Origin of the sequence: Pedobacter kyonggii, from assembly GCF_004310665.1 — a bacterium.
GTDB lineage: Bacteria > Bacteroidota > Bacteroidia > Sphingobacteriales > Sphingobacteriaceae > Pedobacter > Pedobacter kyonggii.
The window spans coordinates 230,686-346,028 of sequence record NZ_SIXF01000002.1 but is presented as its reverse complement, the minus strand read 5'-3'; the positions used below and the strand labels follow the sequence as shown (position 1 = coordinate 346,028).

The 115,343-nt window shown below is 41.4% G+C and carries 98 protein-coding genes, 1 tRNA gene and 1 pseudogene (2 of these 100 only partly in view); 47 read left to right on the top strand and 53 right to left on the bottom strand.

All coding sequences use genetic code 11. The features are described from left to right. On the bottom strand, window positions 1-1,170 hold the 5' portion of the coding sequence (locus EYS08_RS04020) for a RagB/SusD family nutrient uptake outer membrane protein (RefSeq protein ID WP_131028554.1). It extends 735 nt beyond the left edge of the window; only the first 1,170 of its 1,905 coding nucleotides appear in the window; it begins with the start codon at window positions 1,168-1,170; its stop codon lies beyond the left edge, outside the window. A 19-nt stretch (window positions 1,171-1,189) separates the two neighbouring features. Further along, window positions 1,190-4,393, bottom strand: coding sequence for a SusC/RagA family TonB-linked outer membrane protein (locus EYS08_RS04015; protein WP_244215848.1), 3,204 nt, complete (start codon window positions 4,391-4,393; stop codon window positions 1,190-1,192). Between the two features lie 799 nt (window positions 4,394-5,192). Between EYS08_RS04015 and EYS08_RS04010 the strand changes: the two genes are divergently transcribed. From EYS08_RS04010 to EYS08_RS03995, 4 genes are all read left to right on the top strand, one after another. Next, the gene (locus tag EYS08_RS04010; protein WP_131028553.1) at window positions 5,193-8,363 is read left to right on the top strand and encodes a ligand-binding sensor domain-containing protein; all 3,171 of its coding nucleotides are present in this window, start codon (window positions 5,193-5,195) and stop codon (window positions 8,361-8,363) included. After that, a complete protein-coding gene (locus tag EYS08_RS04005; protein WP_131028552.1) occupies window positions 8,348-9,172 on the top strand; it encodes a response regulator transcription factor in 825 nt (274 codons plus the stop codon). Before EYS08_RS04010 ends, EYS08_RS04005 begins: the two co-directional genes overlap by 16 nt. A gap of 69 nt (window positions 9,173-9,241) precedes the next feature. Beyond that, window positions 9,242-9,688 carry a DoxX family protein gene (locus EYS08_RS04000; RefSeq protein WP_131028551.1) on the top strand — a complete coding sequence of 149 codons (447 nt, stop codon included), beginning with the start codon at window positions 9,242-9,244 and terminating at the stop codon, window positions 9,686-9,688. Window positions 9,689-9,860: 172 nt separating this feature from the next. Beyond that, window positions 9,861-9,945: transfer RNA gene (locus EYS08_RS03995), tRNA-Ser, on the top strand. Window positions 9,946-10,718: 773 nt separating this feature from the next. On the opposite strand, the pseudogene EYS08_RS26595 reads toward EYS08_RS03995, so the two are convergent. The 4 genes and pseudogenes from EYS08_RS26595 to EYS08_RS25640 form a co-directional block, all read right to left on the bottom strand. After that, window positions 10,719-10,856: pseudogene (locus tag EYS08_RS26595) on the bottom strand (hypothetical protein); the annotation flags it as partial. A 20-nt stretch (window positions 10,857-10,876) separates the two neighbouring features. Continuing rightward, a complete protein-coding gene (locus EYS08_RS25645; protein ID WP_165456366.1) occupies window positions 10,877-11,050 on the bottom strand; it encodes a hypothetical protein in 174 nt (57 codons plus the stop codon). A 98-nt stretch (window positions 11,051-11,148) separates the two neighbouring features. Beyond that, entirely contained in the window at window positions 11,149-11,451 is a 303-nt protein-coding gene (locus EYS08_RS03985; protein ID WP_131028550.1) for a recombinase family protein, read from the bottom strand. Beyond that, on the bottom strand, window positions 11,448-11,606 hold the full coding sequence (locus tag EYS08_RS25640; protein WP_165456365.1) for a hypothetical protein: 159 nt from the start codon (window positions 11,604-11,606) through the stop codon (window positions 11,448-11,450). The genes EYS08_RS03985 and EYS08_RS25640 overlap by 4 nt, the downstream gene beginning before the upstream one ends. 137 nt (window positions 11,607-11,743) lie before the next feature. On the opposite strand from EYS08_RS25640, the gene EYS08_RS03980 reads away from it, so the two are divergent. From EYS08_RS03980 to EYS08_RS03965, 4 genes are all read left to right on the top strand, one after another. Next, window positions 11,744-12,019 (top strand): hypothetical protein, encoded by a 276-nt coding sequence (locus tag EYS08_RS03980; protein WP_131028549.1) that lies wholly within the window; start codon window positions 11,744-11,746, stop codon window positions 12,017-12,019. 17 nt (window positions 12,020-12,036) lie between these two features. Continuing rightward, window positions 12,037-13,023 (top strand): hypothetical protein, encoded by a 987-nt coding sequence (locus EYS08_RS03975; RefSeq protein ID WP_131028548.1) that lies wholly within the window; start codon window positions 12,037-12,039, stop codon window positions 13,021-13,023. An 86-nt stretch (window positions 13,024-13,109) separates the two neighbouring features. After that, the gene (locus tag EYS08_RS03970; RefSeq protein WP_131028547.1) at window positions 13,110-13,403 is read left to right on the top strand and encodes a hypothetical protein; all 294 of its coding nucleotides are present in this window, start codon (window positions 13,110-13,112) and stop codon (window positions 13,401-13,403) included. 38 nt (window positions 13,404-13,441) lie between these two features. After that, window positions 13,442-14,041: a hypothetical protein gene (locus EYS08_RS03965; RefSeq protein WP_131028546.1), complete on the top strand. Its 600-nt coding sequence runs from the start codon at window positions 13,442-13,444 to the stop codon at window positions 14,039-14,041. Window positions 14,042-14,055: 14 nt separating this feature from the next. On the opposite strand, the gene EYS08_RS03960 is transcribed toward EYS08_RS03965, so the two are convergent. From EYS08_RS03960 to EYS08_RS03945, 4 genes are all read right to left on the bottom strand, one after another. Continuing rightward, entirely contained in the window at window positions 14,056-15,096 is a 1,041-nt protein-coding gene (locus tag EYS08_RS03960; RefSeq protein ID WP_131028545.1) for a hypothetical protein, read from the bottom strand. Between the two features lie 64 nt (window positions 15,097-15,160). Beyond that, window positions 15,161-15,433: a hypothetical protein gene (locus EYS08_RS03955; protein ID WP_131028544.1), complete on the bottom strand. Its 273-nt coding sequence runs from the start codon at window positions 15,431-15,433 to the stop codon at window positions 15,161-15,163. 52 nt (window positions 15,434-15,485) lie between these two features. Continuing rightward, window positions 15,486-16,040 (bottom strand): hypothetical protein, encoded by a 555-nt coding sequence (locus EYS08_RS03950; RefSeq protein WP_131028543.1) that lies wholly within the window; start codon window positions 16,038-16,040, stop codon window positions 15,486-15,488. Window positions 16,041-16,042: 2 nt separating this feature from the next. After that, window positions 16,043-16,627, bottom strand: coding sequence for a hypothetical protein (locus tag EYS08_RS03945; protein WP_131028542.1), 585 nt, complete (start codon window positions 16,625-16,627; stop codon window positions 16,043-16,045). A 281-nt stretch (window positions 16,628-16,908) separates the two neighbouring features. Here EYS08_RS03945 and EYS08_RS03940 point away from each other — a divergent pair, with 281 nt between their 5' ends. Continuing rightward, window positions 16,909-17,850, top strand: a complete 942-nt coding sequence (locus EYS08_RS03940; protein WP_131028541.1) for a TRADD-N-associated membrane domain-containing protein — start codon at window positions 16,909-16,911, stop codon at window positions 17,848-17,850. A 6-nt stretch (window positions 17,851-17,856) separates the two neighbouring features. Here the strand turns inward: EYS08_RS03940 and EYS08_RS03935 are convergent, their stop codons facing one another. Both EYS08_RS03935 and EYS08_RS03930 read right to left on the bottom strand, forming a co-directional pair. Next, on the bottom strand, window positions 17,857-18,789 hold the full coding sequence (locus EYS08_RS03935) for a putative phage abortive infection protein (protein WP_131028540.1): 933 nt from the start codon (window positions 18,787-18,789) through the stop codon (window positions 17,857-17,859). A 236-nt stretch (window positions 18,790-19,025) separates the two neighbouring features. Further along, window positions 19,026-19,514, bottom strand: a complete 489-nt coding sequence (locus EYS08_RS03930) for a hypothetical protein (RefSeq protein ID WP_131028539.1) — start codon at window positions 19,512-19,514, stop codon at window positions 19,026-19,028. 164 nt (window positions 19,515-19,678) lie between these two features. Here EYS08_RS03930 and EYS08_RS03925 point away from each other — a divergent pair, with 164 nt between their 5' ends. Further along, window positions 19,679-21,472, top strand: coding sequence for a DUF4365 domain-containing protein (locus EYS08_RS03925; protein WP_131028538.1), 1,794 nt, complete (start codon window positions 19,679-19,681; stop codon window positions 21,470-21,472). 55 nt (window positions 21,473-21,527) lie between these two features. On the opposite strand, the gene EYS08_RS03920 is transcribed toward EYS08_RS03925, so the two are convergent. The 5 genes from EYS08_RS03920 to EYS08_RS03900 all read right to left on the bottom strand — a co-directional run bounded on the left by EYS08_RS03920 (window position 21,528) and on the right by EYS08_RS03900 (window position 26,094). After that, window positions 21,528-22,364 carry a hypothetical protein gene (locus tag EYS08_RS03920; protein WP_131028537.1) on the bottom strand — a complete coding sequence of 279 codons (837 nt, stop codon included), beginning with the start codon at window positions 22,362-22,364 and terminating at the stop codon, window positions 21,528-21,530. Between the two features lie 162 nt (window positions 22,365-22,526). Then, entirely contained in the window at window positions 22,527-23,369 is an 843-nt protein-coding gene (locus EYS08_RS03915; RefSeq protein ID WP_208745782.1) for a class I SAM-dependent methyltransferase, read from the bottom strand. 120 nt (window positions 23,370-23,489) lie between these two features. Then, window positions 23,490-24,305 carry a helix-turn-helix domain-containing protein gene (locus EYS08_RS03910; RefSeq protein WP_131028536.1) on the bottom strand — a complete coding sequence of 272 codons (816 nt, stop codon included), beginning with the start codon at window positions 24,303-24,305 and terminating at the stop codon, window positions 23,490-23,492. Between the two features lie 32 nt (window positions 24,306-24,337). Next, window positions 24,338-25,066, bottom strand: a complete 729-nt coding sequence (locus EYS08_RS03905) for an SDR family NAD(P)-dependent oxidoreductase (protein WP_131028535.1) — start codon at window positions 25,064-25,066, stop codon at window positions 24,338-24,340. Window positions 25,067-25,080: 14 nt separating this feature from the next. Next, a complete protein-coding gene (locus EYS08_RS03900) occupies window positions 25,081-26,094 on the bottom strand; it encodes an SDR family NAD(P)-dependent oxidoreductase (RefSeq protein ID WP_131028534.1) in 1,014 nt (337 codons plus the stop codon). 853 nt (window positions 26,095-26,947) lie between these two features. Here EYS08_RS03900 and EYS08_RS25635 point away from each other — a divergent pair. Then, window positions 26,948-27,142 carry a phage integrase SAM-like domain-containing protein gene (locus EYS08_RS25635; RefSeq protein ID WP_244215847.1) on the top strand — a complete coding sequence of 65 codons (195 nt, stop codon included), beginning with the start codon at window positions 26,948-26,950 and terminating at the stop codon, window positions 27,140-27,142. Window positions 27,143-27,227: 85 nt separating this feature from the next. On the opposite strand, the gene EYS08_RS03895 is transcribed toward EYS08_RS25635, so the two are convergent. After that, window positions 27,228-27,605, bottom strand: coding sequence for a hypothetical protein (locus EYS08_RS03895; RefSeq protein WP_131028533.1), 378 nt, complete (start codon window positions 27,603-27,605; stop codon window positions 27,228-27,230). A 109-nt stretch (window positions 27,606-27,714) separates the two neighbouring features. Between EYS08_RS03895 and EYS08_RS03890 the strand changes: the two genes are divergently transcribed. The 5 genes from EYS08_RS03890 to EYS08_RS03870 all read left to right on the top strand — a co-directional run bounded on the left by EYS08_RS03890 (window position 27,715) and on the right by EYS08_RS03870 (window position 33,317). Further along, window positions 27,715-28,662: a S41 family peptidase gene (locus EYS08_RS03890; RefSeq protein ID WP_131028532.1), complete on the top strand. Its 948-nt coding sequence runs from the start codon at window positions 27,715-27,717 to the stop codon at window positions 28,660-28,662. 406 nt (window positions 28,663-29,068) lie between these two features. Then, window positions 29,069-30,457, top strand: coding sequence for a serine hydrolase (locus EYS08_RS03885; protein WP_131028531.1), 1,389 nt, complete (start codon window positions 29,069-29,071; stop codon window positions 30,455-30,457). Between the two features lie 605 nt (window positions 30,458-31,062). After that, a complete protein-coding gene (locus EYS08_RS03880; protein ID WP_131028530.1) occupies window positions 31,063-31,338 on the top strand; it encodes a hypothetical protein in 276 nt (91 codons plus the stop codon). 35 nt (window positions 31,339-31,373) lie between these two features. Further along, the gene (locus tag EYS08_RS03875) at window positions 31,374-32,864 is read left to right on the top strand and encodes a hypothetical protein (RefSeq protein ID WP_131028529.1); all 1,491 of its coding nucleotides are present in this window, start codon (window positions 31,374-31,376) and stop codon (window positions 32,862-32,864) included. Window positions 32,865-32,867: 3 nt separating this feature from the next. Continuing rightward, window positions 32,868-33,317 carry a hypothetical protein gene (locus EYS08_RS03870; protein WP_131028528.1) on the top strand — a complete coding sequence of 150 codons (450 nt, stop codon included), beginning with the start codon at window positions 32,868-32,870 and terminating at the stop codon, window positions 33,315-33,317. Between the two features lie 761 nt (window positions 33,318-34,078). On the opposite strand, the gene EYS08_RS03865 is transcribed toward EYS08_RS03870, so the two are convergent. The 10 genes from EYS08_RS03865 to EYS08_RS03820 all read right to left on the bottom strand — a co-directional run bounded on the left by EYS08_RS03865 (window position 34,079) and on the right by EYS08_RS03820 (window position 43,208). Next, window positions 34,079-34,837 (bottom strand): SDR family NAD(P)-dependent oxidoreductase, encoded by a 759-nt coding sequence (locus EYS08_RS03865; protein WP_131028527.1) that lies wholly within the window; start codon window positions 34,835-34,837, stop codon window positions 34,079-34,081. A 179-nt stretch (window positions 34,838-35,016) separates the two neighbouring features. Beyond that, on the bottom strand, window positions 35,017-35,673 hold the full coding sequence (locus EYS08_RS03860) for a hydrolase (protein WP_131028526.1): 657 nt from the start codon (window positions 35,671-35,673) through the stop codon (window positions 35,017-35,019). 150 nt (window positions 35,674-35,823) lie between these two features. Then, window positions 35,824-36,705: a pirin family protein gene (locus tag EYS08_RS03855; protein ID WP_131028525.1), complete on the bottom strand. Its 882-nt coding sequence runs from the start codon at window positions 36,703-36,705 to the stop codon at window positions 35,824-35,826. Between the two features lie 27 nt (window positions 36,706-36,732). Then, window positions 36,733-37,131: an ester cyclase gene (locus tag EYS08_RS03850; protein WP_131028524.1), complete on the bottom strand. Its 399-nt coding sequence runs from the start codon at window positions 37,129-37,131 to the stop codon at window positions 36,733-36,735. Between the two features lie 26 nt (window positions 37,132-37,157). Then, on the bottom strand, window positions 37,158-38,021 hold the full coding sequence (locus EYS08_RS03845; protein ID WP_131028523.1) for an SDR family NAD(P)-dependent oxidoreductase: 864 nt from the start codon (window positions 38,019-38,021) through the stop codon (window positions 37,158-37,160). 199 nt (window positions 38,022-38,220) lie between these two features. Beyond that, complete coding sequence (locus EYS08_RS03840; RefSeq protein ID WP_131028522.1) at window positions 38,221-38,802, bottom strand: Crp/Fnr family transcriptional regulator; 582 nt, start codon at window positions 38,800-38,802, stop codon at window positions 38,221-38,223. 135 nt (window positions 38,803-38,937) lie between these two features. Further along, window positions 38,938-39,681 carry a hydrolase gene (locus EYS08_RS03835; RefSeq protein ID WP_131028521.1) on the bottom strand — a complete coding sequence of 248 codons (744 nt, stop codon included), beginning with the start codon at window positions 39,679-39,681 and terminating at the stop codon, window positions 38,938-38,940. Window positions 39,682-39,918: 237 nt separating this feature from the next. Beyond that, on the bottom strand, window positions 39,919-41,472 hold the full coding sequence (locus tag EYS08_RS03830) for an alginate export family protein (RefSeq protein ID WP_131028520.1): 1,554 nt from the start codon (window positions 41,470-41,472) through the stop codon (window positions 39,919-39,921). 29 nt (window positions 41,473-41,501) lie between these two features. After that, window positions 41,502-42,209 (bottom strand): Crp/Fnr family transcriptional regulator, encoded by a 708-nt coding sequence (locus EYS08_RS03825; RefSeq protein WP_165456364.1) that lies wholly within the window; start codon window positions 42,207-42,209, stop codon window positions 41,502-41,504. Window positions 42,210-42,305: 96 nt separating this feature from the next. Beyond that, window positions 42,306-43,208: an alpha/beta fold hydrolase gene (locus EYS08_RS03820; RefSeq protein ID WP_131028518.1), complete on the bottom strand. Its 903-nt coding sequence runs from the start codon at window positions 43,206-43,208 to the stop codon at window positions 42,306-42,308. A gap of 643 nt (window positions 43,209-43,851) precedes the next feature. Here EYS08_RS03820 and EYS08_RS26265 point away from each other — a divergent pair. Next, complete coding sequence (locus EYS08_RS26265) at window positions 43,852-47,565, top strand: sigma 54-interacting transcriptional regulator (protein WP_244215846.1); 3,714 nt, start codon at window positions 43,852-43,854, stop codon at window positions 47,563-47,565. A 42-nt stretch (window positions 47,566-47,607) separates the two neighbouring features. Beyond that, window positions 47,608-48,552: an SMP-30/gluconolactonase/LRE family protein gene (locus EYS08_RS03810; RefSeq protein ID WP_131028517.1), complete on the top strand. Its 945-nt coding sequence runs from the start codon at window positions 47,608-47,610 to the stop codon at window positions 48,550-48,552. A gap of 315 nt (window positions 48,553-48,867) precedes the next feature. Here EYS08_RS03810 and EYS08_RS03805 read toward each other — a convergent pair whose 3' ends face one another. The 6 genes from EYS08_RS03805 to EYS08_RS03780 all read right to left on the bottom strand — a co-directional run bounded on the left by EYS08_RS03805 (window position 48,868) and on the right by EYS08_RS03780 (window position 59,632). After that, window positions 48,868-51,552, bottom strand: coding sequence for a GH116 family glycosyl-hydrolase (locus EYS08_RS03805; protein WP_131028516.1), 2,685 nt, complete (start codon window positions 51,550-51,552; stop codon window positions 48,868-48,870). Between the two features lie 20 nt (window positions 51,553-51,572). Further along, the gene (locus EYS08_RS03800; RefSeq protein WP_131028515.1) at window positions 51,573-53,396 is read right to left on the bottom strand and encodes a RagB/SusD family nutrient uptake outer membrane protein; all 1,824 of its coding nucleotides are present in this window, start codon (window positions 53,394-53,396) and stop codon (window positions 51,573-51,575) included. Between the two features lie 17 nt (window positions 53,397-53,413). After that, window positions 53,414-56,836: a TonB-dependent receptor gene (locus tag EYS08_RS03795; protein WP_208745781.1), complete on the bottom strand. Its 3,423-nt coding sequence runs from the start codon at window positions 56,834-56,836 to the stop codon at window positions 53,414-53,416. A gap of 121 nt (window positions 56,837-56,957) precedes the next feature. After that, window positions 56,958-58,151, bottom strand: coding sequence for a FecR family protein (locus EYS08_RS03790; protein ID WP_131028514.1), 1,194 nt, complete (start codon window positions 58,149-58,151; stop codon window positions 56,958-56,960). Window positions 58,152-58,203: 52 nt separating this feature from the next. Beyond that, window positions 58,204-58,788, bottom strand: a complete 585-nt coding sequence (locus tag EYS08_RS03785) for an RNA polymerase sigma factor (RefSeq protein ID WP_131028513.1) — start codon at window positions 58,786-58,788, stop codon at window positions 58,204-58,206. A 388-nt stretch (window positions 58,789-59,176) separates the two neighbouring features. Continuing rightward, complete coding sequence (locus tag EYS08_RS03780; protein WP_208745780.1) at window positions 59,177-59,632, bottom strand: nuclear transport factor 2 family protein; 456 nt, start codon at window positions 59,630-59,632, stop codon at window positions 59,177-59,179. A gap of 216 nt (window positions 59,633-59,848) precedes the next feature. On the opposite strand from EYS08_RS03780, the gene EYS08_RS03775 reads away from it, so the two are divergent. Then, window positions 59,849-60,676, top strand: coding sequence for a hypothetical protein (locus EYS08_RS03775; RefSeq protein ID WP_131028512.1), 828 nt, complete (start codon window positions 59,849-59,851; stop codon window positions 60,674-60,676). Window positions 60,677-60,845: 169 nt separating this feature from the next. Here the strand turns inward: EYS08_RS03775 and EYS08_RS03770 are convergent, their stop codons facing one another. The 3 genes from EYS08_RS03770 to EYS08_RS03760 all read right to left on the bottom strand — a co-directional run bounded on the left by EYS08_RS03770 (window position 60,846) and on the right by EYS08_RS03760 (window position 63,100). Continuing rightward, the gene (locus EYS08_RS03770) at window positions 60,846-61,580 is read right to left on the bottom strand and encodes an SDR family oxidoreductase (protein WP_131028511.1); all 735 of its coding nucleotides are present in this window, start codon (window positions 61,578-61,580) and stop codon (window positions 60,846-60,848) included. A gap of 112 nt (window positions 61,581-61,692) precedes the next feature. After that, window positions 61,693-62,262, bottom strand: coding sequence for a Crp/Fnr family transcriptional regulator (locus tag EYS08_RS03765; RefSeq protein WP_131028510.1), 570 nt, complete (start codon window positions 62,260-62,262; stop codon window positions 61,693-61,695). 436 nt (window positions 62,263-62,698) lie between these two features. After that, window positions 62,699-63,100: a redoxin domain-containing protein gene (locus EYS08_RS03760; protein ID WP_131028509.1), complete on the bottom strand. Its 402-nt coding sequence runs from the start codon at window positions 63,098-63,100 to the stop codon at window positions 62,699-62,701. A gap of 816 nt (window positions 63,101-63,916) precedes the next feature. Here EYS08_RS03760 and EYS08_RS03750 point away from each other — a divergent pair. Genes EYS08_RS03750 through EYS08_RS03740 form a run of 3 tightly spaced genes read left to right on the top strand, consistent with a single transcriptional unit; the run spans window position 63,917 to window position 67,567 of the window. After that, on the top strand, window positions 63,917-65,125 hold the full coding sequence (locus EYS08_RS03750; protein WP_131028508.1) for a GAF domain-containing sensor histidine kinase: 1,209 nt from the start codon (window positions 63,917-63,919) through the stop codon (window positions 65,123-65,125). A gap of 34 nt (window positions 65,126-65,159) precedes the next feature. Continuing rightward, the gene (locus EYS08_RS03745) at window positions 65,160-66,401 is read left to right on the top strand and encodes a YaiO family outer membrane beta-barrel protein (protein ID WP_131028507.1); all 1,242 of its coding nucleotides are present in this window, start codon (window positions 65,160-65,162) and stop codon (window positions 66,399-66,401) included. Next, window positions 66,401-67,567: a hypothetical protein gene (locus EYS08_RS03740; protein ID WP_131028506.1), complete on the top strand. Its 1,167-nt coding sequence runs from the start codon at window positions 66,401-66,403 to the stop codon at window positions 67,565-67,567. Before EYS08_RS03745 ends, EYS08_RS03740 begins: the two co-directional genes overlap by 1 nt. On the opposite strand, the gene EYS08_RS03735 is transcribed toward EYS08_RS03740, so the two are convergent. The 5 genes from EYS08_RS03735 to EYS08_RS03715 form a co-directional block, all read right to left on the bottom strand. Continuing rightward, entirely contained in the window at window positions 67,568-69,583 is a 2,016-nt protein-coding gene (locus EYS08_RS03735; protein WP_131028505.1) for an LTA synthase family protein, read from the bottom strand. A 1-nt stretch (window position 69,584) separates the two neighbouring features. After that, window positions 69,585-70,910: a glycosyltransferase family 2 protein gene (locus tag EYS08_RS03730; protein ID WP_244215845.1), complete on the bottom strand. Its 1,326-nt coding sequence runs from the start codon at window positions 70,908-70,910 to the stop codon at window positions 69,585-69,587. Between the two features lie 95 nt (window positions 70,911-71,005). Next, the gene (locus tag EYS08_RS03725) at window positions 71,006-72,070 is read right to left on the bottom strand and encodes a HEAT repeat domain-containing protein (RefSeq protein WP_131028503.1); all 1,065 of its coding nucleotides are present in this window, start codon (window positions 72,068-72,070) and stop codon (window positions 71,006-71,008) included. Continuing rightward, window positions 72,067-72,429: a response regulator transcription factor gene (locus tag EYS08_RS03720; RefSeq protein ID WP_131028502.1), complete on the bottom strand. Its 363-nt coding sequence runs from the start codon at window positions 72,427-72,429 to the stop codon at window positions 72,067-72,069. The genes EYS08_RS03725 and EYS08_RS03720 overlap by 4 nt, the downstream gene beginning before the upstream one ends. A gap of 611 nt (window positions 72,430-73,040) precedes the next feature. Then, a complete protein-coding gene (locus EYS08_RS03715; protein WP_131028501.1) occupies window positions 73,041-77,363 on the bottom strand; it encodes a PAS domain S-box protein in 4,323 nt (1,440 codons plus the stop codon). Window positions 77,364-78,846: 1,483 nt separating this feature from the next. On the opposite strand from EYS08_RS03715, the gene EYS08_RS26585 reads away from it, so the two are divergent. The 8 genes from EYS08_RS26585 to EYS08_RS25630 all read left to right on the top strand — a co-directional run bounded on the left by EYS08_RS26585 (window position 78,847) and on the right by EYS08_RS25630 (window position 84,553). After that, the gene (locus tag EYS08_RS26585) at window positions 78,847-79,020 is read left to right on the top strand and encodes a transposase (protein WP_131028500.1); all 174 of its coding nucleotides are present in this window, start codon (window positions 78,847-78,849) and stop codon (window positions 79,018-79,020) included. Window positions 79,021-79,311: 291 nt separating this feature from the next. Beyond that, window positions 79,312-80,337 carry a sensor histidine kinase gene (locus EYS08_RS03705; RefSeq protein WP_165456363.1) on the top strand — a complete coding sequence of 342 codons (1,026 nt, stop codon included), beginning with the start codon at window positions 79,312-79,314 and terminating at the stop codon, window positions 80,335-80,337. Beyond that, window positions 80,334-81,089: a LytR/AlgR family response regulator transcription factor gene (locus tag EYS08_RS03700; RefSeq protein ID WP_131028499.1), complete on the top strand. Its 756-nt coding sequence runs from the start codon at window positions 80,334-80,336 to the stop codon at window positions 81,087-81,089. Before EYS08_RS03705 ends, EYS08_RS03700 begins: the two co-directional genes overlap by 4 nt. A 138-nt stretch (window positions 81,090-81,227) precedes the next feature. Beyond that, complete coding sequence (locus tag EYS08_RS03695; protein WP_131028498.1) at window positions 81,228-81,842, top strand: porin family protein; 615 nt, start codon at window positions 81,228-81,230, stop codon at window positions 81,840-81,842. Between the two features lie 120 nt (window positions 81,843-81,962). Further along, window positions 81,963-82,253 (top strand): hypothetical protein, encoded by a 291-nt coding sequence (locus tag EYS08_RS03690; protein ID WP_131028497.1) that lies wholly within the window; start codon window positions 81,963-81,965, stop codon window positions 82,251-82,253. A gap of 187 nt (window positions 82,254-82,440) precedes the next feature. Then, window positions 82,441-83,358, top strand: coding sequence for a DUF6268 family outer membrane beta-barrel protein (locus EYS08_RS03685; RefSeq protein ID WP_131028496.1), 918 nt, complete (start codon window positions 82,441-82,443; stop codon window positions 83,356-83,358). A 3-nt stretch (window positions 83,359-83,361) separates the two neighbouring features. After that, window positions 83,362-84,237, top strand: a complete 876-nt coding sequence (locus tag EYS08_RS03680) for a lysophospholipid acyltransferase family protein (protein WP_131028495.1) — start codon at window positions 83,362-83,364, stop codon at window positions 84,235-84,237. Window positions 84,238-84,376: 139 nt separating this feature from the next. After that, window positions 84,377-84,553 (top strand): hypothetical protein, encoded by a 177-nt coding sequence (locus EYS08_RS25630; RefSeq protein ID WP_165456362.1) that lies wholly within the window; start codon window positions 84,377-84,379, stop codon window positions 84,551-84,553. A 620-nt stretch (window positions 84,554-85,173) separates the two neighbouring features. Here EYS08_RS25630 and EYS08_RS03675 read toward each other — a convergent pair. Both EYS08_RS03675 and EYS08_RS03670 read right to left on the bottom strand, forming a co-directional pair. Next, complete coding sequence (locus EYS08_RS03675; protein WP_131028494.1) at window positions 85,174-85,428, bottom strand: nuclear transport factor 2-like protein; 255 nt, start codon at window positions 85,426-85,428, stop codon at window positions 85,174-85,176. A 31-nt stretch (window positions 85,429-85,459) separates the two neighbouring features. Next, window positions 85,460-86,056, bottom strand: coding sequence for a short chain dehydrogenase (locus EYS08_RS03670; protein WP_131028493.1), 597 nt, complete (start codon window positions 86,054-86,056; stop codon window positions 85,460-85,462). 99 nt (window positions 86,057-86,155) lie between these two features. Between EYS08_RS03670 and EYS08_RS03665 the strand changes: the two genes are divergently transcribed. Continuing rightward, complete coding sequence (locus tag EYS08_RS03665) at window positions 86,156-86,500, top strand: winged helix-turn-helix transcriptional regulator (protein ID WP_131028492.1); 345 nt, start codon at window positions 86,156-86,158, stop codon at window positions 86,498-86,500. 103 nt (window positions 86,501-86,603) lie between these two features. On the opposite strand, the gene EYS08_RS03660 is transcribed toward EYS08_RS03665, so the two are convergent. Beyond that, complete coding sequence (locus EYS08_RS03660; protein ID WP_131028491.1) at window positions 86,604-87,491, bottom strand: NmrA family NAD(P)-binding protein; 888 nt, start codon at window positions 87,489-87,491, stop codon at window positions 86,604-86,606. Between the two features lie 70 nt (window positions 87,492-87,561). Here EYS08_RS03660 and EYS08_RS03655 point away from each other — a divergent pair, with 70 nt between their 5' ends. Further along, window positions 87,562-87,951 carry a winged helix-turn-helix transcriptional regulator gene (locus EYS08_RS03655; RefSeq protein ID WP_244215844.1) on the top strand — a complete coding sequence of 130 codons (390 nt, stop codon included), beginning with the start codon at window positions 87,562-87,564 and terminating at the stop codon, window positions 87,949-87,951. Window positions 87,952-88,056: 105 nt separating this feature from the next. Here EYS08_RS03655 and EYS08_RS03650 read toward each other — a convergent pair whose 3' ends face one another. Beyond that, entirely contained in the window at window positions 88,057-89,571 is a 1,515-nt protein-coding gene (locus EYS08_RS03650) for an aminotransferase-like domain-containing protein (protein ID WP_131028490.1), read from the bottom strand. A 46-nt stretch (window positions 89,572-89,617) separates the two neighbouring features. Here EYS08_RS03650 and EYS08_RS03645 point away from each other — a divergent pair, with 46 nt between their 5' ends. Next, entirely contained in the window at window positions 89,618-90,523 is a 906-nt protein-coding gene (locus EYS08_RS03645) for an EamA family transporter (RefSeq protein WP_131028489.1), read from the top strand. Between the two features lie 174 nt (window positions 90,524-90,697). Here the strand turns inward: EYS08_RS03645 and EYS08_RS03640 are convergent, their stop codons facing one another. The 3 genes from EYS08_RS03640 to EYS08_RS03630 are packed head-to-tail and all read right to left on the bottom strand — an operon-like array spanning window position 90,698 to window position 93,551. Further along, window positions 90,698-91,117, bottom strand: coding sequence for a RidA family protein (locus EYS08_RS03640; protein ID WP_165456361.1), 420 nt, complete (start codon window positions 91,115-91,117; stop codon window positions 90,698-90,700). Window positions 91,118-91,127: 10 nt separating this feature from the next. Continuing rightward, window positions 91,128-92,546 carry a M28 family peptidase gene (locus EYS08_RS03635; protein WP_131028487.1) on the bottom strand — a complete coding sequence of 473 codons (1,419 nt, stop codon included), beginning with the start codon at window positions 92,544-92,546 and terminating at the stop codon, window positions 91,128-91,130. Between the two features lie 27 nt (window positions 92,547-92,573). After that, a complete protein-coding gene (locus EYS08_RS03630; RefSeq protein WP_131028486.1) occupies window positions 92,574-93,551 on the bottom strand; it encodes an MBL fold metallo-hydrolase in 978 nt (325 codons plus the stop codon). A 145-nt stretch (window positions 93,552-93,696) separates the two neighbouring features. Here EYS08_RS03630 and EYS08_RS03625 point away from each other — a divergent pair, with 145 nt between their 5' ends. Next, a complete protein-coding gene (locus EYS08_RS03625; protein WP_131028485.1) occupies window positions 93,697-94,056 on the top strand; it encodes a winged helix-turn-helix transcriptional regulator in 360 nt (119 codons plus the stop codon). A 77-nt stretch (window positions 94,057-94,133) separates the two neighbouring features. On the opposite strand, the gene EYS08_RS03620 is transcribed toward EYS08_RS03625, so the two are convergent. Further along, complete coding sequence (locus EYS08_RS03620) at window positions 94,134-94,784, bottom strand: TetR/AcrR family transcriptional regulator (protein ID WP_208745779.1); 651 nt, start codon at window positions 94,782-94,784, stop codon at window positions 94,134-94,136. 38 nt (window positions 94,785-94,822) lie between these two features. On the opposite strand from EYS08_RS03620, the gene EYS08_RS03615 reads away from it, so the two are divergent. From EYS08_RS03615 to EYS08_RS26580, 3 genes are all read left to right on the top strand, one after another. Further along, on the top strand, window positions 94,823-95,302 hold the full coding sequence (locus EYS08_RS03615; RefSeq protein WP_131028484.1) for a pyridoxamine 5'-phosphate oxidase family protein: 480 nt from the start codon (window positions 94,823-94,825) through the stop codon (window positions 95,300-95,302). A gap of 204 nt (window positions 95,303-95,506) precedes the next feature. After that, window positions 95,507-95,953, top strand: coding sequence for a carboxypeptidase-like regulatory domain-containing protein (locus EYS08_RS03610; protein WP_131028483.1), 447 nt, complete (start codon window positions 95,507-95,509; stop codon window positions 95,951-95,953). 160 nt (window positions 95,954-96,113) lie between these two features. Beyond that, window positions 96,114-96,293, top strand: a complete 180-nt coding sequence (locus EYS08_RS26580) for an Arm DNA-binding domain-containing protein (RefSeq protein WP_131028482.1) — start codon at window positions 96,114-96,116, stop codon at window positions 96,291-96,293. 250 nt (window positions 96,294-96,543) lie between these two features. Here EYS08_RS26580 and EYS08_RS03600 read toward each other — a convergent pair whose 3' ends face one another. The 3 genes from EYS08_RS03600 to EYS08_RS26260 all read right to left on the bottom strand — a co-directional run bounded on the left by EYS08_RS03600 (window position 96,544) and on the right by EYS08_RS26260 (window position 101,860). Beyond that, the gene (locus tag EYS08_RS03600; protein WP_131028481.1) at window positions 96,544-99,669 is read right to left on the bottom strand and encodes a PVC-type heme-binding CxxCH protein; all 3,126 of its coding nucleotides are present in this window, start codon (window positions 99,667-99,669) and stop codon (window positions 96,544-96,546) included. A gap of 262 nt (window positions 99,670-99,931) precedes the next feature. Continuing rightward, window positions 99,932-100,858, bottom strand: coding sequence for a hydroxypyruvate isomerase family protein (locus EYS08_RS03595; protein ID WP_131028480.1), 927 nt, complete (start codon window positions 100,856-100,858; stop codon window positions 99,932-99,934). A gap of 738 nt (window positions 100,859-101,596) precedes the next feature. Beyond that, entirely contained in the window at window positions 101,597-101,860 is a 264-nt protein-coding gene (locus tag EYS08_RS26260) for a LytR/AlgR family response regulator transcription factor (protein WP_262711708.1), read from the bottom strand. A gap of 256 nt (window positions 101,861-102,116) precedes the next feature. Here EYS08_RS26260 and EYS08_RS03585 point away from each other — a divergent pair, with 256 nt between their 5' ends. The 10 genes from EYS08_RS03585 to EYS08_RS26575 all read left to right on the top strand — a co-directional run. Next, window positions 102,117-103,526, top strand: coding sequence for a S41 family peptidase (locus EYS08_RS03585; RefSeq protein WP_131028479.1), 1,410 nt, complete (start codon window positions 102,117-102,119; stop codon window positions 103,524-103,526). A 78-nt stretch (window positions 103,527-103,604) separates the two neighbouring features. After that, window positions 103,605-104,216, top strand: a complete 612-nt coding sequence (locus EYS08_RS03580; RefSeq protein WP_131028478.1) for an RNA polymerase sigma-70 factor — start codon at window positions 103,605-103,607, stop codon at window positions 104,214-104,216. A 631-nt stretch (window positions 104,217-104,847) separates the two neighbouring features. After that, the gene (locus EYS08_RS03575; RefSeq protein ID WP_131028477.1) at window positions 104,848-105,876 is read left to right on the top strand and encodes a FecR family protein; all 1,029 of its coding nucleotides are present in this window, start codon (window positions 104,848-104,850) and stop codon (window positions 105,874-105,876) included. A 329-nt stretch (window positions 105,877-106,205) separates the two neighbouring features. Then, complete coding sequence (locus tag EYS08_RS03570; RefSeq protein WP_165456358.1) at window positions 106,206-109,241, top strand: TonB-dependent receptor; 3,036 nt, start codon at window positions 106,206-106,208, stop codon at window positions 109,239-109,241. 426 nt (window positions 109,242-109,667) lie between these two features. Beyond that, window positions 109,668-110,960 carry an autotransporter outer membrane beta-barrel domain-containing protein gene (locus tag EYS08_RS03565; protein WP_131028475.1) on the top strand — a complete coding sequence of 431 codons (1,293 nt, stop codon included), beginning with the start codon at window positions 109,668-109,670 and terminating at the stop codon, window positions 110,958-110,960. 91 nt (window positions 110,961-111,051) lie between these two features. Beyond that, the gene (locus tag EYS08_RS03560; protein WP_131028474.1) at window positions 111,052-112,161 is read left to right on the top strand and encodes a hypothetical protein; all 1,110 of its coding nucleotides are present in this window, start codon (window positions 111,052-111,054) and stop codon (window positions 112,159-112,161) included. A 433-nt stretch (window positions 112,162-112,594) separates the two neighbouring features. Beyond that, on the top strand, window positions 112,595-112,918 hold the full coding sequence (locus EYS08_RS03555) for a hypothetical protein (RefSeq protein WP_131028473.1): 324 nt from the start codon (window positions 112,595-112,597) through the stop codon (window positions 112,916-112,918). Between the two features lie 33 nt (window positions 112,919-112,951). Continuing rightward, window positions 112,952-113,698, top strand: a complete 747-nt coding sequence (locus EYS08_RS03550; RefSeq protein WP_131028472.1) for a hypothetical protein — start codon at window positions 112,952-112,954, stop codon at window positions 113,696-113,698. A gap of 493 nt (window positions 113,699-114,191) precedes the next feature. Then, window positions 114,192-114,530, top strand: coding sequence for a hypothetical protein (locus tag EYS08_RS03545; protein WP_131028471.1), 339 nt, complete (start codon window positions 114,192-114,194; stop codon window positions 114,528-114,530). 695 nt (window positions 114,531-115,225) lie between these two features. After that, on the top strand, window positions 115,226-115,343 hold the 5' portion of the coding sequence (locus EYS08_RS26575) for a transposase family protein (RefSeq protein ID WP_131028618.1). The gene runs 29 nt beyond the window's last position; only the first 118 of its 147 coding nucleotides appear in the window; the start codon lies at window positions 115,226-115,228; its stop codon lies off the right edge, out of view.

The window sequence follows — 115,343 nt, the reverse complement described above, 5'->3', positions numbered from 1 at the left end:
AACCGTTTTACCTTTAAACTGTGTTCCGGGAAGAATTACCGTACCTGCTAAACGTGCATCGCGGTCAGCAAAAATATCGGTGATATTGGTGTAATAAACCGGGTTTCCGCTGCCATCAACAGCAGCTAAAGAGGCATAGGTATTATCTAATTTTTCGAAAGACTGCACCAGATTTAATGAAGGATTTAACCTTCCTCCCTGTGCTTCTTCGGCTGAAGAGCGCGGTTGGTTATCGATTGTAAAACCATGTACTTTATTGGTTTTCAATTTAAAATCTTTAGCAAATATTACTTCCGGATTGCTGCCTTTATCGGTAAAAAGGGCTGCAAAATTATCAGATAGATTTGGGTTCTTTTTATAAAGCGAATATTTACCACCATCGATAATTTCTTTTGCGGCATTTAAGGCTTTGGTAAAATAACCACTGGCCATTGCTGCAGGAATGCCAACCTCTCCACCTGGAAGGGTTAATTGGGCATTGCTATATTTTGCAATAGAACCTGCATAAAGTGCAGCTCTCGATTCCATGGCCAGGGCCGCAGCTTTTGTAGCCCTGCTCTGCACGGTTGCATTATCTGGAAGTATGGTTTTAACGGCTTCCAGTTCTGCAATCACAAAATCGTAAATTTCAGATTCCTTTGCCCTTGGGTATTGCAGGGAACTTGGATCTCCGCTATAATCGTATGCCAGGGGAACAGTAATCAGCGGAACACCGCCCATTCTTTTTACCATCTCGAAATAAACACCGGCCCTGATAAAACGCGCCTCAGCTAAAAAACGGTCACGGTCTTCGGCCTTTAGAGCGGTCGCTTCCTGCCCACGTTTAATAAACAGATTCAGGTCGTTTACCAGCCTGTAAACGCCTATATCCCAGTATCTCCATGCATCGTATCCATATTCTAAATTCTGGTGGCGACCGTAATCACCGCCTGCAGAGGCAAAACCCTCATCGAAATCGGCAAATAACCACCACGATTCGATACGTTGAAAATCAGGGAAACGATCGTACAGATCGCCAACCACAGTAAGCACCAGGTTAGGATCTTTCCACACTGCATCAATCGGCAGGGTACTGGTAGGTTGCTTATCCAAAAATTCGGAATCTTTTTTACACGACTGCGCAAAACTTAAACATGCAATGGCAGCAAATGCGTATATATATTTTTTCATTTGATTAGTCTTTTTCATGTTATAGCGATAATTTAAGACCTATGTTAAAGAACTTGTTCTGTGGATATTGCAATCCATTGTCGTCTGCAATTTCAGGATCTACACCATATTCTTTCAGGTTATCGATAGAAAACAGGTTATACCCGTTTACATATACCCTTGCATTCTGGATCTTGATTTTTTCCGCCCATCTTTTTGGCAAGGTATAACCAATTTCAAGTGTACGTGCCCTTAGATACCTCACATTGTGCAACCAGAAAGTCGAGTTTCTGGTGTTGTTACTGTGGTCGCGGTCGTTAAAACGGATTGCAGGATATTTACCGGCCACCCATGGACTGTTCAGGTCGTAAAGATTAGTGCGGTGCCAACTGTCATCAGCAAAATTCTGCAGCAAAGCACCTCCGTTCTGGAATGCCCAACGCTGCTCCCAGTTCTGGTTCCAGGAGTACATGGCACCACCAGAAAAATCGGCAGTAAAATCGAAGTTTTTATAGGAACCCCCAATGGTGAAACCAAAGCCAACATTTGGCTGCCCCGCTGTGGTATAACCAATCGGCCTTTCATCTAAACCATTAATAACCCCATCGCCATTCTGATCTTTATAAATTAAATCACCGGGCAATAAAGAACGGTTGCCTTTTCCATCGATGTTAACTTTGTAATTATTGATCTCATCGATACTCTGAAATTGACCGGTTACCTCGTAACCCCAGAAAATATCGGCATATCTATCGGTACCATTACTTCTGTAATTCTCCCACGAGTTGCCAAAACGTGGCTTATATCTTTCTAAAAGCTTCTTTCTGCTAATGGAAATGTTTCCGCCAACATTGTAGTTAAACTCACCGATTTTATCTCTGTAGTTTAAAGAGAATTCACCTCCAAACTGTGCATCGCTCTCCAGGTTTTCAACATTTAAAGGATATCCCAGTTCAATAGGAACAATTACGTCATTTTTAATGGCGGGTAAACCCGAACGTTTTCTATAAAAATAATCTGCTGTTCCAGAGAGTTTACTGCCGAACATCGTAAAATCCAGACCGATATCGGTAATTTTGCTTTTAAACCAGCTCAGGTTATTGATAATAGGACCTTTATCCCTCGAAGTGGTGATGTTTTTTCCATCCAATATCACGCTGCCCTGGTTGTAGTTATAACCCGGGATATATGCAAAAGGATCGATACCCACATCATCATCACCCAATACCCCATAAGAAGCACGAAGTTTCAAATCATTTAAGATGTTGCTTTCGCCCAGAAGTGATTTCATAAATTTCTCTTGCGTAATTCTCCATCCAATTGATGCCGAAGGGAAATAACCAACACGCCTGTCTGGTGCAAATTTCCAAGAGGCATCTCTACGACCGGAAAGCTCCAGGTAATATTTGTTATCGTAGTTGTAATTTAACCTACCCACGTAGCCGATACGTGCCTGTTCTTCCTGTATATCAGCAAAATCCTGCCCATCCATATCGGCAAACTGCAGCACAGGTAAAATATTAGTTTGTGGTACAGCGTGTTGAAAGGTATAAGTTCTAAAACGGTCTAAACGCTCAGCTACCAATACCCCACCAACGGTATGTTTGCCAAAAGTGCGGTTATAATTGGCCTGAAGCTGATAGGTATTGGTGTATACTTTTTCATTTCTACGCTCTCTGTATGGGTTTGAACTGCCTACTTTTTGTTCGTAAATGCCCGTTTCCGGATGGTAGGTATACACATTATAGGTATACTCATGTCCATTAATTACGTTATCGGCAATGTAATAAGAATATAAACCTTTTATTTCCAAACCCTTTATAGGCGTTTCATAAGAGGCTGATAAATTGGTCTGCAAAACCCTCCAGTCTGATTTCCAGTAACCACTTAGCGCTTTACTCTGCACGGCAAACTGCTCGGTATTGTGCCCAATATCATTGGGATAATTCGGATTGCCATTGGCATAAGCCTGTTCAGTTGGTCTGTTTCTCAATAAAGCAAAACGTGCAGCCCAGTAATCATCGCCTCCTGGTACGCCTGGCTGATCGCGGCTTTCGATACGGCCATTGATGAGCATACCTACTTTAAAACGGTCGGTTATTTTAGCTTCGATATTACTCTGGATATTGGTCCGGTTAAAATCGAATTCCCTTGCTTTTCCATACACCCCTTTCTGATCTAAACGGGTAGCAGAAAAGTAATAGTTTACCCTGTCACTTCCACCAGAAGCACTTAGGTTTACTGAAGTTTGGGGTGCGTTAGGTGCAATGATAATGTCTTTCCAGTTCTGGCTTTGATAGCCATATTCAGTACCTGCTTTCCATTTATCCAGTTCGGCCTGGGTAATACTGGTTGCCCCGTTCTGGTTCATTTCTGCAGTAGCCTGTCCCACTTTCCATTGGTAAGCATTGGTCGTTTCCGGGAAACGCACCCAGTTTTGCCAACCCGTGTAAGCATCAACGCTAAAAGTATTGCGGGTACTGTTTTTTCCTCTTTTAGTGGTAACCAAAATTACACCGTTTGATGCCCTGCTACCATAAATAGCAGCCGACGCATCTTTAAGCACACTAATACTTTCGATATCGTTAGGAGAAATATTATTGAACTGGCCGGCATCCTGTTGAATACCATCAATAACATAAAGCGGATTACCCATATTACGGATCTGAATATTGGCGCTCGCCCCTGGTCTTCCATCAGGCATCCTGAAAGATACGCCTGGTAGCTTCCCTGCTAAACCTGTACTCACCGTTGAACCGCCATGCACTTTTTCAAGATCTTTGCTGCTGATTGATGAAATGGCGCCTGTAATGGCCTCCTTTTTCTGCGTATTGTAGCCTACCACAACAACCTCTGACAGATCGTTATTTGATGGCTTAAGACTAACATTTATTTGTGTACGACCAGCTAATGCCACTTCCTGATTGGCATATCCCACATAAATAAAGATCAGGGTAGCATTTTTATCGCTTACCTGAATCTTGAATTTTCCATTGCCATCGGTGGTTACCCCTGTGTTGGTACCCTTAACTTTAATACTGGCGCCAACAACCGTTTCACCCTTCTCGTCGGTTACTGTTCCAGTAACAGCTGTTTGCTCCTGGGCACTGAGCTGAAAGGAAAGTAAGATTAAGGTGATGGAAGTAAAAATAGCGGAGAGGACTTTGCGTTTCAAAAACATTTTTTGAAGCGGATACCAATCCAGGAGGACAAAGCCACCATAAGAGAATAAACTTCTTTTCATATTAGGTTAGGGATTTGGTTAGTTAAAGAGCTAAATGGATTTAGTTCTATTTAATTCTTATCCAAAGATTCGGTTTTTAGCTTTTCAGAGGGATACGCATTTGTATCAATCTTTCTTCATTTTGTCTCGATTTGTATTTAAGGAGTCTGTTTAGCCACGGAAACTCAGAAACACGGAAAATGCCGTTCAATGCGTCATCCTGAGTTTAGCTCAGGATCTAATAATAACAGAATAGTATGATAGATACTGAAACGAGTTCAGTATGACGACCTCTCTATGGGAATCAACCTTTCAGGAAGCAATCTTGTAATGACGACACCTCCCTGCGGCCACCATCTGGGCTAACGCTCGTTTCTAACGAGCGTTGAATAGTTTGTCGTTTACAAACGATAAAATCGTTTATCTATTTAAGCACTCGTTAGGAAACGAGCGCAGGCAATTACGTGCAAAGTCTTAATGCAGTAGCTTCGCGTTAGGGATTGTAAGGGGTCAGTACCGATCCTTCATCGGTACCGGAGCGAAGCGCAGCCCTGAGCCCGAACTTTGCGCAGCTTAGGTAACGCACAGATTAGTCTGCAATTAGCAGTCTTCAGGTCTATAACAAAGCCTAATACTCAGATTAAATTGCAATTGGCAGTTTACAAGTTTCAGGTCTATAAAATTGAGCTTCTTAAACCATTAAGACTTTACCAAATAAAAATGGAATCTGTCTCAATCTTTCTACTTATCCGCTCAAATTCAATTTAGCCTGAAAGCAAAGCATTTCTTTAATATATTTGATGCAGCTGACCAAGATATCTTGAAAAAACTCTTCATCCTTTTATGCCTGTTTTTTTCGGTCCACCTGCTGTGGGCGCAGCCTTATTATTTCAGGCATTATCAGGTAGAAAACGGGCTTTCTAACAATACGGCCTTTTGTAGTGTGCAGGATGGAAACGGTTTTATGTGGTTTGGCACAAAAGATGGCTTAAACCGGTTTGATGGTTATTCTTTTAAAACCTATCGCCACGACCCAGACCAGGCTGGCAGTTTAGGCAACGATTTAATCTATGCACTTCACCACGACCGGGAGCAAACACTTTGGGTAGGCACCAACAGCGGCGTTTACCAATACAATCCGGCAAAAGAAAGCTTCAGCATCATCAAAGAAACCAAAGGGATGCGGATTATAGATCTGGCCAGCGATCAGCGTGGAAATTTATGGATCTTGTCTTCATTCAAAATATACCTATATCAAAAGCACAGTAAGAAAGTACAGGCTTTTACCCATAATGCACCTTTTGATGCCTCACTGGTAACGGTTTTAAAAGATGGCAGCGTATGGATCAGTACCGGAAAGGGGACGCTGGAAAAATACAATCCAAAAGCGAATAATTTTCAGCGTTTTAACATCAACGGTAAAAATGCAAAAATAGAATACGGCTGGGTATCCAGAATTGCGGAAACCGAAAATGGCAATTTATTGGTCGGCACCACCAATCAGGGGGTCAAGCTCTTTAATCCGGTAACCTTGGCATCAAAAAATATACTGCGGTTAAACGACGACCAAACACCAATTTTTGTACGGGATATCAAAAAAACAGGGCCTCATGAGTTTTGGATTGCCACCGAATCGGGCATTTACATTTACAATGACGAAAACGGCGCGATTATACATATTAAAAAACAGTACAATAACGATTATTCTTTAAGCGATAATGCCGTTTACACCATTTGCCTTGACCGCGAAGGAGGCGTTTGGACAGGCACCTATTTTGGCGGTGTAAACTACTATTCGAGCCATACTTCCCTGTTTACCAAATACTTTCCTCAAAAAGGCACAAACTCGATCAGTGGAAGCGACGTAAGGGAAATTACCAGGGATGGCAACGGAAATTTCTGGATCGGTACGGAAGATGCGGGGCTGAACAAACTTGACGTAAAAACAGGAATATTTAAACACTTTTTGCCTGATGGAAAACCCGGAAGCATTGCCTATTCCAACATCCATGGTTTATTGGTTGACGGTGACAAACTCTGGGTTGGCACTTTCGAACACGGACTGGATGTTTTAGACCTGAAAACAGAAAAGGTAATCAAACATTACCAGGCAGGTGTTGGAAATGCCTTACGCACCAATTTTATTGTTACTTTCTGTAAAACACGGTCTGGTGAAATTTTAGTTGGGACCATTAATGGGATTTACCGCTACAACCGCAAACGCGATGATTTTGAGCCTATTGCCGGCCTTCCCTTTATTTTTTACTATTCAATTATTGAAGATAGCAAGGGCAATATCTGGGCAGGCAGTTTTAATGATGGTTTATTTCAGTTTAACTTATCCAAACCCGGATATGTGAACTACCGAAATAGCCCGACAGATGCGAAAAGTTTAAGTCATAACACCGTAAATAGTGTTTTTGAAGATAGTAAACAACAGATTTGGGTAACCACAGACGGTGGTGGACTTTGCAGGTTTGATCAGAAGACACATCAGTTTAAGCGTTACGGCATAAAAAATGGTTTTCCCAGTAATTACCTTTTCCGCATTGAAGAAGATGCTGCAAATAAGTTCTGGATTAGCAGTACCAGGGGACTTATCCATTTTGACCCCTCCACGGGTTTAAACAAAACCTATACTAAAGCCAACGGATTGCTTACCGATCAGTTCAACTACAGTTCTGCCTATCAGGATGAGGATGGCCGAACCTATTTTGGGAGCGTAAAAGGGCTGGTCAGCTTCAATCCGGCCAATTTAAAAGCAACATCATACGAAACCCCTGTATTTTTAACCGGCTTCCAGATCAACAGTTTAGAAATAGGTTTAAATGGGGCAGATTCTGTTTCTGATCAGTCGATCGTTTATGCCGATACCATCGAACTGAACTACAACCAATCTTCTTTTAGTGTCGATTTTGCGGCATTAAGCTATCTATCGCCCGAAATGACAGAGTATGCCTATAAAATGACCGGGCTTTATAAAAACTGGGAATATTTAAAAACCAACAGGAAGGTTTATTTTACCAAACTTGCCCCCGGGAATTATATTTTTGAAGTGAAAGCATTGGTTGAAGGAAGTAGTACCTGGAGCACCAAAAATGCGAAATTACTGATCAAAATCCGACCTCCTTTTTACCTCAGCCCTATCGCCTATCTACTTTATCTGATCGCGGCAGGTGGAATTATCTTCTTTCTGGTACGGAGTTACCACCGAAAAATTGCGTTAAAAAACAGCAGGCGGATGGAAGTTTTTGAGCATGAAAAACAAAAAGAAGTGTATCAGGCAAAAATCGAATTCTTTACCAATGTTGCCCACGAAATCAGAACACCGCTTACACTGATTATCGGCCCGATGGAGAAACTGATTAAACAGGCTGATGCCGTGCCGGCAATAGAAAAGAATTTACGGATTATGGGTCGGAACACTGATAGGCTGCTCAAATTGACTAACCAGTTACTGGATTTCAGAAAAACTGAAACCAGTGAATTTTCATTAAACTTCGTAAAGGCCGATATTTCAGAAATCCTGAAAGATGTATTTCTTCAGTTTCAACCTGCTGCAGAACAGCAAGACATTAAGTATAACCTGCATTTACCTGAGAAAAAACTCTATGCTTATATAGACGTTGAGGCTTTTTACAAAATGATCAGCAATTTGGTAGACAATGCCATTAAATACGGAAAAACAACGGTAGGGATCAATTTATCACTGCAGGAACGCGACAAATTTGCAGTGATGGTAAAAAACGACGGCCATAGAATCCCTATAGAAATTAAGGACAAAATATTCGAACCTTTTTTTAGAGGTAAAGAAACAGAAATAAAAGCCGGAACGGGAATAGGTTTATCGATTTCAAAATCACTTGCTCAACTGCATAGCGGCGAGCTTTATTTAGATTTTAATGATCATGATTTTAATATATTTGTATTAGAATTGCCTATCCATCAACTTATAGAATTTAACCTGAACGGAAAATGGAAGAAATTGTAGGCAAGCTGACCATAAAAGATACTGAAGATATGGAAAGATCTGTAGTGTTACTGGTTGATGATAATGAAGATATCCTTGATTTCATTTCAGATGATCTGGAAGAAAAATATCATGTACTACAGGCCAGAAACGGTATCGAGGCATTAGAAATATTACAGCGTGAAATTGTTCAGCTCATCATTAGTGATGTAATGATGCCGGAAATGGACGGTTTCGAATTTTGCGCAAAAGTCAAATCTACCTTAGAATTCAGCCATATTCCCGTTATCCTGCTTACCGCAAAAAATTCATTGCAATCTAAAATTGAAGGTTTGGAACTGGGTGCCGATGCCTATGTAGAAAAGCCCTTTTCTCCCGAGTTCTTACAGGTACAGATTTCGAGCCTGATTAAAAACAGGAACAAGATCAAAGAGTATTTCGCGAGCTCCCCCCTGCTTCACCTTAAAAGTATTGCTTATTCAAAGGCAGACGAACTGTTTTTAGAAAAATTACAGGATACCATTAACAAGAATATCAGCAATCAGGATCTGGACGTCGAACATCTGGCAGAAAAGATGAATATGAGCCGGCCAACCTTATACCGGAAAATTAAATCCATTTCTAACCTTAGCCCCAATGAACTGATTAATTTGGCAAGGCTAAAAAAAGCCGCCGAGCTTTTAAATGAAGGGGTACTAAAAATTTACGAAATCTCAGAAATGGTCGGTTATAGCTCTCAATCTCATTTTGGAAGGAACTTTGCCAAACAGTTTGGCATGTCGCCAACTGATTATGTAAACAGTAAAACTATTGATAAAAAAAAGCCTTAAAATCAAATAGTTAAACATTGTTATTTTCTTAATTTTTCCGTAAATTGTCATAACCAAAATATAGAAGTTATGAACATGCTTAAGAAAATCCAGACCTGGGGCGATCACCATCACCCAAAATGGTTAGACTATTTTAGAATCTTATTAGGCCTTATTTTAATTTGGAAGGGTATTGATTTTTACATTAATATGCAAGCCTTTAGTAATTTAATGAGGGGCGCTTTCTTAGGCACAGCTGTGAGCATTAGCTTACTAGCACACCTGATTATTATGTTGCACCTAATTGGAGGTTTAGCCATTACCCTGGGCACACATACCCGTGTATTCTGCCTGGTTAATTTACCAATATTGATCGGGGCCGTATTCTTTATAAATATTTCTGGTGGTATTTTTAAACCCTATTCAGAATTTTGGTTTTCGGTCTCGGTATTAACCGGACTCGTTTGTTTTGCAATTGAGGGAAATGGTATTTTATCGGTAGAGCGGGAAAAAATTTATCCTAAAGAGGCGCTATAGTTTAAACATAAAGTCCAAAATTGCACCTAAAATAGCCATTATTGGCCCTTAATTTGTTTTTTTGAAAGTTTTTATGCGACCTAACTAAATGATTAGCAACGCTTAAAATATTTATGCAAATATTTGAATGGAAATCATTTGCAGATTTGCGCCAAGTTCGTACTTTTGCAGCGGAGAGCTGGCAGAGTGGTCGAATGCGGCAGTCTTGAAAACTGTTGACTGTAACAGGTCCGGGGGTTCGAATCCCTCGCTCTCCGCAGTAGGAGAATGACTTCTCAAAGTGATAGGGTTGCTCGATTTCGAGCAACCCTATTTGCTTTAATAACAGTAAGTTACATTTTAAATCTGGATTGACCGAAGGTGTTCTAAACATCCCATTTTTATATGTGAGATTATCTTTGAACACCTCTCTAATCATCGCATGCTTCTGTCCGAGCGGCGCATCAATATAGACCTGATGCAGGTTCAACATATACGGTAATACCAATAAATCCTGCTGAATGTTGTCAGCTAAGCTATTCAGACTTTCGATTTCATCATTCAATTTACCCTGCTCCCCTCTAAACTTCTGCATGTTCCTTTTGTAGGTATCATCATTAATCACATCAGAAAAAAGTTTTTCCTCTACACTGGCAATCATTACTTCTACCCCCTGTAATTGCTGCCTAAGTACTTTTAACCTATTTTCGTTTGATTTCAGGATCTCTTTTACTTTTCCTGAAACCAACTCCACAACTTCATCTACAAAAGCCTGAGTAAAGCTTAAATGCCGCAACAACTCCTCAAATTTTTCGTGCAACTCAATTCCGGATATGTTTACGTTGGAATGATCCAAACAGCGGTAATACATATATTTCTTTAACCTTCCTGTACTCCATCCAGCGGTTAAGTTCCTGCCACAGCAAGGGCTTTTAATAATTCCCTTCAGTGGAAATTCATCTTTTGGCTTGGACTCCTTTCCCCTTTTATTTCCGTTTAGCTTAGCCTGCACCCTATAATAGAGTGATTCCGGTATAATTGCTTCATGAACCCCTTTCACCAGCTTTTCAGGCAGCTTGCCATAAGCGCAGACCCTTACCAGTCCGCAATACAATGGGTTATTAAGTGCGCGAAAAATGGCACTGGCAGAGTGATGTGGAAACCCAAGCTTTTTAACCTCTTTGTGAATTATATAATGAGGAATGCCATTCAGATAATCCCTGTAGTTTTTTCTATAATGAATACCTTAGATTCGTCAATCTGCAAGATCATTTTACCATCAGTGTGTTTACCATTGATATAGCCATAAGGTGCTTTATTAAGGTACCTACCTGATTCCTGTGCATGTCGTGCGCTTACTTTCGCCCTTTTTCTGATGGTCATTAATTCCTGATTGGCGATCAGGTATTTGAAGGCCCGGAGCAAAAACACTGAGGGATCACTGGTGTCAATGTCCAATGGCTCACTTACCGCTATTACTTTCAGATCATGCTTTTCTCTAAAAATTCGATCTTTTGCAGTGCTTCGGGCAGGTTACGGCTGAATCGGTCATGGTCAAATATGACAAGGTATTTAACTGATTTTTTATTCTTTTTAATGAAATCTTCAAGTGCTTTATAATCCGGCCTGTCAAAGGTATAGCTGCTTTCCCCGTCATCTATAAAGAGCGAGCCAAGCTCAAGAGCATTGCGATCACAGTAATCACGGATGCTTTTCTCTTGATAGTCCAGTGAATGGGTGGACTGGTCTTTTTTACTGATTCTTATATAGCCTATGGCATTCATTTTCTATACTTGTTTAATAGGTTTTCAAATACGATATCTGCTATTAAATTTACGAAAATTTTATCGCTACCTATAGGATTTTCTTCGTTTTTAGGCTCACGGATAGGCTTTTTGTGCTTGGGCTTGGGTTGCCTTCTGATTGTTATTTGTTTCATAATGTAAGATATTAACTTAAGTAGGGACCATTACAAAGTGTATCTATCAATTTATGAAAATCTGACTTTTGCTATAGTAGAGTTTTCAAGGTTAGTATTGTTTCGCGGATTTGTTACCTTTAAACAAACAAACAAGTATGACTTACTATCAAACAGTTAAGGAAACTGCAAAAGACCTTAAAAAAGATTTCAAAGACCTATCTACCGCAGATGCGCTTCTGATTGCCGCCAAGATCGAGCAAGCGGAATTGATTGCTGGAGCGATAAAGGACGGCTTACTGGTTAATACTTCGCACAAACCTGTAGCATTGGAGGCAATTGCAATGCAATTGGGGTTTAAAGGTAATATGTCCGGGACCGACTTGACTGAGGCTGTGATGTCAATTCATGAAGCTATTTCAGACAAAGATTAACATTTTCAATCACCTGGATGACATTTGACCAAGACTCTCAATGGCGCTTCAATATTGCTGACAACTTACTTAATAATGCGAGTGACATGATTCATCACGTTGCAGAACACCTTTCATATGGGCGTAAACCAAGGTACTATGATATTCACCAGTTGAAAATGAATTTAAGTTCTATTCAAAATGCATTGGAATGCCTGCTCAAATTTCGACTTGCCTGGTATGATTGGCGCTTAGTGGTCAGCGACCCCGTGAAAATAGATAATGCCGCAATCAAGTCGGGCGATTTCAAAACTATCACTTTCGACGATAGCCGAAAATTGTTAAAAAAGGCACCCTTTAGCATTGATCTGAGTCAGCTGAAAGCAAAGCCATTATATGAGCTAAGGAATAACCGACATAAACATACTCACTACCACCTTGAGTTAGACGAACAAAAATGTCTGGAACTGATAGCGTTTGGCATCGACTTTTGCCTTGAATTTTATGCCGATCAGGTCTATAAACAGTTCTATGAGGAATTTGATCGGTTTAAAAAAATTGACTTAATGTTGAGAGACATCGACTGTTATACTGCAATCAGAATTAAAACAGCTAAAAAAAAGCAACCATATTTTCAGGCTCCATTGACTTCTTATTTTGATTGTTGTCCTAACTGTGAACAATCTGCTCCCGTCATCAATTCTCCTGACACAGTAATGTGTTTATATTGTAAATCAGAGGATCAAATTTATTATGTAGCCGAAAACGTAGGATCAGGGCTTAACGAGTCTGCAGATCAAACACAGCAATGTCCTGAATGCCTTTATCAGAGTATGGGCGTAATTAATTTAGAGCATACACCTGAGTCGTGGCAATGTGTAATGTGCGGGTACTACACTAATGTTCCACAGAATTTCAATTATATACTCGGCGGCTTACAAAAGAGGAATATTAGCAAACCTGAGAGAAGAAAAAAAATAAGATGGCCGTATTGCACTGAATTGGTTAATCCTCAAACTGGATAAAGAGAGTTATATAACCTCTATCCCATACATTTCCATATAACAAACATAACGCCGTTATCACTTACTTTTTATTTAAATATTACCCAATGGCTCGAAGAACACTCTCCATCCCATACGAAGTTAAAAATGCAATTAAAAATCATTTAAAAGAACACTGTGAAATTGCGTTGGAAGGTTACGAATCTGCCAATGAAGAAGAAGATACCTTAACCGGAGATTTAGGTGCTACTTTAAGGATTAGAAATCAAAAAGTAGAAGTCAAAGAAGCGCAGGCAGGAAATCAAGGAACATGGAATTGGAGTATCAACTATCATAAATTCCGAGGGCGGGGCCAAATGCCACGGAAAATATACTGGGTGCAGATGGTATCTTTGAGCTAACACTTAATGTTGGGAATATAGTTGAAAAAAAATCAATCATGTTTCAGTCGAAAAAAGATTGGGCCTTCGACCAAAATATTTTAGCCCAATCAATAAAGCTGACCAACTGGAGAGAAGCCGCTTTTGTATTGAATTTTACGGATCGTGAATACCAGGCGTTTGATTTGGATACTGTAATCGCTGCAAAGGGAAATAAACCAGCCGCCGAAAAATCTAGCAGTCTTGAATCTTTCTTGGGACAGGATTTTTTAGATTGCATTGTTGGTGATGTAAATCTTAGTTATGATTCAAAGCTAAGGTGGTTAACAATGAATGGCGAGTTCGTAGTTACTAAATTTTCTATACCGCATAAAATTGGCTTAAAAATTACCGCTCCCAACACCGACGGAAACGATAGGAATATCTTAAACAGTGAAGTTTTCCACTACAGGATGGATTCATCTCCCGAGGAACTGCTATCACTTGGATACGGATATACAGAGGCTGAACTTAGGAAAGCTAGGGCGAAAGTGGCTAAAAGCTTTCACCTTGATACTACAGATGTTAAAGATGATTTTTTAATACAGCTTCAAAACATGAGGATGCAGGAGTTTAACAACGCTTTTGACGAATTAAAAGTTAAGTTTAAAAAGCCCTAAAATTATTTCATGTTCTATGGCAATGGTCTTTCCCAATGGGCTAGATTATGTAAACTTGTATCTTCGGGAATAACAAGGAAACTGGAAATTAGTGGAGGTTTGCCTTCAGGTGGTATTGAGGAAATGGTGTTCACTGTTTCATCAAAGACCCAAGCTTCGTCTGGTGTTGCATAAGATTGAAAAAAGTGACAATAGGCCCATTTTAAATCTGGGGCTTTAAATTCAACATTTTCAATCGTATCTGTGATCTTTAACATTCGCTTCATTTCAACTTCTGGGCCGTCAAAAGTTTCCATACCAATATGGATAACAACATTCTGGTTGGGCTGGAATTGTTTGAGTGCAGAAAATAGTTGTTTTTTTATGTCCCTAGCTTTTGCCGATATGGCGTCGGGAGCATCACAATGCCAAAATACTCCGTAAGCGTTGCTAATCTCGCTAACGTATTGATTATTGACTTCACCATCACCTACTTTAATAAAGTTAGCATACATACCTGAAGTGAAGCCCAAGTTATCAGGTGCCTTTTTTCCAATAAGCAAATTGAGCTGTGGCGAATGATGTTTTACAAAAAACTTTACAAGATGTTCATTAATACCCTTAATATCCACAAATGAAATATCAATATCGACTTTCCCCTCATCCGAAATTCGGCCTGGGTTCGATATTGTAGGAATCTTTTCAATTAACAAATCTCTTAAATAAGTGTCAGACAATGATTCCAATTCAACATGAAAAACGATATCAAGCAATAAATTGTGGATGAGTAGTTCTTTGCTGATATAAGAGATCATAACCTGGCGCTTCTTTGTCTCTCTATACGCATATTCTGAAGTCTTTTTTTGCCTTTTACATTCTATATGATATTCCTTGTCACCCTTTTTAGCGAGGAGATCAGGCATCTTTCCTGTTTTGCTTTCTTCTAAAAAATTAACTTCCCAACCGTTTCTTGCCCACATCAATGCTGTGAGCATCTCAAACAATAAAGCATCGGCTTCCGATTTACGGACTTTAATCAGGTTCTTGGCTTTCTTTCGGACACCTTCAATACTCATCAGCAAATCAAAATCCTGCCCAAATCTTTTAAAGATCGGAACGACACGCGCTCCCTGGAAAAATTCATACTTGTAGGGCCGCTTTTAAGAACATTTCTACTAAATATAGGAACCACCCTATCTGGTCATCATTTATCACCAATAATGTCCCTTTGTCCAAAGATTCACTAAAAGGAGCGCCCCCTTTTATTTCGACTGTAATTCGCTGTTCAATGGCTTCTTTTCTTTTCTGCCAGTCCTCATCAGAGAACAGGGACATAAACCAATTCCAGCTCTTTAAAACATCTTTATCCTGGTCTAATGGTATATTGAATTCTTCAATGGGTATTGTTATCATTTTTAAATGTAGACATCTAAAACTGGCCCACAAAATACCGAGTAAAAGAAAATTAGCTAACGCCTATCTTGTCAGCTTCGAGATAACCTATATAACATTCGAGATTACTGGAAACTTTGTCCAATACCTTGAGTAAATAAGGACTAACGGCCTCCATGTTCAAATCATTTGCCAGGGGAAAGCTGTGGTAATCATGCAAATGCTGTTTGATACTGTTGATTTCATCAGGTGATAATTGCCGAAATGGGTTTTCATTCCTATAGTCAGCCATGGGAGACAGGTGTATAAATGCGCATCCGAGCTTGTATACGGAATTTGTCCAACCATACATTGAATTGGCTAAATCAACCATATTACGGTCAGTGATTTGCGAGCGCGTGTTGGGCCATGTCCATTTTTCGTTCTGCAAAGTCTGCCCGATAAAATGCTGTCTTGGGGCTAAATCCTGATTTAAAAGAAAAATAGCCCTAACCATTGAATCCAGTTCTTGCCGCAAAGTAGATATAACCTGGCCATACAGCTGGTTGGTAAACAATAGTCTTCCCGCAGACAAATGGTCTGTGGATCTTTCTCTTAATATTCTGCAAAACTGCTCTGTTGGTGTCATTCTTAACTAGTATGGCTATTGTGTGATTTAATAAATTTGTATACAGCTGTTGTTAGTTTCTGAGCTGATGGGGAAAGATCCTCCCAGCTTGTGATATGGGCAACGGCTGATCTTGCAAAATCAGCTTTATTAGATAGTTTAGGCACTGCGTTTGCTTTTACCTCTGGAAAAATTTTACGTAATTTATCTAAGGTAGTCAACTTCTTTACAACATCAATAAACGGAATATCGACATATTCTTCTTGGGTAACCTCATTAAATTCTAATTCCACAACCGCTTTTAATTTGAAATCTTTTAAGGTTAATTGCAACACGGCAGGCGATAAAAGATTTTCTATTTCGAGCGTATCCAAACAATGGTAATTCTTCCCCAGTTGTTTAGTTAACCCAATATGTCGCTCTTCTTTACCCGAATCCTTGTCATGGATCAGAAATATTCTATTGGTGACACTAGTTGCTAGAATTTTTTCCGAGTTAGTTTCCTCCTCATCAAAATTGTAATGAACGATGTTATTCCCGCCAAATTCCATAAATGAAAAGTGAAGATCTTCCTGAAACACTCTCTCGCCATTTGCCTCGTGTTTCAATTCGGCAAAAATGACTGCGCGTTCGCACTTTAAGCTGATAAAGAAAAAGCGACAGACTTTCTATTCGTTTCATTAACCTTCGCCGAACTTAATAACAATACCTCCAGGTGTGAATACATTTTCTATAATTTTTCTGGAACCTAGTATTTTGTCAAGTGCTTTGTATTAGTCCCGATATTTTCCAGAACATGGATTAACCATTAGTTACAACGAAGAATATTACATATTTTAGTGACCAGATAGTTCCAGCCAATACAAAATCAAATTAATTATCTCAAAAAATGGACGAAGACAAATTACCAGAAGATGAAACGGAACATTTGCGACGTATCCAATCTCGTCTCGAAGGCTTAATCGATGGAAAATCGCATAGAAGCTTAATTATATTATTTGTATTAGTGGGCCTTTTTTCTGGGGCCTACTTGAGTTATACATCTGTCAACTTCGATTATAACAATGAGCAAAGGCTTACGGACTCTCTGGTGATGAATGAGATTCCGGTTGGTAAAAATGGCAGGTTTTTCATTAGTGAATCTCGATTTACTAACGAAAAAGACTATTTAAAAGAGTTAGCGAAGTACCAAAGGATAGAAAGTAGGATAAATGCGAACATTAGGCGAGATCAAATTAGCGACTACAAAATAAAAATGCCCTTGTTTGCCGGATTAGGTGCAATTTTATCAACATTATTATTTGTTTTTTTTACACTATATACTCGTGCTCTCTGGCAAGGTCATTTGAATAGAATTAAGTTAAAACTGAATGAACAAGGTGCCCAGCAACTCAAAGAAAACTTAGAACAGGATTTTTTCAATAAACTGGTAGAGATCAATTTCAAGTACCTGGATCAATATTATCTTCAAACACAGGAACAGGCTGATAAAAGCTTTTGGATTTCTGCCTCTGCTGGGATAGTAGGTTTCATTGTAATGATTACCGGAATTATTATGATGTACACAAACGCATCTAACGTTCAACCTGCATACGTAACTACTGCATCGGGTGTAATCACAGAATTTATTGCAGCAGTTTTCTTTTATTTGTATAACCGGACAATCTTAAAAATGTCCGAATATCACCAAAAACTAGTGATTACCCAAAATATCAGTTTGGCATTGAAAACGGCTGACAGTCTGGATGGAGAAAAATCGAAATCTTTGTCTTTAATTATTGATAGGCTAACTCAGGATGTCAATAGACACTTATCTGGTGAATACGAATAGACCTGCTTAAAAGTTAACCGTTGTCGGCTTTGTCTCTTTAAATGGATAAATTACTGAAGCTAATTCTTCATCAATGAGATTTATGAACACATCGGGTTGTACTTCTGCACGTACAAAATTTTGAAGAATATCATATTCTTTAATTAGATACAAGAAGTTGGGATTACCATATCCCTCAATTAGGCCATTGAATGCTATTAAATATAACTCATCTTGCGAAAGAGATGCCCGTGCGAGGGTAGCATAAAAATTTTTTTCTCCCACCTCGAGTTTCGAGAAGTAGATAAACTTAAAAATGTGGTACAGATGGCGAAAGTAGTGGTTGAAATGACTGGAATACTGATCATAGAATTCTTGATGATAAAAATCTTTTAATACACCTCCTGCATGAAATGTTGTAATGGAATGTCCTTCCCAAGTTTCATTTCTATAAAAACCCCATTCCAGCGATCCTGCAATTTCCTTTAAATTACTTAAGCTTAAAAAGCTAGTTAAACTATTCTTGGCATCTTGAATTACTTTTCTGCCTTTCCCTGTAGGTGTCTGTAAGTTTTTTATTATTTCGTTCTGAAGATTTAGCATATTAAAAAAAGTGTGCTCAAAGCGCTGGGCTCTTAGAGTTTTATTTTGTTCAACTGCTTCTTTTCTAGACTCTCTAGATTCTTCCCGCTGAAGTTTAAGTTCGTTGCGTTGCAGTAAAATAGTCCATATAATTCCACCAAAAGCAAGACCAGAAAATAATGCGTTTACAGCTCCGAACATATCACCGAACGTTCCACGATCATTAATGCCGTCTTGGGGAATCTTATCTCCTAAAAGAACCCAGTTTAACATCCAAAGAGATAAGATTACTACAGTTGTGATAGCTATACTTGTAACCTGCAAAGGTGTTAAAGCACGAACCTTATCATTTGTCTTAATTATTTTCTTTTTCTTCATAAGTGAAATCGCTAATTTAAAGACACAATTTAGTATTATTAATTAAGCACATTTTAGATGAATAGCGTTGTGAAGTTAAAAATTTTGGTAACGCTTTATTCGTGAGGATATAAACAGAGAAGCTGGAGATGCGTTTCATAACAGTAGGAATTTCAAACAAATTGGTCGACAGTAAATAATCATCAATATCAAATACCGCCCTAATAACGAAATCCAGTATTTTCCCGAGTTAAATACTAAATCTTAATTGGGTTTAACGAAGCCTTATTTTCATGGAAACGTAGTTCCACCGGAATGTTGATGCCCCAACGTCCATTAAATCTCTCCTGAATCTTAGCGATCATTTTATTATGCTTTTCAACAAACCCTATTAATGATTTCTGATCTTCGAGTATTTCAGTATCCTTAACTTCGGTCTCAAAAATAATTTTTCCCGCAAGTTTAGATACTTTTAGATCTAAAGAATTTTGCTTAGGCTGCAATGCAGTTACAATCCTGTCTATCATCGTATCGCGGTGATAATCATCAATATTGCTGCTTTGTGGGGCGCTAGGTACCGAAAAATTAGCTGCGTCATAGCTACTAAGTTCGCTTTCTAACGCTTTACTATCTTCAAAGTCTAGAATATAATATTTCTCCTCATCAAAAACATTTTTCACCCAGGTATAAACTTGACTACCATTAATTGTGTTGTAGACTACGAAATCTGATTGGCTATATTTCATTGCTAATTTCTCTTTTACTGAAATAGTAAATATCCGAATATCATTTCGCGTAGACAAGATAATATTTCCCCTGGCAGCAAAATACTGATTCTTCTAGGAGATATTTCTGCTTCAAAAATCATCTTTTAATTCGATAACTTCGCTAATCACTTCCTTTACACCAAATGACAAGAGACGAGTTCAATAATCAATCACTGCCCAAATCAGATGAAAATGCAAATTTAGAGACGCTTTCCAGAAGTAAGTTTCGGGATATGTTTAGTGCTCTGGATTTTGAGATACGCGATGAACTTCAACATGATAAAGGTGTCGATCTGTTTCTTGAAATTAAGTCGAAAGGGAATAATACCAATCTTAGGTTTCCGGTTCAGCTAAAGGCAACACAGTCGATTGAAAAGAATAAAGATGGCAGTATTTCTTTTGCAATTAAGGTTTCAAACATCAATTACTTACTCAATGACAGCCTACCGGCTTTTTACGTGCTTTATCATCAATCTGAAAACGTCTTTTATTATGAACGGGCCCAGGTAGAGACTGAATGTAAACTAAAATTAGACCGAATGATTAGAATTTATATGGACTGGAACGTTATGAGCCAGATGAAGGCAAGAATGCACGAAGAATTTTCGGAGATTATTGGGGATAATGATAAATTTTTTAAGTTATATTCTACATCCCATATTGGGGATATTGCTGCTAGTAGCCAAGACGCAGCAAACAAAGATAACATTATGGCTGACCTAGAGTTTATTAGTAAATTGACAGACGATTTTTGTGTTTTCAATACTGGCAAAGAAGTGGCCATAGAGCAACGTAGTCCCCAGGATTTGTATAACGAACGAAACGATCTTGGAGGAATATTGGATATACTCAATTCTGATATTGCTAATGAAGATTTAAGCGATGACGATATAGAGATCAGAACGATGCTCAAACCATATTTGGACATATTAAAAAATCAGCAGGTCGATGCGGTTTTTCGCCAAGCTTTTGAGAATCCAGAAACTGCCGCGCAGATGAAACAGTTTTTACCTGATTTAGAGAATAATTACACAGGTGAAGGAGTATTCAATGCATTACTAAATATGTTCAAGCGGCTAAACGAGCAGGACGACTATAAACAGCTGCGAACTTCAATGCAACAAGGGATCAAGATAAACCGTGACCGGATATACGATACATCAAATCCCTATATGATGATTAAAAAGGCCTACGAGAAATTGGGAATAGTATTACCAGGTACCACTGTGCCAAATGATTATTCTCCTGACTGGTATAACGAATTGAGCAATGAATACATAAGGTTAGATATGCACGGTTACCAAGAGGATAAGGTAGTCGTTAATAAAGGGAGACGGCAAACTTTTCGCAATACCAGTGAAGATGCATTTCATACTGCATTTGCCTCTACATGCGATTTTTACATTACCAATGATCAAAAAAATCTAAAAAAAGCAGAAGCGATCTATAGAAAATTTAAGGTCAACACATGCGTGATGGCTTCCGATGAATTTGTGAATCATTATCATGAATGCCTACATTTTAAAGGGGATAAGTTTTTAAGCATGGTTCCAGCTATCATCCAACATGTAGAGCCGGTGTTGAGCGAGGATGGATTAAGACGAATATATTCTACTCCATTGTTTCTTTTTGACTATTTCAATAAACTGCTGGTCATTAACGATGATCTTGTGAGTGATAAGCCGTTTTTCCTGCTAGTCAGGCAAAAACCGACCAATAATTGGTTTTTATATCAAAATGAATTAAATGTTTTGATCAATAAATTGTTAGCTGTATTGGGCAGTGATCTTGAAAACCATGGTAGTTTTCAAACTATTGAGAGGACTCAAATAAAAGAGGATCAATGGCCTGGAAGAAGATGGCTATTTAATGGAATGCAGTACCAGTTGCGCTTCGAAGAAGAAAATTTGCGGCTTTACATTTTATTTATAAACTAAGATGAAGCCAAAGTTTATCATTAAACTGATAGATTCCTGGTGCTAACGAATTAGCTTAACTTGGTGATCCAGTTGGTGCTATTCCAGCATCATTTGTTGGTTTGATCTGTTTGATAAGGTAATCTGCTAGATTAAAACGAAAATGTTCATAATTGAGATTCGTCGGGTCACCAAATTGGTTCATTCCCGTATAACCTAACAGAACTAGCTCTTTATCCTCGCTATCTCTATATTTTTTATAGGTACTCATTCTTTGTGCACATATTAATAATTTGATTACATCTATGTTATTGATAGCCACGTTGTGAATTCTAGTGACGCATTCAATCAGTACTTTAAAAAAAGGAAAAATATCGAATGTATCTCCAATTGTCTGAAAGTCAGTTTTGACACGTTTATGCCAATCCATCCCCGAAAGCAACTCAGCTTTGTTAACCATCAATTCATAGACCGGTATATCATTGCTATCCAATTTCGCATTTACAATTATGTTGGGCATTCCGCAATGATGAATATAGTTCCTTAAACCATATAAGAATCGATATTCAAAATAGGTGTCGAATTGCTCGCCAGTAGCTTCCTTAAACTTTATATAATTTTTGGAACTTTCGCCGAACTCCCGTTTTAAAGAGGTATTCCAATGATTCAAAAATGCATTAAAAGTAGACATCAGTTCCATAATCTGTCTAAATAGCTGATGACCAGGTGTGCCATTTTTCAAAGTATTTAAAATGTCCTCGTGAATATCCCGAACTATCTCAAATTTTATGTTTTGCGTTTCGAAGCCATTTATCACCCTAAACATCACTTCGATGGAAGCTTGCTCCTCAAAGGAGAGGGTTTTAACTACAACAAATTCTTTGTCTTTAAATGTGGCGAGGCGCTTACTCATTCTGTAGTTGTTATATTGACTACAAAGATAATGCTATATAATCCTTAAAACTAACTAGTAGAGATAACCATAAATTCTCTACTAGATAAATTTAAGGCAGCATGTCGAAAATTAAGCTTTCTTGGGCCGAAAGGCATTATGTCAAACTGCCATCTGATAAACTTAAATGTTACCATCTTCCATTCGCTTCTTATTCTTATAGATTTCCCTGATTATTCTGAAAAGTTCCTGTAGATGTTGTAGTGGGTATTCCGATTCCCCGCATGAAGGGATTCCTTCAAAAACACCAGAGGGTTGCTCCAAAAAGAGCAGCCATTTTTCTTTGATTATCAGCAACTTATGAACATAATCTGGATTGATGGAGCGTGTTCTAAAACTACCTTCCTTAAAGGTGAGTCCTTGTTTGAACACCTGGTTAAAAATGGCGTGTTTCTGTCCCAAACTGGAATCTTGAAAAATTTTAGGCATATTAAGTATATAAGGTAGCAGTTGTAACTCTTCATATAGATTACCTTCCAGCCTCTCTGAAAAACCAAAGTCTTCCCCAAGCTTCGCCTTTTCGCCTTCGTACTTGATCTTCCATCTTTTATATGTATGATCAATGATGGTACCGTCAAACAATTTAGTTTCCAAGACCTCTATTTTGGCATCAATGGTCTTAAGTTGTATAAGTATGCTATTGAGCAGGTTTTCGTTTTGTACGGGCATCTGCTCCGCGAACTGTCCTCCTGTATTTAGCTGACGGATAAGCGCAGGGAAAAGCGCCTCGTGATCATCAGACCATTGCAAAGCGCCATTGCTAAATATCAAGTCCCATTTCTCTCTGCTGCTTATGACCGCTTCCGTGGATGACTGTCGAAAATGCAGGCGATCATTTTCAAGTTTTTTAGATTGTCCCAGCATTTCAGCGGAAGTATCAACGCCCAGGAATACCGCATTCCTGAACTTATCTGTGAGGATCGCCGTTTGCTCCCCTGTACCGCAGCCAAGGTCAATTGCTTTCATTTTTCCAGCGGGCTGGATAAGACCTGCGAGATCAAAAAAAGCTGGTAACGAATGCTCTTAAACTTGTTGTAGATTTCGGGATTCCAGGGCATTTTGTTGCTAATTATTGATTAGTAAATTTCAATGTTGTGCCAAGGTTAGTTGAACAGGCGACACGCCATATTTCTTTTTAAAAGAAAAAGAAAAGTGGGACAAGTCTTCAAAGCCGACTTCGAGATAAACCTCCGTCGGCTTTTTTCTTTTTTCGAGCAATTGATAATGCGCCAGTTCCAGTCTTTTATCGGTCAGCCATCTCTGTGGCGTGGTATTAAATAGTTTTTTGAAGTCCCGGTTAAAGGTAGATAAACTCCGGCCGGTGAGGTAACCTAATTTTTCCAGGGACATGTTGAACATGAAGTTTCGCTGCATGAAACTGACCAGATCAATTTTACCAGGCAAGTCGAAATTCGCCAATACGCTGTCTACACCGGGATCAATCATCCGCAATATACTGATGGACTCCGTTATTTTTAGTGAAGCGAGGTCCTCGGGAAACTGGCCGTCTATATCAAAGTAAGGTATCAGCGAAGCAAGGCAGCTTTCTAATAAGGGATGGTTGCTGAATGCATAAATCTTTTGATCGGGTTGCGATCTCTTTTTGACATCGATATTTTCATAGAACTTTTTCAGACGGTCAAGCGATAAATGCATAACAACCGTTTTATGGGGAAGGCCATTTTTAGGATAGTTGATGATCGTGGCCAGCTGGTTCCTTGGAATCAGAAAGATATCTCCCGTCCTGAAATTAAAGGTGGTATCCCACTGGATGATCTTGGTTTCACCGGAAATGAACCAGACGAGCATGTGATCATCAAACATCAGGTCTGATTTGAAAAGCTTGTCCTCGTAGGAAGAAAGCTTGATCTCTTTGGTTAAATACCTGGATATATGTTCCATTTTTATAAAGTTATTGATTTAGACGGATTTCTTCAAATCGACTGTCCACCGTCAACAAAATATTCCGAACCCGTGATGAACGCCGCATCGTCACCAGATAGAAATGTGATCAGGCGGGCAACTTCCTCCGGCTGTCCTAAACGTCCCAAAGGGATTGAGGCCACGAGGTGATCTTCCAATGCTTGGTTGAGCCCTATTTTGCCCAGGATCTCCGTGGCGACAGGCCCCGGGCTAACTGCGTTTACCCTGATCTTCCGGGGCGCCAGCTCAACCGAGGCGATCTTCATTACAGCGTTGAGCGCAGCTTTGCTGGCCGCATAAACAGATCCTTGTGGCGGGGAGATGTGCGCGGACGTTGAAGAGAGCAGGATCACCGAGGCATTTTCATTCAGGATGGGAATAAACCTGCTTAAGGTAAAATAGGCACCTTTGAAATTTACGTTCATCACTTCATCAAAAGTGGCTTCAGGCATCAGTTCAATTGTTGAAAATTTAGTAACTCCGGCATTGACCAGCAGGATATCTATTTTACCAAACTGACTGGTGACTTCTGTAACCAGCGTGTCGATATCATTCAGACTGGACTGGTCAGCAACCTGGCCGGTTACCTGTAGTTCAAGGGCAGCTTTTTCCACCGCTTCTTTTCTCCTCCCGGTGATGATCACTTCGGCACCCTGTTCTTTCAATTCTCTTGCAGTGGCATAGCCGATCCCACTATTACCGCCGGTTATAACCGCGATTTTTCCTTTTAAATTTTTCATGTCCTTATTGCGCTTTATTTAACGTCAAATGTTATCCCTGTCATTTCCTCTGTCAAGGTCCAAAGCTTTTTAGCATTTGTTTCATCCAGCGAGTAAGGCTGTACACCACGGGTTCCAAGGCCATTATCTTTACCGAAATTGCCAAAATCAAGCTCCGCGATATCTCCGTCTTCACAATACACCCCGCCAATATCATTAAGCATTGGACTTGTAGCACACCATACAGTGGTAGCGGCGCCTTGTGGTATGGTCTTCAATCCAGCCAGGATTTCGGGGCGCATATTACCGTTCTCGTCAAAGAAACCCATTTGTTTAAACAATTCCATATCCGCGTCTCTTGCCAGTTCCGTTCCTGCTATCGATCCGGGATGCAGGGAATAGGCTCTTACCTTAAATGATTTCGCACGGTTGTCCAGCTCAAGGGCAAACAGATTACTTGCGGTTTTGGATTGTCCATAGGCTAAAAGTGTCTGATATTCCCGATGCTCGAAATTGGGATCATCGAAATTAAAGGATGCCATCTGGTGGCCATATGAAGATACATTAACCACTCTTGCGCCGTCTGCTTGCTTAAGGGCAGGCCACAATCTTGCTACCAGGTGATATTGTCCCAGATAATTGGTAGCCAGTTGTGACTCATAACCCCGGCTGTCTCTTTGTAAGGGCACCCACATGATACCGGCATTGTTGATCAGCAGATGCAGCGGGCGGTTCAAAGCCAGGAATTTTTCCGCAAATGCATCAATCGTTTCAGGCTGCGCCAGATCCATCGCCGCCAATTCTACATTTGGAATTCCGGCAAGATTCTTTTTGGCTTTTTCAATATCCCTGGCAGGCACAATAACTTTCGCGCCTGCAGCCGCAAGTACCTTGGTTGTTTCCAGGCCAATGCCTGCATTGCCACCGGTTACAATGGCGATCTTTCCTGTCAGGTCAATACCTTTTATTACTTCAGTTGCAGTTGATTTGGCACTAAATCCTGATCCTACCGGATATTGTAACGTTCCTTGATAATTGTTCTTTTCCATTTTGTTTTTTTTTAAATGATATAGAACAAAGGTAGGTCGATCAAAAAGCGAAGGTTTTGTTCAGACGGTCATTTTGTTTTGTTCAGCATGTCAAGGATATACAAAGGAAATGAAACAGTATGTGCTTTTTCAATGTACATTCCAATAGTTAAAATGTAACCCTTGACGATCTCACCAGCTCCAGCCGCCTCATTCCGTTCTCCGCCACTTATGCTGCCTGCCCCTTCACAATACCTCCTAAGTGTCCGCTACCACAGGTCAGTAATTCCACCCATCTTTTTGGCAGCAAATTTCTTAACAATCCCTTTGCTGCTCAAGGCGGCTCCTTCGTCGCTGGTTTTCAGAAAAAAATCTTCCTGGTCGCTTGGGATCACGAGGTTAGTGATATCCTGGTGATTGGCGCCCCGATGTATAATTTCGGTATTTCAAGCACGTTAAAGACGATATTAAATCAGTTTCTATTCTTGTAAATTTCCTTAATAACTGCCAAAATCCCCTCTAAATGTTCAAATGGACTCCCTTCATCCCCGCCAGAGTAATTTAAAGCCCAACATTGTTGGGCTTTACTGTTTATAATACTTTTGCATGCACTTTTCAGTGTTCTAACCCTCTCCTCCCATTCTTCCAACTATGCTGATTGACTTCTCACAAGTTCTACTTTAATTTTATTAGATATTACTCCAAGCCATAATAAGAATCACTTACACTTATATATTTAAGAAAATGTGCATTGAAATGAGGACTCAGTTTATTTCGAATTTGATTTGAAACCGATGACATTAAAGATATGTCAAACACTTTTTTATGATACTTCAAAGCATTCCTGATCGGCAAAGGTTTTGCCGCAGGTACGTTGCAAAGATATGAAACCAGCTACAGCCATACGGCAGATTTCATTCAATGGAAGTATCAAACAGATGATCTTCCATTGAACAGAATTGACCATGAATTTGTGACTTCCTACGACTTTTACCTGCGGAGTGTTCGCAATTGTGCCAATAATTCAACTGTCAAATACATTAAAAATTTTAAAAAGATCGTTTTTTGAGATTTTTCATTTGTTCCGGACTTTACTTTTTCACCTGGCTCATTCCGGATCTGGCAGGAGCAATCTCCGGCACCTAGCGTTAAACTTAGATTTTATTTCCATAAGCATGTCTGGCGAAATATTGAGCAAATGTTTCCAATGGAAGCTCTGAAATAATTTTTAAAGCAAATTCCAACCCTTCCGGTGTCAGTTGCCCTTTTTTTTCAAATGGTCCCCATTCCTCTGACTTAATAAAGAGACCTTTTACCAAATAGCTATTATCATAAGTAACTTCAAGATTAGGTTCAAAATGCGATTCTTTCATTTTTACATTTCGGTCGGCTAGCGCCTCATGTGTAATCATCCCACCCACAAAATCATATACAGAGTTTCCAGAAATGAAAACGATCGGGTGATATCCTTTTTTGATTTCTCGATGAGTTGCAAACAATATATCACCTGTTTTAAAGTCCTTGGAATTCATTTTTTTATTTTACTGATGTATTCGTTTATTGAGACGAAACTTTATAAATGAAGCCATTTGGGCAAAAAAAATTATATTTATCAAGATTATAGGAACTAAAACGAAGTAAATGAAAGGTAAATTTTTATTTTCAATTATACTAATAATTACGATTACAAATTATTGTCAAGCCCAGAAACTTAGCAAACCAGAAAGTAATTTTGAGTTTTTTTGGCAAACGTTTGATAAAAATTATAGCGGCTTCAAGGCGAGAAAAGTGGATTGGCGGCAACAGTATATGAAGTTTAGGCCTCAAGTTACTCAAAACACAACGGATGATGCGTTATTCAATATATTGAATCAAATGGTAGAGCCGCTGAAAGATGGCCATGTTGTCATTTCAAAAACCGGAGATCTACCCGCAAGCGCGAAATATTCTGATTTTCACAAGCAATTTCCCACAAAAGATTCTGTGAAATTATTGAGAAATGTAATTGAGAAGAACTTATCCGAAAAAGGCTTTTCCAATTTTGTGAAATTTAATAGCAATTTTCCAATTGGTGGTTTCTCGACATCAGAACAATATGCATATTTACAATTGAACGGCTTTGGCGGGATGGCGATAAAAGAATTTGAAAAACAGCTAAATGAAATGTCTTCAAGATTCAACGATAAAAAAGCCGTAATTATTGATATTCGCATTAATGGAGGTGGAGAGCCAGCATTTGTTAACGCAGTTTTCAAAACATTTAATCAATTAACTAAACCAATTGCTCTTCTCACTAGTGGCGCATCAATAAGTGCTGCCGACCATTTTGCAATGAATATGATGGATTTACCAAACGTGACCATCATTGGTGAACACACAGCAGGAATGTTTTCAAGCATGATGGGTAAGAAACTTCCAAATGGATGGGAATTTTCGCTTTCTCATGAAACGCATCTAGCAAAGAATGGAAATAATTATGAGGGTATAGGTATACCAGTTGATATTGAGGTTGCTAATACAAAAGATAATATAACCACAGGGAAGGACCCTGTTTTATTACGGGCTCTTGAGTTTTTAAAGGACAAATAAGATATACTTATTCTGTTAGTTGACTTTTACTATCTATTTTTAAAGAATGGAACATGCCGTAGCTAAATGAGGCTACGCCAATCAACCTTCTCAATATTACCTGGTTTTTTAAATCGTTTTCTCTTTGTCCTAATTAGCATTAGATTAAAATACAACCAAAAGAAATAGATCAACGAATTATACCTTCGTTTTTTGAGACAATAGCTTAAAAGGAAATATTAAGTCTTATCAAAAATCTACCGTTTTTTGATAGAGCTCATGGTAACTAGATTCTTATACTTGCAACCTATTCGATGTTATCATCGTCATTGATTTATACACTTATGCGATTGTTGTGAAAGAGGATTTCATACAGCAAATCAATAACAATTACTAGGCTGAACCACTAAAACCCTAAAAATTAATCATGAAGCTTTTAACTTACCAGATTCTACTCACAACTATTTTTGTATTGTTTCAGCCTAATGATAGCTTTTGTCAACAAGCAGCTTCTAAAAAAACTATTCGAAGTAAAACTAAACTGAATGATCTCGATGCAAAAATCGCACAGTGGCAAAAAGATTTGAATATTCCTAATGTTGCCATCAGTATTATCGAAAATGATAGGGTAGTAAAGTCAAACGTATATGGGAATTTAAGTAATGGAAAACCTGCTCCCAAGAACATGATTTTTGAAGTAGCTTCAATAACAAAAGTAGTATTCTCAACCTTGGTGCTTAAATTGGTACAGAAGGGAGAATGGGACTTGGATGAACCCCTGGCTAAATATTTTATTGATCCTGAAGTTGCTGCGAATCCTTTTTCAAAAAAAATAACAACACGTCATGTACTGAGCCAGCAATCTGGATTTGATAACTGGCGTTGGATGAATGATAGCGGGAAGTTGACTTTCAATTTTGAACCAGGTACAAGATTTAACTATAGTGGGGAAGGAATGGAATATCTGCGAGTTGCAATTGAACACAAATTTCATAAATCTTTATCCCAACTTGCTGATTCATTAACTTTTAACCCTTTGCATATGATTGATACCCATCACATGTGGGATGGTAAGACAAATTTTGATAGATATAGCAGGATGTATGATGCTGATGGGAAAGAAATTAAAAAAACAGATTTTTCAATTCAGGCTAGTGCAGCAGCAGGTTTAACTACAACTATTGATGATCTTTCGAAATTTGCACTTGAGGTTCTAGGCGGGGCACATCTTTCAAAATCCTTATATAAGGAAATGGTTAAAACCCAGTCAACTATTAACCCTAATCTTCAACAAGGCCTGGGATGGCGTATAATTAATGGTTTACCTAATAACGAATATGCACTTCAACACGGTGGAAATGATCCGGGGGTAGCAGCAATAGTTGTATTGCTACCAAAATCGAAACGCGGTGTTATCGTGCTAACTAATGCTGATAACGGTTTAATTATGTGCAATAACATTGTGAGGGCTGCATTTCCAGAAGGTAAAGAAATTATACATAAGGCATTCAAAAGCACCAAACCGAATGAAGTACCTTCGGTATTGAAATTGTCAGATAGTGTTTTAAAATCATATGAGGGGAAATATAAAAGAGAAGATGGAGTAGATGTCACTGTTACCTTGAAAGATAATGGGTTAGTCTTAAGAATGTCTGGAATACCTCTTCTTAATTTGCTGCCGCAAACTGAAGAAAACTTTTTCCTGATGGATTTGGATGCGACAGTATTCTTTACAAAAAATAATGATGGAACCGTCAACGCCGTTTCAATAAAAGATGGCGAGAATATTATCAAATGTCTTAAGGTAGTTGATTAGTTCAATCACAAAACCCTAGTTATTTGATAATTTATTCTACTTGTAATATCGCTCTAAATTATAAAACTCGTTTAAATACAGCCAAATTTATATGCTTTTGTTTTGCCAATTATCATAAACTCATTCCACTAATCAAATAGGTCTAGCACGTTTCTGATAATGAGTTTTTGATAAAAAAGTATCAAGTAAAAATATTCGTTTTGTGAGACTTTTTATTTGAAATTTTCTATCTGATTTAAATTTAATCCAGCGCTGTCTATATAGATTTCATTTATTCCATTCACGTCTGTAATTCCAATACCGTCATCTGGAATCAAGTCTTCACCGTTCGCAGTCCTGATTTTATAATTGAAGTCATTTATATTAGAAATTCCTTTCTGATTACATTGATCTTGTATCGAATGTTGAAAGTTCTAGTAAGCTAAAAAAGGAAAAAAAAACTCCAAAGATACCCACAAACTCATCAATAACTTATAAAGTTACTTCGCCTATTTGTATCTCATCTATAATTATCAAACATTTTACTATGGAAAGATAAAAACTTGGAAAGGTTATCTTTTTTGAGTCAAAAATTATACATTTATCAAATCTTAACACTTTCAATAATGAATTCTATTTCATGGTCTAGGCATATTCTCATCTGTGCCCTATTTATTTCGATTTTTTTTGGTATACAAAGCTGTAAAAGAGAACTTTTGGTGCCAAATTCTTCGCTGAAAAACTCATTATCAATTGAGGAAGCTAAACAATATTACTTTTCAAAATTGCAGCAGCCGGCTGTAGCAAAAAAAACAATGAGCACCTCAAGTCCAACTAAAGAGACTATGCAAGAGAATCCTTTAGTCAAGAAGCAAATTGGGAGAGAGCCTATTCCAAGTTAATCTCAATTGGCGCCGCAATTAAAATACCCCTAAATATGGGGGATGGAAAGGTAATCATAAATAAAAAGACTGGCGCGAATGTTTTATTTTCTTCACTTAATTATCTGCTGATGTATAAAGATAGTCTCCAAAATATACACGCAGAGTGGGTATACCTACAGCCTGATTCTCTTTGGTTTTATGGTGATAGGAGAAAGTATACAGGATCAATTTGGGTGCGTAACTGGAATGGAACTTTCATAAAGAAAAATGACTATCCTTCAAACCAAATTGAAAGTAAATCAAATATTCTTCAGGGCAAGATATTGAGTTCGATTACGCCCATACCAAAGTCATCATCCTCCAATGCAATAGTTACGCCATTTTGCGTAGACTTGATAACTAGAGATAGAGAAAATAGTAAGTGCAATTGTACACCATCGATGTTGATCATAAACAATGGTTGTGATAATTGTCCGGCATATTGTGCAAGAGTAAAAACAACTACAATCTGCGTTTGGCCAACACCAGATTGTGTTTTGTGTAAAGATGTACCCGCAACTGGTCCTGGATCAAACGGAAATTCCGGAACGGTAGGTGGTCAGGGGAACGGAGGTGGTGGCTCACCTACGGCACCTGGAGATTTAACACCTGATTGTAATCCGGCTCCCGATCATAACCCAAATATTGTATATCCAGATGGATCAATGCCTTTGCCAAGATGTGATGGCATCATTGTAATTGATGAGCCAGGTGCACTTCCTCCAGTGCCAATATCGAGTGCGAATTTACTTATCAACTTACTTAATATCACAGATCTGCAAAAAGTAAACCGGCTTAATTTAGACCCTGAAGTGTCGGGGACTTTACTGGACTATCTTTACAATTTTGGAGAAACAAATGACAACAAAGATTTCGCAAACTGGGCATTGGACTACCTTCTTGAAAATCCCGAGGTACATATTGCTGAACTTATTGAAACTCAAACACTACTAAATAACAATATTATTCTTCCAACTCTTGATATATCCGCACTAAATAATCATCCAAAATTCAAGGCGTTAGTAAATGATCTTCCAAATTTTCTAACGCAATATCCGAATGTGCTTAAGGCACTAAGCCTTACTACGGGGATGAAAGAGAGTAAAATTATGGCTCTGATGCAACCCGGAAAAGGGCCAAAAGTTGTTGTCATCAATAATTTGCAGGATGGGAACGGACACCCGGTAGCCGGCCAATTTGACGACGTAAACAAAATTTTAAAAATTGACCAAGCATATGTTGAGGACTTAGATAAAGCTAGCACACCACTTAAGTATCAGGCAGTTGGATTAATTTTAACAATTACAACATTACATGAGTTCGTTCATTTTGGACGGGATGCAAATAATCTTCCAAAACGTATGGCAGGACTTATCTCAGGAAAAGGAAGTTTCGAAGCAGGTTGGTATTTCGAAGACATTATAGTCGCACCAGGATCACACAGAATAGAACCTGCAAATGCTGCGGAATGGCTAAAGTATTATCGAATTCTACAAAGAAAATGATCAATGAACAGACAAAAACTTAAACTCACATTAATAGGCTTATTATTCATAGCATGTAAGTCTAAAGTTCGGGAAGCACAGACTAACGATACGTCACAGATAATGTCTCAGATTTTAAATAATATCTTAATAACGGAAAAACTGAATGTTGCGTCTGACACGGTATTTATAATCAAACCTCAAACAAAAAATGATCGGTGGCCCGATCAAATTTCAGGTGTCAATATAAAATATATTGCACCAACCAAACAGGAAGATCTCATAGATCTAAGCCCGGTTTCGTTCAATGACCCAAGAACCCGCCTCGCTATTGGAAAGTTTTTGATCAAAAAAGATACCGCATTCATTACAACGGGTCTTCATCAATTTCAAAAATTTTCGATCCATGATTACATTCTTATCAAAAACAGAAACCATTGGAAGGTATTTAAGGCTTTAAAAAGAGATGATTAGTGGTACGTTGACTGGTTGTATTCCATTACTTTTGGCGAGATCGGAAATGTTTTTGCATAACAAACAGCTTTTCAAACACCAATAGATTAGTTCGTTTTTTTGAGACATGTTCTCTTCATTGCTTAGTTAATTTCTAAAAGAACCATTTTTTTGATAAGCATAAACCTGTTAATGCTCACAAAAACATTTAACTCAAATGGATTCACAATTTTAAAAGCAATTTTATTTGAAGTTCACAAATTTATTTACTACATTAGGGTATACAAGGAAATGCGTTTTTGTTAGGTTCTACTGGTGCCCCAAACAGGTGCCCTATAAGCAAAAAAGATAAAATATATGGCCTAGAGTGTATTTAAATTCAGTTTATTCGAATCCCCCACTCTCCGCATGAAGGGACTCCTTCAAAAACACCAGAGGGTTGCTCCGAAAAGAGCAACCCTTTTCACTTGAGTATCAACAACTTATGAACATATTCAGGATTGATCGAGGGTGTTCTAAAACTATCTTCTCTATAAGTGAGTTTCTGTTTGAACACCTCGTTGAAAATAGCGTGCTTTTGGCCCAAACTAGAATCCTGGAAGACTTTCGGCATATTTAACAAATAAGGCAATAATTGAAGTTCGTCATGTAGATCAGTTTCCAATCGCTGTGATAGATCGAACTGCTCACGGAGCTTTGCATAGCCTATAGTGACCTAATTGTTGCCTGCGAATCTAGGGAGACAACTGTATGAATGTCATCTATTGATTAGCTATTTAAGCTTATAAAGCGGTTGTACCCCCGTCAATGATCAACTCGATCCCTGTAGTAAAGGAAGATTCGTCTGAGGCGAGGTAGAGTATACCATAGGCGATTTCCTCAGAGGTACCCCCGCGGCCTAATGGAGTCGCACCAACCGCAATTCTTTCAAATTCTTTAGCTTCAGGCAAATCTTTTGTCATGGGCGTTGCTATGTATCCGGGGTGCACAGAATTTACCCTGATGTTAAAAGGAGCAAGCTCCGCAGCGGCACCCTTTGTGTAGCTCCTTGAGCCACCTTTAGATGCAGTATAGGCCGTAGCGTTAGCAGAACCTATTATCCCCCCAATGGATGAGACGTTTACTATAGATCCTGAATTGTTTTTCTTCATAAAAGGAATGACAGACTTGGTACCCAAAAACTGGCTGAGCAGATTTACAGCAATTATTTTGTTAAATTCCTCAATTGTCCGTTCCTCGAAAGTACTTATGATGTTACCTGAAATTCCGGCGTTATTAATTAAAATATTGATATCACCATAAAGCGTTACTGCTTTTTCGGTCACCGACTTCCACCCATCCTCCGTTGAGACATCCTGGGTCATATAAGCTACCACTCCATCTTCAGCGAGAATTTCATTGGCAACTGCACTTAATTTCTCCTGCTGAACATCTGTAATCAATACTTTCGCACCTTCCTTGGCAAAAATCCTTGCCACTGCAGCTCCAATTCCACCAGCAGCACCGGTGACAATAGCTACTTTGTTTTCTAATCTTTTCATTATAATGAATATGGTTTCAACTTAATTTAAAGAGACAAAAAAGGAACGATTCAGAACCAACAGCGATTTGGCATGTTAATGAAATTGAGAACCTTTTTTGTCTTGTCTGAAATTTAGCTTCTAGGGTGGCGTAAGCCTTTATCAAGCTCTCGGCTTACGCGATCCTAAAAAGTTCGCCATTAAGCAGTGGGTGGTGGCTGGGTAGCAAGAAGCTGGAATTCCCAACGAAGGCTAGTGCCTACATTCCCAAAATGATCATAAATTACTTGAGCCAACTCCGGAATTGTCTCTTGACGAGCCCAGTCACGTTGCAGCTCTGATGAAAATACCACCGAAGTAATCGGTGTAACTCCTGCCTGTATCATGCGCTGAATAGCCATATCATGTGATTCCAAGCTGGTGCCTCCGGAGGCGTCTGTTACCCCATACACATCATATCCCTCACCTGCAGCCTGTATAGCAGGGAATGCCAGGCAGATTTCTGTCCAAAGCGCCGCAATTACGATTTTCTTTCTACCGGTTTGTTTCACCCATTCCACTACCCGTTCATCCTCCCAGGTATTGATGAATGTACGGTTAATTGGCTTTTGTTCAGGAAATACATCCTGTAACTGCTTGAGTAAAAATCCACCACGTTCTTCTACAACGGTAGTTAACAGTGTAGGAACCCCAAAAATTTTCGCAGCTTTTGCTAAACCAACAACATTGTTAATAACCGTCTGCGAATCATGGCTTCTTAGGCCGGCAAACTGAAAAGGTTGGTGATCGATTAAAATCAATACACAATTGTCTGGGGTGAGTAGTGCTCCTAACCCAGCTTTCGAATTTTTTTCCATTGTTAATAGTTTTTTTAATTTGTTAATGATTTGATTGCTAGTGCTCAAAGTGTTACTGAATCGGTTTATTGCATAAGGTCTGGCGACGCGGGCTTGAAATGATGATTAGTATTTTAGACATGATCTATAGTTTTTAAGAAATTGATTGGGCTACGACTTGATCGAGTAATCTATCGTACCATATTTATTGGCGTGAAAGTCATGGTATGCCTGTATGATCTCCTGTTGGGTATTCATGACAAAGGGGCCCTCTGCCACTACAGGCTCGGTGTAGGGCTCTCCGCCAAAAAGCAGCACATCAACAAAATGGTCATTGCCATTGCTTACTTCAATATCCCCTTGGGAAAGATCAAAATGGACAATTTCTGAGCTATTGATTTTCACATCGTTGATATGGGCAAAGGAATTCACCAGCACCGCGGCAGATTCCTCTCCTTGGGCAAGAGATAAAGAAAAACCGGCATTTGGAGCAAGGTGCAAATGATAAAGCCACTGTTTCTGGTAATCGGGAATGACCGAGCGCAGGCCCATGTACCCACCAACGATCACCTTCAGCCAACTACCATTTGCATCAAGCTCAGCCACTGGGACATCTGCTCCCTGAACGGCAATGTATTCGGGTGGATCCGTCTTGTGTGCAGCAGGGAGATTGATCCAGAACTGGAATCCTTGGGTCAGGCGGCTATGGGTAAAAGTGTCAGGATTCAAGGTCTCATCATGGATGATTCCCTTGCCCGCCTTCATCCACTGAATGCCACCAGAGTGAACCCTTGCATAGTTGCCTACGCTGTCAAAGTGCTCATCTTCACCCGCCAGGATATAGCTTAATGTGGCTATCCCCCTATGGGGATGGGCACCGGTACCTGCATTTTTCACCGGCTCGTCCTCACTGTGGAGAACCGGTGCAATGTAGTCAAGGAAGAAAAATGATCCGATCATCTTTTGCAGGGCATTGGGAAGAAGGCGGTAGATCACCATCTCTCCGATGTCCGCCCTTTTGCCAAGGGTGGAATAGGTTATGTTCTTTTTCATTTTTGGAATCGTTAAGGTTAAAGCCTATTACTGTATCTGGCTGAGCAGGGTATGGAAATCGGCAACCTCCCAATGCTCGGCCAACTGTCCATTTTCGATACGGTACAACTGGAAAGCTTCTGCATCCACGTTGTTGAATTTTGCCTTGAAGGGACCATAGTCGCCTGTATGCACCCCTTGGACGCGATTATAGACCGCCACCTTGTCCCCTTCGCTGATGATTGCAGAAATAGGTAGCCTCAAGTCACTAAAGGCATCATGCAAGCCTTTGAAGTAGTTTTTGAGTACCTCTCTGCCTGGCTTCTGACCGGCAAGGTGGTCATTATAGTGTTCTGATACGATCTGATCAAAGACCCCTAGGTCCTTGTTCTCAATGGCATTGAAAAAGCGCAACACCAAAGCTTTGTTTTCTTCTGGATTTTTCATTTTTAATTGTGATTTTAATTGTGGTTTTAATCTATGTCCAGCATCTTGGCACGAAAGCCATCGATGTATTGGTCTGGATTTTCCTTGACCATCCTGAGCAGAGCCTGGGCATCCTCCCCAATGGGCACGCGGATTGGAGCCGGTACCTGTTCGGCCACGCCAATGATCATTCCGGCAGCGATGGCCGCTGGAAGTCCGCCTGCCTGCATGGCGTTCAACTTGCCAGAAAAGCGTTCGAACCTGTCACCATACAATGACCTTAGCTCAGGACTGAGCGTATCAAGGATATGCTTCAACTGAGCGGCAGTCTTTGCCGGTCCGCTGGTGAGCATATTACCTGGTTGTACCATGATGAAATCTACGCCGAATGGCCGAAGCTCTTCCCTATAGACATCTGCAAAAGATTCCATTGCAGCCTTAGAGGCGCTGGAAGGCCCGCTGAAGGGGATGGCAAATGTACCGGTCATAGAACCAATCTGGACAATCCGCCCTTTTGCCCTTCTTAAAAGTGGCAGAAACGTATTTGCAACGCGGATACTTCCAATTACATTGATATCGAATTCCAGTCGGATGGCCTCGATAGACAGCGCTTCCATTGGTCCGGGGGTAAGCACCCCTGCATTGTTTACCAAAAGGTCCAGGCCCCGGCCCGAAAGTAGGTCCGAAACCTTCCCGTGCCACTGGGCAACCTGCTCAGCGCTTGTGATGTCGGTCAGGGAAAGTAGCAGGCGGTCCCTGTTGGGCACATTCTCAAAAGCGTTGAGCTCTTCGGGGTTTAGTACAGTACCGAAGACTCTGTATCCCTTTTTCAGGAATCCAAGGGCAAGTTCCCTGCCCAGTCCACTTCCCGAACCTGTTATTGCCACCGACCTGGTGTTGATCATTTCCATCTTTAATATGTTTAAGTATGTTCAAATCTACAGCCTAGGACAGGGGCAAAACGATGATAAATATTAAATTAAAACCTTGACATAAGTCAATAGTTTCCTACCCGGACAAAGAGCAATGTACCTGAAGGTCAAAAGGGAATAAAAGGCCGGCGATAAAAAATGGGCTAAGGGCAACCCAGATCGCCTGAAATGGAACCCACTAAAGCAGAGGGTTCTTACGGACCCTGCTAAGGGTTTCCTTGGCAATACCAAGGAATGAGGCGATCACATGCAGGGGAAAGCGCTGCAAAAGGTCGGGATGTTCCCTCAAAAAATTCGCATATCGGTTTTCTGCCGAGTGACTGATCGTGGAATTGATGCGCCTTTGGTTGGAAATCGAGTTCTTCTCATCCATTGATCGTATCATGGAACTAACGGCCGGTATCTGCTGGGCGAGGCTGACCACATCAGCTTGGGTGATGGTCAGCAGCTCACAGTTTTCCCAGGCATCTATGTTATAGGACGAGGGCTTTAACATCACAAAGCTCTCTCGGTCGCCCATCCACCAGTTTTCAATGCCCAGTTGAATGACATGCTCAACTCCCCTTTCATCCACGCTGTACTGCCGCATGGCTCCCCTTACGATGAAACAGAAATATTTACACACGTCACCCTGCTGCAAAAAGTACTGGCGTTTCCTGAGCACCTTGGGAACGAAGGTCCTTGTGATGAGCTGCTCCTCAGCCATGCTCATTACCTCACCCGAGTAGTTGTTAATATATGAAATTAAAGATTCATGCATCAACAGCAAAGTTAAAATTAAAGCGCACAGTACCATAAAAAAATCTCAAAACCCTCTCTTCTCTGGCCAGGTCGATCGACAAAAAAAGCTCCGGAAAATAATCCCGGAGCTTTACAGGTAGGTTACCCTTAAGGTCTAGTTCTTGGCTTTTGGAGCAGCAAGCAATTGCAGTTCCCATGCAAAACTGGTGCCTGTAGAACCTCCATGCTCGATCAGGATCGGACCAAGTTTGTTGGCAGTTTCTGTCCTTGCCCAATCGCGCTGAAGTTCAGCCTGAAATACCCCAGCGGTAATCGGCACCACACCAGCCTGGATCATGCGGAGCATGGCCATTTCATGGCTCTCAGGACTGTTGCCCCCGCTTGCATCGGCGACAACATATACTTCATATCCTTCTCCCAAAGCCTGAAGCGCCGGCATTGCCACACATATCTCTGTCCAAAGGCCTGCAATGACAATTTTCTTCTTACCGGTTTTCTTTACCCAATCCGTTACTTTTTTGTCCTCCCATGCATTGATGAAGGTACGGTTGATCGGTTTTTGCTCAGGGAACACGTCCTGCAACTGCTGGAAGATAAAACCTCCCCTTTCCTCGATAACCGTGGTAAGCAATGTTGGGACATTGAAAACCTTTGCCGTCTTTGCCAGGGACAAGGTATTGTTGATGATCGTCTGCGGAGGATGGCTAAGCAATGCGGTAAACTGGAAGGGTTGGTGGTCGATCAACAGCAGCGCGCAATTATCCGGGGTCAATAAAGCCCCCAAGCCCGCTTTTGGATTGTTCTGTGCCTTCAGGCTTGAAGAGCCTGCGACTAAAAGTAGGATAAGTGCAGTTCTCAAAGCGAGACCAGATTTGATTTTGTTAAGAATTGTTTTCATGTTTTTAAATTTTAAGTATGAAGCAAATTTGTGGAGAATCACCTACCTGGACGATGACATAAGGCAAAAAGTAATGTTGATAATTATCAATGTTCCATCGCTTTTGGTCGGGGGCATTACTTTTAAACGTGGACAATGCAACTGGTTCCTGTCCATCGATAATGGACTGCCTTGACCCCAGTGCCTGGCCCGGCGAAGGCCCTACCCCGTTTGCATGATTGCCTGGGGACAAGCTGGTTAAAAACTAAGGGCCGAGCGGATCCCAAAATAAAAAATGTCACCGGGGGTAGATGGGGTTGCCCTTAGAAAAGCCCCCCTTTTATAGTAGCTTGTTACCGCACTGAAACTAAGGTGGCTGTTGATCGCATGGCCTGCCACAATATCGCCCATCCACCCAACGGATCTTGATGGATTGTTGGGGGCAAGAAGAAATCTACCTGGGGTCGAATATAGGCCATCAGACGCCCGAGCCCTCCAAAACCTATAATAGTTCAGCGACAGCGTTGTCCTGGCAGAGATGCGAAAGTCACATTTGGGATGGAAGATGATCAGGTTTACCGAACCCGCATTATCCACGAACCCATAATACAGCCCCTTGGGATAAATTGGGTTGAAGGTTTGCATCTGGTTATCATCTGGGCTTTTATCCCCGCTTGAGATGGCCATTTGACCCCCCAGGGTTGGCTTAAGAGGAACATGCCCAAAGCTGTAATTTACCGTCCCCATTAGCTTCCATGAGCGGATCCTCTGGTCGGCCAGTTTCCCAAACTGCAAGTCAGCGCCAAGAAAGTTCGTCCAGTTTCCCCCGTGTAGTTCGGAAAGGAAACCCACCGTACTTCGCTTTTCTTCCCCTGCCACCTTGTTGTACTGACTGAAATCACTGCTAAAATAAAGATAATAAAGGTCCAGTCTGCGAAGGGGCTTCCACTTCCCGGGGCTGAAAATCGTATGCCAAAGGCCAGCGATCCTCTCCCTGCGGTTTACCCTGTCATCAAAAAAGCCATCCCTGATATCTAGCGGGTTCATGTAAAACGCATCCAGCCTCCAATCTGTGCCCTTGAGCACCAATTTATATCCCAAAAAAGTCCTGCGCACGTTGATATCGCGCACATCCAGCAAGGATCCAACCCCATAGTTCAGCGCCTGCTTGCCCACCCTAAGCGAGCCAATGCCATAGGCAGCCTTAAAAACGGTTATTTCTGCGAACAATTGGTTCACGACAAGCTTGTTAAGGTCCTGCACCGGCCTTGCCCCTCCATTCCTGCCACTGATAAAGCCGCTTTGCACCTCGGAGAACACCCTGAGGGTACGGTTCCATCGCACATCGGCGGTTACCAGCCCGCGGTGCTGATGGAATCCATTGTCATCCTGGGGCCCAATTCCCCATAGGTAATTGTCGAAAAACTCATAACCTTCCCTCAGCGAAACGCCAATGCCAACAGAACCCCTGCCATGGTTGATGCCCATGTGTTTGATTTTCCCATACCACCTCAGTGTATCCCTGCCACCGCTTGCCCTTGGCCAAAACTCTTCGGCTGCATCCGGTAGCGGACCGGTGTTGACAGAATCCAATACCTGCGCCCTTATAACCCCAGGTGAACAATAGCTCATGAGAAAAAACAACAGCCGTAATGATAAGCTAACATGGCATGAAAAAAGACCATTTCTTGCCCCGGCAATGGGTTTGGTGCTTGCGGTTCCCTTGAGCTCAGGTGCCAGTTTTCTATGGTTTATTGGGTTTTTGCTTTTTTTCATGTTCTTATGCAATGAATGATTTTTGTCTTTTTCCATCTTTAATAGGCCCGGTTTATGGAGCAGCTTTATCCATTAGTTATCCCATTTATTGAAGCAACGCCGTTTCGACGATTTCGCAACCTGCTCAAGGTTTCCGCCTTAATTCCCAGATAGGATGCCAGCATGGCCTGGGGGAACCTCTGGCTGAACTCTGGGTTGAACCGCAAAAGGTCATGGTAACGTTCCTCTGCGCTCATGCTGATTGCCGCATGGATTCTCTTTTGAGTGGCGATGGCGTTTTCGGTATGCTGGCGTTGTACCATCTCCCTAATTGCAGGGATATTGGCACCCAGCACATCCAGCTGTGGGGCAGCGATCTGCAGTACATGGGAGTTTTCGATCGCTTCGATATTATATCGGCTGGGCTGTCGAAGGCTTATGCTCTCTTTGTCCATGGCCCAGGTGCCCTCAAGGTTGAATTCAACCACAGATTCATGGCCTCTTTCATTGACCGAGAACATCCTCAGAGCCCCACTGAGCACAAAACTGATGTAACGGCAAAGATCACCCTCCTGCAGCAGAAATTGCCTACGCCTGACCACACGGTATTTGAATGCTTGGTGCAGCTGCGCCTGTTCATCGAGCGAGAGTTCAATTCCCGTGTATTGCCTGATGTAATCGAATAGGGTTTTCATCACGTTACCCTGCTCGCTGGCCTTTGAATGGTTTTCTACCCCTAAAGTCCGACTACTTTGCCATGGGTCTATCACCGGGGCCATGTCTGATAAGTTCATTGCGGTTTGCATCATGTTGAGTTTCAAGAAGTAATTAAATTATGTTTGCTTGGCGGTCTTTTCCCCTGGGACTGCCTAGGTCCCCGGCCTAACTTATTATTGCCTTGCGAACTTTTCCAGTTCTGAATTAAATTTGTCCGCCTCCTCTACAAACAGGGCATGACCGCTTTTTTCAAACCTTACCAGGTAAGAGTTCTTGATGCCCTTGTTCAATAGCTCGGCAAACACGAAATCACATAACTTATCCTGGGTTCCATGAAAAATGGCTACAGGGATCTTGATTTTTATCAGCTCATCGCGCAAGTCAAGGTCTCCCAGGGCAGTGATTGACTCGGTCATGGCATAAGGCGATGCCTCCAGGTTTATGCTCTCCAGCCATTTCTCCACATTTTTTGAGATGCTCCCTTCCTTTGCCGCAAAGGCGCCGCCGAAACCAGCGATCAGGTCCTGCCGGGCTGTAATGGTCTGCTTGATCAAGCCCTGTGCAGCTTCATCGGATATGCCATAGGGAAAACCTTCGCGCTGCTTCCAAGATGGCGCTGCAGCGGCAAACAAGGCCAGTTTAGCAACGTGCGCCGCATTGTACTTCGTCAGGTAATGAACCACCACGGCCCCACCCATTGAAAAACCTCCCAGGACAGCATTTTTGATCTGGAGCTTTTCCAGCACGACCTTGATGTCATCCGAAAAAACATCAAAGCCGTATTTCCCATAAGGTTTGTCAGATTTTCCAAAACCCCTCAGCGTGATTCCAATGACCCTAAAGCCTTTTCGGGACAGGTATTGATACTGATGTTCATACATGGCATCACTCAAAGGCCATCCATGTATCAATACGATCGGCTGGCCCTCACCCAGGTCGGTTACATGCAGGCGCACGTTCTTTTCTACCTCTATGTATTCCTGCCTTCCGGCTGATGCCGGGATTCTTTCTGCCTGCGCAAAGCCTGATTGACCAAAAGTCATCAGTATACCAATTGCTAAAACTAACTTTTCCATTTCCTTTTGATTTAAGTTATAATTGAATTTGTTTAATTATTCAAGGATGTTAATCGCTCCCACTATTTGTGTTCAGCCGGACGGCTAGCTGTTGCCTTTTGTTTTTGGTATCACAAAACAACCATATAGCAATACGCTGCTACTTCACTTTGTAAATAACTGCTCGAAAAACCTACTTAGTGTTTTTAGCTCATAAGTCCAGGTTTGATCATGTGCAGCAATCTGCTATTATCGGAAGAATAGATCCTTGTTAACACCTACTCTTCGGTCCATTCCTGCTCGACGGCAACTCATAACACAAAACCGTGCCACAACAATCAACATACTGATATTAAGCAGTTTACATAAATATTAATCAATTTTTTATATTGCGACATATCGCTGAATCAGAAACTAGGATTGATATATCGCCGACTTCTAAAGATGTTTTTGAGGAGATTTATTAGTTAAAGTTGGCGAAGAGTACCTTGAGAAGGTTACTGTTCGAATTCGAAAATGCAAAATCATCATATGTGCGCTTTAAGACGTTGCAAATCATAGGTAGCGATATATCGTCAAAATTGAGAGTCAAATTAATTTTTAGCGAGGGGGTCTTTTATCAGTTCTGATTGTCTTAACTGATATGAGCCATTGAGCCTACAGGATGAACAACTTGTTACCACTATCTATAAGTCATGAACTCACGTCTGTTAAGACCAGGAAAGATCTTGCCAATATTTTCGAAAATCAATTGCGGTCGCATCTTGGTTTTGGAGAGTCAACCGTTTTTATACTAGATCAAGAATCCAACTCCGTTCATAACTTCTTCGCAGAACTTCATATTTTAGATGCCTCTTATCCATTTTTTAATTCGGCTGGAATTGGAAAAACACCTTTAGATGACCAGCTTCCTCATAACATCTTGTTGGGCATAAACTCCCCTCAGGTTATTGATTTTGATGAACTCTCGGCAACCAAAGAAATAATTCTTCCTTTTTTAAACAAGACTGTGTCTGTTGCTTTTAAAGAAGGAATTCTGTTTAATCTTGTGAGAGGGGAAGAGATTATAGGGAATTGGATTCTACTTTTTGATGATAAAAGCTTAACTCAAGATTTGGAAATGAACATGCTGCAGCTCGTAGCAGACCAAATCAATCTTGCTGTTAGTCTAATAATCACTGAAGAAAAGCTTCAAGCTATTGAAAGCAAAGCAAATATTATACAGAGTTTATGCGCAGATTTTTCTGCTACAAGAGATAAAAAGAATTTGCTTAACATTATTCACGTAAAGCTTAGAAAGCTTCTTGATTTTCGCCACAACTGGGTAGCACTAATCAATGACGACGAACTAACTTTGACTTCATTTTTAAGAGATACGGAGTCCAGCGGACGGTATCATCCACGCTACCAGGAAGTAATTGTTACTAAATATCCCATATCAGATGGAATTTTTAATAAGGTTTTGCTCTCCAAGGATCCTGTAGTTTTCGATTTAGAAAAACAAGTTATCAAAGGAGTTATGCCTGACTACATGCAGTTGTTGTATGAGTCTGCAATTAAGAAAATCGTCATGACTGTGTTACAGGTAAGGTCGACAACCATAGGTGTATGGGCGATCTGCATGATAGAAAACCAGGAAATATCCTTGAGCCAGTTGGAGCTCGTAAAAAATCTTTCCAGTCAATTTTCTATAGCAGTCGATAATATCAGAGTAAACGAAATTATTAAGGCAAAGGAAGCTGAAACCGAACAGCAGTTAAAGTTAAGTTTCGGATTAACGACTATTCGCAATAAAGACGACCTTCAGCGAGTTCTGCAACAGAATCTAAATAAGTTAATCGATTACGAAGATGTAGCTATCATGCTTCCGGAGAATGATAAGACCTACAAGGTGTTTCTACTCATAGAGCAAAGCACTCAACCCGATGCTAATTCAGGTTCTCACTATGAAGGGAGTTTCGAAATTAACGACGGGTGTTTCAACAGAGTGACGCAGGCAGCAGACCTGCTTGTGTTCGGTATGAACACACTTTTGACCCAATCCAAAATACCGGGATTTATTCGATATGAACATGAACGCGGGGTAATGGAAAAAGTTGGGATTGCAATTCGTGGGGAGCATGATGTTATCGGTGTGCTTTTTATCAATCTAACTAAGAAGGGGGCATATACCGATCATGCTTTACAGTTGGTTCGAGGGATTTCATATCAACTCTCTACGGCTATTAATAATATACTTGCTAACGAGAAAATAGCGAAAAGAGAAAATGAGCGAGATGTGCTATTATCACTTAGTACACATATTGCCGCTGTTAGAAACCATAATGATTTGTTAGTTCTTATCAGTTCGGAAATTAAGCAAATCATAGGTTTTCGGCATACGTTTATTGCCAAAATAAACCACGAAAACAACACTCTTACTTCTTTTTTAATTGATCCCGCATCCAAAAGCAAAAACCATCCTCTTTACAATTCGATGATTGAAAAGAATTATCAGATTAATGACGGAGTTCTGGACCTCGCCTATGCTAGTCACAAACCCATTTTATTTGATCTCCAGCAGTTGTCGGAAAAGCGGGCTCTGCCTGAATACTTCCAGATTAACTATGATAGTGGTATTAGCCACGTTGTATTAACAGGCCTTGAAAACAGAGGAGTAATTTTCGGGTTATGGATGGTTCTGTTTGATGATAAAAAGTTTGCTGAAAATGCAAACTTAAATCTTATCCAGGGTTTGGCTAATCAGATAGCTATAGCTTTGATAAATATCAACTCGAATGAGAATATAGATCATCGGGAACAAGAAAAAACAAGGTTAATAGCGTTCAGTAATGCGATTGCTTCAGTTCGGAAGAAAAGTGTAATTGCAAAAGTGCTTAAGAAGCAACTCAAAGAGCTGTTCGGTGCATCCGATTTTGTGTTTTTCCTTTTAAACGACGATAAGTTACTTGTGCCTTATATTTTCGATGAGGATGCTAAGTTTGCAACTTCTCCCGAATTCAAGAAAATGTCATCGTCCCCCGGTGAGGTTAATAATGCCTCATTAAATAAAATCATTGAATCAGATGAGATCGAAACGTTTGATATCACTGCTTTTCCAGATAACGAAACTCCGCCCCCATTTTATACTATAGCATGTGCCCCTGATTTTCCTTTTCTAACCGGAACTACCATTTGTTTAGGAAAAGAGGTTATAGGGGTTATCGCATTATGTCATGACAAGAAAGATCTTCTTACCATGCAGGTGAAGTTATGGAAAAGCATTTGTTCTCAACTCGCTATTGCCATTTCCAATATTTTAGCAAATGAGAAAATAAGCGTTCAGTTACAGGAGATTAACAACTACAAATTAAGACTGGAAGAAGAGAAGGTTTACTTACAGGAAGAGATTGAAACCTCGCACAATCATATGGAAATTATCGGGGACAGTCCTGAAATGAAAAAGACCTTTAATCTTGTAGCCCAAGTTGCAGCATCAGACAGTACTGTACTTATTCTTGGTGAGACAGGAACAGGAAAAGAGCTTATAGCCAGAGCAATTCATAACAATTCTCCTCGTAAAGATAAACTGATGGTTAAAGTAAACTGCGCAGCATTACCAGCCAATCTTATAGAAAGCGAGCTTTTTGGCCATGAAAGAGGGAGTTTTACCGGAGCTACTGAGCGGAGGCTGGGTAAATTCGAACTTGCAAACAACGGAACGCTTTTCTTAGATGAAATAGGAGAAATGCCACTTGAGTTACAAGTAAAACTACTAAGAGCTCTGCAGGAAAAGGAGATCGAAAGGATTGGCGGAAATAGCACTATAAAAGTTGATGTTAGGATCATTGCTGCTACTAATAGAAACCTTGAAAGGGAAATGGAAGAAGGTCGTTTCAGGAGTGACCTTTATTATCGGCTTAAAATTTTCCCAATCAATTTACCCGCATTGAGGCATCGTAAGGAAGATATCCCGAAGCTCGCATCTTTTTTTATCAGCAGATTCTCAAAGAAATCGGGAAAGAAAATCAATGCATTAAGCAATAATGCTCTTCAGGAAATGATAAACTACAGTTGGCCCGGCAATGTGAGAGAAATGGAGCACCTGATTGAAAGAAGCGTATTACTGACTACCGGAGACTCTATTAAGAATATTGACCTTCCTTCTCCTTCGGTTCAGGAAAGAACAAGCTACTTAAAAGATGAAGAAGAATTTGCGCCGGCCACGATCGATGATAACGAACGCACTCATATTTTAAAGACATTAAGCTACTGCGGAGGTAAAATCAGTGGAAAAACGGGAGCTGCAGCAGTTCTGGGCGTGCCAACGAGTACCTTAAATTCTAAAATCAAAAGGCTTGGAATCAAAAAAGAACACATCCGCGTAGATGAAAGATAATACACATATCCCACGCTTTTATAATTCAACCCAACAAAACCGATGTCACTTTTAAAATCATTTAAATTAACACAAGACGATTTCTCAATGGTTGGAACCAGCCTTAACCGACCTGAATGTGTTTGGTATGATCATGATGGATTGTGGGTGTCAGACTCACGCGGAGGAATAGCCAAAGTAGTTAAGGATAGTCCTCCAATATTGACTGGCAGTGGGATTGAAATCCCTAATGGCTTCTGCCGGATGGTAGATGGTTCATTTCTGGTAGCAGGCCTAGGGGATGGAAAACTACATCGGATTTTTCCTAATGGTAAAACTGAAGTCTTCTTTAGTACTTTAGAAGTTGAATCTTCAGGTGTTGTAAATCATTGTTCCTGCGACCGGCACGGACGAGTTTGGATATCTGTGATGACACGACTGAAACGATGGGATGACTCATTGACCACTCGAAATCCGGATGGATACATTGTTTTGAAGCAGAGGAACAAAGCTCAGATAGTAGCAGATGACCTGGATCTCACGAACGAAGTCAAGCTAAGTCCCGATGGCAAATACTTATATGCAGCTGAATCTTTGGGAAGACGTATAGTTCGTTTCCCGATTAAATCCAATTTCACTCTAGGTAATAAAGAAGTATTCGGGCCTTCAGACCTGGGACCCGGAGCAAACCCCGATGGATTCACATTTGATGAAGAAGGGAATGTGTGGGCCGTAATTATCGCTAAAAACGGAATAACCATCATCACTAAAGAAGGATCAACAATAGATGTCTTTGAAGATATTAAAAGAGAAGCATTGGATGAATGGATCCTCAGATGTAATGAACTTACTGCCAATGCTTCTCATTTAGCAAATTGTGCCGGTGATTTCTTAAAACTGCCTACCAGCCTGGCATTTGGAGGGGCAGACAGAAAAACCGTTTTCATTGGCTCACTACTTATGCCCCATCTTTATAGTTTTCGCTCTCCTATTGCCGGGCCGAAGTAATTCAACATTTTTTAAACCATACATTCCGAAACTACTTGGCTTAAATCAAAAGTCCTGATTTGCCTATTTCATTTCATGATCATTCCTTGATTAGACGGAGGCCCGAATGTAATTCCCTATATGGAAAATATAAGGCATAAAAAAGTTCACCACCAATAGCAGACCTTTCACTATTGGTGATGAACATATCTACACCGGACTTTCTCAGTAATTCTAAGCCGGCTATATGGCTCAATTTAGTTACGTTTTACCGTATACAAGCTACTCTAAAACATTAAGAGAAGAACTAATCTCCATCAATGTCGTTCCGCACCACTATTTGAGATTCCAAAGTTTAAATTCAGTTTTGTCTGCCACTGGCAATACTGCCGGTTGCTTCTTCTCTGAGAGTAGTTCAGTATAAAAAGGGGTCAGATTCAGCTGCTGACCTTCACGAATTTGAAACAAAGGAAATGAATGTACCTTGCGTGCATCTGCAGATTCCCCCGCCACCTCAATCACCAGCTTGCTTAAGGATAAATTCTTGGCTCCGAAAGTTTTCAGTATTTCCAGGAAAACTGTCTTCTTTTTCCGGTCTATCCTTACATTAGCCCAGAAATCAGGAAAAAAGAGTGGCTGTACGGTGACCGCATCACCCAATGAAATCGGTGCTAACCTCAACTCCCCTTTTGGCAGATTCAGTCCTGCGCCCAATAAAACATCCGTTGAGAACCAGGTGACAGGCGCTGTCATATAGGTGATATTTCCCGGATTCCAGAGGTTCTGGCTCCAGGTCAGTCCTTTCCTTAAATGCACCAGTTGTATGTGTTTCATGATATCCATTCCATCCTGCGTATAACCTGCCTGCAGGGCCGGGTATCCGGTATAACTTTCCAAATAAAATGGCCAGCATTGAGAGCCTTTTAGGTCTATCCCATGCCCCAGGTTAATATCCCACACTTTGTTGGCATAGTAATCCGGTGTCTTTGAGAGGGAAATCTTAAACTGCGATACCAGTGACGCCTGGGTTACCTGTAGCGGAAAAATATCGCCCCAACCGCAATAGCGGCTAATAAATTGCCCCGCAAGCTGGCCTGTGAATAAAATATTATCTTTCCTTCCAGTCCCATCTATCTCGCAGCCATAAGCGAAGAAACGGCCGTTCCAGAGCATTCTCAACACATCCTTTTGTGTCCTTTCAAACTGTGCTGTACACTCCTGCTCCCAGGCGTTGTCCTCCAGCGCCCTGGCAATCACTGCCGCTGCTTTGAGCGAAGCTAGATACATGCCTGCTCCGTAGCTGTAAATCGGAGGATGGCTGAAATCGTCATAGGTAGTCGGTCCTACCGGAATTTCCACTCCCGGTGGCATTTTACTCTTTAAGAACTTCATCCCGTCTTTTATCCGGGCTGACCAGCGTTTAAGATATGCAGTATCGGCAGTTTGCTCATAATCTTTTGCAATCTGTATGATCCACCCTTCGGTATTGTCCAGCATCCAATGGTTTTCTGTGGGTACCCTTCCCCCGACCGTACCTAATCCACCATAATAGTGACCAATAAAATGGTTAATACTTCCATCAAAAGCCTGGGCGTCACCAAAAATTTCCATTTCTGAACGGTCTAGCTTGGTAAAAAATTTCTGGTAAAAAGGGTGGGAACTAATGCGTTGATCCATTGTACCGGCCAGTCCACCCATGCCGCCTTCGTTTACAGTAACGTCGCCTTTCTTATTGAGGATCATGTTGGTGTAAATGACATAGCCACTATTGATAAGTTTGAACTTATACCAGTCGGGATATGTTGCATTCATCACCGGCTTCTGCCATTCCTGAGTTTTTTCTAATAGCATTTCACGGTTTTTGATACTGTACTCCGCCAGTGACGACAGGCTGCTAAAATAATTGTGGAAATACCTTCCATAATCACTACCGCCGCCCCAATAGGATCCCGGTGGTGCTGTCTTCTTGTCAATCTTAAGTTCCGGATAATACCATACCAGCATGAAGCGGAAGGTCTTTGTTTCGCCTTTTTCCAGAGAAGCCTTCACCGACACCGCGCTTGCTGACCGGTTTTTTCCTGGTGTGCTTAAAACTCCGGCCCGGGCGCCGTCAAACAAGCCTGTCTGTACAAAGGAAGCCCATTGTTCCGCCCCGTTTTGAATATCAAAAGCGCCAAGCGAGCTGATTCTACCCTTACCCTGCTGGGCCAGAATGGCGACCTGGCTGACATAATTCTGAAAAGTCGCCTTTAAGGGAATGATTTCACTCCCGGAGAACTGCCTTATTCCATTGTACCCTGCCACTTCATAAGCATCACTATAGGTTTGAACGGCTTTCATTTCCGGCCAGGCCTCTCCATTCATTAACTGGCCCTTGGCAAGAATCTGTCCTTCAAGTCCTTCAAGTGACTTCGGTTCTTTAATGCCCCTGCCGATAAAATCCTCCCAAGCAAAGGCAATCGCATACTCACCTTTTTCACTCGCCTTCAGCGTCACTTCAAAAAAAGATACAGGAAGTGAAGAATTCTTAACATCATGAGGAATAAGGGAAGACCATGCGTGGATGGAAGTTTTGACCCCGGAATCATTTTCCCCCGGCGACAACGTCGCCTGGGGGAAAAGTCCGGTAAAGGTGGTATGCGCTACACCTTTCATGCCATACTGTGCCGCTGAATCAATTACTAGTCTTCTGGCTGAAGTCCCTTTTGAATTGTTACTCCATAAAGCAAAAAAAGCTGCTGAGCTTCTGGGAATCGGAACATGAATGTTGTTCATGCCAATCCGAACAAAACGTCCGTTAGGTGCAAACTGAACGTTGCCAACTCCTATTCCACCTAGTGGTACACCGCTTAGGGAAGGATGGTCTTTCAGGGAGAGATAATCATAATCTGTCCTCCCGCCAAGGAGATTTGGAGCGGGAATATTTCTCTTATTGGCCTGGTCGGCTCCATAGTCAACTTCCTGGGCATTTAAGGTCGCAGTGATCAGCGTGCCCAACACCAGCAGCGAGATAAATTTCATATTTTACTTGTTATCGGATGTTAATAATTCGGGTTCTGTTTAATTTTAGGGTTCTGATCGATTACATTCTGTGGAATCGGGTTCAGGTACATTCTGGTGGTAAACACATGGGGATGGTTTAAAGGTACTACTTCGTATTTCCACACACCGCCATTATTGTTGGGAACAGTGTTGCTGATCTTCATCCCATGGAGGTCTTTTGTGAGTACATCCTCTGCAATTCGCCAGCGAACCAAATCATACCATCTTTTGTTCTCAAAGCATAGCTCTACCCGGCGGTCATTGCGGATAATTTGTCTCATCTGCGCCTGAGTGAGGACCTGCCCGCCATAAGTTGTTTCAAGTGTAGGCAACTTCCCGCGCACCCGGATTTGGTTTATTGCAGCGTAAACCGACCCGTCCGGACCTACCGCTTCATTCTGAGCTTCGGCATAGTTAAGCAACACCTCTGCATACCGGAAATACACATAATTTTGTCCGTCGGATCTGCCACCAGATGGGATCATATCTGGGTTTAGCCTCTTCTTGAAATAATAGGCTGTATTGGATACGTCCGAGGAACCGAAATCAATCTCGTTTTTGGATGGATTCACTTTATCTATTCTGGTGTAGATCACATCCGCTGAAGGCATCCAATTCTGTTTGTATGGCGCGCCATCATAAACAATCCAGTCATAAAAGCGCTGTTCACGATTTACATAAGGCTTCTGCGGGTCATATCCAGATCCTGGCGCAGTGATTGGCAGGCCATTGCTCATCTTAAACTCATCAACGAGTTCCTGCGTAGGATTATAATTCCCCCAGGTATAATATTGATCCAGTATAAAAACAGGGCCTCCAAATAGATTGATGTCTCCGCCGATGGTCCCTCCCGTGTTTCGTACAGTTTGTCTGTCCCAGATAATTTCCGAATTGTATTCCGCAGGTTCAGAGAAAAGGGTGGTGAGGTTATTGAAAAGGCTATAATTGGCTGCGTAGCTGTCGATAAATTTTTTATTTGTCGCAGCTGCCTTGGCATACCTTGCGGCATCGGTGCTACCAAACGAATAAAATTTATCCGGATCAGCACCCACTACGGGTGATCCTGTATTAAAGGCAGGACTGGCAGCAAAAAGCTCAACCCATCCCTTAAGCGCCAGAGCTGCCCCGAGCGTTACCCTTCCGGCATCGGCGGCACCAGAGTTATACTTTATCTCCAGCGAACCTTCATTTACTATTTCGTCAAGTTCTTTGTCAATAAAATTAAAAGTCTCCTCAAAAGTACTTCTTGACTTGTACAGCTGATCTTCACTGTCTGTCTTGCGGTCCTGAGGCTCGGTAATGATAGCCAGTCCGCCGACGTGCATCCACAAGTAGCTATAAAAAAACGCCCTGAGAAACCTAACCTCACTGATTCTCTTTTTCCTGTAAGCCTCTGAATAACTGGTGGCGTGGGCATTTATTTCCTTGATAAAGGTATTGCAGCGCCTGATTTTGGTGTATACCGAAGACCAGTTGCTATAATTGGAAGCATCGCCGTCATTGTTCATAGGTGCACCGCCTTCCACGCTCGGGCCAATAATACCTTGTCTCCAGCGCCATGACTTCCAGTAAGGACCGCCATCATTATCATCTGTAAAACTATCCAACGGATCAGGTGTACTGCCCAGATTGTTTATTTGTCCGTAGATATCATTTAAAAACAGGTCTGCGCTTGATTCGTCATTCCACTGGGTATCACCTGCGATTGCGCTTTTATTCTCATTGTCCAGGAAACCCTTTTTACAGGACGCCAATATGGAGAGTACAAGCACACCCATCATAAGGAAGCTGTACGTAATGCTATATTTTCTAAATGTTTTCATGTCTTAATCTGCTTTTATTAGAATGTAACCTGCAATCCGAATATGAAGGTCTTTTGTACTGGGTAAGCTTCCTCACGCTGCGAAAATCCAGTCTCAGGATCCATGAACCCCAGACCTCCACCGGTAAAGATGTTTTGTCCGGATGCATATACCCTCAAGTTCTGCATGCCTGCGCGTTTGCTCAGTGCGGCAGGAAAAGTGTATCCTATCACCGCTGTCTTCAGCCTTACAAAATCGGTACTGGCCATCCACAACGAAGATGAAAAATCCCCAAAACCATCTCCGTTAACTGGGTTTGTTGTGTTGTTGGTGTTCTTTGATGCATATGCCCTGGGATATTTTGCACTCTGATTATCTGGTGTCCATCTGTTATCAAAGTATTCATAAGAGGTGTTGGTATTGTTGATCCTAAAGGGAACCGTTTGGTACCCCTGAACATTCAGGCTCGCTTTGCCAGCGCCCTGGAAAAATACGTTCACATCAAAGCCCTTCCATGAGGCATTCAGGTTCAGACCGTAGGTTATCGCAGGATACAATGGGTCGCCAACAACAGTTTCATCATTTGCGTCTATTTTACCGTCCCCATTGAGGTCTGCATATTTCACATCTCCAGGATGAAGTGCTCCGAACTGGGTAATGGTGTACCCGTCAGTTGCATTAATGATTCCGTCACCATTCTTATCATCCGAAGTCTGGAATATGCCAAGCGCCTGATAACCGAAAGGCGTCCCAAGAGGTCTTCCTGTGCGACTACGGTTTGGGTTATTTCTGGTTGCAGGAGTTTCGAAAACCTGTTCAAGCTTATTTTTTGCATACAAGAAAGTACCTGTAGCACCAAAAAGAATCCCGTTGCTAAACTTATGATTCGTGCCAACGGTCAAATCCAGTCCCCTGTTGCTCATTACACCTGCATTTTCCTGGGCAAGACTCAAACCGTATTCCACCGGAACAGTGATTGCCGGCGCCAAAAGCATACCGGACCTTTTCTCATGAAACACATCCGCGTCCATGGTCAGTTTGCCTTTCCAGAACGATAACTCCAAACCTATATTTGACTTGGTTGATTTCTCCCAGGTGATATTTGTATTTGCCTCAAGCGGCACAAATGAGCCCTGTACTAGATTGCCTGTACCAAAGGCATATGCATTTCCATATAAACTATAGGCGGAAAGATACTGGAAGGCCGAGCCCGCAAGGTTACCGGATTTACCCCAGGAACCTTTCAGCTTTAAGTTGTCAACCCAATTCAGGTTATTTTTGATAAAGGATTCTTCTGACAGACGCCATCCTGCTGAAAAAGCTGGAAAATACGCCCATCTTTTTCCTGGAGCAAAATAATAATGTCCATCATATCTTCCGGTGGCGCCAATCAGATACTTTCCTTTATATCCGTAGTCCAGGCGATAAACATAGCCAAGCTGGCTGCTGGTGGCCGATGATCCCCCATTGTCAAAATTCAGACGGTTCGAGGTGCCCAGGTTAAGTTCATCTACATTTACGCTAAATCCCCTTCTGGAAGCATTTAAGTTGCTGGATATTCCATTCCTGGATTCAGCAACAATCAAACCGGTTAAATCATGGTTACCAAAAGTCCTGTGGTAATTGATCAGCCCCTGATAAGTAAAATTCTGATTTTTAGAATATCCCTGGGAAAGCGAGGTGATGCCATCTCCCTGCAATGTTCTGGTATACGTCGCTGGAGTCACTGCCGGATTATAGAGATAGTAATATCCCGGACGTGACCAGCCCTTGTCCTCTGAATAAGACGGGTCATAACTGAATACCCCCTTTATGCTCAATCCAGGAACGAATGGTAATTGCTGTTCGACACTTAAGCTATTGAGTGCCTGATTCCTTTTGACCCGGCTGTAACTTCCGCTCATCAGATCAGCGATCGGTGATGATCCTCCCGATTCTCCCCATAGTCCATTGCTGTAAAACAGCGCTCTTGTTGGTATGTAAGAAATCCCATTCGGATTTGGACCTGTTTGGTTATCTTCAATGGTATTGTTGAGTGAAAGGGTGACTTTGGTGGTCTTAGTAGCGTCCACATCAAGCATCACATTATAGTTATACCTGTTGTACGCAAGCGGATCATAAATCCCTTCCTGTCTGAAAAAATTGAGACCGGCATAGTACCTGATCCGGTCAGTCCCACCAGAAAGCTGGAGGTTATAATTTTGCTGAGGCGTATTGATCTTCACGATCTCGCGCTGGGCGTTGCTATTTGGATATCTGTCAGGATTTTCCGCATGAAGTCTTTCGTAATTATCAATCAGATCTTGGGCGAATTGCGGCTGAAGTCCCGAGTTGAGGTCACCTTCATTCTTAAGGGTCATGTAATCTACTGCATTCAGCATTTTTGGTGCGAAAGTAGGCCGCTGAAATCCGTAGTAACTATTCAGACTCAGGGAGGTTGAGCCAGCCTTTCCGTGTTTGGTGGTGATCAGAATCACTCCATTTGCACCACCCAGTCCGTACGGGGCCACCGCGGCCGCATCCTTAAGTACACTGACCGTCTCTATGGTATTCGGGTCAACCTGGCTGATGTTGCTCCTGATCACTCCATCAATGACGATGAGTGCGGCATTGTTACCAGTAGTGGCTACACCTCTGATGAAGATGTTTGCGTTATCCTGTCCTGGCACACCGCCATTTGGACGTGTACCGATTCCGGCAACCCTACCAGCAAGTGAGCCAGTGATGTTAGCGACCGGTGCTTTAGCAAGTTCGGTTCCGGCTACTGTAGAAACAGAAGCCGTAGCGGTAATTTTCTTTTGCGTGCCGTAGCCGACAACCAGGACCTCCGTTAAGTTTTTAAGTTCCTCTTTTAAGGTAACATTGAGCGTAGAAGTATTTCCCGGCACCTCAATCTCGGTGGTCAGGTAGCCGATGGAGCTGAAAACCAGAACCCCTTTGTTATCGCTTAGTTTTAAAGTATAATTTCCCTGGGTATCCGTATTGGTCCCCTGTGAAGATCCTTTCAACATTACGCTTGTCCCTGGCAAGGGTGCTCCTTTTTCATCCGTTACTTTACCGGAAATGGTAACGGGATCTCTTTTAAGGCCGTTTTCAACCGGCACGGTTTTCTGCCGTATAACAATGACATTATTATTTATCGTGTAGCCAATTGGCTTACCTGAAAAATAGGCATCGAGTGCTTGTTCCAAAGAGACATTTTTTAAATTCAGGTCGGTGCTTTTTAATCCCTCAAGCATTTCAGCAGCATAAAGGATTTTATAAGAAGTCTGCCTTTGTATTTCCCTGAAAAATTGTTCGGTTTGAATGTGCTTGCCTTTTATGGTCACTTTCTGTCCATAGCTCGCATAGGAAATCTGTAAGAATACGGAGATCAATAAAACAAGGGTTAGTTTCATTATCAACAGCGTTTTAGGGATAATGGCCGCACGCCAGTATCCTGTTTGAAAATTAAATTTCATACATTTGATTGTTTGGGTTTAAATTGGTTAGTAGGGTAATTTATGAAGCCGATTGTCCCAGACACTTCCGGGTAAGCGTGACAGCGCTTCCCGGTTTATCAGACATGGCCAAAGGTAGATCTTATGGCATAACAGTAATCCTCCTTCCCTGAATTTTAAAATGCACCACTCCGGTCAGCTCCAGATAATTAAGCACAGTGTGAATACTTTGTGAGCGGGGTATTGTGCCTACAAAGCTTACATCAGCAATTTTACCTTGATACTCTACACTGATATCATACCAGCGGGCAATTTTTCGCATAATGGACTCTATTTTTTCATGAGCGAAATTGAAATTTCCATTTTTCCATTCCACAGCCTCGTTTACATTCGCCTCAGATACTCTAACAAAATGGTCCGACAGCGCCTGCTCGCCGGGCTTAATTAGCCTGCTTTGTGAACCGCTGCTGACCTTAACGGATCCTTCCAGCAAAGAGGTTTTTACACCTGTCTCATCGCTATAGCCCATTACGTTGAAATGGGTGCCCAGCACTTCTATTGAGGTATGATTTATATTAACCCGGAACGGCCGGTTTTTATCTTTACTAACTTCAAAATACGCTTCCCCTTTGAGCTCAACGACCCTGCTGTGAGGGGCAAATTTTGCAGGATACCTGATAGAAGACTGCGCATTAAGCCAAACCTTAGTACCATCGGAAAGGACTAACCTGTATTGCCCACCCCGAGGTGTTTTTAATAGGTTATAGGAAAGATTAGTAAAAGAAACTCCTTTAGATCCCAAGCCTGTGTACCGCAACTCACCATCATCGGATTTATCAACCTTTACACCATTTTCAATAGCAATGGTGCCATCCTGGCTCCCATCAAGAATGATATTACGTCCATTCTGAAGCACTAGAACAGCTTTGTCTCCTCCTGGTAAAATCGGATTCTTACTTTCAGTGGCGAGCTCCTGGTTTATAGCATCGGGGATCTGTTGTTGGGGGAATAGTAACCAGACGGCAGCGGCCAGACAAGCAGCAGCTGAAATTGCTTTGAGCCACCAAGTTACCCGTGGGGCTTTCAAGGATATCTTCTTTTCATTTTCAGAAAGCGATGCCTGGTCAATCCGTTGTTCAATCAAAGAAAAAAGTCTTTCATCTCCGGAAAAAGGTTTGGCGGCGAGGTGCTCGAAATGTTCGCCAAACTCTTTCACCACATTATCGATTTCAGCGGGTGAAGCATTCCTGAGCCAATCTGAAAAGGCACGATGTTCCTCAGGTGTTTGTTGATTATTCTTTAGTTTTTCGAAAAATTCAGGAATATTCTGGCTCATATCAGCTAAGACAATCAGAACTGATAAAAGACCCCCTCGGTTAAAAATTAATTTAGCTAAAAAATGTAGAAAACACTAAGGCAACAATCTCACCGTTTTTAAGCAGGTACTTCCGGACAAAACTGATACCACTATAGAGCTGTTTTTTAACTACTGATTTAGATATTTTCAGGTGTCCAGCGATCTCATCCAGTGATTGTTCATCATGGAGACGAAGTTTAAAAATCATTTTTCTCTTTTCAGGGAGTAAATTAATGGCGTCCATTGCCAAAGCATAATACTCCTTGTAAGCAAATCCGTCCTCAGTCGTATTTTTAAAAAGCTCAGATCGATCAGTTATAATTTTCAAGGCATTCTCGCGGACCTTTTCTCTTTTGAAGTGATTCAGTAGCTGATTCTTAGCGCACTTGAATAAATACGGTTTCAGGGCAAGGATATGTTCCATTTCTGCCCGGTTTTCCCAAATTTTCAAAAACAGATTTTGCAGGATTTCTTCGGTGAGCTCTTTGTCATAGCAAATACTAAAAATGAACCCGTGCAAGTTTTCAATATGAGTCCTGTAAGCATGGGCGAACGCCTCCCGGTCTCCTTTGGAGATCAGCCGAATCAGTTCGTCGTCGCTATTAAACTGTCCCATAAGGAATTATTTGCCTAATGTTTTCCAGAAATCTCATATAGCTTTTTCGATTAAGCTCTGCTAAGACAGCAAATGAAGCTAAAAACGTTTTCTCAGAGAATATTTGGTTTGCCTATGAAAACAAAAATATATACAATACTTTATAAAACAAATAAATATAAACATTTACGGCGGATATTCGGAATACATCAGTGGGCGTTAGTAAAATGCATCTTCAAAGGACAACTGTTCGTCACTTTACATCGCCCACTTATGAATTTCCATCTACGGCAGTCCATCGTACCGTCTACAGAAAAGAACTCCTGGGAAATTGCTTTTTACTACCTATAGCTCATCGAGACCTTCTGAAACACAGTGCACCCCAAGAAAATTTGAAAAGTCAAGTCTCTCAGCTTTCAGCAGCACTTGTCCAAAATTCATCTTCAGTATCAATGTTTTCAGAAAACAACCATACCTCTTTGATGACTCCACCTTCTATACGCAGCAAGTCAATTCCTTTCATCGACATTGACTTGTCTCCTTTTTCAGCCTTGAAGTTTATAGATGCCGCAACCAGTTGACCGTTACCAGTGATGTATTCAATATTATCAATTGCGAATGTGCCATTGCTCCATTTCATGAAATTTCCCAAATGGGCAAAAAGATCCGGTTTGCCGGAATAGGTTCCTGACTGGGTGCCTTTCCCCGGCTGGTGCCACACGACATCGTCCGACAACAATGAGCCAACAGTTTCAAAGTCACCTTTTGCAACGGCATTAAAATACGACTGGGCAATTTCAACATTTCTCGACATAATATAATTTTTAAGGGTTGATTCAATTACAAAGTTCGTTCTTAATTTCATATTAACAAGTACTTACTTTGGAGTAAGGTTCCTTACCAAACGAATCGCTTAAGAAAGATAGGATGTGATGAATAATAGCTAGTCCTTAACAAAAAGAATTATCAAGCAGCTTTCCCACTAATTCTTCAGCTGTCCCAAACACAGATCCGTTTGCATGGACAGTCTCAAAAATATATATGCCTACGATCTTCTTGACATACATCAAGGCTTTTTCTTATGAAAAATCATTTACCTGGCTTAGATTTCTGTGGAACTTTGATTCATTCCATTAAAAAAATAGCCATGAAAAATTTAAAAACTGGAGTTATCCCGGATCAAAAAGGAATTCTACTTGCTGAAGTTATCATTTCTGAAAAAATACCCAGTGGTCAGCCCATTGCTAGTGGTCTGACGCGGCAATTCGTGAGGCCAGAGCCCCGCCCGAACATCGATTTGCAGATCAAAAATGAACTGGAAAAAAAACTGGAGCAAATCATATCACAACGCAAAGCAAATGAAAACCTGACAACCAGATCACAAAATGCTATACATCCAACACTGGATGAACTCTGCAACATATTACCTCCGGATAAGTTTCATTTGAACAGCCTGAGGACAGCCACCCAGAGCTGGTGCGCCATTCCTTCGGAAGACAGGAAATTCATATTGAAAAAGTTCAGGGACCACTACCGAGCTCTGCATCAGGAAGTCAGCGATTCCCAGGTATCTCAATCATTTTGCGCAACATTTATCCGGGATTTTGTACCCATACTCTCACGACTTCACTATATACCTGACCAAATGTATATGAAAAATTATCCTGCCCGCAAATATCCGAGTTCTGCGAAAGCCAGTGGAACTTTTTTTTCTCACCCCTTGATATTATTGTTATCGTTTATAGTTGTCAGCTGTCTTATGCCGTTTATTTCCTATGGCCAGTCCCCAGGACAAGGAGATGAGAATCGCACACCAGGAGATTTTTCCTGCAGCCTGCTCATCAACCTGGTTCTTGTTATCGTGATTGTCGTGCAGGCCCGCCGTAAGGGAATACACGGCAGAGATTGAATTGGTACCGGATGATCTCCATACAATAAAAGCATATCGGTATAGCATTGGGTTAATTAGATTGAAGTAAGGCAGGGACTGAATCTGTTTGTATCCATAATCTGAGCGGCCTTTTTCATGATATTTAGTCAAATAATCCCTTGTTTTTTGACGGTAGGATAAAATTTGCCTAAACTAAAAGCGTTCCGCCGTCAATCAATAAGCTTTGACCTGTACCGTGTTTTTGCTTCATTAGATATATAAAGCCTTCCGCAACATCATCAGGTTCACCAATTCTTTTTAACAATACAGAGTTGCTCACATATTGGTAAAGTTCCTCGCGATCACTTTCTGGCATACTGTCCCAAAGCGGAGTATTTATTACACCTGGAACAACACAGTTAACCCGAATAGGTGCAAGTTCAACTGCTATCGCCCGAACAAAGCCTTCCATAGCACCGCATATTGCTGAAGCCACTGACCACCCGGCACTTGGACGTGCACTTGCTGTACCGCTGGTTAGAGAGATTGATCCGCCTTCATTGATTGATGCTGAGCCGTACTTGATAGCAGCGAATGGAGCCCAGAAGCGCAATGTAAAGAAATCGCGAGCCTGTTCAATATTCGTTTCGCCAATATTACTCAATGTAAGGTTTTCCCCGGCCGAGAATACAAGGTGATCGAATTTACCAACTTCGTTAAAAAAGTTTTTAATGTTCTCTTCTTTACTTAAATCAACGGCATAACCCTCGCTGCCTGCTGGCAGTTCAGTAAGAGCTTTATCAATTCTTAGCTGATTACTTGAAACGATAACTATATTTGCACCTTCTTCAGCTGCCGCCTTTGCAGTAGCAAATCCGATTCCTGAACTTGCGCCCATCAAAATTACTCGTTTCCCTTTTAAAGATTTTTTCGTGTTTGACATGATTGATTTGATTATGTCTGCAAAGTTCTGCATACATCAACAAATGCCCATTACCAAATGGTAAAAAGTGAAAACCTTCAAAAATTAATCAAAATATTAATCTATGCGGTCACTATCTTATAGTTCTTCTAATTCTGCTAAGGGATTGGGGAGTAACATTCAGATAAGAAGCAACATGGTTTAAGGGTACGCGATGAATGATACCAGGCTGTTCGGCAAGGAACAGTTTATACCTATTAGTCGAATTTTCGCCTGAATAGATGTTTTTTAATCGTATTTTTTCTAGCAACCTCTGCTGGTTGATCTGGCTAATCAACTCGCCCACAAACGGCAGGATTTCACAGAGCTTTCGAAGATCTTTCTTTGTAATTTCCAGGACATTCACCGATGATGAAGCTTGTATCCCGTCTTGGGAAATACTGCCATTATTAAAGCTATCCAGTATTGTGCAAAATTGTCCCTTTTTTATAAAATAGTAGGTGATATCGATGCCTTTATCATTAATGGCTACAATCCTTAAAATTCCATCAATTACAAAGTAAAAACTATTACAAACGTTCCCGGAGACAAACAAATACTCAGATTCTTTGAAATGTTTTTGTACAAAGTGGCGGCTTATCACTTCAGCCTCTGCATCTGAAATAGATCGATAGATGTTAAGGAATTGGATTAGTTTTTCCACTGTTAAACCACAAAATTTTTCTTAAAAAAAACAAAGATATACTATTTTAGACACCATAGTTGGGTATTTCAGCAAAACTATCCACTGATTCCGCGTTAATCATCATCATTGACGATTCTATTGATGTCTTCTTCGTTTAATAAATCCATATAGCGCAATATGATCCTGACACACAGCAACTCCGCATCATTGCTGAGATTCCCGTAAGTACATAATATGTTAGAAAAGTGGGGGAAGATCGAAGAGGAAGGTTGTTTACAGGGTGGAATACTTGATCCAAGAAAGCTGACGTGTTTACGTCAGCTCCGGTAAGCTCGAATCTGGGAAAATCATTAAGTTGAGCTACCCGTTACAAATTCCCTAATATCCTTTATAGGTAGATGATCACCAATGAACTGATTGTAATATGCAGTCTCGATCACGCCTTTTTGGTTGATTAGAAATTCCCCCCCATTAAATTGGCATGGCCATCCTGGTCAAATTTATGTTTAAATAGTTTTTTCCCCCGTTCAGCTTTTCCAATCACACCTTTATAGATAGATGATAACAATTTGATCGTACTACGTTCTATTCCGTATTTTTCATAAAGATCAAAATCAGGATTACCGATCATTACCGTGTAGTAATTTTCCCCATCCACATATCGTTTTAGATTACTGGTATTACTTTCATACACAGCAAGTACAACGATATCATGAGCACGGAACTGTTCTTCAAGTTGTAGCAGTTGATGAAAGCGGAGGTTACATACCGGGCAGCCGACATTGCGATAAAACGTCAGGAAAACCTTTTTCCCGTTTAAATCCTTAAGATTAATGATATTGCCATGAATACGCATTTATTCGGGAGTAGCGGCCTCCACATATTATATCCTTGGCGATGCGTATGGCTACATCAGGGCAATTGACAACGATGGAAAAACCTTATGGAGGCACCATTTAGGCTCTAGCATCAGCGGCATGGCTATTTCCAACGACGAGCAGACCCTTTGGGTGGGCTCCCACTCCGGAATGCTCCATAAGCTCCACCTGGGCGAGGGCCAGGACAGCCATACCATAAGAAACGGCAACCATTCAGAGGAATTCAGGATAATTTTTTGGAAAACTGAATCCAAGCCTTTGTTTTGGTAACAGCTAAAACCTGCAACTACTATGATACTTGCAGGTTTTGTATTTAATAGCTTAAAAATTAAGAATTTATGGTTGTTCCGCATCATAGAAATGTATCTAAAACTCATTATCGAGATAAGATCAGTTGTCCCATATATTACCGGATCTTAACTAATAACGGAAATTAAGGGAGAAATACGGGTACCATCCTTCTTTAGAATAAACTCCGATCAAACGCAAAACCATAAGTGATGCGCCAAATGGTCGGTTTTTACCGTGCTAGTGAAAGTGAAACCAAAATGGTTTTTGGTTGAAATGATTCCAGATGCGATAGCAATTTCTTTTCGGAAGTACGGACCTTAGGTCCCATAAGATATCCCTGTTCAATATTCTGCCATTCCTATTTATAAGAATATAATTAAGAAACATATAGGTTGTGTTCCTGAATTTTTGCCATCAAAACCGTAACTTCGGCATGTCTTTGATATAACAATAGTACGCCTAGTATAATGCAAATGGTCATTTCCACATTAGAAACATAGCCCATGTCTGAAATAAATTATCCTGTACCATATAATGAATCCGAAAGGCTTTTAAGGTTGTCCGATCTCGATATTGATTACGGAAGCCTGTCTGAAAGTTTTAAAGACCTTACCCATCTGGCCGCGAAAGTAGCTGGCACAGAAATCTCATTGGTTAACCTCATCGACGCCTATACCCAGTGGACGGTAGGCAGACGTGGCCTTGATTTACATCAGATGACCAGGGAAGAGTCTGTATGTCAATACACGATTACACAAAATGATCAGTTCGAGGTACCGGATCTTTCGGCAGATGACCGCTTCAATAAAAATTTCTATGTCGGTGCTCCGCTGTCCCTTCGCTATTATTTTGGTGTACCACTTAAGGATAACGACGGATTAAACATCGGTGCCCTTTGTGTGCTGGATACCGGATTGAAAACACTGAGCCCGGAGAAGATCGAGCTACTGAAGATCATTGCTGCAGAGATCATGAACAGGATAAAAACCTATCAGACCATGGAGTTGCTGCAAAATAATTTAAAAGATCTTAAAGAATCAACCAAAAAAGTTGCTCACGATATCCGCGGACCCATTGCAGGGATAATAGGTTTATCTGAAATAATTACTGAGCAAGGAAAAAGTGCCAATTTAGATCAGGTAATTGAGTTTATCAAATTAATTCATAGTGGAAGTAAATCAATTTTAGATCTTGCCGACGAAATACTTTCCGATAATGATGAAGTGAGAGCTCCAGGTGTCAATGAATTTGACCTCAGCAGTTTCCGCACCAAGCTTCAGGAGCTTTACGAACCGCAGGCAACCTGCAAAAAGATCAATCTGAATATCAATATTAACCCAGACAAAAAAAATATCGTTTTTTCAAAAAACAAGCTGCTGCAGATTAATGGGAACCTAATTTCTAATGCAGTAAAATTCACCCCCAGCGGTGGGACAATAACCGTAGACCTGGATGTGGCGGTGAAGCCGGAAACAAATATTTTAAGTATCGTGGTTGCCGACAGCGGAGTCGGGATCACGGAAGACGAAATTGTGCAAATCTTAACAGGAGGCATTGGCACAAAACAAGGCACCGGAGGTGAGAAAGGTTACGGATTTGGCTTATCGCTGGTAAAACACCTCATCGATAAACTAAAGGGTGAAATGTTCATCACCTCTGAAAAAGGACAGGGAACAGTATTCCGCATTGAACTTCCTCAACGCCATGCGTAATTTTCTGTCTGCTAAAAATCTAGTTTATGCTATCATGAAGCCCAAATTTTATTCATTGTTATTATTGGCCCTGGTATTATCCAAATTCTCGAAAGCGCAGCAAGGCAGTGCAGACGAGCTGTTTACCCAGGCAAGAACTGCAGCCTTCGAATCAAAAGACTATCCTAAGGCCATTGCACTCAGCAAAAAGGCCTTGGCTGAAAGTCCGGATTATGCAGATATCAGGATTTTTTTAGGCAGGGTTTACACCTGGAGCAAGCAACCGGATAGTGCCAGGCAAGCTTTCGCCCTGGTTTTGGCAAAACAGCCCGATAACAAAGATGCACACCTTGCTAATTCTACCCTCGAATTTTGGGAAGACAATAATGAAAAGGCCCTGCTCAACGTGAATAAAGGTCTTACCTTCCATCCTACAGACGATGAGCTCCTGCTGTTGAAAGCTAAAATACTCAACAGCTTAAAAAAATGGACCGAGGCGAATGCAACTATTGAAGAGGTACTAAAACGATCGCCCAACCTTACCGAGGCACGCACACTTGCCGCACGGGTTAGGGAAAATTCTTCCAAAAACAAAATAGGCCTCAATTACGACTTTGTATACTTCGATAAACAATTCGATGATCCCTGGCACATTGTGAGTATAGACTATAGCAGGCAAACCAAATTGGGCTCTGTTACCGGAAGAGTAAACTATGCGAACCGTTTTAACCGCAACGGCCTTCAGTTCGAGGTTGACGCGTATCCGCGCATATCAGACACCTTCCAGGCCTACATCAGTGGCGGATACTCTAGCGAGGTTGGCGTGTTTCCTCATTACCGTGCAGGCTTTTCATTGTATGCAAACCTACCGGCAAGCTTTGAAGTAGAAGCCGGATTCCGCTATTTAACCTTTGGCGAATCAACCTGGAGCTATACCGCGTCAGTAGGAAAATACTACAAAAGCTTCTGGTTTAATTTCAGGACTTTTTTAACCCCTTCCAACGACCAGGTCTCTCAATCGTTCGCCTTGACCACCCGGTACTATTTCGGTGGTGCCGATGATTATTTTAGCCTTCGCCTGGGCACTGGTTTATCACCAGATGACCCACAAAACAATGTTTTAATTGGAAACACGGCTTACAAGCTTCGATCAAACAACATCACGCTCGGTTACCGAAAAGCGTTTAAATCGCTTAATATCCTCATCGTTAACCTCGGGCTGGAGAACCAGGAATACAGGCCTGACACCAAAGGGAATCAACTTGATCTCGGGATTGGCTACATAAGACGTTTCTAATGACAAGCAAGGTAAAGAAACTATGGATTGTTCTGGCTGTTGCCGCCGGCATTCCATTAACGATGTGGCTCTGCTGGTATTTAAGCCCCAGAACCAAAATGGTTGCTGCCATAATCGATAAAACAGTTCTTACACCTGCAGGACAGGAACATATCTCCTTCCTATGGATTCTAAATCATGAGAAACTAACGAAAACAGCAAGCAAATTTTATAAAATTGACCACGATTATTTTGGTTTCTTCCCTTTGGAGGGAGAAAAATTCCGCCTGAAGGGACTGGAGCGGTTTAACCATGATCAGCTACAGCAATTAAGTGAGGATGTTAACCTGGTTTATTTTACGGATACCTACGGCATTTACCGAAACGAATGGTATACCCAAAAAAATAATAACGAACGGTCCGGAATGGTTTATGGCGGGATGAGCAGCCAGGATATTGAGCTATTAAAGCAGATGAAGCAGAAAAAGAAGCTCATTATCACAGAATTTAATAGCATAGGAAGCCCTACAAGCCAAGAAACCAGAAAGCAGTTTGAGGATCTGTTCGCCATGCACTGGACCGGCTGGACAGGCCGCTTTTTTGAAAGCCTTGATACGGCAAGAAATAAGGAACTGCCGCGATGGCTCATTAATAACTATAAACGGGCAAATAACAACAACTGGCCTTTTAAAAAGTCTGGCATTGCTTTGGTTAGCGATCAGGACAGGGTCATCATCCTGGAGGATGGCCGCGACCTAAAAAACCCGATGCCACATATTATCAGTGGTGAATACGGGCAAAAAGTACTGGGTTTGCCCGATGAGATTAAATATGCATTCTGGTTTGATGTCATTCAGCCGAACAAAGCGATTAATACCCAGGTTGCCAGCTTCCGGATGGATGTTAACCAAAAGGGGCAGGCGCTTTTGAAAGCAAATGGCCTAAGTGCTGTTTTTCCTGCCGTGTTGATGCATAAAGAAACCGATTATCGCTTCTATTACTTCTCCGGAGATTTCTGCGATAACCCGGTCAGCCTATCCTCCTCTTATTTCAAAGGAATTGGTGCTTTCAAATGGTTATTCTACGACACCAGTAATCCGATGGAACGATCCAGCTTCTTTTGGAATTTCTATCGCCCGATGATGACCACCATCCTTGATCAGGAACGCGAGTATATCAACAAATAGCTATTTCTTCGGCCGATATTTTAAAATTACCGATGGAGGCAGCACCCTGGCCTTTGAACCCAAACCTGTATTTTTCCGTTTAAAACTTTCGAAGGCATTTTTTATGCGTTCGTAACCCACCTCATCAGTTACTAACTCCTCCTGCATATTGTCGCCTATTTGATAAAGCGATGTGCCGTTGAGGTGATAGGAACCCTGGATAAAATCGACCATCTCGGTTTTGGTCTGTATCAGTGGGTAACTATGCACATTCCTGAATGAACGGGCAGTATCAAGTCCTGATCCGAGCCAGCTTACAGCGCTGGGCAGGTCTATGCCATAGCCTGACTGAAGATAAGCGAGCAAACTTGGCGTTACATCGAAATGTGTAGATATGGATGCGAACTGCGCGCTACGCTTTAACAGTGGAGAATAAATAATTAAGGGCACATGATAGCGATCAATCTTGTTACTCATCGGGATCTCTGGCATCCGGTGATCTCCTGTAATTACAAAAATAGTATTGCTGTAGTCTTCCCTTTTCTTATAATTGTTTAAAAAGCTCCTCAAAGCATCGTCGGCATATAAAATAGTGCCATACTGTTTTTTGTACTTGCGATAATTATCTTTCTTTGCTTCGTCGAATCCCAAGTCCGTCATCCGCTGTTCAAACCTGGAATTATATTTTTCCTGTTCATTAATCAGGAAAGGATTGTGCGTGGTGACTGTTAAAATTACGTTCAGCTCTGCAGGTTTAGCGGCTTTTGAAGGCCTGTTTGCCAGATAGTATTTATACAGCTCCTGATCTCCATATCCCCATGAAAATCCATTTTCTGCCGGCAGTTTGGGGTAGCCTGCCGAAAAAGACTTAAGGTCTCTGATTTCATCCACGCTGTTCTTTTGAAGAAACAGGTCCATATTATCGAAGCTTGCGTCTCCTCCATAATAGAATGAAGTTTTATAGCCATTGAATTTTAGTAAACTGAACAAAGAAAGATGATCTGGCATTTGCTGTCCCTGATCAAGAAAACCATTTTTACCGAAAGGCAGAGATCCCATTAAAGATGGGAGCACTGCAAACGTGCGACCGCCAGCACTTAAAAAGTTTTTCCAGTAAAGGCCTTTATTGGCTAATGAATCGATAAAAGGAGTGAAATTTCCCAGATAGGCACCTTCATTGGTAAACGCCCTGCCCAAGCCCTCAACGATAATGACCACCAGATTTGGTTTACTGTTGGCTTTGTTGAAAAATGGTGTCAGCACATCACGATCATTCGCTTTCCGGTAGAACGGGTATTCCGATCCACCCAGGTAGCTGAAAGTAGTGGGCGCAATACTACCGTCGCCATAATCTCCAATGTAGGCATCGGCATAAATATCCACATCCCCATCGTCCGGATAAAAGTGAATATAAGAGCTGCTAAAAAAGTAATCGGCCTTGTTTAATGCGAGGTTATTCACAAAAAGATTTTCAAAGTTTTTTTTGAAAAGCTCCCCGCCACTGGTCATCAGATAAAAAACGGACAGTATAGGTAAGGTCCAGGCCAGCCATAATGGAACCTTGATACCGTTGGGCAATCGCTTAAGTACAACTACCAGGAGCACAACCACACCTAAAAAACCTAGAATTAACGGCAGGCTTACCGTACCGGATGCACCAACGGTTTGCTTGATATCGGCAAAAGAGTAACCATATAAATCTGCGCCCAAGGGTACCAGGGCCGTAGCGAAATACTGGCATAGAACCAGTTGAATGAAGATGGTAATGGCAACAAATACTTTAAAGCTAACTTTAGCCAGTTGGGCATGCACAAAAAACAGCGGAACAAATAGAATAAATTCAAAAATCAGCCATTTAAGCCAAAAGCTCAGATCTGCCAGCCATGACCACAACATAAAACTTAATAGCTTAACCGGGAATTGGTGGATTAATCCATTAGCCAGTACTTCTACAAGCCTGATCACAATTAAAGCAATAAGCCAAACGAGGGCGGTTTGCAGAAAAACTATGGTTGCTGATTTAAAACGGCTGATCATATTAAACTTTTTCTTTTGTAAATCCCTTCCTGGTCATTTCACCCCAGGAATTCTTCTTCCTTAATAGGTCGATATTGCCTTTAATAGCCGACCATACCACAAATGGATGGAAGATCAATGGCTCCAGAAATGCGGTAAGAATTAAAAGCAAAAGGTTTCTGTTCGTTTTGTATTGGTTATAAGTGAGCACCTCCATCAATATTGCAAAAACTGAATATAAAAACCCGAAGCTGAATATAAAAAGCAATAAGCTCAGAAAGAAGGACCATTGGATCAATCCGAAGCTGGCCAGGATAATAAAAGCGATAAATCCAAAAAACTCTACTAAAGGAGCCAAAAATTCAAAGAAAAACCAATATGGATAGCTAATCATACCCAAAAGGCCGTATTTGGGATTAAAAAATATAACTTTATGCATCTGCAGGGTTTCTATTGTGCCCCGGGTCCAGCGATTTCGCTGTCGCCCCAGTATTTTAAAGGTCGATGGAGCCTCTGTCCAGCACAGCGGATCGGGAATAAAGCTCACTTTGTGGGCAATACCCTGTTCTTCCATGTACCGCCTCATTCTTACTACCAACTCCATATCCTCACCTACTGTTTTGTGATTATATCCTCCGCATTTCATCACGATCTCTTTATCGAATGCGCCGAAAGCGCCTGATATGAGCAGCAAACCGTTTAAGCGGCTCCAGGCCATCCGACCCAGCAAAAAAGCCCGAATATATTCCAGCGTTTGAACACGTGGCAGGAACTGCCTGGGAAGCTTAACTTTGAGTAAACGCCCATTTTCCACAATACAGCTGTTGGCAATACGAATTACCCCTCCCGTAGCAATCACCCGCTCTTTTGTGTTTTCCAAAAATGGCTTGGCCAGTTTCAGAATAGCATCCTGCTCTAAGATACAATCAACATCGATGCAGACAATATAATCGTTGCTTGAAACGTTTATACCAACGTTTAAGGCGTCTGCCTTTCCGCCATTCTGCTTGTCAACAACGATTAACTTTCTGTAAACAGCTTTTCTGCTTCTGTAAACGCCTTTAACTTCCTTGGTTTCAATCTGGCCGTTAATAAAAAAGTCAGCCTTGTAAAGATCATAAACTTCAATCAGCTTTGATAACGAATCATCTCTGCTTCCATCGTTAATGATAATTACTTCAAGGTTGGTGTAATTAATGGACAACAAAGACCGCACATTCTCGATAATGTTTGCCCCCTCATTATACGCCGGCGCTAAAATACTGATACTTGGCGCCTGCCTGGAACCTGCCAGCACGCCATAATCTGTAAAACTATTTTTACGCAGGTAGTTGCGTATCTCCCCCATCGAAAACACCGCAATAAATATGTAGCAGGACAGAAGTAGCAGTGAATAGGTTAATAGCCCATAAGTAAAAAAATCTGTTAAAAACGATTGCCAGCTCACCATTTAATCTCGCTTTTTAGTTGAGGAATCATGTCTCTTAAGGGGTAAGTTGTCGATCTGGAATCGTTAATCAGGCACTCCAGGCCAATAGCACTGCCGTTGACAAGCGCGCGCGCAACCGCAAATTTCATTTCGTGCTTCTCGGCTCCCAGGTAACCTAGCAGCGTTGAAACATTTTGCACACCCCCAATCACTGCGATCGCATTCATGATAGCGATCTGATTTTTGTAGGTTTCGGAATCGAACCTGCTCAGCAGTTCTTCTGATGTACTTTCTGTATAGATTTCGGTTAATGTTGAAATCGCCTGTTTCCGCACACTGGCATCGCCATGATCGAGGCAACTTACAGTGTTCTCATAAAGCTCATATCGATGATAATTCCGGACTAATTTAAGGGCAAAAATGACAACACTCGGATTGCCGGAGGTTAGCCATTTGTCAATCCCCGTCAACTCGGCCTGTGGTACTGTAGACAATTCTTTTAAAAGCCTGATCTGCTGCCACTCCGTCATCTGGTACGAGATTATATCAAGGAAACGAAGTCCTTCGAACCCAAAAAGATTCAGTACGGCTATCTGTGCCTCAATACGAACCAGGTCATTTTTATTATTGGTATAACGGTATATCCTGGTGAGCTGCTCTTTAAGGCCCATCGTTCCAATCTGCTGAATAGCATAAGCCCGCACATGCCATTTTCGGCTTTCCAGTAATCGGAGTGCCTTTTTATCCAAACCAAGCTGAATGTATAAATGACGCAGGTTTTCGCCATGCCGTCCCGACATGTTGCGCTTTGCTGCAATAATCTTTTTCACAAATTGCTTACAGAACCTCTTGTTCCTTAGGTTGGCTTTTAACCGTCGGGTTACTGGAATTGAAGCCAGTTGCCCGGCATTGTCCTCATGAAAGAATATAGCTTTACGAAGTAACAGATCTATCATCATGTCCCACTTAACATATTCCCTTCTCCAGGTTTTTCTAAGAAATAAATAAAAAGAAAGAAATGTGATCAGGCAGATCGCCAGCGTGAAGAAAAATGATAGCAGTACTTCAAAAAAAATCATCTCTGATTAACTACTGCAAACCGCTTTATCCGCACAGAAAGTTCGTTAGGACTAAAGGGCTTCGTTAAATAGTCATCCGCACCTAAACGAAAAGCTTCAAGTACGATATCCTCCTGTCCCATTCCAGAAAGGATAATTATTGGTGTTTGGCGATTTTCTCTCACCGCAGCTACTATTTCCAGGCCTGAGAGGTAAGGCATCATCACATCGGAAATAATCAGGTCAGGCTGGTATAGATCTATTTTCTGCAACGCATCTCGTCCGTCACGCGCCAGAATAACCTCATGTCCGTCTTTTTTTAAACGAAATTCGACTGTCCTGAGCATTAACTCATCGTCTTCAGCAATTAATACCCTCATGTTTAAAGTTATTTGGATGACTCCTTTCAAAGTTAATACATTTCAATGGATAATTAAACAATACGAATGCAATCAGAAATAGTGATCAAAGAAATATGCATTATGCAAACACTTGATAAATAGTACCGAATTGAGCATTTAAAGCTATAAAGCGCTTGCAAATCACTTTCCATCGAGCGGGGGGGAAAGTCCATAATGTTAGAAAATGGAACCCAGAAACTGTAAGTTTACAACTACAAGTTTTGAACTACAACTAAAGGGTGTAAAAGTTCATCCAATTTCAAAAACACAGAAATATAAGGAATCACTTCTGTGTTTTGATAACAAGTACGTTGAACAGTTCGATTTATCTGATTTCTTTAAACTAAATCATGGGGCATCGAATCTTAACCTCAACCAAAATGCAATCGTTTGAACACGACAATCCTGAGCTTTCCAGGCGCATCCCGGATCGGAACCTATGCAGCTACTTGGTGTCAGCCTCAATACGCCGAGGCATGCGAGAAGACCCTTCAGCTAACAGAAGCTTAAATTTATATCATCCACTGGCTTAACCCTGCCTATCAGCTGTTCTACTGATTCCATGCTTGGGAATATACTCGAAGGATATCTTATCCGGCATACCTCTCCAGTACAGGAATTGTGGAAGCAATGGTTTCCCTTAATTCCGCCACAGCCTGCAAGAAAGCAGCAAAATTGGAACAAGGTATGACCTGTAGTTTCGCACTGATCATCACCAGCTTCTCTAGCCCGGCAGTACTTGACATTCCATTGAGCTTATGTGCCAACGAAATCACCATCTCGTAATCTGCAGGCCGGATTTCCCTATCAAGCTCTCCCAGGGCAGCATTTAATTGATTAATGGCAATACCAATAATCTCGTGCAGCTTTACGCTATCGTCGTCAAAATATAACGTTAGCTTGTTGATGTCAAAATGGGGGCGGCCTATCGCTTTATCGACAAAAGGTTCTTCCGTCCTGAACAACCATTTATCAATTATTGCCGCTATATTTTCTTCCAAAACCGGTTTGGTAATAAAATCATCCATACCTGCCTCAATACTCTTCTCCCTTTCGCCCATCACGTTTGCCGCTGTCAGGGCGATAATGGGAACCCTTGTGCCCTCCTCCTGCGACCTTATTTTTCTGGCACATTCATATCCGTTCATTTCAGGCATTTGTATATCCATAAAAACAAGGTCAAAAACTTTGTCCTGAAAAACGGCGGCTCCCAAAGCTCCGTTTTCCGCTTCTACTATAAGACATTCCGGGTTTATTTTTTCCAGCAGGGTACGGGTAAGAAACCGATTTACCTCGTTATCCTCAATGATTAAGAATCTGTATGCCGGGCTTTGCCCAGTGTGAACAGACGTGGAATGCTGACGGATCTGATCGGATGTGTCGCGTGTCCTTATCCTGGTTAGGGCGAGGTAAAGATCGCTCATTTTGATCGGTTTTAGCAATTTGTTACCAATACGGAGATCATTGCAGGCTTTGATAATCTTTCCATCATCCGATGAACTGTGCAGTAGGATCAATGGGATTTCCCCGAGCTCGGATGGAAAATTTTCCCTGATCTTAGCTGCAGTTTCCAATCCGTCCATGTATTGCATGTGGTAGTCGAGTAAAACGGCATCATAGGCCTGTCCCTCTGCCAGCAGTTGAAGTGCTTCAAAGCCATTTCTTGCATGATCGGAAGAAATGTTTTTAAGTGCAAGCATTTCGGCCAATATCCGCCTGTTATTGTCATTATCATCGACTATCAGAACTTTATTGATGCTTTCCATTCCTATCCATTCAACCTGGCCTCCCTGTTCGCACTGCATGGTTACATCAAAGTAAAAGGTACTTCCCTTGCCCGGCTCGCTCTCCAGTCGAAGTTGGCTATCCATCATTTTTAACAGCTTATTGGAGATGGCCAACCCTAACCCAGTACCGCCATATTTCTTTGTTGTTGAGGAATCTTCCTGTGAAAATGCCTCAAAAATTTTCATCTGCTTGGTTTTCGCAATCCCGATCCCGGTATCTCTGACAGAGAACCTCAGCAGGTGATTATCCTCCTTAATCTGCAATGATTCGATTTTAAGCTCGATCTCCCCTTCTGCCGTAAATTTTGCCGCGTTTCCCAGTAGATTGATCAGCACCTGTTTAAGCCGCAGGGCATCTGCCCATATAAACCTTGGCAGGCCTGGTTGAAGATTCAGCAGCATCTCCAGATTCTTAGTATGAATCTGGTAATTGGTGATATCGCTGGCCTGCCATGCAATTTCATACAGATCGCACCTATAGATATCAAGTTCAAACTTACCGGCCTCGATTTTTGAGAAATCAAGGATATCGTTGATAATTCCCAGCAGTGCGTTGGCCGACTGATGGACAATTTTAAGGTACTGGTGTTGGGTATCATCCAACTGCGTTTTCAATACCAGATCGGTAAAGCCGATTACGCCGTTAAGTGGGGTTCTGATCTCATGGCTCATATTCGCCAGGAACTCAGATTTTGCATAGTTGGCAAAATCTGCACGCAACCTTGCCGCTGTGAGCTCCTGACGGTGCTCGACGCTTGCAGAAATATCGTGCGTAAAAATCATCATTCCGCCAATAGATTGATCAGGAGTGTACCATGGGGACATTTCCCAAGCAATATGGTGTGATTCTTTATTTTTTGGGTCGATATAAACATCCTCTTCTTTTTTAATTGTGAGGCCACCAAGCACCTGTTTATGCACCGCTTTCCGCTCCTTTGAAAGGTTTGGAAACAGTTTATAATAGGACATTCCCTTGATACTACCTTCGATCTGGGTATAGGCCTTTATCCATGTTCTGCTTGCGATCAAGAACCGCATATTGGTATCAACCATGGCCACTGATGCCGGAGCATTTTCGATGAAGGCAATCAGTATCGCCTTTTCAAGGGCGAGTTCACGCTGAATCGCCTCTTTTTGGGTTACGTCTACAGATATACCCAAGTAGCCAATCGTACTGCCACTGCTCCCTTTTATAGAAGTGATAGACAGTGATACCCTCACCCGTTTGGAAGCTTTTGTAATAAAGGTGAAGGCCCTCTCCCTTTCTGAACTGTCTGCACACTGTGCATAAAAACCAAATCCGGCAACTTCAATGCCAGCTGAGGAGCTGAAATCGGCACAGATTTCATAAACTTCCTTTTGGTCATGGAACATGATGGGTGTTTGTTTTCCGACCATTTCTTCAGCCGTATATCCGAGCAGGCGCTCAGACCCTTTGTTAAATACCGTGATTGTCCCATCCAGATCAGTTGCAATGATGCTTACCCCTGTGGCCGCCGAGAGCACCTCATCCAGGAGCTTTTTGGATTCTATAACTTCAATCTGGGCACGTTTTTGCACGTCTATATCCTGAATTGTGCCGTATACCCTTATAGGCATCTGATTTGACATTTGAGCCTTGCCTATTGCCCTTACCCAGATTTCCCGGCCCTTGAAATCAGTAATCTGAAGCTCCTCATCCCATTCCTGTCCGGTACGCATACAATCATTAATAGCTTTTAAAATTATATTCCTATCGGCTCCGGGCCTATAAAAAGCTACTGCATTGTCAATAGTCGGGGTAAATCCATCGGGAACACCGTGGATTTCGCGTGTTATCTTAGACCAATGGAGCTTTTGGTCCCTGAGGTTCAGTTCCCATCCACCTATCTTTGACATACCACTGGTCTCCTCAAGTAGATCCCTCGTATGAATCAAGTCCATCTCCAGTTTTTTCTGGTCAGTAATATCCACCGCATTCCCCACCACATAAGTCTCGCTCTGAAGATCTTTTTGCAAAGTATTTGAGTACAGCCATAACCGCTCCTCGCCTGATTTACGCTTAATAATCATGTGCCCCGTTGAGTGGCCCTTTTCAACTATATCGGCCAGATATTGCCTCAGATTTGCATGCCTTTCCCGAGGAATGAGATCGAAAAGACTTTTACCAACAATTTCCGTCCTACGGTAACCCAGCGATCTTGCCCCTGAGGGGTTTAAAGAAATTAACTTTCCCTTAAGATCATGTGTGCACATTAGACCCTGGGAGCTTTCAAAAAACGCCTTCAACTTTTGCTCGCTGACCTTTAGGGCCTGGTTCTTTTCTATATCGGCGGTTACATCCCTACCTATTGCGAAGACATCACCGCCCTCTTCCTCAAATGTGGCCGTCCATTCAATCATCCTGTACCCACCACCCTTTATCGCTATCCGATGCGTGGGGTTTCCCTGCTGCTCACGGTTTTTAAGCGTCTTCCAAATCTTCCTGGCTTCCTTAAGTCCATCGGCAGGTACAATATCCAAAAGCGTTCTCAATATTAATTCCTGCTCCATCCAACCAAATTTGGTAGCAAAACTTGGGTTCATCCGTTTAAATTTCAAGTCCTTATCCAGGATACAGATCAAGTCATCAGAATGTTCAAAGAGCAGGCTGATATTCCTGTTTTCCGCTTTTTTAATCCTTCCATGAATGAGGAATTCGATGTCTCCAATAAGCAGTGAAAGCAGTCTCTTCTGTGAGGCTGTGATTTCCTTTGGCATGGTATCCATCACCGATAACGACCCTAGAACAGTCCCGTTAGTATCTCTAAGGGGATAGCCTGCATAGAACCTGATCTTTATCCCATCACCTACCTCCGGATGTTCATTAAAACGCCTGTCGGAAAGAATATCCGCTACGGTAAAGGTTTCATGGCTATCTAAGGGGTATGCGCATAATGGCAGGATAGCCGGTACTTCACTAGCACTGAGCCCTATAATCGCCTTATGCTGAATTTCGGCACCATCTGAAAAGGAAATTACTGAAATCCTGCTGTCGCAGATTAGTGAGGCCATTTCATTAACCCGATCAAAATCACTGTCATTCCCATTGCCTATAATTTCATGGAAATAGAACCTCCTTATGCCTGTTGTTAGATCTTCTTGCATTTACAATGTATTATTCAGCAACCGCAAAGTAAACTGATAAAGTTATCAGGTTAGCAGTTCGTTTCATCAGTGCATCAGTAATTAATGATAGTCTTTCCCGCCATACAAACCGATGGGTAGTTTTAAATATCGGGAAAAAATTGCAGCTATATCGAAATTGATCTTCTTTTTTTAGACAATTCAGATAATATATACCAAATGTAGATATCCTACCAGATGGCTTGCCGAGGATTTCACACATAACCATAATACACAACGCCAAACCACTGAATCAACAGATTGTCAATTACTCAGCCTTGGTGCGTCAACTTATGCACGGGATAATTATATATACATATGTGGGAAATTATACTGATGGTATTGGCGGGCTTGGCTGTTCCTTTGCCATGACATTTGCCGTCCCACCTGGGAGAATTGCCATGGGTGGAGACGTGCGTGAAGACCAGTCCCTACTTCTGTTACTGTTCCGTCTCCTCCTTATACCACTAACATATCCGTTTTTCCGATCAGGCGCGTTGCGATTTCCGCAGCACTCCGATCCTTTTTAGTTAATTCAACCTCCCATTGTAAGTCTGAATCTTCCATTGCATGGCTAATCATTGAAAGTATTCGCTCTTGCTTACCCTTAGCAGATATCTTTCGATGGGCAACAGGGGAAAACGCAGTGCGGGTTGTGATTAATATTCATGTTGAAATGGTCGGCTGCTGATTTGGGTAAAGGTCAATACTAGGCCTTCACGAATTCGCTCAATTCCAAGTGCTGTGCCTCTCACCTTCTATCTGGTTCCAGGACAGCTACTGCACAATTCTATTTAAGGAAATTGATGTTTAAATCTATCATGTACGGTACTGGCTTTGACCGTTCGCAGGTTGCTTTTGACCTTTGTAAGGACTTTGCCAGCCATGGTAATGGGGCGTTAGCATTGAATTGATAAACACCCTATAGCCATTAAATACCCCCCCTACTCGCCAAATAACAGGCGAATGGAGGGGTATTTTCGCGGCCCCTTGCGGGGCCAAAGTGCTTTAAATCCAGTTGAAGATAAATAATAGGAATTTCGCGAACGACTTGGCTAAATCAGAAATTGGATAACTATAAATACAATTCTCCGTTCTATAAATTTTGAAAAACCGCATATTTCTGGTTAAAAGATCTGCTATAGCCTGATCAAGCCTTAAACGTAACCTTAGTATTAATTGAATTCTTCTTCATAAGACCGACATCAACAAAGCAGAATAGGGCTTTAAACAAACTGACCTGTACCGTGAGCAACTGGGTTATCCCTGCCTCAATACTATCAGCATTCAAATCATGTCGTTGACATTTATCAAGTATCGATTTTGACAATTGTCATGATTCCTCCATGACTACATCTATAGCTTTGATAATGATACAGGCACCAGTTTACTTAAACCTGAAAGTTGTGCCAATCCTGCACTTAATTAAACATTTTAAACTACTTAACCATGGCTAAAATTCTAAATGTTATCTCAAGCCCGCGAGGAGAAGCCTCAAACAAATAATGCAGTGATAACCAATATAAGTAATGGGCAGGTTGAAGGGCAGGTCAATCGTATTAAAACAATTAAAAGAAAGATGTACGGCAAGGCAGGGTTTCAGCTGCTAAGGAAAATGGTACTTGCAAAATCAGCATAATTCACCAAAAGTGACGGAGAACCACTTTTAGCGAAATCCCCAGTTTGCCTTCCAAAACGCAACGCAAGAATGGATTTACGTCGTTGAGATAACGCCTAAGAACTTACCAAGTCCGTCAACAGCTTGGAGGCTACTTTGCAGCGAAACAGAGGCTGCCTATTCACCGAAATACCCCCCCAATATACCGGCTGGTTACAAACAACACTAAATTCATCCTTTAAAAAATGAAGTTCATCAGAAAAGCAGAAGGCTTTTAAATAAAATCTTACCCGGAAGCTTTAACTTTGAAAGATGGCCAGAATAAAAAAGACCGATATAAAGCGATTTCTTATCTTTTTCATCTCCACGCTGATCTATGCTTTATGCCAGATGTTATTCAGCATCATCCTCATGAAAGAAGATTTATGGCGTAATTTCCATATCCAGTTATCGGCCCATTATGTCGTGATCTTTACCATGTGCATAGCCGACTACGGTTTGCTATTGTTCTTGAACAAACATTTGCCCTATTCCAAAAATATACTTTATCGCGTTGTGGCAGACATTGCAGGGATAACCTTAATATGCCTGGGGCTGCTATGGATGTTCAATTACATCATATACAACGTACTGCTGATACCCGAAGAGGGACTACCTCCTTTTTCGGTAAAGTTCGCATTTGCTATGGCGGCAAATATCCCCATACTCCTGGTATTCGAGCTGATCTATTATTTCCAGTCTGAACAGAAAGCGATAGCAAATTCCGAAATAGCGAAACGTAAGGTGCTGTTATTCCAGCACGAGACATTGAGGTCTCAGATAAATCCGCATTTCCTGTTTAACTCACTAAATGTACTGTCTTCTCTGATCTATGTAAATCCAGACAATGCCAACAAGTTTACAAAGGCCCTCTCCAAAACCTACCGTTATGTACTTTCCCTCACCCAGCAACCGGTCGTTTCCGTTGCGGAGGAACTGGACGCCTTGGACTCGTATATCTTCCTGATGAGGATGAGGTTTGAAAACTCGTTTACCTTTACCGTGGATAAATTGGCGGATCATGAAAACAGCAGGATCATCCCCCTTACGTTGCAACTGCTAATAGAAAACGCATTCAAACACAATATCGCAACCGAAGCTTACGTACTGAACATAAAGATTACTATAGACAGCGAATACATTACCGTCGAGAATAACTTCCAGCCATCAATAGATGCTGAAAAGGGTGGAATCGGACTAAAATATATTGCCGAGCAATATAAGGTACATGCCCAAGAGATGCTCATTGAGCATACCCAGCAACAGTTTATTGTAAAAATCCCCTATATACAGCCATGAGATACCTGATCGTAGAAGATGAGCGGTTCGCATACGAAGAACTAAAACGCATGATGATCAAATTGCGTCCCAATTATATGCTGGAGAGCCATACCAAAACGGTTATTGATACCATCAGGTTCCTGAAAGTATTTACCGTTGAACTGATCCTGATGGATATCCGTCTGGCGGACGGCAACTGCTTTGAGATATTCAACCAGGTTGAGGTTGGCACGCCCGTGATATTCACTACAGCGTACGATGAACACGCCATCAAAGCGTTCAAACTGAACAGCATCGACTACCTCCTGAAACCATTCGACGAGAAAGAGTTGGAGGGCGCATTGGCAAAATTCGAAAATATCTTCCATAGCTCCTCTTATAGGTCAGACCCCAGGAATCTTGAGCAGATGCTGTCTGTAAGAACCAAGAACCGTTTTCTGATATCAAAAGGGGAAAACTACCATTACATTGAAACGACCGACATCGCCCATTTCTATAGCGAAGAGGGGGTCGTTTTCCTCCACACATTCGGCGATAATCGGCATATCATCAACTATACGCTGGATCAACTGGAGCAACAGCTCGATAATCGTCTGTTTTTCCGGGTATCGCGCAATTGTATCGGAAATGTAAAAGCCGTTGAAAATGTGGCCAGGTATTTCAACAGCCGCCTGAAACTTTCCTTTCAGCCCGCATGCCCGCATGAGGTTCTGGTAAGCCGTGTTCGTGTACCGGAATTTCTGAAATGGATGGACGGAATAGTAGAATAGCGTGATGCGAAAAACTCCATCCCTTAAATACTGCATCTCATTTGGTAAATTCTAAACCCCATCACGTTATGGTTTCGTAACCGCTCCCTTCATCGTTCTTTTGTTCAAAATTTAATAACAACATAAAATTTTATAACAATGAAAAAGAACGTATTAGCATTTGTTTGCGTTTTAGGAGCAACGATCTTCATCACAGAATTGTCAGCACAGGAAAAGCCCGTGTCTGTAAAGTTCAAGGCCAGAGCAGGCCTGTTCAACTACCGCCTGGGAGGTGACATGAAGGGCTTCAAAAGCAAAATCGGCATAGGCGGAACGGTGGGTGCTACCGTCAAATATGAAGTTAGTTCTAACTTCGCTCTGCAATCCGGCCTCGATGTCTATTACAATACCTCAAAGCTTGAGGCAAAAAACGGAGGATCATCCGCTAAAATAAAGACTTTAGGGCTGGAGATACCACTTTATGCTATCCTTCAGAAAGAAGTCGGTGCAGGAAAGGCCTTTATCGGAGCGGGCGCTTACCTCGGCTATGGGATCGGAGCAAAAGCGGATGGCGTGAACCTGTACGAGGAGAATTCGGGAAGCCTCGCCATGAACCGTTTCGATTATGGGCTCGGAGGCATTACCGGTTATGACTTTGATACAAACTGGCAGATCAATGCGGCTTATCGCTTTGGTCTTAGGGACCTCCATAAGGCCAGAGAAGGATCCATGAAAAACAATGGAGCAACTATCGGGATAGCCTATAAATTCTAAACATCACGAGACCAAAAAAAGCTAATGTACCGGAGTTCATCCTACAAAGAATGGTTATCCGAATTTCGGTACGTTTTAGTTTGCTGATGTTTTCTACCACAAAGTTTAAAAAATATGAATATGAGAAAATTTTTTTTAGCAATCCTGACCTGTGTCATGGTCGCATGTTCTGCAAGCAAAAGCCTGACAGACATGGACAATGGTATAAAGAAAATCAGTATCGGTATGTCCAAGAAAAAAGTGATTTCGATATTGGGGAATGATTACGAAGTGATTTCTTCCAAAGAGCGAACCTCTACCTTGGGATATAAAAGCCCGAACCATGGTATATACCGGCTTGTCTTTGTCGATGACAGGCTAAATGAATGGAGTAAGGATCGCCCAGGTTATTACAGGCAACATAGAAATTGATAAACCACGCCGCAAATCGGTGCACAACTTTGGAATCGGAACGGCCCGCGGATTTATTTGAACTCTTCCAGGCTACATTTCATGCCTTCTATAATGAAGTTCACAAGATGTTCCTTTCTATTCCTAGCCATAAACTATTCTTTTGTCTGAGATAAGTGAATAATCGCAAATACAAATTTATAATCACATGAAGTTACAATCATTAATCTTAATAGCGTTAGTGACATCGGTATATATGGAAGGCCGAGCACAGGAAGTATCACTCAGAACAGAGTACCTTGGAAACTCGGGCTACTATTACCTGCCTCCGGGCGAGAAGCCAAGGGAAAAAATCGGTGATGCAAAAGGCTCCGCCATGGTGTACCAGGCTGGGTTCAGTATGCCGTTATCGATGAAATTAAATGAGAACAATCGCCCGACTGCCTGGGGAATCGGTTTTGGCGGAGCATACGTTTCGTTAAAAAACCAACATTTCGCTGAGGATATGGTGTCCGAAATCATGAATCTGCAGCTGGGTGTTTACCATTTGCGTCCTTTGAATGAAAGATGGTCGGTGCGCGCAAGTTTGGGGATAGGCGTATTTACGCCCTCCACCGATTTTTCCAAAATCAGTTTCAAAAATGTACTGGCAAGCGGAAGTGTGGTTTTTATCCGCCACCTTAAGCCGAATCTTTCCATTGGAGGAGGACTGGCCATAAATAGCTCTTTGGGCTATCCCATGGTATTTCCCGCTGTTTATGTGAAGTGGAAGTCGGAAGGGAAATTCGACATCAATGTTGAGCTCATTGAAGGACTGGATGTCTCCGCGGGATATGATTTTAATGAGCGCTTCAAACTATCGTACGCCCTTGAAATGAATGGACAGGTTGCTTTACTCAAAAAGGAAGGTAAGGATGTCATATTTTCCCACCAGTATATCGTAACGGGATTCCGTCCCGAAGTAAAGCTTCGTACCGGGATGTCTCTGACTGGAATGGCAGGACTGAACCTGTACCGCCCTGCAGCGTACAGTGACAGGACGCTAAAAGGGGTGTTTGCAGGAGACAATGACTATCATTTTTCTGTCTCGCCATACGCATCAGTTGGTCTAAAGATGAAGTTTTAAGTCATGAAGCTGAAGCAGACTATACAGACTTTGGTATACAAAGCCGCCTATGTGACTGTATATGCCCTAAGCCTGTTGCCTATGTCATTTCTGCATGCGATGGCTTCACTTACCTTTTTCGCGGCTTATTACCTTATTGGATACAGAAAGGAAGTCGTCATTCAGAATATTGCACGTTCCTTTCCAGAGAAGAGGTATGGCGAAGTCCAGGCCATTGTAAAAAAGTTCTATTCCTGCTTTACAGCCTATTTTGCCGAAATCATAAAAAGTGTATCCGCTCCAGCGGAGCTCCTTGATAAAAAAATAACCTTTAAGAATCTGGAACTGGTAGACTACTATATAAAATCCGGAAGGGATGTTATTGCCTGCCTGGGGCATTGTGGAAACTGGGAAATGCTGAATTTTATGCCATACAAGATTCCGCATAAGGTATACGCGATTTACAAACCGCTTCGTTCAGCGGCGATGAACAAGCTGATGGTTAGGGTTCGATCTCGTTTTGGCATGGAGTTAATACCAGATAGCGCAGTTGTACGCCATGTACTGGCTAAGAAATCACCTCCTGCCTTATATCTTTTTCTCGCTGACCAATGTCCAGCAACAAAGGAGGAGAAATACAGGTTTACCTTATTACATCAGGACACTTATGTTTTTTCAGGCATGGAAAAGCTGGCCCGGGCGGATCGCGCGGCAGTTGTATACCTGCACATCACCCAAATATCGAAAGGAAGCTACAACTTGGCCTGTATGCCGGTGTGTGCTGATGCGGGTGCCTTTACCGAGGGTGAAATCACCCAAAAGTACGTTGATCTGTTGGCTGAAAACATTCGGGAAGAACCATACGGATGGTTGTGGACACATAAACGATGGAAAAAATAAGATGATGGTTTACATGCTCTCGATGGTATTAATGGCCTTCATCATAATAGGATGCTGCATAGGCCTATATACTCTTATTAAAGTCCTTTTTGAGGATTGATTGGACAATATAAAGACGAAACTTAAGATACATGTGTTGATGAAATATCTATTGATTGGAGAAAATGACAAAAATGCGCAGGAGCTGCTTGATCGTATTGCAGCGTTCTTATGGGATAATGGAAATGTGATATATATATACGCAGTCATTTTCAAACGCAGACTGGTTACCGGAATATGGTGCAATGTTGCGAATGTTTCGTTGTCTATCACTTAGGGAGTATCCGGCAGCATCATACTTTTTTGGCAAAAACAGGCATTGTTTCAGAGGGTTTCGAAGTCGGAAAAAGCTTCGTCAGAAAAATCATACTAGTTGTCTCCATCAATGGTGTCTATTGCAATGCCATTCTCCTATCCGCACAAAATTCTTCGTTTTGAAGGATTATGTCAAAATGAATTAACACGATTCTCCGCTGGTGCAGAAAATTTAATCTCTTTTCAAAAGTGTACGGTCCTATTTTTTTTGTCTTCACGATTATATTCATATCCCCTTGAATCATTCCATAAAGCCACTTTTGTGCCGCTAGGCGCCCTGGATTTTCAGGCAGCAAATAATTAACAGCAAGACTATAATTTCAGTCTCGCTGTGGTTTTAAGCCATCATTTTAACCCTAAATTACCATGCGTCACAAATTCACACAAAGTTTAAAAGCCCTTTGTAAACACTTTTGATAAATAACAAAAGTCAAGACTTGAAAAGGATCTTTTAGTCTTAACAAGCGGTACCGCCCAGACTTCAGTTCTGGGCGGTAACCTTACTTTAGCATCATACTCCCCAAATTCAGGGTCTACCAGCATCCAAAAAGCTGATCTTTCCATTCGATGTTTCGAAGTGCATCAACACTTCCACTTTTCCTCCAGCGTAGCAAATACGGTTTTACCTGCATTTTCAGCTTTATGAATTTCTGTAAATTTGGCACTGGTTTCGCCGAAAAATAACTGGTCCGAAAATGCGATGATATCAGCCTTTTCCCCGTTGTGAATGAATATTATGTCGTCTGACACGAGTTCAATAAGTGTTTCTTTTCTGCCGCTGTTCCAGGCGATGAATGCGGCTTTTACCACATCGTCAACTATTTGATCATAATCCATATTTATTCCATTTTAGGTAGGCCCCGTTATTTTAAAATACTTTGTAAACCTGCCCAGTTTGTCCTCCCAGTGCACTTTTAACATAAGCCTGGGTAACGCGGTACATGGTAACCGGGATCTGACCCGGGAAATAAGGGAAATATGCCGGTGATTCTTCCACCACACCAGGTGCAACTGCGTTTATTCTTACACCATTTTCTAATTCGATCGCAGCCCCCGTTACAAAGCCATTGATAGCCCCGTTTAACGTGCTGAGGTTCGCTCCCAATATCACAGGGTCTTCCGCTAGTGAACCGGAGGTTAGCGTAAAGGATCCTTTAGGATTAACGTAGTGCTGACCTATCAAGACCAGATTGACTTGTCCCATCAACTTATTGTTAACGCCGGTGCGGAAGTCAGCATCCTTCATGCTGGCTAAAGGACCGAAGTGACCGTCGCCGCTAATACAAACCAGGGCATCAAACTTCCCGGCTGCCTTATAAAAATTTTCGATCGATTCAACCGACGAAATATCTACCTGCAGATCGCCGCTTTTTGAGCCGGCCTTCAAAACTTCATGTTCCTTCTCCAGTGCAGCAGTAACATGTTTTCCAATTGTGCCTGTGGCACCGATAATAATAATCTTCATAACTTTTTTTCTACAATTTTAATTCATTATTATACTTTTGTCAAGTAATGGCACATTTGTCAAGTAGTGACACTTTTGTCACGTTAATTCATAATCAATATGTTAACAGAAAAAATAGTTGAAAAAAAGGTAAACACCGTTTGCGACTGCCCGATAACCGCATCGATTAGTATCGTTGGCGGCAAGTGGAAACCTATCATCATATGGATACTGATAGATGGCCCTAAACGCTTTGGCGAACTTCACAAGACCATCCCAGGCATCGCCTTAAAAGTGTTATCAAGGCATTTGAAAGAATTGGAAGCTGACGGCATTATTACACGAAAGGTTTATGCACAGATTCCCCCCAAAGTCGAATACACGCTTACTGAAAAAGGAAGATCACTCAACGATGTCATGGAATTGCTGGCGGAATGGGGAAGAAAGAACATCTTAAATGCCTGAAGCGAAGATGCCTTCCAACGAGAGCCAATATTTCTCTTGAATGCACACAATCTATCTGTTCTCTGATAGCGCCTATGTCAATCAGGGTTGTGTCTTATTATATTTACGATTGATTGTCTACGGAACGTAATTCCTTTATTTTTTTAATTCCTATTTCATCTATCCACTGTTCAAAGTCTGTCAGCTTTGGCATCCAGGAAGATATAAATTTGTAATCGATGGGGTCGTAACCTTCTTTGTCGATCATTTCAACCAATTTGGCAAAGGTTTCACTTTGTTGATAAAGTACTTCTAACGGCACTTGTTCGAATTCGATTGATTGGTCCAACTTCTCTTGCAATAGTTTTAAAACTTGTTTAGGTGTAAATAATTTACCTCCAAAATCAACCGTTTTTCCGTTGAACGCTTTATAATTCTGAAATATTATTCGCGCAAAGGTTCCAATATCATTGGCAGTAACCCAAGAGATTGCCCTTTCTTCAGGTAGGGAGTTGATAAACTTGCCTTCTGCTAATCCGAAACTGGGTAAAAGTAGATTTTCCATAAAAGAAGCAGGTCTTATTACTGCCCCTTGTAAATCACTTTTTAACAAGTATTTTTCGATCGTAAACTTAAATTTTGGCCTAAATATATGCTGCTTATCTGATCCAAGGACCGATGAATAAAGGACAAATTTAACGCCTTGTTCTTCTGCTAATTTGATTGTTCGTATGCCAATTTCTGCTTCTTTCTCATCCGATTCTTTGCTGGAAACCCATACAGGAGGGAGGACTAAATAAAGCCCGTCGACTTTTTTAAATATTTCTTTTAAATCTTCAATGCCTTCTAAATCGCCTTTTACTAAAGTTGCCCCTGCTTTTTTTAGATTGACGGCTTCTGAAGATTGAGGATTTCTGGTAAGTGCAAATACCTCAAAATCGTTTTTTAGCAATTCATATGCTGCGGCACTGCCTTGCTTTCCGGTTGCACTTGTGACTAATATTTTTTTCATTTTAACATTGTTTTAAGCAAAGTTAGTTTCCTTATGTAGTAAATTTGTGTTTACTAACCTTAAGGAAAGTATGATGGATAAGAAGATAAAACCTTGTATAGAAAATGAAAAAATCTTAAAACAAAGATTTTTAGCATTGAGAGACACCTTAGATTTATTGAGTGGAAAATGGCGTTTCTGTATTCTTTTAAACCTGCATTATTATGAAAAATTACGGTTTAAAGATTTCTTTGAGGTATCTGAAGGCATCTCCCCGAAAGTACTAAGTTCTGAGCTTACCATGTTGGAAGCTCATCAGCTTATCCAAAAAAATATTGAATATACATCCACACAAGACATAACTTACTATGTCTTAACCAAGCACGCTCAAGAAATCTGGACCGTCCTGAATACGCTAATTGAATTTGGACTATCCAATCGTAAAGAAGTGATCAAATCACTACATTACGATAAAAATTAATTTGACTCAAGAATTCGAATTTTTTTCCGGTTTCCACAGAGAGTTAAATCATCGAATTTGATTAGGATCCAAACTATCACATCAAGCTACAAAGCAACATCGAAATCACAAACAGCGTACAATTATACCTGTAATGTTATCAATCTCTGTCTCGTTTATGGAAGCAAAACCAAACCTGAGAGCGTTATATCTCGCATTGAAATTGTCAAATATTTGACCGTCGTTAATAAATAAACCCATTTTCGAAGCTTTCAATGATATGTTTTTTAACGGATATTCATTATTGAATATCGTCCAAAGTGCTAACCCGCCTTCAGGCTTGGCAAAAGAAACAACGTCCTTTAATTTTTCATCCAGTGAAGCGCATAAATAGTCTCTTCTATGCCCGAAAATCTTATTAACCTTTTTTAAATGCCTTCCCAGGTCTCCACTTTCTATGAGCGCTGCAAGCGAATCTTCCATGATATTATCTCCTTTTAACTCTATTATCTTTCTTAAATAGATGGCCTGCTCAATGAAATCTGAGGCTGCAACCATAAACCCGATTCTGATGGAAGTAGAAAGCGATTTCGAAAAAGAACCAACATAAATCACCCTGTCAGGATGAATGCTAGCCAATGGCAAATAGGGAGATGAATCATATTGAAATCCATAGTCATAGTCATCTTCAATAATAGAAAAATCGTATTGTTCAGCTATATTCAATATCGAAGAACGTCGTTCCGGGCTTAAGGTAACAGTAGTGGGGTAATGATGATGTGGGATGAGATACAAAGCGCTGATGGTATATTTCTCACAGGCATCTCTGATAAGTTCATCATCTATTCCGTCACGATCTGCCGGTATGCGGATAATATTTGCGCCAAGGTATTCAAACACATAATTAGCTACATGGTATCCGGGTTCACCTACAATGATGTAGCTCCCGCGTTGAAGCAGTAAGCTGGCAGCTATGTAAATGCTCATCTGAGCACCATGTGTAATAAGTATGTTTGGTAAATCCGCCTGTATGCCTCTTGTTTGCGCAAGATAGCTTGTCATTGTTTCCCTTAGTTTTAATGAACCGGGAGCTAACGTAATTGCTGGCTTTTTACTAACATGCTGCTGTTTTAAACGCCGCAGGTACTCTCTGTTTAGCAGGTGCATCGGTGCCAGCCTGGAATCCGGATGACCGTCATCAATGATGAGGCTTGGATTAAGCGCAAAAGAATGTGGATGAAATTCTTTGGTCGTTTCGATTTTAAGAAACGTACTTTTCAGTTTGCTACCGGATACATAGCCATTTGCAGGGACTCCCCATTGTTTTATACCGCCCTTAGGCAATTCCCTGGCTATGTAATGTCCATGTTTAGCCACAGCAACCAACCATCCCTGCGCAATAAGCTCGCTATAAGCGGCAATAACCGTTTTACGGTGAATCTTTGCCATGCCAGCCATAGACCTTGTTCCTGGCATCTGGTCTCCTTTTTGAATTACGCCGTCTTTAATAAGCTTTATTACCCCATCAACAACCTGCATGTAAGCCGGACGGGATAACATTTTATCGATTACAATCAGCGTTTCAAACGGAAGCATGTGGACTACTGTGTTTTTGGTTTCTGGACGCCAAAGATAGTCCATTAAACCTATAGTTTTGGATTAATAAATCAGTTGTTTAGACAGGCATATGGATAATAATAATATTTCGAAAAATTTTAAGCATTATTTAGCTGCGATAGTAGCTTTTTCAATTTGGGGATTTTTTAGCCTGGTGTTAAAGCCTTTACATGCTTATGCGCCGTTAGATATCCTCTTTTATCGCGTTTTTAGCTGCGCTGTAGTTATGTCAATGATTTCACTGCTTTTTAAAAGGAAAAGTCTCTTAGCTAATTTGCGGCTGCTGAAATCTTTGCCGAAAAAGAAACGATTGACAATTATTGGCCTAAACGTTACCGGCAGCGTCTTTTTGACTGTCAATTGGTTTTCTTTCATTTATGTGATGAACCATGTCAGTGTACGCGCTACCTCTGTAGCCTATTTAGTCTGCCCCATTTTAACAACATTACTGGCCTTTTTCCTTTTGTCGGAGCGATTGAACCGATTACAATGGTTCTCTGTAGTGCTAAGCGGTTCCGGATGCTTATTGCTTTCATATACCAGCATAAGCGATATGTTTTTTAGTACAATAGTTGGCCTTAGCTATGCTGTTTATATTATCAGTCAAAACAAAAATTCCGGATTAGATAAATTTCTGGTACTTAATTTTCACATACTTTTATCGGCTGTTTTATTAGGATTTTTTTACCCCGCATTCTCCGGCCCGATTCCCTCAGATTTTAAATTTTACTTTTATGTAGAGATCATTGCGGTCATCTATACAATCGTCCCCTTGTTTTTAAATCTATACGCCCTTAGCCGGATCAGTTCTTCAAAAGTGGCAATGATATTGAACATCAATCCAATAATCGCGTTTATTTTAGCGGGAGTGGTCTATCACGAACCATTAGGTCTTCTGCAGGTATTTGCATACGCATTGGTGTTTGCAGCCGTAATCATTTTTAACATCAGTAAAACTTCAAGGTCTAAAACTTAATTAGGGTAATAACAGACTTCAGAAATATACGGAGAACTAACCAATGCGTATGCAAACGTTGCCATATTGTTCCATGTTTCTGCTCGGCGTATACCGTTCGAACGCTCTTATGAGTGCTATCTGGCGGCCCTTACGGAGAATTGATGATATGAAATTCGCTTTATTACTTAGCTGCTAAGGGGTGCTGGCGACTACAGAAATTTCAATGTTTGCATGTCGAACAAGGTCCTTTACAATCACGCAGGTTCGTGCGGGAAAAGGATCGCTGAACTGCTGCAAATAGACCTCATTGAAAACATCAAATTGTTTAGGCTTTTTTAAGTACACGGTTACCTTAACAACATTTTTAAGCGACAGGCCATTTTCGTGCAGAATCCGCTCTACATTTCCCAATGCATTCCGAACTTCATCCCTGAAAGAGTCTTTACCTTGGACAAGAGAATTCAGGCCCAGTTGACCGGAAACAAACAGGAGTCCACCCGCTTGCACCGCATCACGGAAAGGTTTTTTTGCTTTTGCGGGTTGTTGAGCAAAAGCCTGCGAGCAAAAGAGGATCAGGGTTAGTAATAATAAGGACTTTTTAACTTTTTTCATTGTTGTTTGCTTAAAATCCATGTTTACTGATTAGAGCTATAAGAGAAGCCATTGCTGCAGCACCTAGTTCAACCTCTCTTATATTTATTTTATCGTAAGTGTCAAGGGCGCTGTGGTGAATATCGAACAACCGCTGGTCATCGCAGTCCAGACTGATCAATGCTTTGGCTTGATCTTTCATTGGTGCCAGGTCGACTCCTCTATGACCTGAATGTAATTCTGCTACTTTATAAGGAATGAACAAGGGCTTCCATGCCTTCATCTTTTCCTTCACTTCCTGGCTGCCTTCTACCCTGAAGCCCCTCGGCGTAAACCCTCCGGCATCCGACTCCATGACAGCAATGTGTGTTTCTGCGGCCGACTTAGCCTCCCGAGCATACTTAAGTGCGCCATGGGCCCCTGACTCCTCGTTCATATACAAGATTGCACGGATCGATCTTTCCGGTTTTTGATCACGGTTTTTAATTAAGCGAAGAACTTCCAGCGTTTGTACAAAGCCCGTTCCGTCATCACTTGCACCCTCACTCAAATCCCAGGTGTCGATATGGCCGCCCACTGTGATAAATTCATTGGGATACACAGATCCTTTGATTTCTCCGATTACGTTGTAACTTTTAACATCGGGCAACTGTATGCAGTTCATTTCTAAGGAATAAATAAGATCAGAATTTCGTTTAAGCTCATGACTCAACACATCAGCACTCTTTGTGCTCAGTGCTGCAGCAGGGATTTTTTTCACATCAGGATCATAACTCATGGCTCCCGTATGTGGGACTTCGTCTATAGCTAAGGTCATTGACCTCACCAGGGCCCCCGCCGCGCCGCGCTTTCCTGCTTCGATGGCCCCTCTTGCGCGCTGGTCCACAACAGCAAGGTACGCCTTGAAAGTCTCGATCTCTTTAGGATCCATAGCCCTGTTGAAGAAAACAAATTTTCCCTGAACATCTTTATTTTCCAGAGCAGCTAGTTCGCCCCAGCTATTTACTTCTATTACCTGAGCGCTTAACACTCCTCCGGTACCAATAGATCCTCCCAGGGCACATACGGACATAGGGATTTTCTTTCCTGATTTGGAGATAAAAAAAGATTTCTCCTTCTTGCCCCTGATCCAATGTGGCACGGTGACCTCCTGGAGATAAACACGGTCCGGAGCGATCTCCTCCATCTTCTTCTTCCCCCATTCCACTGCCTTTTGCGCATTTGCAGATCCGGAGATTCTTGATCCGATTTTTGAGGTTAGATGATAAAGATTTGGGCCGATCTTTCCAGCGGTGAGGGCATTATCATAAATTTTCCTTATCATCAGAGAATCCGAACTTAAATCTTTTTGCGCAGAGAGTCTGCCGATAGCTCCAAAATAAATTAAGGATAGTATCAGCGCAAATTTCAAGCTTCGCCAGGGTTGATGTGTGTTGATTTGCAGTATCATGAGCTGTCTATTTGAAGATGAAAACAATTATTGGCCTACACCGGTACTGGTATAATTCACAGGAAACCAGGAATAGCCTTTTCCATTCGGGCGAATATGTCCGATCCCGGGAAATGAAAGATGATCTGCTGCAATCCAATATTTTCCTTTTGCAGCTTCAGAAAAGGCTTGTTTTCGAGCCCTGGCAGCGGCTTTGGGATCAACGTCATAGACAATCGTAACATCGGGATCTGAAAACTGGACTGCCGCAGAGTGCAGGATATCTCCCCAGAACATAATCTTTTCACCCTTACTACTTACCTGGTAGAAGCTATGTCCCGGCGTATGTCCGGGACTTGCTACCGGAAGTACTCCTGGAAAGATCTCGTTGCCATAGGTAAAAGTCTTCACTTTACCCGCCTTAATGTAGGGCATCATCTTCAGTATTGCCTGTTCGAAGTAAGGCTTCATTTCCTTAGAAGCTTTGGTATAATTCTCTGGGGTGAGCCAAAAATCATATTCCTGTTTGCTCACGTATACTGCCGCATTAGGAAATACTCTTCGATCTCCATCCATCAATCCACCGGTATGATCGGTATGGATGTGTGTAATCAGGACTGCATTAACATCCTCAGGTTTATAACCTGCTCTTGCTAAACTGGCTGGAAGGTGACCTAACGAAGGACCGTATAATTCCGAAGTTCCCGCATCTACCAAAATCAGCTTGCCGGCCAACTCAAAGAGATAAGCGTTTACAGACGCTTCAACAATAGGTTCCTGAAAATTAAGACCTGTTAGCTTTTCTACCTGTCCTGGTTTGATGTTGGTAAGTAACCTGGGAAGATCCTGGGGAATCGTTCCATCAGATAATGCAATGATATCGATATCGCCAATTTCCATGTGGTAATAGCCAGGTTGTTTCAACAATTTTGGTGTACGCTGGGCAAAGGATGTAATAAACGAACCTGATAACAAGGCAATCGTTAATAGTTTTTGAAATAATAGTTTTTTAGAATCGTGGTGCATTTTTTTTATTTTTTGTTATAGCAAAGTTATTGCTGTATGATCGGGGCTACAAGTACGCACTTCATTATTGCATAGGGTGAATTTTATCCCTATACGCCTTTATGTGCGTTTTTCTTATCTTTGATCTTAGTGATAATACAGAGACATGTACGAGCGAAAAATCCCAAAGAACCTAGACTGCGGAATGGGTATGACTATGGAAATTATTGGGGGAAAATGGAAACCCTGTCTAATCCTTAACATACACAATGGCGCCAAAAGGCCGAGTGAGCTTCAGCGGCTCAATCCACTCGCAAGTCGGAGGGTTCTTACTGTACAATTGAAAGAATTAGAAGAACACGGTATAATCAACCGAGTAGTGTACCCGGTTCTGCCACCAAAAGTGGAATACTTCCTTACAGATCTTGGTAAGTCACTGCTTCCAATGATATTATTAATGGATGAGTGGGGTGCACAATATCTATCAAAGCCGGAGGAGTTGCCTAAGCTCAAAAAAGTTATTTAGACCTGATTATTTGCGCCAGTGAACGCCGCGTTTGTTTTTCCTTGTAAGCGACAGCTAAAACATCGGCATTCTTGATATCATTCTTTAAAAACAGGTAGCAATATTTCGTCTACAAGTGTTTCAAGACGTTTACTGTCAATGCCCTGCATCCGCACTAAATTTTCAATACGGATCAAATCAAAAGGCAGCATTAATGCGACTCCGCTGGTGACCTTAATATTTTCACCTCTTGATTTAGCATTTTCTAAAATCGTTTTCATTGCTTCGACAAATTTATTAACAGCTTTAGTATGGACTTGTGGTTCTCTGCTATTGTCTTTGTCCTGCAGTCTGATATAGTAATAGTTAATTATAACTTCCGAACCGATCTCATCATAAACACTTTGGCAAATGGTAAGCAGCTGGTTTAAATCTCCACGCAAACTTCCTGTATCTTCCAACTTGTCAAGGAACTCACCGTCAAAAAGTTTTTTGGCCTTGTAAGTATAAATATCCTGTAACAAATCAAATGTTGTGGGCCACCGTCGGTATAAAACGCTCCGGCTGGTTTTTGCAGCTTCCGCTATTTGTCCAAAAGTCAGATTGGTATGCTTAACCTCATTCATCAGTTTGAAGGTAGCATCAAACAAGCTTTCCATCAACTCATCCCCACGCCTTCTTATACTTTTTTGTTCGTCCATAATATAAATTTCAAACAAATTTAAAAATAAATTAGATACAATTTGCATCTTATTAAAAAAAGCTACACATTCGCATTAGATACAAAATGTATCTAATAAAATTTATAATTATGCAAGAACCTGGTAATAAAAAGGGAGACACCTTAGATCCCCTCAGTGATTTTTTTAACAATCATCATGATAAGCTGGTATGTACGGCCAATAAACAAGGAGCACCTAATATCTCGATTATGGGCACGCCCAGAATTATGGAAAGTGGAGATATTGTATTCCATATTAGTGATCCTGTTTCGGTCACAATGGATAACATGAGGGAAAATAAAGAAGTCGTGTTTATGGCGTACGTACCAGGCGAGAGGGCAAGGAATTATCATGGTGTACGAATCCACACAGAAGTTACCGAGATCATTAGCTCCGGAGAAAAGTTCGAACTCATCAAAGAAAAAATCGGCGAACGGTATGGTAAGGATAAAGCCGACGAATTGCTCGCCTCGATAACCTGTCGTGTAAAGAAAGTTCGACCAGTAATTGACAGGGGTCAGCAATGGAACGAAACCCCTATGTAATGTTTAAGCAGATGATGATGAAAGCAACCATTTAGAAGGATCTGCAATAACAACAATGCGGTATGTATCAGATGTCGTTACGGCTTTTGAGATTTATAATCAAAGTAATATCCAATACATAGCACCATCCTTGCGTCTGATTTACATCCGTCTTCTTAAAATGTCTCGGTAGAGGCTTAATCCTTACTTATTAACAGAACGACAATGCTTAAAAATTTGCTTAATTACCTGCTAGTGATAACGCTGTTATGCATAGGCGGCAATAGCATAGCACAACAAAATCATACCGTAAGTGGTACCGTAAAAGACCGCAGGAACGGTGAATTGATGATTGGTGTGACTGTTAGAATTGAGGGAAACCTTTCGGTTGGAACAGCCAGCAATGAATATGGGTTTTATTCCCTGTCTTTACCCAAGGGAAACTACACTTTGGTCATCAGTTATATCGGCTATGATGAACAGCGTCAGCAAGTTCAATTGGACAGGAACGCTAGGATAGACTGGCTACTCGAACAGGCCACAGAAGGCAAAAATAATTTACAGGAAGTTGTGGTTTCAAGCGCAAAAAAGGATAAAAATCTTTCAAACGCTCAAATGGGTGCTCTTCAAAATCAAGAAATACCACTAAGGTGTTGCAATGGGTTCCCTTGATCCCCGCACAAAAAACTAAAGCCTGAAATCATAAGATTTCAGGCTTTTTTCATTTCCGGCACCCCACAAAACATGCATAAATTCGCATAATTCTGGTGAGTGATTAAGAAAACCAATTTTAGCTTGCTCTTCTATCCGAAGAAGCCAAAAAACTATCAAAATGGCCCTGTTAACCATTTACATGCGAATTACTGTTGATGGAAAGAGATCCAAAATCACTACAGGAAGATCGTGTGAACCCGAGAAATGGATTGTTGCCACCGATTGGATCAATGGGAAAAGGAAGGATGCAAAGTCCTTGAACGCCTACCTTAACCAACCTACAAATGAAGGTCTATAAAGCGCACCTTTAAGCAAGCTTTGAGGCATCTAGAATATAAATCAATAACCTCTTTTCTTCTAAAATACCTTAAGACAGGTTTGAACTCAGTAGCATACATCTTAATCTATTAAACTTACATTGATGAGGAAATAATCAACAATCGATCGCATGATTTATTATTAGATAAAAATAGTTTGGATATTTTTAAATATCATCGGGAACAATATGCTATCATATATCGCCTCAATATCCAAACTATTTTTGCGTATTAACCTTTCTTTTTCAAAGAAGCAAGGAATGCAAGTAAATCCGCTAATTCCTGCTTTGAAATTGTTTGATGTAAGCCCTCAGGCATCATAGATGTTGGTACTTGTTTAATTTGCTTCACATCAGCAGTCTTAATTTTCTGAACTGCGCCTCCCGGGTATCTCACTTCGATATCTGTTTCTGTCCGGCTTGAAATAATCCCCATCAATGTCGACCCATCTTTCATGACTAACTGCGAGGTCTCATACCCAAAATTAATACCTGCAGAAGGGTTAGCAATCGCATCAAATAGCCCTTCTTTGGGTAGCTTTGCACCTATTTCAGATAAATTAGGTCCAAATTCAAAACCATCTTTACCTGCTTTATGGCATACCGCACAGGAGCTGAGAAAAACGATTTTACCTTTTACTGTATTTCCTTTTAAAGCAAGTATACTACTCAGATCAATGGTCGAACTCTTGGTTTTAACAGCTTTGGTAGTATTGGTATTGGGCAAAAATGCCTTTGCTTTTTCCAATGTACCTTTTCTGGTTGTCCCGCTCAATCCAGCAACAGCTGGTGCAATCAAACTCGGGGATAACTTTTTACCCTCTAGCATTTCCAGAACGCGGTCTTCCCCATTCTTACTTTTACCCAGCATCTGTACCGCTTTTTCGCGCGTGGATAAAGGATATTGGTTTGACAAAATTACCTTTGAGAGAATAGCTGTTGATTCATTATTACCTATCGAACCAAGGACCGCTAAAACGTTGGACGTTTTTTTCCGATCTTTATCTCTAATGACATTGAGAAAGCGGAGATCTTCCTTATTTTTAAGCAGTATCCTTGCCGCATCAGCTCCGATCCCTCCGGTCTGGTATCCTCCTTTACTCTGAATACCATTGGATTTTACCAGATTCATCAATTTATCAGATTCTGTAGTGATATTATACTGTTTTACCATATCAACAAAATCCTGTGTCCCGGTGTATGAATCTAAAACCTTTTTAACCTGTTCCTTAGCTATAGCTGACGTCGATATATCTTGAGGATTCAATGATTTCAACACCATCACATTCAATTTCAAGTCCTTACCGTTATTTTCCTCCAATAATCCGACCAAGGTTTTAGATTTCTCGGCTTCAGGGTAAAAGTCAAAAGCCCTGAGATATCTCAATCGAGATTTTAACGGAACACTTGCATCTTTAGCCAGCGTTACCAGATATGGAAGCGCGGCATCCGTACGTGCCCGCCACACAATATCTCTGCCTCCAGCCGTCAATAACGGATCCGGTACCGCTTTTAGGTAGGCGGTAAAGAATCGGTTCCATTGCCTGTCTGCACCGATACCCAAGGCCTCTAAATACCATTTATCGTTGCCATCATGGCTCGCGGCAAGTGCTGCCCATATTGTTGCGGCCTCTGGTTCTTTTCGGTGGCGCAAGGCAATCGCGCAGTCTCGTCTTACCTGTGCATCAGGATCATTTACTAATGCTCCAGCAAATTTAAGCACATCGATATCTACTTCCCTTGCTGCTCTTAACGCAGTTATTCTCAAATCGGGATCGGGGTTTTTAATTGCCTGGGAAAGGTATTTTGCCGCGGCTGTTGATTTTGAAAGCACCCATAGTGCCCTTGCGCGCATACGTGAATTAGGGGATGTTGACCACAGCTTTTCCAGCTCTTCTATCGCTGAATCCCCCATACCGGTTAAGGCGGTGAATGCATGTCTGCGAACAGCGAGATTTGGATTCTGCAGCGCAATTACAGCCCCTTTCGGGGTCGTATAATCTTGTTCGGGTATCCTATAGGTAGCCACCATATTTTCTGGAACTACTCGATATATGCGGCCACGCTGAAGATCTCCAACCCGGTGTCCACCAACACCAGGGTCATACCAGTCGGCTACAATTAGAGAACCGTCCGGTGCTACACAAACATCTGCCGGACGGAACCATTGATCCCGCTTGCCATCAAGCATCTTTAGGATACTTGCTTTAAATCCGGCACCCGCCTTCTGGACAGGATATGTCCGAACAACATTATGACCCGGTTCGGCGTGAATCATCTCATTTTGAAATTGCCTTGGTAATAACGTCCCTTCATAAAACGCCATTCCGGAAGGTGAGCCTGATCCTGTCTGTAACAGGTTCGGAATAACTCCTGGGTCATTTTGATGCCAGTGGCGCAAAGGAATTGAATCCTCCATGTTAGTGCGCTTAGTCATCCATCCAGCGCCAGTCATTTCATCGGTATACCCATAATTCCCATATTCCATAACATAGTTGATCCGTACTCCTTTATTCCCGTCATCGTCATTATCACTTTGCCATATATTGCCATAACTATCTACAGCCGATTCATATTCGTTTCTGAAATTGTAGCCGAGGCATTCCACATGTGTGCCGTCCGGGTCACAGCGGAACAACATTCCTTGTTTGTATTTTCTTGGTCCTATCTCATCCCCATCCTGATCCAGTACTACCTTATTATTTTTATCTCTGAGCGTCTCACCAGCGTTTCCAAAATTAAAATATAGTTTACCATCCGGGCCAAATGAAAAACTGTGCATTCCATGATCATGTTGTACACCTCCAATCCCCTGAAACAGTATCTCTTTTCGGTCGGCTTTACCGTCATTATTATCGTCATAAAAAGCCCATACATATGGGCTTTGCGATATCAATACCCTATTGCCTAATACACATACACCTAAAGGTGCATTTACCTCTGGCCCCTGATAAAATATTGTACTAGTTTCTAAACGGCCGTCTCCATCCTTATCTTCTAAAATTACTATCCGGTCGCCTGCTTCTCTAGGTTTATTTTGGTTAATCTCAAAGCGATAGTTATAGGCTTCTGTCACCCAAACCCTTCCTTTTTCATCAACGTCAATGTTGGTAGGATTGATTAACATTGGTTCAGTCGCCATCGTTTCAACCCTCAGCCCGGGTGCTACATCGAGCTCTTTCAAGCCATTCTTAGCCAAATGCTTTTGTGCTTCAGTTCGTGGGGTATCAATTTTAGACTGATTATACGACGAGTATTTGCCGGAAATATTGGTAAATGCCCCTAATACGACCAACAATGGTACCGAGGTAATTAATCCATTTATTAATAAAACACGTTTTCTTTTATTGTTATTCATTTTGATTAATTTAAAAATATCGACTCCATACCTGACTTAATATAAAAGCAATCGTATCAGCCAGAAGTCCCTGCCCACCCTATCGGAGACAGCAGGTAAAATATAAAATTTATTCAATACTGAAGTTATCCAGATTCAATTTGTCAAATTTCTTATTACGTACTTGCCAGATTAATGACATCTGCAGTACATTACCATCATCACTTTTCCGCCCAGGGATAATTTCAGTGTAATTAAAGATCATTTAAATCAAGAACGGTGTCTAAATAAAACTATCGGCTTCGCGGTATGCTTCAATTAATGCTAGCTCGCCCTCTTTGCCGCCACCTGCTGTATCATGTTCCATACCGATCACACCTTTATATCCCTTATCATAAATATGCTTGAGTATATTTTTGTAGTTCATCTCCCCTGTACCAGGTTCTTTGCGGCCAGGAACGTCACCAATCTGATAATAGCCTATTTCATCATAGACCCGGTCCAAGGTATCAATGATATTACCTTGGTTGCGCTGTACGTGGTACATATCATACAAAAGCTTGCAGGAAGGATTAGCTACTGCTTTGCAAATAGCATAAGCTTGATCAGGCGTGCGCAGGAAGAGGTCGGGGTTATCGCTAAGTGGCTCTAGCACCATTATTAGGCCATGAGGTTCAATAATAGCTGTTCCTTTTCTAACCGCTTCAATTACGTTGCCCGTTTGAACACCTATAGGCAGATTACGAACAAAATCACCAGGAACAACGGTAAACAGTTTTCCATTGACCCTTTTAGCCACCTCAACCGCCTGCTTACAGCTCGCAATGAATTTATCGAGATATTCGGCTTTTCCCGATGCCAATAGATTGGAATCGTTACCCAGACCAGGTTGTAGGAAAACGCCCATGGTCATACCCAGTTTTGCAAGTGTATCGCCAATCTTCTTCTGTTGGTCAACCGGCCGGCCGGCCATCCAGTTATCTTCAATACTCCGGAAACCCTGATCATAAGCAAACTTGATCTGATCAATAAAATCCTCACCAGCATGGTTTTTAAACATACCGTGATGAATGCCATAATTTAAATGAAAGGTTTTCCCGTTATTAGGCGTGGTAGTCCCGGCAGTTGCGGAATCTGATTTTAAAAGCCCGGTTGTTAATAATGATGCACCTGCCATTACAGAGTTTTGCACAAAGTTTCTGCGTTTCATAGAACTATTTTTATTTTGTTTGGTTAGCTTTTTTTAAATAATTTTGGTCGCAAGTGCCGAGCTCTTGCTATTATATTGCATTTCTCTACACCTTACTGTTCATTAACAATGATCCCGTTAAAACCTTTCCTTGTGAAATCAGTCAGCATATTTGTCCATCAAAATACAACTGCTATCCTATATAGGGCAGATCTCAAATCTCTTCCCCTGGTTTTGCATTGATATTTTCAGTGATGCCAATTTCACATAGATCGCAGAAATTCTGTGCTTGTTAAGGCTAGCATCTATTATTTCTGTGTAAATCTTGGAAGTTTATTACCACAATAAATCAGCTATCGATAATGATAGTTTACATTAAAATCACAGTCTTTCTCGACAAATTTTATCTCAAATCCATTATAGATTAGTGCAAATTAAAGCCAATGCCCAGTTCATAAAAGTTAGAAACGGTAGAAAGAACAATCTCCCCGTTGAATGAATGTTTGTTGTCGTTGAACGAATTTTCGGTTCTTCTGGATAAAAAAGCCCTATAACAAATTAACGTTATTCTACGTGTGTCTGAAACATATCTTCAAATAAAATCAGGTCGCCAAATGTACCCAGTGGCAAGGCAAGCGTCGAAGGATTTTGAAGACAGTTAAAGATCCGTTCTACCACAATGCTCAAAATGGATTTTCACCAAACCTCAGAACTTACAGGAAAGGAGAATAACTAAATCCTCCACACCATATGATAGGTTTAAGAAATCTGTAGTCGTTTAAACAACGCAGCACGGAACCTGTTAGATACCGGGATCATATAGCGATCAATGATTAAGGTCCCGCCTTCGATCGTATTTATTTTATTGATGTTAACAATAAAAGACCGGTGCACGCGAAAGAAGATATCCGGTGAAAGTTTTTGTTCTATAGATGTCAATGTAGAATGAATGGAGTAAATTTTATCTGACAGATAAAATTTGACATGATCTCCTTTTGCTTCCAGATACAGAATATCATTTATATCCAGTCTTTTAAGAATGTTCGAATCACGGACAAAAATGAATTCGTCATTCTTGCTATGCTCAGTTTGACCAACAATGCTACTCAGGAAGCGCCCGACCAGGGGATGTCCATGTAACTACTCCTTTGCTTTAAGCGGCCAAACTCGCATCATTATTCGATTATCGAATTTTCATGAGATTATATAGAGGGAAAACTTAATCATTTGTTAACAGTAGTGTATTACTTTTATAGGTATAAACCTAATTGAAACCATTATGGGAAGGAAATTACACATTGCCAAAAGGAGCTGCCTGAATTGGATGTGCCTTGTTCTCTGCTTGGCAATTACTCAGGTTTCTTGCAAGAAAGATAAAAATAACAAGCCTGATTATCCGATTGGCACTAATGAAAACATAAATACTTGGATATTAGACAGCCTGAAACGCTATTATTACTGGAACGAATCGCTTCCGGCAATGCCTAACTTCAGCATTGCGCCAAAAGATTTTTTGAACGCTGTTCGCAATGGTTCGGACCGGTTCTCCTATATGATATTGCCAAATGACCCCACGTCTTACACGCCAAACGCGAAGGGCAAATATGGATTTGACTATAGCGCCATTAAAGAACTGAATACCGGTGAGGTTATCGGAATTGTAACCTTAGTTTTTAGTGATTCGCCTGCATCCAGGAATGGATTAAAAAGAGGTGATTATATCCGTAAAATCAATGGAAAACAACTGACTGAAACAAACGCGGCCGCATTACAAACCGAATTGCTATCGGCGGATAATGTTACCCTTGGGCTCGCTGAACAAGTTGGAAATTCCTGGTCAGACACTCGTTCAGTTGAAGTAGGCATCGGCGTAATCCTGGATCAGCGAGAAACTAGCCGCATCATAGAAAGTGAGGGTAAAAAAATTGGCTACCTTAGTTTTCATAGCTTTAACCCTGGCCTGGCCAGTTCCCTCAAAAATGTTTTTGCAAATTTTAAAAGTAATGGCATTTCCGATCTGGTACTTGACTTGCGTTATAATTCAGGTGGACAGGTGTCTGAGGCTGCAGGTCTTTGCGCAATGATCGCGCCCGGCATCTCTTTTGCCAGTCAGTTCATTACCTACAAGGGAAATAAGAACGGTGGCGTTAGAAACGAGACTTTGGGAAGTACAGCCACATTTGACCGAACTGTAAATTTCAACAGCCTATTGGAAAGCAATCTCGGACTGAGCCGTGTTTATATCCTCGGTACAGGAGCTACGGCCTCAGCGGCCGAAGTGATGATCAATAATCTTAAGCCTTATATGCAGGTCACCTTGATTGGAGACAAAACCATAGGTAAAGATGAAGCTTCTTTCCTCATCAGCGATATGCGCACCCCAAAACAGGTTCTGTGGGAGATGCACCCTATTATATATAAACTGTTCAATGCTTCTGGTAACGGAAATTACAGTGCCGGGATAATCCCCGATATTCCGGTAAATGAATTTGCTTCCCTGCCACTTCTTCCTTTTGGAGAAGCCAACGACCCCTTGGTTAAAGCGGCAATCACCAGCATTACAGGCAAAGTGAAAAGCTCCGTATCCAGTTTGAAAACAGCAGGCCCAGGCAGTTTAACAGCAGGAATTCTGCTGACAAATACACACATGCTATCAGCTCAGAAGAGCATGGTGATTACCCATCGTTAGACCAAACTAAGAAATCTTGAATACTTAATGGTTAGTTAACATTAGGCTGGTAACTTTCCACTGTTAACCTCATCACCTATGAAACTACATGTAGAAAACCGCACTGATCACCAAATACTTGAGCTGGTACGCTCTGGAGACAGCTCTGCTTATCATGAATTTTATCGCCGAAACCGGAATAAGGTAATGGGATTTGCTTTTCGCTTTTCGAAAGATAAGGAAGAGGCAAAAGACCTGACCCAGGAAATATTTGTCAGTCTTTGGGAAAGAAGAGAAAAAATAGATCCTGCTAAAAAAACCGAAGCCTTATTGTTCGTTATGATTCGCAGCAGGTTTCTAGACTCCTTAAAACGTAAAGCAAGTCAGTCCCGTTATATACAAAGGGAGTTTCAGGTGGAACCTTTTGGTTCCTCAACAGACAACTACATAGATTTCAAGGATTGCGGTGAAATTGCGTCAATAGCTATTCATTCTTTGCCAAAACAAGCAAAGATCATCTATCAGTTAAGCCGGGACAACGGGTGGTCACATAAGGAAATATCCGAGCACATGCACATTTCAAAAAAGACAGTAAATAACCAGATCACAAAATCAATCCGTCATATTCGCAGCTATTTTACACGCCTTTCTCCTGAAACCGCACTAATGGGGGTATTACTATTACAGTCACTCCTTCCCAAATATTTGTAACTCCCCTCTTATCAATTTAAGATTTTCGAATCATTTTATTTGCCCTTATGGATAATTTCCGTTTTCATATATCATCTCATCTTTCTGGGCATGCTGAATCACTAATTAATTTTGTGTTAGAATCATTCACTTGAGTTTAGCAAGCTGTATTTATCTTCATGTATGATGAATGCCTAAATATTTTATAATCAGAATAGATTTTTCAGCAATATCTTATCCTGCAGGTTTTACCGAATTCAACAAGTCTAACAACCTGAAAGGAAAATGTTACTTGCTACTCGATTACTCTTAAGCTTGCTGGTCCATACGAGATAGATCAACTCCGACTGGCGTAAATACACAAAACTAATAAAATTTATTTAACTGAAAATGAGACTATTATAATTTATTTCAAAAAGCGAATAGGTATACAAGCGGTTTCAATCTTAATACATACATATATAAGAGATACATGATGGTACGGAGAAACAATAAATATGAGCTGACCAAAAGCTTCTTAAAATAGAAATATAAGGTCGAAATGAATAAATTCAAAATTTAATTAAAAAATAAAATTTGGGATGGGTATAGTACCGGATTCAGTCGTACTACATATATAAGACATTAATAGAGTAAAATACAATAATGAATAGTGGAAAATAACGAAGAAATAAGAAAACTGTTTAAACTCTACCTGGAAGGCAAAGCAGATCCTCAGCAGGAAGAAACATTGCTTCACTATCTGGATAGTGTAAAAAATGATGACGGGCAGTTTTCTGACCTGATACAGGAAGCCTGGGGGGAAGAACCGTCGACACGGGAAGACTCTTCTAGGGTAGATCAGGAGTTCGAAGAGATAATGGCCAAAGCGGATATCAGAAGGCAGCAGAAAAGCCAGCGTTTCCGGGTGTTACAATATGCCGCCTCCATTGTTCTGGTTTGCTCAGTTGCGCTTGGCTGGTACAGCTACAAGGGAAACCAGGTTGAACCGCTGGAGGTTATCGAGATGTTCAGCCGAACTACCCTGCAGGGGGAAAAACTAAAGATCATCCTTTCGGACAGTACAGTTGTCTACCTGGGAGGCTCCTCTACTCTGAAATGGCCTTCACGTTTTGTTAAAGGCCGTCATCGTAATATCCGCTTGGAAGGGGAAGGGTTTTTTGAAGTAAAACGTGATACATTTAGTCCTTTTGTTGTTCATTCGGGCAGCATCCAGACGCAAGTTCTTGGTACATCCTTTAATATCAGCGCCTACCCTTCTGACAATATATTTAGTGTAGCGGTAAGAACGGGAAAGGTGAGTGTTTCTGAAATTAACAAAGGTGTATTAAAAAGATTGTCTCTGCTGACACCGGGCATGAAGCTGGATTACTACAACAAAGATCAGCGATATATAGTCAGTACGGAAAACACTGAGGACATAAACAGCTGGACAACAAACCGGTTCATCTTCAAAGACGATAATCTGGCGACGATGATGGGCAAACTGGAAAGATACTATAAAGTTCGGTTTAATCTGAAGTCTCCTTCCCTGGCGAATAGCCGCCAGTTCAACGCGACATTTAATCAGAAAAGCATCAGGGAAGTCATGGAACAGATACGGATGATGAGCGGAGGAAATATACATTATAAAATAACAAAGGATTCATTAATTACCATTTGGGGGGAGGGCTGTAAATGATCGATTAATTACTTGAAGGACCTGCGCCAGCAAAAATTAAGGTTGGCAAAAAAAACATATCAAACAAATAATTAACAAAAAAAACCGCCCTGCGTCAACAGGGCGGCCATAAAAAAAATTGTTTTTAACTCGTGAAAATTAAAAAACGCAATGAATCTATGAAAATAGGTTTTTACTTCGAAATACTAAAGTACTTTTTCCTTGAAAGATTTAAGGAGGTGACGGCATTATGTCTATTGCCTCTTGTTTTATTCCACCCCCTATCAGCCTATGCGGAACTAAGTCAGGCAGCTGGAAAAAAAGTCAGCCTGAAGCTAACCTCTGTGACATTGCCGCAAGCGATCACTGAGCTGCAAACCAAAGCTGATTGTGTGATCAACTATGACAAGACTATTTTTAATGCAGGCCAGAAAATTAGCCTGGATTTAAAAGATGCATACTTTCAGGATGCCCTTAAGAAGGTTTTAGCAAACACCCGTGTGGATTTTAGATATGCCGATGCAAATACCATTATTTTATATAAGCTGCCTGATCCGGTAAAACCGGGGAAAATTTCCGGTAAGATCTTAGATGAAAAAGGCGAGAACTTACCTGGTGCTTCGATTAAGGTGATTGAAAATAGAACTGGTACGCAATCAGCTGTCGATGGAAGTTATACATTAAGTGTAAATCCAGGCATATATACAATAGAAGTGAGTTACATGTCTTTCCAGACCCAGCGTATAACCGGTGTGGTCGTGAAAGAGGGTAAAAATACACTGCTGGAAATTTCCCTGAATCCTGATACCAAAGGATTAAAAGAAGTGGTGGTTACGGCAGGATATAAAAAAGCCTCTACCGCCGGCCTCTTGGCGAAGCAGAAAAATGCCTCTGAGATCAGCAACGGTATCAGTGCCGAGCAGATTGCAAGAACACCGGATAAAAATATCGGTGAAAGCTTAAAGCGGATCAGCGGACTAAATACAATCGACAATAAGTTTGTCCTGGTCCGCGGTATCGGAGAAAGGTACAACTCGGCCATGCTGGATGGAACAGTATTACCAAGCACAGAAGCGCAGAGCCGTAACTTCTCCTTTGACCTGATCCCATCCAATATGGTCGATAACGTGGTGGTAAGTAAAACGGTTACCCCGGACATGAATGCCAGCTTTGGGGGCGGTCTGATCCAGATCAACACCAAAGATATTCCCAATGAGAATTTTATGAGCTTTTCTGCTGGGGCTTCTTATAATGACCAGACAACGGGTAAAGACTTCATCAGCCATAAACGCGGTAAATACGATTATTTGGGTTTTGACGATGGAACGAGGGATTATCCCAAAGATTTAGTATCAACAGACGGCCTTACTCCGGAACAAATAACCGAGCAGAGCAAAAGATTTACCAAAGATAATTTTACGGTTTATAAAAATAAGGCCGCTCCTTCGCAGAACTATCAGTTTTCCATTGGCAGACTAATATCAATCGACACGACCAATGATAACAAGCTGGGTTTTACTGGCTCTTTAAGCTATCGGAATACGCAAAGTAATAACATAATTAATGAGCAGACCAGGGGGGATTGGTACCAGAGGTCTACAAATACGGGGAATGCCTATGGTTTTAATACGACCTTGGGCGGGCTGCTTAATGTAGGTTTGCAACTGGGCAAGAACCGTTTTAGTTTCCGCAATACCTACACTCATCTTTATGACAACACCCTTTACCGTATTACCGGCTATTCCACTGCCAATGAAGATACTACTTTGCCGCCAACTCGTATTCAAGAAACAGATGATCCTACCTATACAGACCTGTTGCAAAACAAGCTCAGCGGACAGCACCAGTTGGGAAAAGTAAAAATCGAATGGGACGCAGCCAGGACGTCGGTGAGCAGACAGGAGAAAGACTTGATTATTGCCGAGAGCATTCCTGAGCGAATTGGGGCCGAATACTTGTACTACTATGTCCCTGCCAATAATAGCGAGCCAAGAATAAACCCGCTCTCGCGCCACCATTACCAAAACAAGGAACAGCACTATTCATGGGATCTGGCCGCAACATTACCTTTTACAATTGGGGAGATCCGCAGCAGTGTCAAAGTTGGTTATTTTGGCAATCAGAAAAAGGCGAATTTTGACTGGGCGATTGCTGCCTTAACTAGATCAACATCACTACCTGATAGTATGAGGTATATTCCAATTGCGGAAATAGTCAAACCGGAAAATATGGGGCCTGAGCGTTTCCAATATTCCATACCGGGCAATTATAGGGATAGCTTCGACGGGAAAAGCCAGACCCATGCAGGGTTCATCATGTTCGACAACAGGTTGATGGAAAAATTGCGCCTGGTATGGGGAGTCCGGGGCGAATATTATAAGTATACACCGGGCAAAAACGGAAATAATAACCGCATTGATGTATTTAGCATAAAACCTGATCCCCGCTGGCAATGGTTGCCTTCAGCCAATTTAACCTATAGCCCGCTTTCATCACTCAATATCAGGGCGGCCTTTTCCAGTAGCGTAGTCCGCCCGGAACTCATGGATAACAGCCAGTTTTGGAGATTTAGTCCAATTTTGGGTGGCCAGTTTGGTAATCAGGGCTTATACAGTACCCGGATCAACAGTTTGGATTTTAAAACAGAATGGTTTCCCGGTTTAGGGGAGATACTATCAGTAGGTGGTTTCTATAAGAAATTTGATAAGCCGACCGAAACCGTACTTTCTCCGCAGGGCAATACAACTGCCTATTACTTAAAAAGCGCAGACTGGGCTAAGGTGTATGGATTGGAATTTGAACTCCGCAAGAACTTTGGCTTTCTCTCGGATAATGCAATTTTCAGCAACATGACTGCCTATGGAAACCTGACGCTGCAAAAATCAGAGGTTCGCAGTACCTATCTGATTTCGAATCCAGATCCTGCTGGCCCACCTTTAGATGTCACCAGCAAACAGAGCCGCCCTATGTATGGACAAACACCTTACCTGGTCAATGCGGGGCTCCAATACACTGGTAATCACTTCGGTTTTAATGTGATGTATAATAAATCAGGTTTTAAGACTTATCTGGTAGGAGAAGCAGCGGACCTTGTAGAGTACGAAAGGCCACGGGAGCAGGTCGATGCCCAGATCAGTTACCGGTTCCTGAAAAACAAGTTCGAGATCAGGATTAACGCAGGTAACCTGCTAAATGCGGCATCCACATTTTACCGCAATACCGCAAGTTATGAACCCAACCCGGATTTCATCCCTGGAACTTCTGATGTCAGCGATGCGCAGCGTTTGAAACCGGGTTTCACCAATAAATATGAGGAAGGGGACCGGATTATGTTCAGCCAGAAATTCGGACGCACATATAGCACAACCCTGACCTGGAATTTTTAAACGAATACATAATGAATGTAGCAATAGAAGTTAAACAATTTTTAAAAGAAAGGAGAAACGAAAGTGAATCCTGCTATGCCTTTAAGGTGAAAAACGAAGGGCCATATCATAGCCCCTCGTTTAAAACCGATATAGCTTCGCGGCAATCGGCACAGTCAGGACACCCCTGAAAGTATATCATTAGAAATCCCTGTTATAAGCCAAGGGTTTATATATGGCCATCTTTGCGGATTTATTTACAAATCCTGCGAAGATAACAAATACATCCCGGATTATGATGATTCCCTATTACATTTTCCATGAAAAACAACAATAAAACGGATTGGACAAAATGCATAGAATTATTAGGTCGGAACTGTAAGAATTTATAATTAAAACAAGAAACCAGCAGGAATAAAAATAAATCCTGCCAAAAACTAAAAAATTATGCTTAACAAAGTAAACATAAAAACAACTGCATTAGCGCTATGTGCGTTCGCGGCTGTCTCATTCAGTTCATGTAAAAAGGATCAAAATGCTGGTCCTGATAGCTTTGATAACCGCAGCACCTCAGCGGACTATGGTGCGTCTATCACGTCAAGGCCTGTTGTTACCGTTAGCGGTGATATCACAACTGCCGTTAACTGGAGCGCGGCGAACATCTATGAAATCAGCGGTGTGGTAACAGTTAGAAGTGGCGGGTCGCTTACTATCCCTGCAGGGACTTATATCAAATCAACCGTGAACCCTACTGGTACTAATCCTCCTGCAAATGGCGTTCTTGTGATTGCCAAAGACGGAGAAATCCATGCTAATGGAACAGCAAGCAACCCGATTGTATTTACCAGTCGCTATGAACTCGATGGCATTGCTGGTCAAGCCCCGGCCCCAGGTGATTTTGGAGGTGTCATTATTTTGGGTGATGCGCCGATTAACGAAACTGGCGGTACAGATCAGATAGAAGGTCTGCCAGCTCTTCCACAGTTCTCATACGGTGGAGCAGACGCTGCCGATAACCGCGGAAACTTTAACTTTGTTCGTATTGAATATGCAGGGTTTAAATTAGACACGGACATTGAAGTAAATGGTCTTACTTTGGGTGGTGTTGGAACCGGAACTTCAGTTAGCAACGTTGAAGTTGCCTGGGGACTGGATGATGGCTTTGAATTCTTTGGTGGAACGGTAAACGCTTCTGGCTTACTTGCTTTCTCAGTGGATGATGACGGTTTAGATTTTGACCAGGGCTATACCGGAACTATCTCTAATAGTTATGTAATTCTGAATACTGCCTCTACCCATAGCGGAAGTGGTGGAGTAAGTGATTCTAACGGATCGGAAATTGATAATAATGCTACTAATTTCGCGGCTACACCACGCACAAACCCAACCTTCAATAATGTAAGGATCATAGGCAGCAGGGCGACATCTACCGCATTTGAAAACGGAATCCATGTTCGCAGGGGAGCTGCCCTGACCCTAACCGGTTCAAGAGTTACTGGTTTTAATATAGGGCTGAGAGTAGAGGCTAACGCCGGTACTGAAGTTGCGACAGCTACTAACAGCTTTATTCACGGATTTACCAGCACTACTACAGGAAACTTTGTAAATGTATCTGGAAATACATTAAATGTGGCTGCTACTGCTTCGAATTATGGTATGACGCAGCCGTTCTTTAATACACCTGGTTTCAATCCGAATTTTGCCCCTGCCTGGGTAAGATATGTTTATCCGGTGATTTAATAAATTCATTTTACATTAATTATTAACACCATGATACAGACCGATTGGCCTGTATCATGGTTTTTCAAAAGACAAGAATATCGAACTTTACATGAAATTAAACACTTTTACTTTTCTATATATTGCCTGCTTAGCATTGTTCATGACCGCGTGCAAAAAACAGGAACCATTAATAGCGGACGCCACTAAAGTGGTCAAATTGCAGATCAACGGAAGCACCGCTACAGAGATTGAATTTCTATACAATGGTAAGATAATCCTTACCCAACCAGCAAATAACGCCGGTTTTGTCCAAACTGTCCAGCTGCCAATAACTGGACAGGATGATGAGATACAGATAAGAGAAAAAGGGTCTGCAAATGTTATTGCTACCCGAAAAGTTAAGCCATCGCCGTATAATCAAACGCTAATTTATGAAGGTGGAAAAATATACGATCGACTTGTAAATCTACGGATAAAAGGTTATGCAACCTCCGGAGAATTGGAATTTGTAATGGACGGGAAGATACTGGGAGAAGGAAGCATGGCCATTGACCAATCTTATCAAATCTATCTTAATGAGGGGGATAAAAAGGAACTGCAGGTAAGGCTGAAAGGCGAAACCAACGTTTTAGCCAAGCGAAATATCGACGCGACTACGGATGAGCAGCGTTTGAGTTTTTTCTTTGACGGTACATCAATATTTGACCAGATTCCCACATTGACACCTCCTAAAAACCCGAACAACATGTCTGTGACTGCAACATTCAGCAGTTTATATACCGCAGCAGGGTCAGTCCCAATGTTCACCGGGCAAGCAGAGGTGGATATCGTGTTTTTTATGACAGACGGTAGCGACGTTGTTAGGCCAGATCCTGAGATACGAATCACAGTCCCTACTGACGGCAAGTTTGTTACCTTCGAACTTCCGCCGCTGCCCAATGGTCTGTACTATACATACGACATCTATAAAAAGGGAAGCACGGAACTTCCTTACAAAGACTTTGACCTAACGGGCGGTAACGTGGCGTTGAATGAGGGTAGGCTTGGGCAAATGAGTTTCGGTAGCTTTATGGATCCATATTATTTTAAAGCCGGCAGCTCAAAATTAATTTTATTGCAAGACGAAGCTCAGGGCTTTAATAGCTTTCCCCCTAATTATAGCGATTACTTTAATGTGGTATGGGGAAGAAGCCAGGACCTTTCCGAATATTTTCAGTAAATTCTGACAATGTATAAACGTATTGGGCTGGCAACATTTCATGCGGAATCCATACGAAAGGACGAGAACGCGACTATTATAAAACCCTGTCTTGGTGACCCGGCGAGCGCCGATTACTTGCCGGATTTTCTTTTGATAGGGAGATGGTGGAACTTATAACATTGCCCGCATGATCATTGGAACAATAACCAGCAGCATATGAAGATTCCTAACGATGAAGAAACAGCACGGCTGATCAGTTCTGTCTACAAAGAATGGCAAATGTGGAAGCCAGTCATCTGCCAGATCTTTCTAAAAAAAGTGGACTGGATTATTCTGCTGAATAAGTAATTCCCTCATTTCAGGCCACGATGAACGTGGAGTTATGCAGTCGATATTGATAAAATGACAATAGTAAACAATTCAAATAGTACGATTATGACCAGAAAGGCCTATGCAGGGTATTAATAAAGGCAGACATGAACAGCTGAAAAATGCACTGGCTCAATTGATGAATCTGCTAGATAAAGACATGGAAAGCGAGCAATGCATCCAGCTAGCCGGAGATTATAGAAAAGAACTGGAGCATATGTACAGCGACTATATAAACGCACTGGCTGGTCTGGAGCAATTGGTAACAGAATACGAGATCTTGTATAGTCAGGTTAAAACTCAATTCCTGGCGAAAAAGTTAAAAGAGCTGAAAAGGGAAATACGGACAAAACACCCCATTTATGCCCTGCTAGCTGAAAACATCCAACTTACCTATGGTACTTAAAACAGTATTAATATAAATTTAAAACAAGAAACTATGGCATTAATTAGAGCAGGATCAATTGACGACTTCGCAGTAGAGGCAAGAGCATCCTTAAAGCTTGAGGAAGATATCTCCTGGACTAAAATGAACAAAATTTCAGAAATCCGGGAAATGACAAGAGCTGTGGAACCTACAGCATTTGAGTTCGCAACTTCAACCGAAGAGCGAGGGCTTGGGATCAAAAGCCTGCTACTGGAAAAAGACTTTGATGGTATTTTGGGAGGACTTTTTGACAGCAACAACGAAATTTATTTTGTGGCCTGGGCATGGGATCTCAGCGGGGAGCCGGTTTACCAGTATCCTGGTAAAGATGTAAATACAGAGGACGTAATCATTCCAATGAAAAGCGGTGTCCTGCGTGAATTTATCGGAGAGGGCATAAACCTATTTCCTAAGCGCCTGGTAAAAGGAGGCTTGGGTGTGCGCATACAGATCTGGGAATCTGATAAAAAGTCACGGGATTTCGGGGAGGTATTAACTCAGGTTGCAGATTCAATCAAAAAGTCAGAAATAAATGACCTGTTATCTTTAATCGCTCTGACGGGTGCGCCTGCTGCGACAATCAGTACAATTGCTAAAGCATCCCTGGAACTTGCCGGTATCATCGGCGCTATTCTTACAGCAAACAGTAATGATTACGTGGATTTCTTTGAGGGGTATTATTCGGCGGATAAGCAGTGGAATACAGGCCTTGATAACTATAATGGCTTTGCCTCTGCGATCTCACTGGAGAAGTTCTGAAACAACAGTAAGCAAAACAATAGGTTTTCGGAAGAATTTTCAACTGTTTTTTATTTCTTTTTGACAAGGCAGCGGAGTTGTCTGCCTTGTTTCAGTTCAACAGGAAACAATAGCCATGATTATATTAATTCTATCATTATTAAATTTAGCCGTTTTTGTACTGGCAAACTGGTTTGACCGAAAGTTTTACAAGGTTAGATTTATTGATCAATGGACAGCTTCGGGTAGTTTTTTTAACAACAGCTCATTCAACGAGCCTTTTAATCGATTTGTACTCAGCAGGGGCGGGATCTTGCTCACAATCGCATTGCTTTTGATAGGGGTAACGGCAGGTATAATAAATTCATATGGGATCAATTAAACAAGATTTTCTAAATTAATACGCATCGCCTATCGCATAACTGCTACATCATCTATTAAAATGAATTTTAAGGCTATAGACACACTCTCAGATCAGACGGAGATTGAGAAAAGGCTGTAAGCCATAGCGGTTATGATACAAGCGACATACGAGGACTGTGATTTGGTAGCGGGACTACTGACACGTTCATTTGAAGATAACGATATTGTAAATTACCTGATCCCAAAAGATAAGAAAAGAATCAGGCGCATTAGCGCGTTAATGCAATATGCATTCTACAAATGCCATTTGCAGGGGGATGTATTTTTATCTGAGGACCACAGGGCCTGTGCCCTGGTCATATCCCCATCAGGAAAGGCGTACCTTAACCACAATATCGCTGGATATCCAACTAATCTGGCATGCCACCAGTCTGGCGAATTGCATAAGGGTCATGAAGTACAGGCATATAATCAAAACCAGACTGGGTAAATCAACAATAGCACATGTCTGGTTGCTCGGCGTTTCCCCGCGTTTCCAGCGACAGGGAAACGGCAGCAGGCTCTTGCAGGATGTGAATATTGGCGATGCAGAAAAAAACTGCCTGTGTACCTAGAAACAACGGAATTTCCACACCTGCCCTGGTATGAGCGCTTTGGTTTCCGGCTTTACTCTACGCGGGATTTCGGCCATAGCCTGTATTTTCTGAAACGTATAGCAGATAAATGATAAGGATTATGGTATTCGCTCCCCAAACACACATTTTAACCCTTGTCTTTATCGTGCTGGAGATAATGATGCTGATATGGCTACTTGCCAGATACTTTTACCGCCCAGAGGATAAGCTCAGGGGTTGGTACATCTTACTTATATCACTATTATTACTCCACAACATTACAATCGCATTTTTTCCCGATCCCAAACACGCCCTGCCTATTCCCCCGCAAAAAATGCTTATTTATGGAACAGGATTTATCGTGGCCTCCTATTTCCCCTTTTATTTTTATAAAGAATTTGAATTGGTGGAAATACGCAGGTATGCACTGATTTGGACACCGTTATTTCTTATCGGACCATATCTCTTGTCTTTTGTGATCATATATCCAATATATGAAAACCTGAATATGGTTTTCCGGTATGGTCAGTATGGAAATACAACCTCACAGATATTGAAATTAGAAAAATAGATTTTAAGCAAGAATAAAAAATCGCTTTGTCCAAATTGCGAGGAATCCTCATCAAAAGTTCACAGTTATTACACAAGAAAGTTTGCGGATTTACCGGCATTCGGAAAGTATTCGAAAA

Excerpts from the sequence above, each read along its gene's own strand:
- EYS08_RS04015 (WP_244215848.1), bottom strand. The coding sequence starts at position 4,393 with ATGAAAAGAAGTTTATTCTCTTATGGTGGCTTTGTCCTCCTGGATTGG.
- EYS08_RS04005 (WP_131028552.1), top strand. The coding sequence starts at position 8,348 with ATGGAAGAAATTGTAGGCAAGCTGACCATAAAAGATACTGAAGATATG.
- EYS08_RS04000 (WP_131028551.1), top strand. The coding sequence starts at position 9,242 with ATGAACATGCTTAAGAAAATCCAGACCTGGGGCGATCACCATCACCCA.
- EYS08_RS25645 (WP_165456366.1), bottom strand. The coding sequence starts at position 11,050 with ATGACCATCAGAAAAAGGGCGAAAGTAAGCGCACGACATGCACAGGAA.
- EYS08_RS03985 (WP_131028550.1), bottom strand. The coding sequence starts at position 11,451 with ATGAATGCCATAGGCTATATAAGAATCAGTAAAAAAGACCAGTCCACC.
- EYS08_RS25640 (WP_165456365.1), bottom strand. The coding sequence starts at position 11,606 with ATGAAACAAATAACAATCAGAAGGCAACCCAAGCCCAAGCACAAAAAG.
- EYS08_RS03980 (WP_131028549.1), top strand. The coding sequence starts at position 11,744 with ATGACTTACTATCAAACAGTTAAGGAAACTGCAAAAGACCTTAAAAAA.
- EYS08_RS03975 (WP_131028548.1), top strand. The coding sequence starts at position 12,037 with ATGACATTTGACCAAGACTCTCAATGGCGCTTCAATATTGCTGACAAC.
- EYS08_RS03970 (WP_131028547.1), top strand. The coding sequence starts at position 13,110 with ATGGCTCGAAGAACACTCTCCATCCCATACGAAGTTAAAAATGCAATT.
- EYS08_RS03965 (WP_131028546.1), top strand. The coding sequence starts at position 13,442 with ATGTTTCAGTCGAAAAAAGATTGGGCCTTCGACCAAAATATTTTAGCC.
- EYS08_RS03960 (WP_131028545.1), bottom strand. The coding sequence starts at position 15,096 with ATGAGTATTGAAGGTGTCCGAAAGAAAGCCAAGAACCTGATTAAAGTC.
- EYS08_RS03955 (WP_131028544.1), bottom strand. The coding sequence starts at position 15,433 with ATGATAACAATACCCATTGAAGAATTCAATATACCATTAGACCAGGAT.
- EYS08_RS03950 (WP_131028543.1), bottom strand. The coding sequence starts at position 16,040 with ATGACACCAACAGAGCAGTTTTGCAGAATATTAAGAGAAAGATCCACA.
- EYS08_RS03940 (WP_131028541.1), top strand. The coding sequence starts at position 16,909 with ATGGACGAAGACAAATTACCAGAAGATGAAACGGAACATTTGCGACGT.
- EYS08_RS03935 (WP_131028540.1), bottom strand. The coding sequence starts at position 18,789 with ATGAAGAAAAAGAAAATAATTAAGACAAATGATAAGGTTCGTGCTTTA.
- EYS08_RS03930 (WP_131028539.1), bottom strand. The coding sequence starts at position 19,514 with ATGAAATATAGCCAATCAGATTTCGTAGTCTACAACACAATTAATGGT.
- EYS08_RS03925 (WP_131028538.1), top strand. The coding sequence starts at position 19,679 with ATGACAAGAGACGAGTTCAATAATCAATCACTGCCCAAATCAGATGAA.
- EYS08_RS03920 (WP_131028537.1), bottom strand. The coding sequence starts at position 22,364 with ATGAGTAAGCGCCTCGCCACATTTAAAGACAAAGAATTTGTTGTAGTT.
- EYS08_RS03915 (WP_208745782.1), bottom strand. The coding sequence starts at position 23,369 with ATGAAAGCAATTGACCTTGGCTGCGGTACAGGGGAGCAAACGGCGATC.
- EYS08_RS03910 (WP_131028536.1), bottom strand. The coding sequence starts at position 24,305 with ATGGAACATATATCCAGGTATTTAACCAAAGAGATCAAGCTTTCTTCC.
- EYS08_RS03905 (WP_131028535.1), bottom strand. The coding sequence starts at position 25,066 with ATGAAAAATTTAAAAGGAAAAATCGCGGTTATAACCGGCGGTAATAGT.
- EYS08_RS03900 (WP_131028534.1), bottom strand. The coding sequence starts at position 26,094 with ATGGAAAAGAACAATTATCAAGGAACGTTACAATATCCGGTAGGATCA.
- EYS08_RS03895 (WP_131028533.1), bottom strand. The coding sequence starts at position 27,605 with ATGAATTCCAAGGACTTTAAAACAGGTGATATATTGTTTGCAACTCAT.
- EYS08_RS03890 (WP_131028532.1), top strand. The coding sequence starts at position 27,715 with ATGAAAGGTAAATTTTTATTTTCAATTATACTAATAATTACGATTACA.
- EYS08_RS03885 (WP_131028531.1), top strand. The coding sequence starts at position 29,069 with ATGAAGCTTTTAACTTACCAGATTCTACTCACAACTATTTTTGTATTG.
- EYS08_RS03880 (WP_131028530.1), top strand. The coding sequence starts at position 31,063 with ATGAATTCTATTTCATGGTCTAGGCATATTCTCATCTGTGCCCTATTT.
- EYS08_RS03875 (WP_131028529.1), top strand. The coding sequence starts at position 31,374 with ATGGGGGATGGAAAGGTAATCATAAATAAAAAGACTGGCGCGAATGTT.
- EYS08_RS03870 (WP_131028528.1), top strand. The coding sequence starts at position 32,868 with ATGAACAGACAAAAACTTAAACTCACATTAATAGGCTTATTATTCATA.
- EYS08_RS03865 (WP_131028527.1), bottom strand. The coding sequence starts at position 34,837 with ATGAAAAGATTAGAAAACAAAGTAGCTATTGTCACCGGTGCTGCTGGT.
- EYS08_RS03860 (WP_131028526.1), bottom strand. The coding sequence starts at position 35,673 with ATGGAAAAAAATTCGAAAGCTGGGTTAGGAGCACTACTCACCCCAGAC.
- EYS08_RS03855 (WP_131028525.1), bottom strand. The coding sequence starts at position 36,705 with ATGAAAAAGAACATAACCTATTCCACCCTTGGCAAAAGGGCGGACATC.
- EYS08_RS03850 (WP_131028524.1), bottom strand. The coding sequence starts at position 37,131 with ATGAAAAATCCAGAAGAAAACAAAGCTTTGGTGTTGCGCTTTTTCAAT.
- EYS08_RS03845 (WP_131028523.1), bottom strand. The coding sequence starts at position 38,021 with ATGGAAATGATCAACACCAGGTCGGTGGCAATAACAGGTTCGGGAAGT.
- EYS08_RS03840 (WP_131028522.1), bottom strand. The coding sequence starts at position 38,802 with ATGCATGAATCTTTAATTTCATATATTAACAACTACTCGGGTGAGGTA.
- EYS08_RS03835 (WP_131028521.1), bottom strand. The coding sequence starts at position 39,681 with ATGAAAACAATTCTTAACAAAATCAAATCTGGTCTCGCTTTGAGAACT.
- EYS08_RS03830 (WP_131028520.1), bottom strand. The coding sequence starts at position 41,472 with ATGGAAAAAGACAAAAATCATTCATTGCATAAGAACATGAAAAAAAGC.
- EYS08_RS03825 (WP_165456364.1), bottom strand. The coding sequence starts at position 42,209 with ATGAACTTATCAGACATGGCCCCGGTGATAGACCCATGGCAAAGTAGT.
- EYS08_RS03820 (WP_131028518.1), bottom strand. The coding sequence starts at position 43,208 with ATGGAAAAGTTAGTTTTAGCAATTGGTATACTGATGACTTTTGGTCAA.
- EYS08_RS26265 (WP_244215846.1), top strand. The coding sequence starts at position 43,852 with ATGAACAACTTGTTACCACTATCTATAAGTCATGAACTCACGTCTGTT.
- EYS08_RS03810 (WP_131028517.1), top strand. The coding sequence starts at position 47,608 with ATGTCACTTTTAAAATCATTTAAATTAACACAAGACGATTTCTCAATG.
- EYS08_RS03805 (WP_131028516.1), bottom strand. The coding sequence starts at position 51,552 with ATGAAATTTATCTCGCTGCTGGTGTTGGGCACGCTGATCACTGCGACC.
- EYS08_RS03800 (WP_131028515.1), bottom strand. The coding sequence starts at position 53,396 with ATGAAAACATTTAGAAAATATAGCATTACGTACAGCTTCCTTATGATG.
- EYS08_RS03795 (WP_208745781.1), bottom strand. The coding sequence starts at position 56,836 with ATGAAATTTAATTTTCAAACAGGATACTGGCGTGCGGCCATTATCCCT.
- EYS08_RS03790 (WP_131028514.1), bottom strand. The coding sequence starts at position 58,151 with ATGAGCCAGAATATTCCTGAATTTTTCGAAAAACTAAAGAATAATCAA.
- EYS08_RS03785 (WP_131028513.1), bottom strand. The coding sequence starts at position 58,788 with ATGGGACAGTTTAATAGCGACGACGAACTGATTCGGCTGATCTCCAAA.
- EYS08_RS03780 (WP_208745780.1), bottom strand. The coding sequence starts at position 59,632 with ATGAAATTAAGAACGAACTTTGTAATTGAATCAACCCTTAAAAATTAT.
- EYS08_RS03775 (WP_131028512.1), top strand. The coding sequence starts at position 59,849 with ATGAAAAATCATTTACCTGGCTTAGATTTCTGTGGAACTTTGATTCAT.
- EYS08_RS03770 (WP_131028511.1), bottom strand. The coding sequence starts at position 61,580 with ATGTCAAACACGAAAAAATCTTTAAAAGGGAAACGAGTAATTTTGATG.
- EYS08_RS03760 (WP_131028509.1), bottom strand. The coding sequence starts at position 63,100 with ATGCGTATTCATGGCAATATCATTAATCTTAAGGATTTAAACGGGAAA.
- EYS08_RS03750 (WP_131028508.1), top strand. The coding sequence starts at position 63,917 with ATGTCTGAAATAAATTATCCTGTACCATATAATGAATCCGAAAGGCTT.
- EYS08_RS03745 (WP_131028507.1), top strand. The coding sequence starts at position 65,160 with ATGAAGCCCAAATTTTATTCATTGTTATTATTGGCCCTGGTATTATCC.
- EYS08_RS03740 (WP_131028506.1), top strand. The coding sequence starts at position 66,401 with ATGACAAGCAAGGTAAAGAAACTATGGATTGTTCTGGCTGTTGCCGCC.
- EYS08_RS03735 (WP_131028505.1), bottom strand. The coding sequence starts at position 69,583 with ATGATCAGCCGTTTTAAATCAGCAACCATAGTTTTTCTGCAAACCGCC.
- EYS08_RS03730 (WP_244215845.1), bottom strand. The coding sequence starts at position 70,910 with ATGGGGGAGATACGCAACTACCTGCGTAAAAATAGTTTTACAGATTAT.
- EYS08_RS03725 (WP_131028503.1), bottom strand. The coding sequence starts at position 72,070 with ATGATTTTTTTTGAAGTACTGCTATCATTTTTCTTCACGCTGGCGATC.
- EYS08_RS03720 (WP_131028502.1), bottom strand. The coding sequence starts at position 72,429 with ATGAGGGTATTAATTGCTGAAGACGATGAGTTAATGCTCAGGACAGTC.
- EYS08_RS03715 (WP_131028501.1), bottom strand. The coding sequence starts at position 77,363 with ATGCAAGAAGATCTAACAACAGGCATAAGGAGGTTCTATTTCCATGAA.
- EYS08_RS26585 (WP_131028500.1), top strand. The coding sequence starts at position 78,847 with ATGTTATCTCAAGCCCGCGAGGAGAAGCCTCAAACAAATAATGCAGTG.
- EYS08_RS03705 (WP_165456363.1), top strand. The coding sequence starts at position 79,312 with ATGGCCAGAATAAAAAAGACCGATATAAAGCGATTTCTTATCTTTTTC.
- EYS08_RS03700 (WP_131028499.1), top strand. The coding sequence starts at position 80,334 with ATGAGATACCTGATCGTAGAAGATGAGCGGTTCGCATACGAAGAACTA.
- EYS08_RS03695 (WP_131028498.1), top strand. The coding sequence starts at position 81,228 with ATGAAAAAGAACGTATTAGCATTTGTTTGCGTTTTAGGAGCAACGATC.
- EYS08_RS03690 (WP_131028497.1), top strand. The coding sequence starts at position 81,963 with ATGAGAAAATTTTTTTTAGCAATCCTGACCTGTGTCATGGTCGCATGT.
- EYS08_RS03685 (WP_131028496.1), top strand. The coding sequence starts at position 82,441 with ATGAAGTTACAATCATTAATCTTAATAGCGTTAGTGACATCGGTATAT.
- EYS08_RS03680 (WP_131028495.1), top strand. The coding sequence starts at position 83,362 with ATGAAGCTGAAGCAGACTATACAGACTTTGGTATACAAAGCCGCCTAT.
- EYS08_RS25630 (WP_165456362.1), top strand. The coding sequence starts at position 84,377 with ATGAAATATCTATTGATTGGAGAAAATGACAAAAATGCGCAGGAGCTG.
- EYS08_RS03675 (WP_131028494.1), bottom strand. The coding sequence starts at position 85,428 with ATGGATTATGATCAAATAGTTGACGATGTGGTAAAAGCCGCATTCATC.
- EYS08_RS03670 (WP_131028493.1), bottom strand. The coding sequence starts at position 86,056 with ATGAAGATTATTATTATCGGTGCCACAGGCACAATTGGAAAACATGTT.
- EYS08_RS03665 (WP_131028492.1), top strand. The coding sequence starts at position 86,156 with ATGTTAACAGAAAAAATAGTTGAAAAAAAGGTAAACACCGTTTGCGAC.
- EYS08_RS03660 (WP_131028491.1), bottom strand. The coding sequence starts at position 87,491 with ATGAAAAAAATATTAGTCACAAGTGCAACCGGAAAGCAAGGCAGTGCC.
- EYS08_RS03655 (WP_244215844.1), top strand. The coding sequence starts at position 87,562 with ATGATGGATAAGAAGATAAAACCTTGTATAGAAAATGAAAAAATCTTA.
- EYS08_RS03650 (WP_131028490.1), bottom strand. The coding sequence starts at position 89,571 with ATGGACTATCTTTGGCGTCCAGAAACCAAAAACACAGTAGTCCACATG.
- EYS08_RS03645 (WP_131028489.1), top strand. The coding sequence starts at position 89,618 with ATGGATAATAATAATATTTCGAAAAATTTTAAGCATTATTTAGCTGCG.
- EYS08_RS03640 (WP_165456361.1), bottom strand. The coding sequence starts at position 91,117 with ATGAAAAAAGTTAAAAAGTCCTTATTATTACTAACCCTGATCCTCTTT.
- EYS08_RS03635 (WP_131028487.1), bottom strand. The coding sequence starts at position 92,546 with ATGATACTGCAAATCAACACACATCAACCCTGGCGAAGCTTGAAATTT.
- EYS08_RS03630 (WP_131028486.1), bottom strand. The coding sequence starts at position 93,551 with ATGCACCACGATTCTAAAAAACTATTATTTCAAAAACTATTAACGATT.
- EYS08_RS03625 (WP_131028485.1), top strand. The coding sequence starts at position 93,697 with ATGTACGAGCGAAAAATCCCAAAGAACCTAGACTGCGGAATGGGTATG.
- EYS08_RS03620 (WP_208745779.1), bottom strand. The coding sequence starts at position 94,784 with ATGCAAATTGTATCTAATTTATTTTTAAATTTGTTTGAAATTTATATT.
- EYS08_RS03615 (WP_131028484.1), top strand. The coding sequence starts at position 94,823 with ATGTATCTAATAAAATTTATAATTATGCAAGAACCTGGTAATAAAAAG.
- EYS08_RS03610 (WP_131028483.1), top strand. The coding sequence starts at position 95,507 with ATGCTTAAAAATTTGCTTAATTACCTGCTAGTGATAACGCTGTTATGC.
- EYS08_RS26580 (WP_131028482.1), top strand. The coding sequence starts at position 96,114 with ATGGCCCTGTTAACCATTTACATGCGAATTACTGTTGATGGAAAGAGA.
- EYS08_RS03600 (WP_131028481.1), bottom strand. The coding sequence starts at position 99,669 with ATGAATAACAATAAAAGAAAACGTGTTTTATTAATAAATGGATTAATT.
- EYS08_RS03595 (WP_131028480.1), bottom strand. The coding sequence starts at position 100,858 with ATGAAACGCAGAAACTTTGTGCAAAACTCTGTAATGGCAGGTGCATCA.
- EYS08_RS03585 (WP_131028479.1), top strand. The coding sequence starts at position 102,117 with ATGGGAAGGAAATTACACATTGCCAAAAGGAGCTGCCTGAATTGGATG.
- EYS08_RS03580 (WP_131028478.1), top strand. The coding sequence starts at position 103,605 with ATGAAACTACATGTAGAAAACCGCACTGATCACCAAATACTTGAGCTG.
- EYS08_RS03565 (WP_131028475.1), top strand. The coding sequence starts at position 109,668 with ATGCTTAACAAAGTAAACATAAAAACAACTGCATTAGCGCTATGTGCG.
- EYS08_RS03560 (WP_131028474.1), top strand. The coding sequence starts at position 111,052 with ATGAAATTAAACACTTTTACTTTTCTATATATTGCCTGCTTAGCATTG.
- EYS08_RS03555 (WP_131028473.1), top strand. The coding sequence starts at position 112,595 with ATGCAGGGTATTAATAAAGGCAGACATGAACAGCTGAAAAATGCACTG.
- EYS08_RS03550 (WP_131028472.1), top strand. The coding sequence starts at position 112,952 with ATGGCATTAATTAGAGCAGGATCAATTGACGACTTCGCAGTAGAGGCA.
- EYS08_RS03545 (WP_131028471.1), top strand. The coding sequence starts at position 114,192 with ATGATACAAGCGACATACGAGGACTGTGATTTGGTAGCGGGACTACTG.